110 protein-coding genes, 6 tRNA genes and 3 rRNA genes (1 of these 119 running past the window's edge) are annotated in these 110,789 nt (G+C 64.7%); 108 read left to right on the plus strand and 11 right to left on the minus strand.

Features of this window, described 5'->3' with window-relative positions:
• Window positions 1-452 precede the first annotated feature (452 nt).
• From AC1Z3O_RS00005 to rpsJ, 24 genes are all read left to right on the plus strand, one after another.
• A 16S ribosomal RNA gene (locus tag AC1Z3O_RS00005) occupies window positions 453-1,984 on the plus strand.
• Between the two features lie 61 nt (window positions 1,985-2,045).
• A tRNA-Ile gene (locus tag AC1Z3O_RS00010) sits at window positions 2,046-2,122 on the plus strand.
• A gap of 11 nt (window positions 2,123-2,133) precedes the next feature.
• A tRNA-Ala gene (locus AC1Z3O_RS00015) sits at window positions 2,134-2,209 on the plus strand.
• Between the two features lie 295 nt (window positions 2,210-2,504).
• Window positions 2,505-5,382, plus strand: a 23S ribosomal RNA gene (locus tag AC1Z3O_RS00020).
• A 112-nt stretch (window positions 5,383-5,494) separates the two neighbouring features.
• A 5S ribosomal RNA gene (gene rrf / locus AC1Z3O_RS00025) occupies window positions 5,495-5,608 on the plus strand.
• Together the 16S, 23S and 5S rRNA genes with 5 tRNA genes alongside form the textbook arrangement of a ribosomal RNA operon.
• A 344-nt stretch (window positions 5,609-5,952) precedes the next feature.
• A tRNA-Tyr gene (locus AC1Z3O_RS00030) sits at window positions 5,953-6,038 on the plus strand.
• Window positions 6,039-6,131: 93 nt separating this feature from the next.
• Window positions 6,132-6,205: transfer RNA gene (locus AC1Z3O_RS00035), tRNA-Gly, on the plus strand.
• 33 nt (window positions 6,206-6,238) lie between these two features.
• Window positions 6,239-6,313, plus strand: a tRNA-Thr gene (locus AC1Z3O_RS00040).
• A 45-nt stretch (window positions 6,314-6,358) separates the two neighbouring features.
• Window positions 6,359-7,549 (plus strand): elongation factor Tu, encoded by a 1,191-nt coding sequence (tuf, locus tag AC1Z3O_RS00045; RefSeq protein WP_483512683.1) that lies wholly within the window; start codon window positions 6,359-6,361, stop codon window positions 7,547-7,549.
• Window positions 7,550-7,631: 82 nt separating this feature from the next.
• Window positions 7,632-7,707, plus strand: a tRNA-Trp gene (locus tag AC1Z3O_RS00050).
• 56 nt (window positions 7,708-7,763) lie between these two features.
• The gene (gene secE, locus AC1Z3O_RS00055; RefSeq protein ID WP_483512684.1) at window positions 7,764-8,144 is read left to right on the plus strand and encodes a preprotein translocase subunit SecE; all 381 of its coding nucleotides are present in this window, start codon (window positions 7,764-7,766) and stop codon (window positions 8,142-8,144) included.
• Between the two features lie 11 nt (window positions 8,145-8,155).
• The gene (nusG, locus tag AC1Z3O_RS00060) at window positions 8,156-8,737 is read left to right on the plus strand and encodes a transcription termination/antitermination protein NusG (RefSeq protein ID WP_071010163.1); all 582 of its coding nucleotides are present in this window, start codon (window positions 8,156-8,158) and stop codon (window positions 8,735-8,737) included.
• A 183-nt stretch (window positions 8,738-8,920) separates the two neighbouring features.
• A complete protein-coding gene (gene rplK / locus AC1Z3O_RS00065; protein WP_483512685.1) occupies window positions 8,921-9,352 on the plus strand; it encodes a 50S ribosomal protein L11 in 432 nt (143 codons plus the stop codon).
• The gene (rplA, locus tag AC1Z3O_RS00070; RefSeq protein ID WP_483512686.1) at window positions 9,353-10,048 is read left to right on the plus strand and encodes a 50S ribosomal protein L1; all 696 of its coding nucleotides are present in this window, start codon (window positions 9,353-9,355) and stop codon (window positions 10,046-10,048) included.
• 422 nt (window positions 10,049-10,470) lie between these two features.
• A complete protein-coding gene (gene rplJ / locus AC1Z3O_RS00075; RefSeq protein WP_483512687.1) occupies window positions 10,471-10,992 on the plus strand; it encodes a 50S ribosomal protein L10 in 522 nt (173 codons plus the stop codon).
• A 66-nt stretch (window positions 10,993-11,058) separates the two neighbouring features.
• A complete protein-coding gene (rplL, locus tag AC1Z3O_RS00080) occupies window positions 11,059-11,436 on the plus strand; it encodes a 50S ribosomal protein L7/L12 (protein WP_071010157.1) in 378 nt (125 codons plus the stop codon).
• A 417-nt stretch (window positions 11,437-11,853) separates the two neighbouring features.
• Window positions 11,854-15,960 carry a DNA-directed RNA polymerase subunit beta gene (rpoB, locus tag AC1Z3O_RS00085; RefSeq protein WP_483512688.1) on the plus strand — a complete coding sequence of 1,369 codons (4,107 nt, stop codon included), beginning with the start codon at window positions 11,854-11,856 and terminating at the stop codon, window positions 15,958-15,960.
• A gap of 111 nt (window positions 15,961-16,071) precedes the next feature.
• Entirely contained in the window at window positions 16,072-20,319 is a 4,248-nt protein-coding gene (gene rpoC / locus AC1Z3O_RS00090) for a DNA-directed RNA polymerase subunit beta' (RefSeq protein WP_483512689.1), read from the plus strand.
• 322 nt (window positions 20,320-20,641) lie between these two features.
• On the plus strand, window positions 20,642-22,492 hold the full coding sequence (gene recQ / locus AC1Z3O_RS00095; protein WP_483512690.1) for a DNA helicase RecQ: 1,851 nt from the start codon (window positions 20,642-20,644) through the stop codon (window positions 22,490-22,492).
• 411 nt (window positions 22,493-22,903) lie between these two features.
• Window positions 22,904-23,281, plus strand: coding sequence for a 30S ribosomal protein S12 (gene rpsL / locus AC1Z3O_RS00100; RefSeq protein ID WP_006576501.1), 378 nt, complete (start codon window positions 22,904-22,906; stop codon window positions 23,279-23,281).
• Between the two features lie 232 nt (window positions 23,282-23,513).
• Window positions 23,514-23,984: a 30S ribosomal protein S7 gene (gene rpsG / locus AC1Z3O_RS00105; RefSeq protein ID WP_109585078.1), complete on the plus strand. Its 471-nt coding sequence runs from the start codon at window positions 23,514-23,516 to the stop codon at window positions 23,982-23,984.
• 120 nt (window positions 23,985-24,104) lie between these two features.
• Window positions 24,105-26,207 (plus strand): elongation factor G, encoded by a 2,103-nt coding sequence (gene fusA, locus AC1Z3O_RS00110; RefSeq protein ID WP_483512691.1) that lies wholly within the window; start codon window positions 24,105-24,107, stop codon window positions 26,205-26,207.
• An 86-nt stretch (window positions 26,208-26,293) separates the two neighbouring features.
• Window positions 26,294-27,484 carry an elongation factor Tu gene (tuf, locus tag AC1Z3O_RS00115; protein ID WP_483512683.1) on the plus strand — a complete coding sequence of 397 codons (1,191 nt, stop codon included), beginning with the start codon at window positions 26,294-26,296 and terminating at the stop codon, window positions 27,482-27,484.
• A 93-nt stretch (window positions 27,485-27,577) separates the two neighbouring features.
• The gene (gene rpsJ / locus AC1Z3O_RS00120; RefSeq protein ID WP_006160488.1) at window positions 27,578-27,886 is read left to right on the plus strand and encodes a 30S ribosomal protein S10; all 309 of its coding nucleotides are present in this window, start codon (window positions 27,578-27,580) and stop codon (window positions 27,884-27,886) included.
• A 258-nt stretch (window positions 27,887-28,144) separates the two neighbouring features.
• On the opposite strand, the gene AC1Z3O_RS00125 is transcribed toward rpsJ, so the two are convergent.
• Window positions 28,145-29,152 (minus strand): AraC family transcriptional regulator, encoded by a 1,008-nt coding sequence (locus AC1Z3O_RS00125; protein ID WP_483512692.1) that lies wholly within the window; start codon window positions 29,150-29,152, stop codon window positions 28,145-28,147.
• A gap of 285 nt (window positions 29,153-29,437) precedes the next feature.
• Here AC1Z3O_RS00125 and AC1Z3O_RS00130 point away from each other — a divergent pair, with 285 nt between their 5' ends.
• From AC1Z3O_RS00130 to dsbD, 34 genes are all read left to right on the plus strand, one after another.
• Window positions 29,438-30,667 carry a dienelactone hydrolase family protein gene (locus AC1Z3O_RS00130; RefSeq protein WP_483512693.1) on the plus strand — a complete coding sequence of 410 codons (1,230 nt, stop codon included), beginning with the start codon at window positions 29,438-29,440 and terminating at the stop codon, window positions 30,665-30,667.
• Window positions 30,668-30,820: 153 nt separating this feature from the next.
• Window positions 30,821-31,609 (plus strand): SDR family oxidoreductase, encoded by a 789-nt coding sequence (locus AC1Z3O_RS00135; RefSeq protein WP_483512694.1) that lies wholly within the window; start codon window positions 30,821-30,823, stop codon window positions 31,607-31,609.
• Window positions 31,610-31,771: 162 nt separating this feature from the next.
• The gene (locus AC1Z3O_RS00140) at window positions 31,772-33,013 is read left to right on the plus strand and encodes a styrene monooxygenase/indole monooxygenase family protein (RefSeq protein WP_483512695.1); all 1,242 of its coding nucleotides are present in this window, start codon (window positions 31,772-31,774) and stop codon (window positions 33,011-33,013) included.
• 1 nt (window position 33,014) lies between these two features.
• Window positions 33,015-33,518 (plus strand): flavin reductase family protein, encoded by a 504-nt coding sequence (locus AC1Z3O_RS00145; RefSeq protein WP_483512696.1) that lies wholly within the window; start codon window positions 33,015-33,017, stop codon window positions 33,516-33,518.
• 404 nt (window positions 33,519-33,922) lie between these two features.
• Window positions 33,923-34,573 (plus strand): 50S ribosomal protein L3, encoded by a 651-nt coding sequence (gene rplC / locus AC1Z3O_RS00150; RefSeq protein ID WP_071010138.1) that lies wholly within the window; start codon window positions 33,923-33,925, stop codon window positions 34,571-34,573.
• Between the two features lie 12 nt (window positions 34,574-34,585).
• Window positions 34,586-35,206 (plus strand): 50S ribosomal protein L4, encoded by a 621-nt coding sequence (gene rplD, locus AC1Z3O_RS00155; RefSeq protein ID WP_483512697.1) that lies wholly within the window; start codon window positions 34,586-34,588, stop codon window positions 35,204-35,206.
• Window positions 35,203-35,517, plus strand: a complete 315-nt coding sequence (rplW, locus tag AC1Z3O_RS00160) for a 50S ribosomal protein L23 (protein WP_483512698.1) — start codon at window positions 35,203-35,205, stop codon at window positions 35,515-35,517. The genes rplD and rplW overlap by 4 nt, the downstream gene beginning before the upstream one ends.
• A gap of 2 nt (window positions 35,518-35,519) precedes the next feature.
• Window positions 35,520-36,350 carry a 50S ribosomal protein L2 gene (gene rplB / locus AC1Z3O_RS00165; RefSeq protein WP_483512699.1) on the plus strand — a complete coding sequence of 277 codons (831 nt, stop codon included), beginning with the start codon at window positions 35,520-35,522 and terminating at the stop codon, window positions 36,348-36,350.
• A gap of 22 nt (window positions 36,351-36,372) precedes the next feature.
• Complete coding sequence (gene rpsS, locus AC1Z3O_RS00170) at window positions 36,373-36,648, plus strand: 30S ribosomal protein S19 (RefSeq protein ID WP_483512700.1); 276 nt, start codon at window positions 36,373-36,375, stop codon at window positions 36,646-36,648.
• Window positions 36,649-36,657: 9 nt separating this feature from the next.
• Window positions 36,658-36,987 (plus strand): 50S ribosomal protein L22, encoded by a 330-nt coding sequence (gene rplV, locus AC1Z3O_RS00175; protein ID WP_006576243.1) that lies wholly within the window; start codon window positions 36,658-36,660, stop codon window positions 36,985-36,987.
• A 9-nt stretch (window positions 36,988-36,996) separates the two neighbouring features.
• Entirely contained in the window at window positions 36,997-37,794 is a 798-nt protein-coding gene (gene rpsC, locus AC1Z3O_RS00180) for a 30S ribosomal protein S3 (protein ID WP_483512701.1), read from the plus strand.
• Between the two features lie 2 nt (window positions 37,795-37,796).
• The gene (gene rplP, locus AC1Z3O_RS00185; protein ID WP_006576240.1) at window positions 37,797-38,213 is read left to right on the plus strand and encodes a 50S ribosomal protein L16; all 417 of its coding nucleotides are present in this window, start codon (window positions 37,797-37,799) and stop codon (window positions 38,211-38,213) included.
• 11 nt (window positions 38,214-38,224) lie between these two features.
• Window positions 38,225-38,419, plus strand: coding sequence for a 50S ribosomal protein L29 (gene rpmC / locus AC1Z3O_RS00190; RefSeq protein ID WP_109585086.1), 195 nt, complete (start codon window positions 38,225-38,227; stop codon window positions 38,417-38,419).
• Window positions 38,416-38,694, plus strand: a complete 279-nt coding sequence (rpsQ, locus tag AC1Z3O_RS00195) for a 30S ribosomal protein S17 (RefSeq protein ID WP_483512702.1) — start codon at window positions 38,416-38,418, stop codon at window positions 38,692-38,694. Before rpmC ends, rpsQ begins: the two co-directional genes overlap by 4 nt.
• 293 nt (window positions 38,695-38,987) lie before the next feature.
• Window positions 38,988-39,356, plus strand: a complete 369-nt coding sequence (gene rplN, locus AC1Z3O_RS00200) for a 50S ribosomal protein L14 (RefSeq protein WP_010812388.1) — start codon at window positions 38,988-38,990, stop codon at window positions 39,354-39,356.
• Between the two features lie 9 nt (window positions 39,357-39,365).
• Entirely contained in the window at window positions 39,366-39,674 is a 309-nt protein-coding gene (gene rplX, locus AC1Z3O_RS00205) for a 50S ribosomal protein L24 (RefSeq protein ID WP_483512703.1), read from the plus strand.
• Window positions 39,675-39,699: 25 nt separating this feature from the next.
• On the plus strand, window positions 39,700-40,242 hold the full coding sequence (gene rplE, locus AC1Z3O_RS00210) for a 50S ribosomal protein L5 (protein ID WP_071010125.1): 543 nt from the start codon (window positions 39,700-39,702) through the stop codon (window positions 40,240-40,242).
• 9 nt (window positions 40,243-40,251) lie between these two features.
• On the plus strand, window positions 40,252-40,557 hold the full coding sequence (rpsN, locus tag AC1Z3O_RS00215) for a 30S ribosomal protein S14 (RefSeq protein ID WP_483512704.1): 306 nt from the start codon (window positions 40,252-40,254) through the stop codon (window positions 40,555-40,557).
• Window positions 40,558-40,584: 27 nt separating this feature from the next.
• The gene (gene rpsH, locus AC1Z3O_RS00220; protein WP_483512705.1) at window positions 40,585-40,980 is read left to right on the plus strand and encodes a 30S ribosomal protein S8; all 396 of its coding nucleotides are present in this window, start codon (window positions 40,585-40,587) and stop codon (window positions 40,978-40,980) included.
• Between the two features lie 9 nt (window positions 40,981-40,989).
• Window positions 40,990-41,523 (plus strand): 50S ribosomal protein L6, encoded by a 534-nt coding sequence (rplF, locus tag AC1Z3O_RS00225; protein WP_483512706.1) that lies wholly within the window; start codon window positions 40,990-40,992, stop codon window positions 41,521-41,523.
• 11 nt (window positions 41,524-41,534) lie between these two features.
• Window positions 41,535-41,891: a 50S ribosomal protein L18 gene (gene rplR, locus AC1Z3O_RS00230; RefSeq protein ID WP_483512707.1), complete on the plus strand. Its 357-nt coding sequence runs from the start codon at window positions 41,535-41,537 to the stop codon at window positions 41,889-41,891.
• 20 nt (window positions 41,892-41,911) lie between these two features.
• Window positions 41,912-42,430, plus strand: coding sequence for a 30S ribosomal protein S5 (rpsE, locus tag AC1Z3O_RS00235; protein ID WP_483512708.1), 519 nt, complete (start codon window positions 41,912-41,914; stop codon window positions 42,428-42,430).
• Window positions 42,431-42,441: 11 nt separating this feature from the next.
• Window positions 42,442-42,624 (plus strand): 50S ribosomal protein L30, encoded by a 183-nt coding sequence (gene rpmD / locus AC1Z3O_RS00240; RefSeq protein WP_071010115.1) that lies wholly within the window; start codon window positions 42,442-42,444, stop codon window positions 42,622-42,624.
• Between the two features lie 22 nt (window positions 42,625-42,646).
• Entirely contained in the window at window positions 42,647-43,081 is a 435-nt protein-coding gene (gene rplO, locus AC1Z3O_RS00245) for a 50S ribosomal protein L15 (protein WP_483512709.1), read from the plus strand.
• A 48-nt stretch (window positions 43,082-43,129) separates the two neighbouring features.
• Window positions 43,130-44,473 (plus strand): preprotein translocase subunit SecY, encoded by a 1,344-nt coding sequence (gene secY / locus AC1Z3O_RS00250; protein ID WP_483512710.1) that lies wholly within the window; start codon window positions 43,130-43,132, stop codon window positions 44,471-44,473.
• A gap of 23 nt (window positions 44,474-44,496) precedes the next feature.
• Window positions 44,497-44,715, plus strand: a complete 219-nt coding sequence (gene infA, locus AC1Z3O_RS00255; RefSeq protein WP_483512711.1) for a translation initiation factor IF-1 — start codon at window positions 44,497-44,499, stop codon at window positions 44,713-44,715.
• Window positions 44,716-44,746: 31 nt separating this feature from the next.
• Window positions 44,747-44,863 carry a 50S ribosomal protein L36 gene (gene rpmJ, locus AC1Z3O_RS00260; RefSeq protein ID WP_008642959.1) on the plus strand — a complete coding sequence of 39 codons (117 nt, stop codon included), beginning with the start codon at window positions 44,747-44,749 and terminating at the stop codon, window positions 44,861-44,863.
• A 19-nt stretch (window positions 44,864-44,882) separates the two neighbouring features.
• Window positions 44,883-45,248: a 30S ribosomal protein S13 gene (gene rpsM, locus AC1Z3O_RS00265; protein ID WP_483512712.1), complete on the plus strand. Its 366-nt coding sequence runs from the start codon at window positions 44,883-44,885 to the stop codon at window positions 45,246-45,248.
• A 25-nt stretch (window positions 45,249-45,273) separates the two neighbouring features.
• Window positions 45,274-45,672, plus strand: coding sequence for a 30S ribosomal protein S11 (gene rpsK / locus AC1Z3O_RS00270; protein WP_211955705.1), 399 nt, complete (start codon window positions 45,274-45,276; stop codon window positions 45,670-45,672).
• Window positions 45,673-45,965: 293 nt separating this feature from the next.
• Entirely contained in the window at window positions 45,966-46,589 is a 624-nt protein-coding gene (gene rpsD / locus AC1Z3O_RS00275; RefSeq protein WP_483512713.1) for a 30S ribosomal protein S4, read from the plus strand.
• A gap of 181 nt (window positions 46,590-46,770) precedes the next feature.
• Window positions 46,771-47,751, plus strand: coding sequence for a DNA-directed RNA polymerase subunit alpha (locus tag AC1Z3O_RS00280; protein ID WP_483512714.1), 981 nt, complete (start codon window positions 46,771-46,773; stop codon window positions 47,749-47,751).
• A 159-nt stretch (window positions 47,752-47,910) separates the two neighbouring features.
• Window positions 47,911-48,306, plus strand: a complete 396-nt coding sequence (gene rplQ, locus AC1Z3O_RS00285; RefSeq protein WP_483512715.1) for a 50S ribosomal protein L17 — start codon at window positions 47,911-47,913, stop codon at window positions 48,304-48,306.
• Between the two features lie 123 nt (window positions 48,307-48,429).
• Window positions 48,430-48,789, plus strand: coding sequence for a divalent-cation tolerance protein CutA (cutA, locus tag AC1Z3O_RS00290; protein WP_483512716.1), 360 nt, complete (start codon window positions 48,430-48,432; stop codon window positions 48,787-48,789).
• A 36-nt stretch (window positions 48,790-48,825) separates the two neighbouring features.
• Complete coding sequence (gene dsbD, locus AC1Z3O_RS00295; RefSeq protein WP_483517474.1) at window positions 48,826-50,778, plus strand: protein-disulfide reductase DsbD; 1,953 nt, start codon at window positions 48,826-48,828, stop codon at window positions 50,776-50,778.
• 45 nt (window positions 50,779-50,823) lie between these two features.
• Here dsbD and AC1Z3O_RS00300 read toward each other — a convergent pair whose 3' ends face one another.
• From AC1Z3O_RS00300 to AC1Z3O_RS00315, 4 genes are all read right to left on the minus strand, one after another.
• Complete coding sequence (locus AC1Z3O_RS00300) at window positions 50,824-52,059, minus strand: magnesium transporter CorA family protein (RefSeq protein WP_483512717.1); 1,236 nt, start codon at window positions 52,057-52,059, stop codon at window positions 50,824-50,826.
• A gap of 32 nt (window positions 52,060-52,091) precedes the next feature.
• Entirely contained in the window at window positions 52,092-53,084 is a 993-nt protein-coding gene (gene hemB, locus AC1Z3O_RS00305) for a porphobilinogen synthase (RefSeq protein ID WP_483512718.1), read from the minus strand.
• 274 nt (window positions 53,085-53,358) lie between these two features.
• Window positions 53,359-54,057 carry a ribosome biogenesis GTP-binding protein YihA/YsxC gene (gene yihA / locus AC1Z3O_RS00310; protein ID WP_483512719.1) on the minus strand — a complete coding sequence of 233 codons (699 nt, stop codon included), beginning with the start codon at window positions 54,055-54,057 and terminating at the stop codon, window positions 53,359-53,361.
• Window positions 54,058-54,068: 11 nt separating this feature from the next.
• On the minus strand, window positions 54,069-54,413 hold the full coding sequence (locus tag AC1Z3O_RS00315) for a hypothetical protein (protein WP_483512720.1): 345 nt from the start codon (window positions 54,411-54,413) through the stop codon (window positions 54,069-54,071).
• Between the two features lie 100 nt (window positions 54,414-54,513).
• Here AC1Z3O_RS00315 and AC1Z3O_RS00320 point away from each other — a divergent pair, with 100 nt between their 5' ends.
• The 6 genes from AC1Z3O_RS00320 to msrQ all read left to right on the plus strand — a co-directional run bounded on the left by AC1Z3O_RS00320 (window position 54,514) and on the right by msrQ (window position 61,307).
• A complete protein-coding gene (locus AC1Z3O_RS00320; protein WP_483512721.1) occupies window positions 54,514-55,179 on the plus strand; it encodes a c-type cytochrome in 666 nt (221 codons plus the stop codon).
• 179 nt (window positions 55,180-55,358) lie between these two features.
• Window positions 55,359-57,542 carry a cytochrome c biogenesis protein ResB gene (locus AC1Z3O_RS00325; RefSeq protein WP_483512722.1) on the plus strand — a complete coding sequence of 728 codons (2,184 nt, stop codon included), beginning with the start codon at window positions 55,359-55,361 and terminating at the stop codon, window positions 57,540-57,542.
• A 112-nt stretch (window positions 57,543-57,654) separates the two neighbouring features.
• A complete protein-coding gene (gene ccsB / locus AC1Z3O_RS00330) occupies window positions 57,655-58,824 on the plus strand; it encodes a c-type cytochrome biogenesis protein CcsB (protein ID WP_483517475.1) in 1,170 nt (389 codons plus the stop codon).
• 157 nt (window positions 58,825-58,981) lie between these two features.
• Window positions 58,982-59,404: a COG4315 family predicted lipoprotein gene (locus tag AC1Z3O_RS00335; RefSeq protein ID WP_483512723.1), complete on the plus strand. Its 423-nt coding sequence runs from the start codon at window positions 58,982-58,984 to the stop codon at window positions 59,402-59,404.
• Window positions 59,405-59,595: 191 nt separating this feature from the next.
• Window positions 59,596-60,606, plus strand: a complete 1,011-nt coding sequence (msrP, locus tag AC1Z3O_RS00340; protein WP_483512724.1) for a protein-methionine-sulfoxide reductase catalytic subunit MsrP — start codon at window positions 59,596-59,598, stop codon at window positions 60,604-60,606.
• A 14-nt stretch (window positions 60,607-60,620) separates the two neighbouring features.
• The gene (gene msrQ / locus AC1Z3O_RS00345; RefSeq protein WP_483512725.1) at window positions 60,621-61,307 is read left to right on the plus strand and encodes a protein-methionine-sulfoxide reductase heme-binding subunit MsrQ; all 687 of its coding nucleotides are present in this window, start codon (window positions 60,621-60,623) and stop codon (window positions 61,305-61,307) included.
• Between the two features lie 49 nt (window positions 61,308-61,356).
• Here msrQ and lysA read toward each other — a convergent pair whose 3' ends face one another.
• Complete coding sequence (lysA, locus tag AC1Z3O_RS00350; RefSeq protein WP_483512726.1) at window positions 61,357-62,619, minus strand: diaminopimelate decarboxylase; 1,263 nt, start codon at window positions 62,617-62,619, stop codon at window positions 61,357-61,359.
• Window positions 62,620-62,621: 2 nt separating this feature from the next.
• Window positions 62,622-62,963 (minus strand): LPS translocon maturation chaperone LptM, encoded by a 342-nt coding sequence (lptM, locus tag AC1Z3O_RS00355; protein ID WP_483512727.1) that lies wholly within the window; start codon window positions 62,961-62,963, stop codon window positions 62,622-62,624.
• A gap of 41 nt (window positions 62,964-63,004) precedes the next feature.
• On the opposite strand from lptM, the gene cyaY reads away from it, so the two are divergent.
• Window positions 63,005-63,340: an iron donor protein CyaY gene (cyaY, locus tag AC1Z3O_RS00360; protein WP_483512728.1), complete on the plus strand. Its 336-nt coding sequence runs from the start codon at window positions 63,005-63,007 to the stop codon at window positions 63,338-63,340.
• Window positions 63,341-63,424: 84 nt separating this feature from the next.
• On the opposite strand, the gene AC1Z3O_RS00365 is transcribed toward cyaY, so the two are convergent.
• Window positions 63,425-65,815 carry a penicillin-binding protein 1A gene (locus tag AC1Z3O_RS00365; RefSeq protein WP_483512729.1) on the minus strand — a complete coding sequence of 797 codons (2,391 nt, stop codon included), beginning with the start codon at window positions 65,813-65,815 and terminating at the stop codon, window positions 63,425-63,427.
• Between the two features lie 383 nt (window positions 65,816-66,198).
• Between AC1Z3O_RS00365 and pilM the strand changes: the two genes are divergently transcribed.
• The 11 genes from pilM to AC1Z3O_RS00420 all read left to right on the plus strand — a co-directional run bounded on the left by pilM (window position 66,199) and on the right by AC1Z3O_RS00420 (window position 81,840).
• A complete protein-coding gene (gene pilM / locus AC1Z3O_RS00370) occupies window positions 66,199-67,245 on the plus strand; it encodes a type IV pilus assembly protein PilM (RefSeq protein ID WP_483512730.1) in 1,047 nt (348 codons plus the stop codon).
• Between the two features lie 18 nt (window positions 67,246-67,263).
• The gene (locus AC1Z3O_RS00375; RefSeq protein ID WP_483512731.1) at window positions 67,264-67,905 is read left to right on the plus strand and encodes a PilN domain-containing protein; all 642 of its coding nucleotides are present in this window, start codon (window positions 67,264-67,266) and stop codon (window positions 67,903-67,905) included.
• Between the two features lie 2 nt (window positions 67,906-67,907).
• A complete protein-coding gene (locus tag AC1Z3O_RS00380; RefSeq protein ID WP_483512732.1) occupies window positions 67,908-68,609 on the plus strand; it encodes a type IV pilus inner membrane component PilO in 702 nt (233 codons plus the stop codon).
• Window positions 68,606-69,139 (plus strand): pilus assembly protein PilP, encoded by a 534-nt coding sequence (locus AC1Z3O_RS00385; RefSeq protein WP_483512733.1) that lies wholly within the window; start codon window positions 68,606-68,608, stop codon window positions 69,137-69,139. The genes AC1Z3O_RS00380 and AC1Z3O_RS00385 overlap by 4 nt, the downstream gene beginning before the upstream one ends.
• Entirely contained in the window at window positions 69,136-71,301 is a 2,166-nt protein-coding gene (locus AC1Z3O_RS00390) for a type IV pilus secretin PilQ (RefSeq protein ID WP_483512734.1), read from the plus strand. Before AC1Z3O_RS00385 ends, AC1Z3O_RS00390 begins: the two co-directional genes overlap by 4 nt.
• Window positions 71,302-71,518: 217 nt before the next feature.
• Window positions 71,519-72,058, plus strand: a complete 540-nt coding sequence (locus tag AC1Z3O_RS00395; protein WP_483517476.1) for a shikimate kinase — start codon at window positions 71,519-71,521, stop codon at window positions 72,056-72,058.
• Entirely contained in the window at window positions 72,055-73,161 is a 1,107-nt protein-coding gene (aroB, locus tag AC1Z3O_RS00400; RefSeq protein WP_483512735.1) for a 3-dehydroquinate synthase, read from the plus strand. The genes AC1Z3O_RS00395 and aroB overlap by 4 nt, the downstream gene beginning before the upstream one ends.
• Before the next feature lie 56 nt (window positions 73,162-73,217).
• Complete coding sequence (locus AC1Z3O_RS00405) at window positions 73,218-74,354, plus strand: deoxyguanosinetriphosphate triphosphohydrolase (protein ID WP_483512736.1); 1,137 nt, start codon at window positions 73,218-73,220, stop codon at window positions 74,352-74,354.
• Window positions 74,355-74,469: 115 nt separating this feature from the next.
• Complete coding sequence (locus tag AC1Z3O_RS00410) at window positions 74,470-75,195, plus strand: transposase (RefSeq protein WP_483512737.1); 726 nt, start codon at window positions 74,470-74,472, stop codon at window positions 75,193-75,195.
• Window positions 75,196-75,537: 342 nt separating this feature from the next.
• Window positions 75,538-80,247: a glutamate synthase large subunit gene (gene gltB, locus AC1Z3O_RS00415; protein ID WP_483517477.1), complete on the plus strand. Its 4,710-nt coding sequence runs from the start codon at window positions 75,538-75,540 to the stop codon at window positions 80,245-80,247.
• A 129-nt stretch (window positions 80,248-80,376) separates the two neighbouring features.
• Entirely contained in the window at window positions 80,377-81,840 is a 1,464-nt protein-coding gene (locus AC1Z3O_RS00420; RefSeq protein ID WP_483512738.1) for a glutamate synthase subunit beta, read from the plus strand.
• A gap of 115 nt (window positions 81,841-81,955) precedes the next feature.
• Here the strand turns inward: AC1Z3O_RS00420 and AC1Z3O_RS00425 are convergent, their stop codons facing one another.
• The gene (locus AC1Z3O_RS00425) at window positions 81,956-82,513 is read right to left on the minus strand and encodes a GNAT family N-acetyltransferase (protein ID WP_483512739.1); all 558 of its coding nucleotides are present in this window, start codon (window positions 82,511-82,513) and stop codon (window positions 81,956-81,958) included.
• 299 nt (window positions 82,514-82,812) lie between these two features.
• Between AC1Z3O_RS00425 and AC1Z3O_RS00430 the strand changes: the two genes are divergently transcribed.
• The 27 genes from AC1Z3O_RS00430 (at window position 82,813) to AC1Z3O_RS00560 (ending at window position 103,964) form a co-directional block, all read left to right on the plus strand.
• Entirely contained in the window at window positions 82,813-83,883 is a 1,071-nt protein-coding gene (locus tag AC1Z3O_RS00430) for a Bug family tripartite tricarboxylate transporter substrate binding protein (RefSeq protein WP_483512740.1), read from the plus strand.
• 188 nt (window positions 83,884-84,071) lie between these two features.
• Window positions 84,072-84,893: an ABC transporter ATP-binding protein gene (locus tag AC1Z3O_RS00435; protein WP_483512741.1), complete on the plus strand. Its 822-nt coding sequence runs from the start codon at window positions 84,072-84,074 to the stop codon at window positions 84,891-84,893.
• Between the two features lie 8 nt (window positions 84,894-84,901).
• Window positions 84,902-85,678, plus strand: coding sequence for a lipid asymmetry maintenance ABC transporter permease subunit MlaE (gene mlaE / locus AC1Z3O_RS00440; RefSeq protein ID WP_483517478.1), 777 nt, complete (start codon window positions 84,902-84,904; stop codon window positions 85,676-85,678).
• 57 nt (window positions 85,679-85,735) lie between these two features.
• Window positions 85,736-86,248: an outer membrane lipid asymmetry maintenance protein MlaD gene (gene mlaD, locus AC1Z3O_RS00445; RefSeq protein ID WP_483512742.1), complete on the plus strand. Its 513-nt coding sequence runs from the start codon at window positions 85,736-85,738 to the stop codon at window positions 86,246-86,248.
• Window positions 86,245-87,093, plus strand: a complete 849-nt coding sequence (locus AC1Z3O_RS00450; RefSeq protein ID WP_483512743.1) for an MlaA family lipoprotein — start codon at window positions 86,245-86,247, stop codon at window positions 87,091-87,093. Before mlaD ends, AC1Z3O_RS00450 begins: the two co-directional genes overlap by 4 nt.
• A gap of 233 nt (window positions 87,094-87,326) precedes the next feature.
• Window positions 87,327-87,956: an MlaC/ttg2D family ABC transporter substrate-binding protein gene (locus tag AC1Z3O_RS00455; protein ID WP_483512744.1), complete on the plus strand. Its 630-nt coding sequence runs from the start codon at window positions 87,327-87,329 to the stop codon at window positions 87,954-87,956.
• Window positions 87,957-88,111: 155 nt separating this feature from the next.
• Entirely contained in the window at window positions 88,112-88,426 is a 315-nt protein-coding gene (locus AC1Z3O_RS00460) for an STAS domain-containing protein (RefSeq protein ID WP_483512745.1), read from the plus strand.
• Window positions 88,427-88,645: 219 nt separating this feature from the next.
• Complete coding sequence (locus AC1Z3O_RS00465) at window positions 88,646-89,596, plus strand: ABC transporter ATP-binding protein (RefSeq protein ID WP_483512746.1); 951 nt, start codon at window positions 88,646-88,648, stop codon at window positions 89,594-89,596.
• On the plus strand, window positions 89,593-90,423 hold the full coding sequence (locus AC1Z3O_RS00470) for an ABC transporter permease (RefSeq protein ID WP_483512747.1): 831 nt from the start codon (window positions 89,593-89,595) through the stop codon (window positions 90,421-90,423). The genes AC1Z3O_RS00465 and AC1Z3O_RS00470 overlap by 4 nt, the downstream gene beginning before the upstream one ends.
• Window positions 90,424-90,486: 63 nt before the next feature.
• Entirely contained in the window at window positions 90,487-90,735 is a 249-nt protein-coding gene (locus AC1Z3O_RS00475; RefSeq protein WP_483512748.1) for a BolA family protein, read from the plus strand.
• Between the two features lie 156 nt (window positions 90,736-90,891).
• Window positions 90,892-92,142: a UDP-N-acetylglucosamine 1-carboxyvinyltransferase gene (gene murA / locus AC1Z3O_RS00480; protein ID WP_483517479.1), complete on the plus strand. Its 1,251-nt coding sequence runs from the start codon at window positions 90,892-90,894 to the stop codon at window positions 92,140-92,142.
• 17 nt (window positions 92,143-92,159) lie between these two features.
• Complete coding sequence (hisG, locus tag AC1Z3O_RS00485) at window positions 92,160-92,831, plus strand: ATP phosphoribosyltransferase (RefSeq protein ID WP_483512749.1); 672 nt, start codon at window positions 92,160-92,162, stop codon at window positions 92,829-92,831.
• A gap of 30 nt (window positions 92,832-92,861) precedes the next feature.
• Entirely contained in the window at window positions 92,862-94,199 is a 1,338-nt protein-coding gene (hisD, locus tag AC1Z3O_RS00490; protein WP_483512750.1) for a histidinol dehydrogenase, read from the plus strand.
• Between the two features lie 55 nt (window positions 94,200-94,254).
• A complete protein-coding gene (gene hisC / locus AC1Z3O_RS00495) occupies window positions 94,255-95,355 on the plus strand; it encodes a histidinol-phosphate transaminase (protein ID WP_483512751.1) in 1,101 nt (366 codons plus the stop codon).
• Window positions 95,356-95,359: 4 nt separating this feature from the next.
• Window positions 95,360-95,947: an imidazoleglycerol-phosphate dehydratase HisB gene (hisB, locus tag AC1Z3O_RS00500; protein ID WP_483512752.1), complete on the plus strand. Its 588-nt coding sequence runs from the start codon at window positions 95,360-95,362 to the stop codon at window positions 95,945-95,947.
• A 97-nt stretch (window positions 95,948-96,044) separates the two neighbouring features.
• Window positions 96,045-96,668, plus strand: coding sequence for a YchE family NAAT transporter (locus AC1Z3O_RS00505; RefSeq protein ID WP_483512753.1), 624 nt, complete (start codon window positions 96,045-96,047; stop codon window positions 96,666-96,668).
• Window positions 96,665-97,318: an imidazole glycerol phosphate synthase subunit HisH gene (gene hisH / locus AC1Z3O_RS00510; RefSeq protein ID WP_483512754.1), complete on the plus strand. Its 654-nt coding sequence runs from the start codon at window positions 96,665-96,667 to the stop codon at window positions 97,316-97,318. Before AC1Z3O_RS00505 ends, hisH begins: the two co-directional genes overlap by 4 nt.
• A gap of 98 nt (window positions 97,319-97,416) precedes the next feature.
• Window positions 97,417-98,163, plus strand: a complete 747-nt coding sequence (hisA, locus tag AC1Z3O_RS00515) for a 1-(5-phosphoribosyl)-5-[(5-phosphoribosylamino)methylideneamino]imidazole-4-carboxamide isomerase (protein ID WP_483512755.1) — start codon at window positions 97,417-97,419, stop codon at window positions 98,161-98,163.
• A 76-nt stretch (window positions 98,164-98,239) separates the two neighbouring features.
• A complete protein-coding gene (gene hisF / locus AC1Z3O_RS00520; RefSeq protein WP_483512756.1) occupies window positions 98,240-99,010 on the plus strand; it encodes an imidazole glycerol phosphate synthase subunit HisF in 771 nt (256 codons plus the stop codon).
• Between the two features lie 15 nt (window positions 99,011-99,025).
• The gene (hisI, locus tag AC1Z3O_RS00525) at window positions 99,026-99,433 is read left to right on the plus strand and encodes a phosphoribosyl-AMP cyclohydrolase (RefSeq protein WP_483512757.1); all 408 of its coding nucleotides are present in this window, start codon (window positions 99,026-99,028) and stop codon (window positions 99,431-99,433) included.
• Window positions 99,430-99,810, plus strand: a complete 381-nt coding sequence (locus tag AC1Z3O_RS00530; RefSeq protein ID WP_483512758.1) for a phosphoribosyl-ATP diphosphatase — start codon at window positions 99,430-99,432, stop codon at window positions 99,808-99,810. The genes hisI and AC1Z3O_RS00530 overlap by 4 nt, the downstream gene beginning before the upstream one ends.
• Window positions 99,811-99,919: 109 nt before the next feature.
• Window positions 99,920-100,306, plus strand: coding sequence for a DUF4870 family protein (locus AC1Z3O_RS00535; protein ID WP_483512759.1), 387 nt, complete (start codon window positions 99,920-99,922; stop codon window positions 100,304-100,306).
• A gap of 54 nt (window positions 100,307-100,360) precedes the next feature.
• Window positions 100,361-100,717, plus strand: a complete 357-nt coding sequence (locus AC1Z3O_RS00540) for a histidine triad nucleotide-binding protein (protein WP_483512760.1) — start codon at window positions 100,361-100,363, stop codon at window positions 100,715-100,717.
• A gap of 154 nt (window positions 100,718-100,871) precedes the next feature.
• Window positions 100,872-101,099 (plus strand): Sec-independent protein translocase subunit TatA, encoded by a 228-nt coding sequence (tatA, locus tag AC1Z3O_RS00545; RefSeq protein ID WP_483512761.1) that lies wholly within the window; start codon window positions 100,872-100,874, stop codon window positions 101,097-101,099.
• Window positions 101,100-101,186: 87 nt separating this feature from the next.
• A complete protein-coding gene (gene tatB / locus AC1Z3O_RS00550; RefSeq protein ID WP_483512762.1) occupies window positions 101,187-101,693 on the plus strand; it encodes a Sec-independent protein translocase protein TatB in 507 nt (168 codons plus the stop codon).
• 120 nt (window positions 101,694-101,813) lie between these two features.
• On the plus strand, window positions 101,814-102,608 hold the full coding sequence (tatC, locus tag AC1Z3O_RS00555; protein WP_483512763.1) for a twin-arginine translocase subunit TatC: 795 nt from the start codon (window positions 101,814-101,816) through the stop codon (window positions 102,606-102,608).
• Between the two features lie 252 nt (window positions 102,609-102,860).
• On the plus strand, window positions 102,861-103,964 hold the full coding sequence (locus AC1Z3O_RS00560) for a porin (protein ID WP_483512764.1): 1,104 nt from the start codon (window positions 102,861-102,863) through the stop codon (window positions 103,962-103,964).
• Window positions 103,965-104,538: 574 nt separating this feature from the next.
• Here the strand turns inward: AC1Z3O_RS00560 and AC1Z3O_RS00565 are convergent.
• Entirely contained in the window at window positions 104,539-105,732 is a 1,194-nt protein-coding gene (locus AC1Z3O_RS00565) for a Do family serine endopeptidase (protein ID WP_483512765.1), read from the minus strand.
• Window positions 105,733-105,752: 20 nt separating this feature from the next.
• On the opposite strand from AC1Z3O_RS00565, the gene AC1Z3O_RS00570 reads away from it, so the two are divergent.
• Window positions 105,753-106,499 (plus strand): Nif3-like dinuclear metal center hexameric protein, encoded by a 747-nt coding sequence (locus AC1Z3O_RS00570; protein ID WP_483512766.1) that lies wholly within the window; start codon window positions 105,753-105,755, stop codon window positions 106,497-106,499.
• Between the two features lie 185 nt (window positions 106,500-106,684).
• Here AC1Z3O_RS00570 and mscL read toward each other — a convergent pair whose 3' ends face one another.
• Window positions 106,685-107,110, minus strand: coding sequence for a large conductance mechanosensitive channel protein MscL (gene mscL / locus AC1Z3O_RS00575; RefSeq protein WP_483512767.1), 426 nt, complete (start codon window positions 107,108-107,110; stop codon window positions 106,685-106,687).
• Between the two features lie 214 nt (window positions 107,111-107,324).
• On the opposite strand from mscL, the gene petA reads away from it, so the two are divergent.
• The 4 genes from petA to AC1Z3O_RS00595 all read left to right on the plus strand — a co-directional run.
• On the plus strand, window positions 107,325-107,942 hold the full coding sequence (petA, locus tag AC1Z3O_RS00580) for a ubiquinol-cytochrome c reductase iron-sulfur subunit (RefSeq protein WP_483512768.1): 618 nt from the start codon (window positions 107,325-107,327) through the stop codon (window positions 107,940-107,942).
• Window positions 107,943-107,944: 2 nt separating this feature from the next.
• Window positions 107,945-109,348: a cytochrome b gene (locus tag AC1Z3O_RS00585; RefSeq protein WP_483512769.1), complete on the plus strand. Its 1,404-nt coding sequence runs from the start codon at window positions 107,945-107,947 to the stop codon at window positions 109,346-109,348.
• Window positions 109,349-109,380: 32 nt separating this feature from the next.
• The gene (locus tag AC1Z3O_RS00590) at window positions 109,381-110,124 is read left to right on the plus strand and encodes a cytochrome c1 (RefSeq protein WP_483512770.1); all 744 of its coding nucleotides are present in this window, start codon (window positions 109,381-109,383) and stop codon (window positions 110,122-110,124) included.
• 202 nt (window positions 110,125-110,326) lie between these two features.
• Window positions 110,327-110,789, plus strand: the 5' portion of a protein-coding gene (locus AC1Z3O_RS00595; RefSeq protein WP_035870642.1) for a glutathione S-transferase N-terminal domain-containing protein. The gene runs 149 nt beyond the window's last position; 463 of the gene's 612 nt are visible here — the first part of the coding sequence; its start codon is at window positions 110,327-110,329; the stop codon falls past the right edge of the window.

Consider the following 110,789-nt stretch of genomic DNA (forward strand, 5'->3'; position numbering starts at 1 on the left):
AAAGCACTTGCCAAGCTGGAGGAACTGGCCTAATATTCGCCCCCTCGCAACACGAAGCACCCGGCAAAGCCAGGCGCGACGCGGGTTGCGGGGTCGATGGGATGGTTGGTGGTGCTGCGAAGCGCGACTGACCGAAGCAAAAAAGATGCTTCGAACCTGTTGACGAAACGTAGAAAGTCGTTGATAATCTCGTTTCTCTGCTGCTGACAACGCAGCGACGCGGTAAGCAAAGCGAATCGCGTGAGTTCTTTAACAAACAAACAGCCGATAAGTGTGGGCGCTTGATGCGGGAAGCGGAAGACCTCGGTCTTCCAGCTTACAAGTTATCAGTGCTCGCACAGTAAACATGTTTGGTTTCGTCTTCGGACGGAGCCAGTCAGTTTTCTGAGAGTGAGCGACCGCTCGAAAGAGCGAGGTTTCAGCAGGCAACTGCGCGAAACCACACGGAGATTGAACTGAAGAGTTTGATCCTGGCTCAGATTGAACGCTGGCGGCATGCCTTACACATGCAAGTCGAACGGCAGCGCGGACTTCGGTCTGGCGGCGAGTGGCGAACGGGTGAGTAATACATCGGAACGTGCCCTGTTGTGGGGGATAACTAGTCGAAAGATTAGCTAATACCGCATACGACCTGAGGGTGAAAGCGGGGGACCGTAAGGCCTCGCGCAATAGGAGCGGCCGATGTCTGATTAGCTAGTTGGTGAGGTAAAGGCTCACCAAGGCGACGATCAGTAGCTGGTCTGAGAGGACGATCAGCCACACTGGGACTGAGACACGGCCCAGACTCCTACGGGAGGCAGCAGTGGGGAATTTTGGACAATGGGGGCAACCCTGATCCAGCAATGCCGCGTGTGTGAAGAAGGCCTTCGGGTTGTAAAGCACTTTTGTCCGGAAAGAAATCCTTTGGGCTAATACCTCGGAGGGATGACGGTACCGGAAGAATAAGCACCGGCTAACTACGTGCCAGCAGCCGCGGTAATACGTAGGGTGCGAGCGTTAATCGGAATTACTGGGCGTAAAGCGTGCGCAGGCGGTTTTGTAAGACAGGCGTGAAATCCCCGAGCTCAACTTGGGAATTGCGCTTGTGACTGCAAGGCTAGAGTATGTCAGAGGGGGGTAGAATTCCACGTGTAGCAGTGAAATGCGTAGAGATGTGGAGGAATACCGATGGCGAAGGCAGCCCCCTGGGACGTCACTGACGCTCATGCACGAAAGCGTGGGGAGCAAACAGGATTAGATACCCTGGTAGTCCACGCCCTAAACGATGTCAACTAGTTGTTGGGGATTCATTTCTTCAGTAACGAAGCTAACGCGTGAAGTTGACCGCCTGGGGAGTACGGTCGCAAGATTAAAACTCAAAGGAATTGACGGGGACCCGCACAAGCGGTGGATGATGTGGATTAATTCGATGCAACGCGAAAAACCTTACCTACCCTTGACATGCCACTAACGAAGCAGAGATGCATTAGGTGCCCGAAAGGGAAAGTGGACACAGGTGCTGCATGGCTGTCGTCAGCTCGTGTCGTGAGATGTTGGGTTAAGTCCCGCAACGAGCGCAACCCTTGTCTCTAGTTGCTACGAAAGGGCACTCTAGAGAGACTGCCGGTGACAAACCGGAGGAAGGTGGGGATGACGTCAAGTCCTCATGGCCCTTATGGGTAGGGCTTCACACGTCATACAATGGTGCGTACAGAGGGTTGCCAACCCGCGAGGGGGAGCTAATCCCAGAAAACGCATCGTAGTCCGGATCGTAGTCTGCAACTCGACTACGTGAAGCTGGAATCGCTAGTAATCGCGGATCAGCATGCCGCGGTGAATACGTTCCCGGGTCTTGTACACACCGCCCGTCACACCATGGGAGTGGGTTTTGCCAGAAGTAGTTAGCCTAACCGCAAGGAGGGCGATTACCACGGCAGGGTTCATGACTGGGGTGAAGTCGTAACAAGGTAGCCGTACCGGAAGGTGCGGCTGGATCACCTCCTTTCTAGAGCGTGCTTCCCTAGTTAAGCGTTCACACTTATCGGTCTGTTTGCTGTTACAGCCAAGGGTCTGTAGCTCAGGTGGTTAGAGCACCGTCTTGATAAGGCGGGGGTCGTAGGTTCAAGTCCTACCAGACCCACCAAGTTATCTGAGGGGGGATTAGCTCAGCTGGGAGAGCACCTGCTTTGCAAGCAGGGGGTCGTCGGTTCGATCCCGTCATCCTCCACCATCGACCTTGGGTTGGACAAGCCAAATGCAAGCGCTTAGCGTTGAGTGCTTGCATTTGGCATTGGCCAAGCGACTGGACCTGGTCCAGATCGGCTGTTCTTTAACAATATGGGATGTAGTAAAGGTGTCACGGCGTGTTGATGAGACGCGCATGTAGTTTAACGTGATACCGGGTTGTGATTGTATCAACCAAAGTATTTAAGTGATCGAAAGATGACTTGGAATACGGCACAAATGCGAGAACTCAACCTGTAGCGAACCGTTTCAAGCGCGAGCTTGAGACACACTCGTTATAGGGTCAAGCGAACAAGTGCATGTGGTGGATGCCTTGGCGATCACAGGCGATGAAGGACGCGGTAGCCTGCGAAAAGCTTCGGGGAGCTGGCAAACAAGCTTTGATCCGGAGATGTCCGAATGGGGAAACCCGGCCCGTATGGGTCATCCCTTGCTGAATACATAGGCAAGGGAAGCGAACGCGGCGAACTGAAACATCTAAGTAGCTGCAGGAACAGAAATCAACCGAGATTCCCAAAGTAGTGGCGAACGAAATGGGAAGAGCCTTGTACTCTTTAGCAGTGTTATTAGCAGAACGGGATGGAAAGCCCGGCCATAGCAGGTGATAGCCCTGTATGCGAAAACAGCGTTGTGGAACTAGGTGTACGACAAGTAGGGCGGGACACGTGAAATCCTGTCTGAAGATGGGGGGACCATCCTCCAAGGCTAAATACTCGTGATCGACCGATAGTGAACCAGTACCGTGAGGGAAAGGCGAAAAGAACCCCGGGAGGGGAGTGAAATAGATCCTGAAACCGCATGCATACAAACAGTCGGAGCCCTTTCGGGGGTGACGGCGTACCTTTTGTATAATGGGTCAGCGACTTACATTCAGTGGCAAGCTTAACCGATTAGGGCAGGCGTAGCGAAAGCGAGTCCGAACAGGGCGTTCAGTCGCTGGGTGTAGACCCGAAACCAGATGATCTATCCATGGCCAGGTTGAAGGTGCGGTAACACGTACTGGAGGACCGAACCCACTAACGTTGAAAAGTTAGGGGATGAGCTGTGGATAGGGGTGAAAGGCTAAACAAATCTGGAAATAGCTGGTTCTCTCCGAAAACTATTTAGGTAGTGCCTCGTGTCTCACCTTCGGGGGTAGAGCACTGTCATGGTTGGGGGGTCTATTGCTGATTACCCCGCCATAGCAAACTCCGAATACCGAAGAGTGCAATCACGGGAGACAGACATCGGGTGCTAACGTCCGGTGTCAAGAGGGAAACAACCCAGACCGCCAGCTAAGGTCCCCAAGATTGGCTAAGTGGGAAACGAAGTGGGAAGGCTAAAACAGTCAGGAGGTTGGCTTAGAAGCAGCCACCCTTTAAAGAAAGCGTAATAGCTCACTGATCGAGTCGTCCTGCGCGGAAGATGTAACGGGGCTAAGCCAGTCACCGAAGCTGCGGACGCACGCAAGTGCGTGGTAGGAGAGCGTTCTGTAAGCCAGTGAAGGTGTCTTGTAAAGGATGCTGGAGGTATCAGAAGTGCGAATGCTGACATGAGTAGCGATAAAGGGGGTGAAAGGCCCCCTCGCCGTAAGCCCAAGGTTTCCTACGCAACGTTCATCGGCGTAGGGTGAGTCGGCCCCTAAGGCGAGGCAGAGATGCGTAGCTGATGGGAAGCAGGTTAATATTCCTGCACCGTCGTATGATGCGATGGGGGGACGGATCGCGGAAGGTTGTCCGGGTGTTGGAAGTCCCGGTCCCTGCAGTGGAGAAGGCGCTTAGGCAAATCCGGGCGCGTAATTCAAGGCTGCGGGGCGAGCGACTCAGGTCGCGAAGCAATTGGAAGTGGTTCCAAGAAAAGCCTCTAAGCTTCAGTCATACGAGACCGTACCGCAAACCGACACAGGTGGGCGAGATGAGTATTCTAAGGCGCTTGAGAGAACTCGGGAGAAGGAACTCGGCAAATTGGTACCGTAACTTCGGGATAAGGTACGCCCTGGTAGCTTGACTGGCCTGCGCCAGAAGGGTGAAGGGGTTGCAATAAACTGGTGGCTGCGACTGTTTAATAAAAACACAGCACTCTGCAAACACGAAAGTGGACGTATAGGGTGTGACGCCTGCCCGGTGCCGGAAGATTAAATGATGGGGTGCAAGCTCTTGATTGAAGTCCCGGTAAACGGCGGCCGTAACTATAACGGTCCTAAGGTAGCGAAATTCCTTGTCGGGTAAGTTCCGACCTGCACGAATGGCGTAACGATGGCCACACTGTCTCCTCCCGAGACTCAGCGAAGTTGAAGTGTTTGTGATGATGCAATCTCCCCGCGGCTAGACGGAAAGACCCCATGAACCTTTACTGTAGCTTTGCATTGGACTTTGAACCGATCTGTGTAGGATAGGTGGGAGGCTTTGAAACCGGGACGCTAGTTTCGGTGGAGCCGTCCTTGAAATACCACCCTGGTTTGTTTGAGGTTCTAACCTTGGCCCGTGAATCCGGGTCGGGGACAGTGCATGGTAGGCAGTTTGACTGGGGCGGTCTCCTCCCAAAGTGTAACGGAGGAGTTCGAAGGTACGCTTGGTACGGTCGGACATCGTACCTAAAGTGCAATGGCAAAAGCGTGCTTAACTGCGAGACCGACAAGTCGAGCAGGTGCGAAAGCAGGACATAGTGATCCGGTGGTTCTGAATGGAAGGGCCATCGCTCAACGGATAAAAGGTACTCTGGGGATAACAGGCTGATACCGCCCAAGAGTTCATATCGACGGCGGTGTTTGGCACCTCGATGTCGGCTCATCTCATCCTGGGGCTGTAGCCGGTCCCAAGGGTATGGCTGTTCGCCATTTAAAGAGGTACGTGAGCTGGGTTTAAAACGTCGTGAGACAGTTTGGTCCCTATCTGCCGTGGGCGTTGGAATCTTGACGGGGGCTGCTCCTAGTACGAGAGGACCGGAGTGGACGTACCGCTGGTGTACCTGTTGTCTCGCCAGAGGCATCGCAGGGTAGCTATGTACGGAAGAGATAACCGCTGAAAGCATCTAAGCGGGAAACTCGCCTGAAGATGAGGATTCCCTGGAGGCTTGACCTCCTTGAAGGGTCGTTCGAGACCAGGACGTTGATAGGCTGGGTGTGGAAGCGCAGTAATGCGTTAAGCTAACCAGTACTAATTGCCCGTAAGGCTTGATCCTATAACCAGTGTGTTTCACTGGTTGACGTATCGCCTCTGTGCCGATACCTCACAACCAAGACTACATCCCTATTCGCTGCGACGGCTCAACCCCGGCACAGCAACCCTTTATGCCTGGTGACCATAGCGAGTCGGAACCACCCCTTCCCATCCCGAACAGGACCGTGAAACGACTTTGCGCCGATGATAGTGCGGACTACCCGTGTGAAAGTAGGTCATCGCCAGGCTCTCCATTCCCAGAACCCCCCAGATCCGAAAGGACTGGGGGGTTTTGCTTTGCGCGCGCCGTTCGCGAGCAGCCAGGCTCTTGGAAACGGCTGCCAGCCGCGCCATGCGACGGCGGGAAGGAAGGCCAGGGCGACCCGTCCCAGGCCCTCAGGAGGCGCCTGAGGGCCCGTTTTCGAGCCCCTATAGGGTGAGAGGCATCGACATTCGATGCACGCGATTGTGATGCGTTGTGAGCCGGCGGCTAGCTGGACCACGATGTGCGACAGCAGGACCCGCCAGGTTTCGCGACTCGAAAATAGCTTGACATCCCTGGCGAGTTTCACCATAATTGCAAGTTCTCTGCGGAGAGGTGCCCGAGTGGCTAAAGGGGGCAGACTGTAAATCTGTTGGCTTACGCCTACGTTGGTTCGAATCCAACCCTCTCCACCAGAATGCAAGGCAGCGAGCCGAGCAAGCGTCGCGAAAGCCGCAAGGCAGTACGGCGGCGCGAGTGGCTCGTCGGTGAGCAAGTGTAGTAACCGGGCGGGTGTAGCTCAATGGTAGAGCAGAAGCCTTCCAAGCTTACGACGAGGGTTCGATTCCCTTCACCCGCTCCAGGCGCCGCTGCCAATCGAAGTAAGTCAAGTTTCGCCCATGTGGCTCAGTGGTAGAGCACTCCCTTGGTAAGGGAGAGGTCGGCAGTTCGATCCTGCCCATGGGCACCAAATACACCGCACTGGCAATATCGCTACCGAGACAGGAGTCGCGAAATGGCAAAGGAAAAGTTCGAGCGGACTAAGCCGCACGTGAACGTTGGCACGATTGGTCACGTTGACCATGGCAAGACGACGCTGACGGCAGCGATCGCGACGGTGCTGGCAGCGAAGTTTGGCGGTGCCGCCAAGAAGTACGACGAAATCGACGCAGCGCCGGAAGAGAAGGCGCGCGGCATTACCATCAACACCGCGCACGTCGAGTACGAGACGGCCAACCGCCACTACGCGCACGTTGACTGCCCGGGCCACGCTGACTACGTGAAGAACATGATCACGGGCGCGGCACAGATGGACGGCGCGATCCTGGTTTGCTCGGCCGCTGACGGCCCGATGCCGCAGACGCGCGAGCACATCCTGCTGGCCCGTCAGGTTGGCGTGCCTTACATCATCGTGTTCCTGAACAAGTGCGACATGGTGGACGACGCCGAGCTGCTCGAGCTGGTGGAAATGGAAGTGCGCGAGCTGCTGTCGAAGTACGAGTTCCCCGGCGACGACACCCCGATCATCAAGGGTTCGGCCAAGCTGGCGCTGGAAGGCGACAAGGGCGAGCTGGGCGAAGTGGCGATCCTGGCACTGGCCGACGCCCTGGACACGTACATCCCGACGCCGGAGCGTGCGGTTGACGGTACGTTCCTGATGCCGGTGGAAGACGTGTTCTCGATCTCGGGCCGCGGTACCGTGGTGACCGGTCGTATCGAGCGTGGCGTGATCAAGGTCGGTGAGGAAATCGAAATCGTCGGTATCAAGCCGACGGTGAAGACCACCTGCACCGGCGTGGAAATGTTCCGCAAGCTGCTGGACCAGGGCCAGGCTGGCGACAACGTCGGTCTGCTGCTGCGCGGCACGAAGCGCGAAGACGTCGAGCGCGGCCAAGTGCTGTGCAAGCCGGGTTCGATCAAGCCGCACACCCACTTCACCGGTGAGGTGTACATTCTGTCGAAGGACGAAGGCGGCCGTCACACCCCGTTCTTCAACAACTACCGTCCGCAGTTCTACTTCCGTACGACTGACGTGACCGGCTCGATCGAGCTGCCGCAGGACAAGGAAATGGTGATGCCGGGCGACAACGTGTCGATCACCGTCAAGCTGATCGCCCCGATCGCCATGGAAGAAGGTCTGCGCTTCGCAATCCGTGAAGGCGGCCGTACCGTCGGCGCCGGCGTCGTGGCAAAGATCCTCGACTAAGCAGTAAAAAGCGGGCACGACACCAACCGGTCGTGCTCGTTGCCAGAGGGGTTGGCGTCTACGTCGACCCCGCAGTTGTTCTAGGGGTATAGCTCAACTGGCAGAGCGTCGGTCTCCAAAACCGAAGGTTGGGGGTTCGATTCCCTCTGCCCCTGCCAAATCCTTAGCCGCGCCGCGATCCTCCTCGCGGCGCGGCTTATCTCGTTCGCGAAACATGGCCAATCCCAACGTCGAAACCGTCAATGCCTCTAGCGGCAAATGGCAGCTCGGTCTCGCGGTGCTTCTTGTGGTTGCCGGCGTCATCGGTTTCTATGTTCTGGCGCAGCAGCCGTCCTACGTGCGGGCAGCCTCGCTGATCGCTGGCATCGCGCTGGGCGTGGTGGTCGCGCTGACGTCCGCCCCCGGCAAGGATTTCATCGGGTTCGCCAAGGAATCGTACCGGGAGCTCCGCAAGGTCGTCTGGCCGACGCGCAAGGAAGCGGGGCAGATGACGGGGCTGGTTTTCGCCTTCGTCGTGATCATGGCGCTGTTTCTGTGGTCGGCCGACAAGCTGATCGAGTGGGTGATCTTCTCGCTCGTGCTCGGCTGGAAATGAAGGAATAGAACATGACGGATAACGCACAGCAGGAAACTGCCGCCGCTGAATCGCCCTCGTCGAAGAAGCGCTGGTACGTCGTTCACGCTTACTCCGGCATGGAAAAGAGCGTGCAGCGTGCACTGCAGGAGCGCATCGAGCGCGCCGAGATGCAGGACAAGTTTGGCCGCATCCTGGTGCCGTCCGAAGAAGTGGTGGAAATCAAGGGCGGCCAGAAGTCGGTCACCGAGCGTCGCTTCTTCCCCGGCTACGTGCTGGTCGAGATGGAAATGACCGACGAGACCTGGCACCTGGTGAAGAACACCAGCAAGGTCACCGGTTTCGTGGGCGGTGCGCGCAATCGCCCGAGCCCGATTTCCCAGCGGGAAGTCGACAAGATCATGACCCAGATGCAGGAAGGGGTCGAGAAGCCGCGTCCCAAGACGCTGTTCGAAGTGGGTGAGATGGTGCGCGTCAAGGACGGCCCGTTCACCGACTTCAACGGCAACGTCGAGGAAGTGAACTACGAGAAGTCGCGCCTGCGCGTCTCGGTCACCATCTTCGGGCGCGCAACGCCGGTCGAACTGGAGTTCGGCCAGGTCGAGAAGGTCTGAGCGGTTTGAAAGTTTTGCGCACGTCGCCAGCCGCAGGGCAGGCGGCGAGCGTGGCCCGGCAGCAATGGCGGGCCGAAAGAGGAGCGTGAGGTCGGGCATGCCGGCAACGGTGTGCAAGGCGACAGCGCGTTACGACTCAACAGGATCGCATCCAGCGATGGAGCGGTCCGGATTGGAGTAAAGATGGCCAAGAAGATCGTTGGCTTTATCAAGCTGCAAATTCCGGCTGGTAAGGCAAATCCCTCCCCGCCCGTGGGCCCGGCACTGGGTCAGCGTGGTCTGAACATCATGGAGTTCTGCAAGGCGTTCAACGCCCAGACCCAGGGCATGGAGCCCGGTCTGCCGGTGCCGGTGGTGATTACCGCCTTCGCCGACAAGAACTTCACCTTCGTGATGAAGTCGCCTCCGGCGACCGTGCTGATCAAGAAGGCAGCCGGCATCACCAAGGGTTCGGCCAAGCCGCATACCGACAAGGTTGGCAAGATCACCCGCGCCCAGGCTGAAGAAATCGCCAAGGCGAAGAACGCTGACCTCACCGCTGCCGACCTGGACGCGGCCGTGCGCACCATCGCCGGCTCCGCACGTTCGATGGGCATCACCGTGGAGGGTCTGTAAATGGCTAAGGTTTCCAAGCGCGTCGCCGCCAACAAGGCGAAGATCGAGCGTACCAAGTTCTACCCGATCGACGAGGCCCTGGGCCTGGTCAAGGGTTGCGCCAGCGCCAAGTTCGACGAGTCGATCGACGTCGCCGTCCAGCTGGGCATCGACGCCAAGAAGTCGGACCAGGTGGTCCGTGGTTCCGTGGTGCTGCCTGCCGGTACCGGCAAGTCGGTGCGCGTGGCCGTGTTCGCCCAGGGCGACAAGGCTGAAGCTGCCAAGGCAGCCGGTGCAGACATCGTCGGCATGGAAGACCTGGCTGAACAGGTCAAGGCCGGCAACCTGAACTTTGACGTGGTGATCGCTTCGCCGGACACCATGCGCATCGTCGGTACGCTGGGCCAGATCCTGGGCCCGCGCGGCCTGATGCCGAACCCGAAGGTCGGTACCGTGACCCCCGACGTGGCCCAGGCCGTGAAGAACGCCAAGGCCGGTCAGGTCCAGTTCCGCGTCGACAAGGCCGGTATCATCCACGCCACCATCGGCCGCCGCTCGTTCGAAGACGCTGCGCTGAAGAGCAACCTGGCTGCGCTGATCGACGCCCTGGTGAAGGCCAAGCCGGCCACCAGCAAGGGTGTGTACCTGCGCAAGATCGCCGTCTCGTCCACCATGGGCGTTGGCGTGCGCGTCGAGCAGGCTTCGCTGGCAGCCTGAGGCTGACGGCGCGATCCGACCGGACCCGATAACGCCGGTCGGACAAGAATCGCAAGCCGTGGCGCGAGCCGCGGCGGTCTTCCACAAGCCGCACCGCCAAGTGGCGGGCAGCCGAGGAAGGCAAGGCTTTGGGCAGTGGTGCCCGCCGGCGCGCAAGCGTCGCGGCAGGCATTGCTGGTTATCAAAGACCGCTGGTGGTCGCGCGGCGCTTCAGGCGGTGCGATCTTAATCGGGCGGCATGCGGCGGCGGGTCCCGTACCCGTTGCAGCGTTCCACCGTCCAGCCAGCGCAGATGGCGCACCCGAAGGGATTGATGAATCCGGGCCCAGCCCGGGTGATTCGGGCCAATCGGACGCCGTTCGTTTGGACTGATGTGCGCGACCCGGTCTGCCGGGAAGCAAGCATCGTTTTGGAGCTTAACCGTGCCACTCAATATTGAAGATAAGAAGGCCGTCGTTGCTGAGGTTTCGGCGCAAGTCGCGAAAGCTCAGACCATCGTCGTCGCCGAATATCGCGGCATCACGGTTGGCGATCTGACCAAGCTGCGTGCCAAGGCCCGCGAGCAAGGCGTGTACCTGCGCGTTCTGAAGAACACGCTGGCCCGCCGTGCCGTGGAAGGTACGCCGTTTGCAGGCCTCGCAGAGCAAATGACCGGTCCGCTGATCTACGGGATTTCCGAAGACGCAGTGGCCTCGGCCAAGGTTCTGAACGACTTTGCCAAGACCAACGACAAGCTGGTCCTGCGTGCAGGGTCGTACGACGGCAAGGTGCTCGACGTCAACGCCGTCAAGGCGCTGGCAACGATCCCGAGCCGCGACGAACTGATCGCTCAGCTGCTTGGCGTGATGCAGGCGCCGGTGTCGGGCTTCGCCCGTCTGCTGGCCGCGCTGGCTGCCAAGAAGGAAGAAGGCGCTCCCGCTGCCGCGGAAGCCGCCGAAGCCTAAGGCAATCCAGGCCTCGCTACACCCGATCGCAATACCGATACCGAATCACATCTAGGAGTATTCCAAATGGCAATCACCAAAGACGACATTCTCGAAGCCGTAGGCGCGATGTCCGTGATGGAACTGAACGACCTGGTCAAGGCGTTCGAAGAGAAGTTTGGCGTGTCCGCCGCTGCGATGGCCGTGGCCGCCGCTCCGGGCGCTGGCGGCGCTGCCGCTGCTGCTGAAGAGCAGACCGAGTTCAACGTGATCCTGGCCGAAGTCGGCGCCAACAAGGTTGGCGTGATCAAGGCCGTGCGCGAAATCACCGGCCTGGGCCTGAAGGAAGCCAAGGACCTGGTCGATGGCGCACCGAAGCCCGTCAAGGAAGGCGTGGACAAGGCCGCTGCTGCCGAAGCCAAGAAGAAGCTGGAAGACGCTGGCGCGAAGGTCGACGTCAAGTAAGTGGTGCTCGCGTGCCTTTCCGGCACGCGAATGGGGCTGGCAAAGGGGAATCCCGGCGCCAGCCTTTTTGCGCTTTTGCGGAGGGTGTTTTTTTCACCGCATGGGAGCGCAAAAAGTGATGTTTGAGGCATGAAAAATCGGGCCTTGCCCGATGTCTCAGCAGAAGCTAAACATCAGTGGCACACTAGGTGGTTGCTGATGTTTGTCTTCTGAACCGACTGCAGAAGACAAGTTTGGTCGGGTGTCCCCGGACCGGTGCAGGCATTGCGTCGCCTCGCGACGATCGCTCCGGTCCGCAGCGTGCGGGCACCGTCAGCCAGAGGTTGGTAGCGGCCAACCGCCAAATCCCCTCCCAGTCGCTGAACACCTCAGGCGCTGTGCCAGGTCCAGCCAGCCCTGCGATGATTCGGAGATCCCATGGCGTACAGCTTCACCGAAAAGAAGCGCATTCGCAAAAGCTTTGCGAAGCGCGCGACGGTCCATCAGGTTCCATTCCTGCTTGCGACTCAGATTGAATCCTACACCCAGTTTTTGCAAGCGGATACGCCAACCGCTCGTCGCAAAACAGAAGGCCTGCAGGCCGCCTTCAACGCAATCTTCCCGATTGTGTCGCACAACGGTCTTGCCCGGATGGAGTTCGTCTCCTATCACCTGTCCAACCCGCCGTTCGACGTCAAGGAGTGTCAACAGCGTGGCCTGACCTTCCACTCGGCCCTGCGCGCCAAGGTGCGCCTGATCATCAACGATCGCGAGAATCCCGGCAAGGTCAAGGAAGTCAAGGAACAGGAAGTGTACATGGGCGAGATTCCGCTCATGACCTCGACCGGTTCCTTCGTGATCAACGGCACCGAGCGTGTGATCGTGTCCCAGCTGCACCGTTCGCCGGGCGTGTTCTTCGAGCACGACAAGGGCAAGACGCACAGCTCGGGCAAGCTGCTGTTCTCGGCGCGTATCATCCCCTACCGCGGTTCGTGGCTCGATTTCGAGTTCGACCCGAAGGACATCCTGTATTTCCGCGTCGACCGTCGCCGCAAGATGCCGGTGACGATCCTGCTCAAGTCGATCGGCCTGACGCCCGAGCAGATCCTGGCGCATTTCTTCGTGTTCGACAACTTCACGCTGCAGACCGAAGGCGCGCAGCTCGAGTTCGTGCCGGAGCGCCTGCGCGGTGAAGTCGCGCGCTTCGACATCGTCGACAAGAACGGCCGCGTGGTCGTCGAGAAGGACAAGCGGATCAACGCCAAGCACATCCGTGACCTGGACTCGGCCGGCACCAAGCTGATCAGCGTGCCGGAAGACTACCTGCTGGGCCGCGTGCTGGCCAAGAACATCATCGACCCCGATACGGGCGAGGTGATTGCCAACGCCAACGACGAGCTGACCGAGACCGTGCTGGAGAACCTGCGCGAAGCCGGCGTCAAGCAGATCCAGACCCTGTACACCAACGACCTGGACCAGGGCCCGTACATCTCGCAGACCCTGCGCACGGACGACACCGCCGACCAGACCGCAGCGCGCATCGCCATCTACCGCATGATGCGCCCGGGCGAGCCGCCCACCGAAGAAGCCGTCGAGGCCCTGTTCCAGCGCCTGTTCTACAGCGAGGAATCGTACGACCTGTCGCGCGTGGGCCGCATGAAGGTCAACAGCCGCCTGGGCCGCCCCAGCGGTGAAGGCGCCATGGTGCTGCAGGACGAGGACATCCTCGAGACCATCAAGATCCTGGTCAACCTGCGCAACGGCAAGGGCGAAGTCGACGACATCGACCACCTGGGCAACCGTCGCGTGCGTTGCGTCGGCGAACTGGCCGAGAACCAGTTCCGCGCCGGCCTGTCGCGCGTGGAGCGCGCCGTCAAGGAACGCCTCGGCCAGGCCGAGACCGAGAACCTGATGCCGCACGACCTGATCAACTCGAAGCCGATCTCCTCGGCTATCCGCGAGTTCTTCGGTTCGTCGCAGCTGTCGCAGTTCATGGACCAGACCAACCCGCTGTCCGAGATCACGCACAAGCGCCGTGTCTCCGCACTGGGCCCGGGCGGTCTGACCCGCGAGCGCGCAGGCTTCGAAGTCCGCGACGTGCACCCGACCCACTATGGCCGCGTGTGCCCGATCGAAACGCCGGAAGGCCCGAACATTGGTCTGATCAACTCGCTGGCACTGTATGCCCGCCTGAACGAGTACGGCTTCCTGGAAACGCCGTACCGCAAGGTCGAGAACAGCAAGCTGACCGATCAGGTCGATTACCTGTCGGCCATCGAGGAAGGCAAGTACGTGGTGGCCCAGGCCAACGCGACCGTCGATGCCGAGGGCAACCTGACCGACGAACTGGTGTCGGCGCGTGAAGGCTCCGAGCGCGAGACCCGCATGGTCACCCCGGACCGCGTGCAGTACATCGACGTGGCGCCGTCGCAGATCGTGTCGGCCGCCGCCTCGCTGGTGCCCTTCCTCGAGCACGATGACGCGAACCGTGCACTGATGGGCGCGAACATGCAGCGCCAGGCCGTGCCTTGCCTGCGTCCGGACAAGCCCCTGGTGGGCACCGGCATCGAGCGCACCGTGGCGGTCGACTCGGGTACCGCTGTGCAGGCCATGCGCGGCGGCTTGGTGGACTATGTGGACGCGATGCGTATCGTGATCCGCGTCAACGACGACGAAGCCGTGGCCGGCGAAGTCGGCGTGGACATCTACAACCTGATCAAGTACACGCGTTCGAACCAGAACACCAACATCAACCAGCGTCCGTTTGTCAAGGTGGGCGACCACGTGGCCCGCGGCGACGTGATCGCCGACGGCGCCTCGACCGACCTGGGCGAGCTTGCGCTCGGCCAGAACATGCTGGTGGCGTTCATGCCCTGGAACGGCTACAACTTCGAGGACTCGATCCTGATCTCGGAGCGCGTGGTGGCCGAAGACCGCTACACCTCGATCCACATCGAGGAACTGTCGGTCGTTGCCCGCGACACCAAGCTCGGACCTGAGGAAATCACCCGCGACATCTCGAACCTGGCCGAAGCGCAACTGGCGCGCCTGGACGAGTCGGGCATCACCTACATCGGCGCCGAAGTGGAAGCGGGCGACGTGCTGGTGGGCAAGGTCACGCCGAAGGGCGAGACCCAGCTGACGCCGGAAGAGAAGCTGCTGCGCGCGATCTTCGGCGAGAAGGCCTCCGACGTGAAGGACACCTCGCTGCGCGTGCCCTCGGGCATGAGCGGCATCGTGATCGACGTGCAGGTCTTCACCCGTGAAGGCGTGACGCGCGACAAGCGCGCCCAGTCGATCATCGATGACGAACTCAAGCGCTACCGCCTGGACCTGAACGACCAGCTGCGTATCGTGGAAGGCGATGCCTTCCAGCGTCTGGAACGCCTGCTGGTGGGCAAGACCGTCAATGGCGGCCCGAAGAAGCTGGCCAAGGGCGCGACGCTGACCAAGGAGTACCTGGCCGAGCTCGACAAGTACCACTGGTTCGACATCCGTCCGGCCGACGAGGAAGTGGCCGCCCAGCTCGAGGCCGTCAAGGAAGCCATCGAGCAGAAGCGCCACGAGTTCGACCTGGCCTTCGAAGAGAAGCGCAAGAAGCTCACGCAAGGCGACGAACTGCCGCCGGGCGTGATCAAGATGGTCAAGGTGTACCTGGCCGTCAAGCGCCGCCTGCAGCCTGGCGACAAGATGGCCGGCCGTCACGGCAACAAGGGTGTCGTGTCCAAGATCACCCCGATCGAAGACATGCCCTACATGGCCGACGGCACGCCTGCCGACATCGTGCTCAACCCGCTGGGCGTGCCTTCGCGGATGAACGTGGGCCAGATTCTCGAAACCCACCTGGGCTGGGCCGCGCGCGGCCTGGGCGAGCGCATCGGCAGCATGCTCAAGGCACAGGCCAAGGCAGCCGAGATCCGCAAGCTGCTGGGTCAGATCTACAACGAAAGCGGCAAGGTGGAAGACCTCGACAGCCTGTCGGATGCCGAAGTGCTGGAACTGGCCACTAACCTGAAGAAGGGTGTGCCGTTCGCGACGCCGGTGTTCGATGGTGCGCATGAGGACGAAATCCGCCGCATGCTGGACCTGGCCTACCCGGCTGAGATCGCCAAGGAGAAGGGCCTGACCGCCTCCAAGCAGCAGGTCACGCTGCACGACGGCCGCACCGGCGAAGCGTTCGAGCGTCCGGTCACGCTGGGTGTGATGCACATGCTGAAGCTGCACCACCTGGTCGACGACAAGATGCACGCCCGCTCGACCGGCCCGTACTCGCTGGTGACCCAGCAGCCGCTGGGTGGTAAGGCGCAGTTCGGTGGCCAGCGCTTCGGTGAGATGGAAGTGTGGGCGCTGGAAGCGTATGGCGCCTCCTACGTGCTGCAGGAGATGCTGACGGTCAAGTCCGACGACGTGAACGGCCGTACCAAGGTGTACGAAAACATCGTCAAGGGCGAGCACTCGATCGATGCCGGCATGCCGGAATCGTTCAACGTGCTGGTGAAGGAAATCCGCTCGCTGGGTATCGACATCGACCTCGATCGCTACTGATCGTGACGGTGCGGGGGCCGCGCGCGCGGCCCCGCCAGCGAAGGATTTCCCACAGGATGAATGCCGCCGGCCCGGCTGGAGCCGGGCACGGCGGCGAAACAAGGAGTTGCAATGAAAGCATTGCTCGATCTCTTTAAGCAGGTACAGCAGGAAGAGCAGTTCGACGCGATCAAGATCGGCCTGGCCTCGCCCGAGAAGATCCGTTCGTGGTCGTACGGCGAAGTGAAGAAGCCGGAGACGATCAACTACCGCACGTTCAAGCCCGAGCGCGACGGCCTGTTCTGCGCCAAGATCTTCGGCCCGATCAAGGACTACGAGTGCCTGTGCGGCAAGTACAAGCGCCTGAAGCACCGTGGTGTGATCTGCGAGAAGTGCGGCGTCGAAGTGACGCTGGCCAAGGTGCGCCGCGAGCGCATGGGCCACATCGAACTGGCCGCGCCGACCGCGCACATCTGGTTCCTGAAGTCGCTGCCGTCGCGTCTGGGCATGGTGCTCGACATGACGCTGCGCGACATCGAGCGCGTGCTGTACTTCGAAGCATTCGTGGTGCTCGAGCCCGGCATGACCCCGCTCAAGAAGAGCCAGATCATGTCCGAGGACGACTATCTGGCCAAGTGCGACGAGTACGGCGAGGGTGAATTTGTCGCCATGATGGGCGCCGAGGGCATCCGCGAGCTGCTGCGCGGCATCGACATCGAGAAGCAGATCGAAACGATCCGCGCCGAGCTGCAAGCCACCGGTTCCGAAGCCAAGATCAAGAAGTTCGCCAAGCGCCTGAAGGTGCTGGAGGCCTTCCAGCGTTCGGGCATCAAGCCGGAATGGATGATCCTCGAAGTGCTGCCGGTGCTGCCGCCCGAGCTGCGTCCGCTGGTTCCGCTGGATGGCGGTCGTTTCGCCACCTCGGACCTGAACGACCTGTATCGCCGCGTCATCAACCGTAACAACCGCCTGAAGCGCCTGCTCGAACTGAAGGCGCCCGAGATCATCGTGCGCAACGAAAAGCGCATGCTGCAGGAAGCGGTTGACTCGCTGCTGGACAACGGCCGTCGCGGCAAGGCGATGACCGGCGCCAACAAGCGTCCGCTGAAGTCCCTGGCCGAAATGATCAAGGGCAAGGGCGGCCGTTTCCGTCAGAACCTGCTGGGCAAGCGCGTCGACTACTCGGGCCGTTCGGTCATCGTGGTGGGCCCGACCCTGAAGCTGCACCAGTGCGGCCTGCCCAAGCTGATGGCGCTCGAGCTGTTCAAGCCCTTCATCTTCCACAAGCTGGAGACGATGGGCATCGCCACCACCATCAAGGCGGCGAAGAAGGAAGTGGAAAGCCAGACCGCGGTGGTGTGGGACATCCTCGAAGAGGTGATCCGCGAGCACCCGGTGATGCTGAACCGCGCGCCGACGCTGCACCGCCTGGGCATCCAGGCCTTCGAGCCCGTGCTGATCGAAGGCAAGGCGATCCAGCTGCACCCGCTCGTCTGCGCGGCGTTCAACGCCGACTTCGACGGTGACCAGATGGCCGTCCACGTGCCGCTGTCGCTGGAAGCGCAGATGGAAGCCCGCACCCTGATGCTGGCCTCCAACAACGTGCTGTTCCCGGCTAACGGCGATCCGTCGATCGTGCCGTCGCAGGACGTGGTGCTGGGCCTGTACTACACCACCCGCGACAAGATCAACGGCCGCGGCGAGGGCATGACCTTCGCCGACATCAGCGAAGTGATCCGCGCCTACGAGAACAAGGAAGTCGAGCTGGCTTCCCGCGTGAACGTGCGTATCACCGAGTATGAGATGGTGGACAAGGACGCCGTGGGCGATGCCCGCTTCGCGCCCAAGACCACGCTGCAGGCCACCACGGTCGGCCGCGCCATCCTGTCGGAGATCCTGCCGAAGGGCCTGCCCTTCTCGGTGCTGAACAAGCCGCTGAAGAAGAAGGAAATCTCGCGCCTGATCAACACGGCCTTCCGCCGCTGCGGCCTGCGCGAGACCGTGATCTTCGCCGACAAGCTGCTGCAGTCGGGCTTCCGCCTGGCAACTCGCGCCGGCATCTCGATCGCCATCGACGACATGCTGGTGCCGCCGGCCAAGGAGAAGATCATCTCCGAGGCAGCCGCCAAGGTGAAGGAGTACGACAAGCAGTACATGTCGGGTCTGGTGACCGACCAGGAACGCTACAACAACGTCGTGGACATCTGGGGCGCCGCCGGCGACCAGGTGGGCAAGGCGATGATGGAGCAGCTCCAGCACGAGGACGTGGTCGACCGCAACGGCAACACTGTCAAGCAAGAGTCGTTCAACTCCATCTACATGATGGCCGACTCGGGCGCACGGGGTTCCGCCGCGCAGATCCGCCAGCTGGCTGGTATGCGGGGCCTGATGGCCAAGCCGGACGGCTCGATTATCGAGACGCCGATTACGGCGAACTTCCGCGAAGGCCTGAACGTTCTACAGTACTTCATCTCGACCCACGGCGCCCGTAAGGGTCTGGCGGATACGGCACTGAAGACCGCGAACTCGGGTTACCTGACCCGTCGTCTGGTCGACGTGACCCAGGATCTGGTCGTGGTGGAAGACGATTGCGGCACCAGCAACGGCGTGGCCATGAAGGCCCTGGTCGAGGGCGGTGAAGTGATCGAGGCCCTGCGCGATCGTATCCTCGGCCGCGTGACCGTCGCCGATGTGGTGAACCCTGAAACCCAGGAAACCGCGATCGAGACGGGCACCCTGCTGGACGAAGACCTGGTCGAGCTGATCGACGCGATCGGCGTGGACGAAGTCAAGGTCCGCACGCCGCTGAGCTGCGACACGCGCTACGGCCTGTGCGCCAAGTGCTACGGCCGCGACCTCGGCCGCGGCGTGCTGGTGAACTCGGGCGAAGCGGTGGGCGTGATCGCCGCGCAGTCGATCGGTGAGCCGGGCACGCAGCTGACCATGCGTACCTTCCACATCGGTGGTGCGGCATCGCGTGCGGCAGTCGCGTCGAGCGTGGAAGCGAAGGCGACCGGTACCGTGCGCTTCACGGCGACCATGCGCTACGTCACCAACGCCAAGGGCGAGCTGATCGTCATCTCGCGTTCGGGCGAGGCGCTGATCACCGACGACCACGGCCGCGAGCGCGAGCGCCACAAGATCCCGTACGGCGCCACGCTGCTGGTGCAGGACGGCCAGGCGATCAAGGCCGGCACGCAGCTGGCTACCTGGGACGCGCTGACGCGCCCGATCGTTTCGGAGTACTCGGGCACCATCAAGTTCGAGAACGTCGAAGAGGGCGTGACCGTCGCCAAGCAGATGGACGAAGTGACCGGCCTGTCGACCCTCGTGGTGATCGACGCCAAGCGTCGCACGGCCGCCACCAAGGGCATCCGCCCGCAGGTGAAGCTGCTCGACGCCAACAACCAGGAAGTGAAGATCCCGGGCACGGACCACTCCGTGACCATCGGCTTCCAGGTCGGCGCGCTGATCACCGTGAAGGACGGCCAGCAGGTGCACGTGGGTGAAGTGCTCGCGCGTATCCCGACCGAATCGCAGAAGACCCGCGACATTACCGGTGGTCTGCCGCGTGTGGCCGAGCTGTTCGAAGCGCGTTCGCCGAAGGACGCCGCCGTGCTGGCGGAAGTCACCGGCACCACCTCGTTCGGCAAGGACACCAAGGGCAAGCAGCGCCTGGTGATTACGGACCTCGACGGCAACGCCCACGAGTTCCTGATCGCCAAGGAAAAGCAGGTCCTGGTCCACGACGGTCAGGTGGTGAACAAGGGCGAAATGATCGTTGAAGGTCCGGCGGACCCGCACGACATCCTGCGCCTGAAGGGCATCGAGGAGCTGGCGCACTACATCGTCGACGAAGTGCAGGACGTGTACCGTCTGCAGGGCGTGAAGATCAACGACAAGCACATCGAAGTGATCGTGCGCCAGATGCTGCGCCGTGTGCAGATCGCGGATGTGGGCGACACCAAGTTCATCCCGGGTGAACAGGTGGAGCGCTCGGATCTGCTCGACGAGAACGACCGCGTGATCGCCGAAGGCAAGCGTCCGGCCACGCACGAGAACCTGCTGCTCGGTATTACCAAGGCGTCGCTGTCGACCGACAGCTTCATCTCGGCGGCATCGTTCCAGGAAACCACCCGCGTGCTGACGGAAGCCGCGATCATGGGCAAGACGGACGACCTGCGCGGTCTGAAGGAAAACGTGATCGTCGGCCGCCTGATCCCGGCGGGTACCGGCCTGGCCTACCACCGTGCCCGCAAGGCGCGCGAGGCGGCCGAGCGCGAGCGCGCCCAGGCGATCTCCGAAGAAGAGCAGTCGCTCTTCATCGAGCCGCCGGTGGTGCAGGCGACGACCACCGAAGGCGAGGGCGACGCGGTCTGACGCACCGCCTGTCCGGCGCGGCCTCCGCCGCGCTGGCGCTGAACGGACAAAACCCGGCATTCGTGCCGGGTTTTTTTTCGTCCGTAGCGCATCTGCCTATCAACTGCGAAATCAAGTGCGCATCAACTGCGTGTCATCGGCGGATCGCCCGCCGCGCACGTGCCGCGCGCTTCCCAATGTGGCGGGCCGCCGGCGCCGTGCGCTTATCATGCCTCTCCCGCCCATTGATTCCGGCACAATCCGAACAAAATCCCCCTCCGCTTGATGGTATGGTTACGCCTTCCGGCGTACCCCGTCCCACCCGTCTCCTCGATCTGCAGCTATGTCGTCCGCATTGGCCATCCTCAAAGATGTCTTCGGCTATCACGCCTTCCGCGGGCAACAGGCCGAGATCATCGATCACGTGGCGGGCGGCGGCGACAGCCTGGTGCTGATGCCCACCGGCGGCGGCAAGTCCCTGTGCTATCAGGTGCCGGCGCTGCTGCGCCAGCGCGCGGGGCAGGGCACCGGCATCGTGGTGTCGCCGCTGATCGCGCTGATGCAGGACCAGGTAGCAGCGCTGACGGAGGCGGGCGTACGTGCTGCCGTGCTCAACTCCACGCTGACCTCGAGCGAAGCCTCCGCGGTGGAGCGCGACCTGCTGGCGGGCCGGCTGGAGGTGCTCTACGTGGCGCCCGAGCGCCTGATGACGCCACGTTTCCTGGACCTGCTCGAGCGCGCGCGCGTGGGTTTGTTCGCCATCGACGAGGCCCACTGCGTGTCGCAGTGGGGCCACGACTTCCGGCCCGAGTACATCCAGCTCTCGGTGCTGCACGAGCGCTTCCCGCACGTCCCGCGCATCGCGCTGACCGCCACGGCCGACACGCTGACGCGCCAGGAGATTGTCGAGCGGCTGGCGCTGCAGGAGGCAAGAGTCTTCCTGTCCAGCTTCGACCGGCCCAATATCCGCTACCGCATCGCCGAGAAGGACAATGCGCGCCAGCAGCTGCTGGCCTTCATCAAGGCCGAGCACGCCAACGCCGACGGCACGCACGACAGCGGCATCATCTACTGCCTGTCGCGCAAGAAGGTGGAAGAGACCGCCGCCTGGCTCGGTGGCCAGGGCATCAAGGCGCTGCCTTACCACGCCGGCATGGACGCGCAGCTGCGCGCGCAATACCAGGCGCGCTTCCGCGAGGAGGAGGGCATCGTGATGGTGGCCACCATCGCCTTCGGCATGGGCATCGACAAGCCGGACGTGCGCTTCGTGGCGCACCTTGACCTGCCCAAGAGCATGGAGGGCTACTACCAGGAGACCGGCCGTGCCGGCCGCGACGGCCTGCCCGCCAATGCCTGGATGGCCTATGGCCTGGGCGACGTCGTGCAGCAGAAGCGCATGATCGACGAGTCCGAAGCCGACGAGGCGCACAAGCGCGTGTCCTCGTCCAAGCTCGACGCGCTGCTGGGCCTGTGCGAGACCGCCGGCTGCCGGCGCGTGCGCATCCTGGCTTACTTCGACGAGGCCAGCGAGCCTTGCGGCAACTGCGATACCTGCCTGGAGCCGCCCGCCACCTGGGACGGCACGCGCGAGGCGCAGATGGCCCTGTCCTGCGTCTACCGCGTGGCGCAAGCCAGCCGCGTGCATTTCGGCGCCACCCACCTGGTCGACGTGCTGCGCGGCAATGCCTCCGAGAAGATCCGCCAGTGGGGCCACGACAAGGTGTCCACCTTCGGCATCGGCGCCGATCGCTCGGTGTCGGAATGGCACGCCATCTTCCGCCAGCTGATCGCCCACGGCCTGCTGGTGATCGACCACGGCGGCCACGGTGCGCTGCTGCTCGGCGATTCGGCGCGCCAGGTGCTGCGCGGCGAGACCACCATCACGCTGCGCCGGCAGGCGACCAAGCCTGGCCGTGGCGGTGAGCGTTCCACCTCGCGCGGCAGTCGCACCGATCACACCGCCGGCATGGACGAGGATGCGCTCGCCAACTGGGAAGCTCTGCGCAAGTGGCGCACGGCCACGGCGCGCGAACACGGCGTGCCGGCCTATGTCATTTTCCACGACGCCACGCTGGCCGAGATCGCACGCAGCGCCCCGGCCACCCTCGATGAGCTGGCCGAGGTGCCGGGCATCGGCGCGGCCAAGCTGGAGCGTTACGGCGACGAGATCCTGGAGACGCTGGAAGGCGTCTGAGCCACGCCGGCCCGCTGGGACCGGGCCGGATGGCATGGTGTGGGTATATGTGGGTATACGGTGGGTATACGTAAACTTCCTTGACCGTTTACGGTTACCCTGCTAGGATGCCAGATTCGAGTTTTTGGCTTTGGATTTCGCTCGCCCGTCGATCTAGCACCCTGCCTGTGCGGCCGGATGCGCTTTCGGCAAGCGCCGCCGGCCGGTAGCGTGATGCACCGGTTGCATGGTGTGGCAGCAGGGGGATCCCGGTCGGGCTCGCGTTCTTTGGTCAGTCTGGTTCCCGCCGGTCTATCGTCTCAAGAGCGCCCGCTCACACTGTTCCCGCCCAAAACCCGTAGTTGCCGTTCCGGTTCCGCCATGTGGCATCCGGAGGGGTGTTTTGTCGTAAAAACCAAGCTGGATTGAACAATGCCAACTATCAACCAACTGGTTCGCAAGCCGCGCGTCTCGGAAGTCATCAAGAGCAAGAGCCCGGCGCTTGAGAACTGCCCGCAGCGTCGTGGCGTGTGCACCCGCGTGTACACCACGACCCCGAAGAAGCCGAACTCGGCACTGCGTAAGGTCGCCAAGGTGCGCCTGACCAACGGTTTCGAGGTCATCTCGTACATCGGCGGTGAAGGCCACAACCTGCAGGAACACTCGGTCGTGCTGATTCGCGGCGGCCGTGTGAAGGATTTGCCGGGTGTGCGTTACCACATCGTGCGCGGCTCCCTCGACCTGCAAGGCGTCAAGGACCGTAAGCAAGCGCGTTCGAAGTACGGCGCGAAGCGCCCGAAGGCAGCCTAAGTCGGGCTTGCCGTGTGTCGCCCGCAGGGCGCACTACAGTAGTAAAGAAATATGCGACAAGCCTGTGGCGCCAAGCGTCATGGTGCTGTCACCAGGCGGCGGTACAACGGAGCGTTCAGCGCCGTGCCGTCGAGTAAGTGGTCACCCCGGCGAATTTGCCCAGGCAAGCTAGTTGGTGACCGGAGAGCGGAAATCATTGACCGCGCTCTCAACTGAATATTAAGGAAAGAAGATGCCACGTCGTCGTGAAGTCCCCAAGCGGGAAATCCTGCCTGATCCGAAGTTCGGCAATGTCGAAGTTGCCAAGTTCATGAACGTGCTGATGCTGGATGGCAAGAAGTCGGTTGCCGAACGCATTGTGTACGGCGCGTTCGACCAGATCGAGAAGAAGGCAGGCAAGGCCCCCATCGAAGTGTTCTCCGTTGCCATCAACAACGTGAAGCCGGTGGTGGAAGTGAAGAGCCGTCGCGTGGGCGGCGCCAACTATCAGGTTCCGGTCGAAGTCCGTCCGTCGCGTCGTTTGGCATTGGCGATGCGCTGGCTGCGCGAGGCCGCGAAGAAACGCAGCGAGAAGTCGATGGCGCTGCGCCTGGCAGGTGAGCTGCTGGAAGCATCGGAAGGCCGTGGCGGCGCAATGAAGAAGCGCGACGAAGTGCACCGCATGGCAGAAGCCAACAAGGCGTTCTCGCACTTCCGCTTCTAAAGCGCGCGATTACAACTGTTGGTTGCCGGGCGGGCTGTGTATTCCTACACATCTCGCCCGTTTGTGTTAGGGGCGACGGCGATGAGATGCCGGCGTCTCACGGACGAATAGAGGATTAAAGTGGCTCGTAAGACTCCCATTGAGCGCTACCGTAACATCGGTATCTCGGCTCACATTGACGCGGGTAAAACCACCACGACCGAACGTATCCTGTTCTACACCGGTGTGAACCACAAGATCGGTGAAGTGCACGATGGCGCCGCCACGATGGACTGGATGGAGCAGGAGCAGGAGCGTGGCATCACGATTACCTCCGCTGCTACCACCGCCTTCTGGAAGGGCATGGCGGGCAACTACCCCGAGCACCGCATCAACATCATCGACACCCCGGGACACGTGGACTTCACCATCGAGGTGGAGCGTTCCATGCGCGTGCTGGACGGTGCGTGCATGGTGTACTGCGCCGTGGGCGGCGTGCAGCCGCAGTCGGAAACCGTGTGGCGCCAGGCCAATAAGTACGGCGTGCCCCGCCTGGCCTTCGTCAACAAGATGGACCGCACCGGCGCAAACTTCTTCAAGGTCTACGACCAGCTGAAGACTCGCCTGAAGGCCAACCCCGTGCCCGTCGTGGTGCCCATCGGCGCCGAAGACACCTTCAAGGGCGTGGTCGACCTGCTGAAGATGAAGGCGATCATTTGGGACGAGGCCAGCCAAGGCACCAAGTTCGACTACGTGGACATTCCGGCGGAGCTGGCCGACAGCTGCACCGAGTGGCGCGAAAAGATGGTCGAGGCCGCTGCCGAGTCGTCCGAAGACCTGATGAACAAGTACCTGGAAGATGGCGACCTGACCGAGGCCGAGATCGTCAAGGGCCTGCGCGACCGTACCATCGCCTGCGAAATCCAGCCGATGCTGTGCGGCACCGCCTTCAAGAACAAGGGCGTGCAGCGTATGCTGGACGCCGTGATCGACTTCCTGCCGTCGCCGGTGGACATCCCCCCGGTCAAGGGCGTGGACGACAACGAGAAGGAAGTGGAGCGCAAGGCCGACGACAACGAGAAGTTCTCGGCGCTGGCCTTCAAGATCATGACCGACCCGTTCGTCGGCCAGCTGATCTTCTTCCGGGTCTACTCGGGCGTGGTCAATTCGGGCGACACCATCTACAACCCGGTCAAGAGCAAGAAGGAACGCCTGGGCCGTATTCTGCAGATGCACGCCAACCAGCGCGAGGAAATCAAGGAAGTGCGCGCTGGCGACATCGCCGCTGCCGTCGGCCTGAAGGAAGCCACCACGGGTGACACGCTGTGCGATCCGGCACACATCATCATCCTGGAACGCATGGAATTCCCGGAGCCGGTGATCTCGCAGGCCGTCGAGCCGAAGACCAAGGCTGACCAGGAAAAGATGGGCATCGCCCTGAACCGTCTGGCTCAGGAAGATCCGTCGTTCCGCGTGAAGACCGACGAAGAGTCGGGTCAGACCATCATTTCGGGTATGGGCGAACTGCACCTCGAAATTCTGGTTGACCGCATGAAGCGCGAATTCGGCGTGGAAGCCACGGTTGGCAAGCCGCAGGTTGCCTACCGCGAAACCATCCGCAAGCAGTCGACGGACGTCGAAGGCAAGTTCGTCAAGCAGTCGGGCGGTCGCGGCCAGTACGGTCACGTGGTCATCACGATCGAGCCGCAAGAGCCGGGCAAGGGCTACGAATTCGTCGACGCCATCAAGGGCGGCGTGGTTCCGCGCGAATACATCCCGGCCGTGGACAAGGGCATCCAGGACACGCTCAACAACGGTATCCTGGCTGGCTTCCCGGTGGTGGACGTGAAGGTGACGCTGACCTTCGGTTCGTACCACGACGTGGACTCGAACGAAAACGCGTTCAAGATGGCCGGCTCGATGGCCTTCAAGGAAGGTATGCGTCGTTCGAACCCGGTGCTGCTCGAGCCGATGATGGCCGTGGAAGTGGAAACGCCGGAAGACTTCATGGGTAACGTGATGGGCGACCTGTCGTCGCGTCGCGGCATCATCCAGGGCATGGACGACATGGTCGGCGGTGGCAAGATCCTGCGCGCGGAAGTTCCGCTGGCAGAGATGTTCGGCTACTCGACCTCGCTGCGTTCGGCAACCCAGGGCCGCGCCACGTACACGATGGAGTTCAAGCACTACTCCGAAGCGCCGAAGAACGTGGCCGACGCCGTGATCACGGCCAAGGGCAAGTAAGCAGGTTTGACTGACCGCCGCGCCGGCCTGTGCGGGCGCGGCGGCACGATGAATAGACAAGACTGAATTCCATTAGGAGCTGAAAAATGGCAAAGGAAAAGTTCGAGCGGACTAAGCCGCACGTGAACGTTGGCACGATTGGTCACGTTGACCATGGCAAGACGACGCTGACGGCAGCGATCGCGACGGTGCTGGCAGCGAAGTTTGGCGGTGCCGCCAAGAAGTACGACGAAATCGACGCAGCGCCGGAAGAGAAGGCGCGCGGCATTACCATCAACACCGCGCACGTCGAGTACGAGACGGCCAACCGCCACTACGCGCACGTTGACTGCCCGGGCCACGCTGACTACGTGAAGAACATGATCACGGGCGCGGCACAGATGGACGGCGCGATCCTGGTTTGCTCGGCCGCTGACGGCCCGATGCCGCAGACGCGCGAGCACATCCTGCTGGCCCGTCAGGTTGGCGTGCCTTACATCATCGTGTTCCTGAACAAGTGCGACATGGTGGACGACGCCGAGCTGCTCGAGCTGGTGGAAATGGAAGTGCGCGAGCTGCTGTCGAAGTACGAGTTCCCCGGCGACGACACCCCGATCATCAAGGGTTCGGCCAAGCTGGCGCTGGAAGGCGACAAGGGCGAGCTGGGCGAAGTGGCGATCCTGGCACTGGCCGACGCCCTGGACACGTACATCCCGACGCCGGAGCGTGCGGTTGACGGTACGTTCCTGATGCCGGTGGAAGACGTGTTCTCGATCTCGGGCCGCGGTACCGTGGTGACCGGTCGTATCGAGCGTGGCGTGATCAAGGTCGGTGAGGAAATCGAAATCGTCGGTATCAAGCCGACGGTGAAGACCACCTGCACCGGCGTGGAAATGTTCCGCAAGCTGCTGGACCAGGGCCAGGCTGGCGACAACGTCGGTCTGCTGCTGCGCGGCACGAAGCGCGAAGACGTCGAGCGCGGCCAAGTGCTGTGCAAGCCGGGTTCGATCAAGCCGCACACCCACTTCACCGGTGAGGTGTACATTCTGTCGAAGGACGAAGGCGGCCGTCACACCCCGTTCTTCAACAACTACCGTCCGCAGTTCTACTTCCGTACGACTGACGTGACCGGCTCGATCGAGCTGCCGCAGGACAAGGAAATGGTGATGCCGGGCGACAACGTGTCGATCACCGTCAAGCTGATCGCCCCGATCGCCATGGAAGAAGGTCTGCGCTTCGCAATCCGTGAAGGCGGCCGTACCGTCGGCGCCGGCGTCGTGGCAAAGATCCTCGACTAAGCAAACTTCCTGGAGCAAGCCGGCTGTACAATACCGCCGGCTTGTTCCCTGTTTCCGGGCGTAATCCGCCCATCGCTCTTTTAAGGAAATATCATGCAGAACCAGAAGATCCGTATCCGCCTGAAGGCTTTCGACTATCGCCTGATCGACCAGTCGGCCGCTGAAATCGTGGATACCGCCAAGCGCACCGGCGCGATCGTCAAGGGTCCCGTGCCCCTGCCGACCCGCATCCAGCGCTTCGACATCCTGCGTTCGCCGCACGTCAACAAGACCAGCCGCGATCAGTTCGAGATCCGCACCCACCAGCGCCTGATGGACATCGTCGACCCGACCGATAAGACCGTCGACGCGCTGATGAAGCTCGACCTGCCGGCAGGCGTGGACGTCGAGATCAAGGTGTAAGCTTTTTATGCTTCGGGCTGCAGTGATGTGGCCCTTTGCAGCAAAAACGGCGAACGTAAGTTCGCCGTTTTTGTTTTTGGGGCTGGGTTGCTGCTGCATGTCCTTTGTTCGGGCGGCGCTGGTTGTTGGTGGCAACGGCCTGTTTCGGCTCCCCCGCAGGGGGAGTCGAAACAGGCTTTTGCCCCGCAAACCGCATACGCTCATACAGACCGGCAGACCGGCAGACCGGCAGACCGGCAGACCCGCCAGCCCACCAACCTAAATCCTCCTCCTCAACGTCTCCCCCGGACACTCCCCAAACACCCTCCGATACTCAACACTAAACCGCCCCAGATGCGTAAAGCCCCACCGCATCGCCGCCGCACTCACCGAACCCACCGCTGCGTCGTTGAGCAGGTCATGCCGCACACGATCCATCCGCACGGTGCGCAGATAGGCCATCGGGCTGAGTCCCCGGTGCTCGCGAAAGCCGGCGTACAGGCTGCGCAGACTGACGCCGGCCACGTCGGCCAGCAGAGCAGGGGTCAGCGCCGCGCCGGCGTGCGTGTGGATGTATTCCTCGACCACTTTCACATGCCTCGGCGCCAGCGGCTTGCCGTGGTTGCGCAGGGCGTCGGAGAGGCTGTGGGGCTGCACGGTCAGCAGGGTGCCGATCACGAGCTGCTCGAGCTGGCAGGCGGTCAGCGGATGGCGCGCGGCCTCGGGGGACAGCGCCAGCGTGTCGGCAAGGTAGTGCATCAACTGGTACCAGCCGGCCTGGCGGCGCCATGCCATGCCCAGCGCGAAGCGCAGCGGCTGGTCGGGCCGGTGTCCCAGGTAGGCCGCGCACACGCGTTCCAGCGCGCTCAGTTCCACGCGCACGATGAGCTGGTCGCTGTCTGCGCTCCAGCGCATGCGCACCGGGTCGGCAGGTGTCAGCACGGAGGCGGTGTCGGCATCGGACAGGATGCGCTGGGTGCCGCAGGCGATATCGGCCTGGCCGGCCAGCGGCATCTGCACCAGCAGGAAGTCGCCCATCGGGCCGGGGTCGATGTCGACCTCGGCGCCGTAGGCGAGGCGATTGAGCGAGACCGCGCCAAGTGGCGCATGGTGCAGCCGCGCCGCCAGCCGCGTGCCGCCGATCGTGAGCCGGTGCGGCTTGAAGACGGTGCCGACGGCGGCGCGCGCCTGTGCCTGGTCGGTCGAGGCGAAGACCAGCCGGCTGGCGTCGCCAAGCAGGGCAGCGGCCAGCGTCGGGGCGGCCGTGACGATCGGGGGCTGCAGCATGTCTCGCTCCACAGGGGCGTGGCCGGGCGCTGCCGTTGGCACCCGGTCCGGGGGATGGCCTCGCCGCGCCGGATTGCTACCCGCACGGTGGACTCCCTGGGCACCACTATAGCGGAGGGCAAGACCGCCGCGCCGTCCTGCGCAGGGGCGAGCTTGCGTGAGCCGAAAATTTCCTGCACTAATCGGATAGTCGCTGCAGCCGGCGGCTAGCTTGCTGCGGTGCGGTGCATCCATCATGGAATCCACGCGGCAGCCCGACCGAATCAGAAAAAAGGAGACCAGGCCATGGGCCAGACCATCCAGATCCAGACCCCAGACGGCAGTTTCAGCGGCTATCTCGCCATCCCGGCGGCAGGCAAGGGGCCCGGCATTGTCCTTTGCCAGGAGATCTTCGGCGTCAACGCCACGATGCGGCAGGTGGCCGACTACTACGCCGAAGAGGGCTACACGGTGCTGGTGCCCGATCTGTTCTGGCGCCTGTCGCCGGGCATCCAGCTGTCCGACCGGGGCGAGGATTTCCAGCGCGCGCTGGGCCTGTACGAGCGCTTCGATGAAGCCCAGGGCGTCAAGGACGTCGGCGCGGCGCTGGACGCCTTGCGCCAGCGCCCGGAATGTGTCGGCCAGACCGGCGTGCTGGGCTTCTGCCTGGGCGGCAAGCTGGCCTACCTGGCGGCCTGCCGGCTGCCGGACGTGGCTTGCGCCGTGGCCTACTATGGCGTGGGCATCGAGAACGCCCTGGACGAGGCGGCCAAGGTGAGCGGCCGCCTGGTGCTGCACATCGCCGAGAAGGACGGCTTCTGCCCGCCCCAGGCGCAGGCCCGCATCCGCGAGGCGCTGGGCGGGCACGAAGGCGTCGAGGTCTATGTCTACGCGGGGATGGACCATGCCTTCGCGCGTGCCGGCGGCGAGCATTTCGACAAGGCGAGCGCCCTGATGGCGCACCAGCGCTCGATTGCCGCGCTGCGCCGCGAGATGGGGCCCCACTACGATTTCTCGGCGCTGTGGGACAAGCACTGCGAGTATGAGTTCGCCACGCGCGACGTCGATGCGACGATGGCGACGATGGTGGCCGAGCCCTACGTCAACCACATCCCGACCATGACGGGGGGTGTGGGCTATCGCCAGCTCAAGCGCTTCTACCAGCACCATTTTGTCCACAGCAATCCGCCCGACACCACGCTGATCCCGCTATCGCGCACGGTGGGCGCCAGCCAGATCGTCGACGAGCTGCTGTTCTGCTTCACCCACACCTGCGAGATCGATTGGTTGCTGCCCGGCGTGGCACCAACTGGCCGCCGCGTGGAAATCCCGCTGATCGCGATCGTGAAGTTCCGCGGCGACAAGCTCTACCACGAGCACATCTACTGGGACCAGGCCAGCGTGCTGGTGCAGATCGGCAAGCTGGATCCCGCCGGCCTTCCGGTGGCAGGCGTGGAGACCGCGCGCAAGCTGCTCGACGAGACGTTGCCGTCCAACACCTTGATGGCACGCTGGCAGGAAAGCGAGGGCAAGTAGCCCCACGCGGGCCCCACACGGGCCTCATACGGGCATTCAGCCGCGAGCGGCGCCGGTGCGCGCCGCGCGGCCCGTCTCCGGCAATCGGGCCGGGGACCGACCGGGAGCCAGGCGCCCGCAGAGGCGCTGCGCCCGATACGAGGAGACGACGACATGAAAGGCTTGCAGGACAAGGTCGCCATCATCACCGGCGGCGCCACGCTGATCGGTGCAGGTGTGGCACGGGCATTCACGGCTGCCGGTACGCGCGTAGCCATCCTCGACATCGATGCCGCCGGCGGCGAGAGAGTGGCGGCGGAACTCGGCGAGCATTGCCTGTTCCTGCGTACCGACATCAGCGACGACGCCCAGGTCGCGTCGGCGGTAGGCCAGGTCGCCGAGCATTTCGGCGGTGTGGACTTCCTGGTCAACCTGGCCTGCACCTACCTGGACGATGGCATGCGCTCCAGCCGCACCGACTGGCGCACCGCGCTCGACGTCAACGTGATTTCCGCGGTGATGCTGGCGCAGGCGGTGCAGCCGCTGATGCGCGCGCGCGGCGGCGGCGCCATCGTCAACTTCACCAGCATCTCGGCCAATGTCGCGCAGACGGGCCGTTGGCTCTATCCGGTGTCGAAGGCCGCGCTGCGCCAGCTCACGCGCAATATGGCCATGGACCTGGCGCCCGACCGCATCCGCGTGAACGCCGTCTCGCCGGGCTGGACCTGGTGCCGCCTGATGGACGAGGTGTCCGGCGGCGACCGCGCGCGCACCGATCGCGTCGCGGCCGATTTCCATCTGCTGGGCCGCGTGGGCGAGCCCGACGAGGTGGCCCAGGTGGTGCTGTTCCTGTGCTCGGACCACGCCAGCTTCGTCACCGGCGCCGACTACGCCGTCGACGGCGGCTATTCGGCGATGGGACCCGAGCGCAACGAGCCGGCGATTCCGCGCCTGGCCGGCTGATCCGGCCGGGGCCGCCGCCCCCAAACACAGATTTCCGACCCTGCCGGCCTCGCAAGGTGCGCCGCCGGTGGGAAGCACTCGCCCTGCGCGAGCCATTTACGACCCATTGCGCGACTTTTCTTGCGCCCTTTTTAGCGACCCATCCGTCGAGGAGACACCGCCATGAGCCAACGCATCGCCATCGTCGGGGCCGGCCAGTCCGGCCTGCAGATGGCCCTGGGCCTGCAGGCCAAGGGCTATGACGTGACCCTGATGACCAACCGCCCGCCGGAGCAGGTGCGCACGGGCAAGGTCATGTCCAGCCAGTGCATGTTCGACCGCGCGCTGCAGACCGAACGCGAGCTGGACCTGAACTGGTGGGAGGCGGACTGCCCGCCGGTGGAAGGCATCGGCCTGGCCGTGCCGCACCCGGAGCAGGCCGGGGCCAGGCTGATCGACTGGGCCGCGCCGCTGGACCGGCCCGCGCAGGCGGTCGACCAGCGCCTCAAGATGCCGGCCTGGATGGAGGCCTTCGCCGCGCGCGGCGGCGACCTGCGCATCGCCGACGCCGGCCTCGATGAGCTGGACGCGCTGGCTGCCAGCCATGACCTGGTGATGCTGGCGGCGGGCAAGGGCGAAATCGTCGGCCGCTTTGCGCGCGACGCCGCGCGCAGCCCCTACGATGCACCCCAGCGCGCGCTGGCGCTCACCTATGTGCACGGCATGACGCCGCGCGAACCGTTCTCGCGGGTCTGCTTCAACCTGATCCCGGGCGTGGGCGAGTACTTCGTCTTTCCGGCGCTGACGCTGTCCGGGCCCTGCGAGATCATGGTCTTCGAGGGGGTGCCCGGCGGCCCTATGGATCGCTGGCATGAAGCGCGCACACCCGCCGAGCACCTGCAGGAAAGCCTGCGCATCCTGCGTACCTGGCTGCCCTGGGAGGCGGAGCGCTGCGAGCGGGTCGAGCTGACCGACGCCAACGGCATCCTGGCCGGCCGCTTCGCGCCGACCGTGCGCAAGCCTGTGCTGACGTTGCCCTCCGGGCGCTTGGTGTTCGGCATGGCGGATGCCGTCGTGGTCAACGACCCGATCACCGGGCAGGGCTCGAACAATGCCGCCAAATGCTGCAAGGTGTATCTGGACGCCATCCTCGCCCACGGCGACCGTCCCTTTGATGCCGCCTGGATGGAGCAGACCTTTGCGCGCTACTGGGACTACGCTTCGGACGTGGTGAACTGGACCAACTCGATGCTGGCGCCGCCACCGCCCCACATCCTGGCGCTGCTGGGCGCCGCCGGGCAGGCGCCCGCGCTGGCCGCGCGTATCGCCAACGGATTCGACAATCCGCCCGACTTCTTCCCATGGTGGGCTGATCCCCAGGCCTGCCATGCGCTGATCGAGCAATACCTGCCGCAGGCTGCCTGAGATGGATGCCGCCGCCGACATCCTCCCCGGCCAGCTCGATCCGCGCGCCCTGCGCCGGGTTTGCGGCCGCTACGCCACCGGCGTGGCCATCATCGGCGCGGCCGCCGCGCAGGGCAGGGCGGTAGGCCTGACGGTCAACTCCTTCGCCTCGCTGTCGCTCGCGCCGCCGCTGATCCTGTGGAGCCTGGCGCTGCATTCCCCCAATGCGGCGCTGTTCGTGCCCGGCGCCGGCTTCGGCGTCAGCATCCTGCGTGCCGGACACGGCCAGCTGGCCCGCCACTTCGCCACGCCGGCAGCGGACAAGTTCGCCGACGTGCCGCACCACCGCTGCCCGGCGGGCGTGCCCTATCTCGACGAGGCGCTGGCCACGCTGGCCTGCCGTGTGGCGCGCGCGGACCCGATCGGCGACCACCTGCTGGTGGTCGGCGAGGTCGAAGGCTGCGAGGCCGGCGATGGCGAGCCGCTGGTGTTCTACGGCGGCGACTTCGTGCGCATCGGCGCCTGAGGGGGAACGGATCGGGCCGACGCGCGGTCACACAGCCTGCGTCGGCCGCTCCCGCTCGCGCTATCGCTTGCGCAGCCTCAAGGTGCCGCGTAACCCTCATTTCCGTGCGCGTCCCCTTGCAGGATGCGCCGGCAGTGCCGCAATACAACAGCACTGGCGCAGCCTGCGCGGAAATTGGGCAATGCAACTTGCTCTATCCAAAAGGGTGCGATATAGTGTAAGGCTACCCGTGTCTCCGGGTGGTGGGTTGGCCGCTTTGGCCGCGCGCTGTCCTCTTTTGCGCAAGCCCTCGCTGTAGGCGTAGCAGTGCACGCCTTAGGCAAACTCCTGCGGAAATCCGCAGATCACACAGTTTTCGTGTATCAATCAGCCCCGGCCAATCGCAGCTGGGAATGGAGCAAACCATGAGCCTTGGCCTTGTAGGTCGCAAGGTTGGCATGACCCGTATTTTCACGGACGACGGTGATTCGATTCCCGTTACCGTGGTCGAGGTCGGCGACAACCGCGTGACGCAAATCAAGACGGACGAGACCGACGGTTATACCGCGGTTCAAGTCACCTTCGGCAAGCGGCGCGCAAGCCGCGTCACCAAGCCGCTGGCGGGTCACCTCGCCAAAGCCGGCGTGGAAGCCGGTGAAATCATTCGCGAATTCCGTATCGATGCAGCCAAGGCTGCCGAACTGCAAGCTGGCGGTTCGCTGTCGGTCGACCTGTTCGAAGTCGGTCAGAAGATCGACGTGCAGGGCGTGACGATCGGTAAGGGCTACGCCGGTACCATCAAGCGCTACCACTTCGCTTCGGGCCGTGCTACCCACGGTAACTCGCGTTCGCACAACGTGCCGGGTTCGATCGGTATGGCGCAGGATCCGGGCCGCGTGTTCCCGGGCAAGCGCATGACCGGTCACCTGGGTGACGTCACCCGCACCGTCCAGAACCTGGAAATCGCCAAGATCGACGCAGAGCGCAAGCTGCTGCTGGTCAAGGGCGCCATCCCCGGTTCCAAGGGCGGCAAGGTTATCGTGACCCCGGCCGTCAAGGCCAAAGCCAAAGCTTAAGGAGCGGAAACAATGGAACTGAAGCTCCTGCAGGACAATGGCCAGATCGGCGCCGGCGTTGCCGCCTCGCCCGAAGTCTTCGGCCGTGACTACAACGAAGCCCTCGTTCACCAGGTCGTCGTCGCTTACCAGGCCAACGCGCGCAGCGGTAACCGTAAGCAGAAGGATCGTGAAGAGGTCAAGCACACGACCAAGAAGCCTTGGCGCCAGAAGGGTACGGGTCGCGCCCGTGCCGGTATGTCCTCCTCGCCGCTGTGGCGCGGGGGCGGCCGTATCTTCCCGAATTCGCCGGAAGAGAACTTCAGCCAGAAGGTCAACAAGAAGATGTACCGTGCCGGCATGCGCTCGATTTACTCGCAGCTCGCACGTGAAGGTCGTATCAATGTGGTGGATGGTTTCACCGTCGATGCGCCCAAGACCAAGCTCTTGGCCGACAAGTTCAAGGCCATGGGCCTGGACTCGGTGCTGATCATCACCGACAGCCTCGACGAGAACCTCTACCTGGCCGCGCGTAACCTGCCGCACGTTTCGGTGGTTGAAGCGCGCCACGCAGATCCGCTGTCGCTGGTGCACTACAAGAAGGTGCTGGTGACCAAGGCAGCCGTCGCGCAGATCGAGGAGTTGCTGAAATGACGCAAGTAGCCAAGAACGATCATCGTTTGATGCAGGTGCTGCTCGCGCCCGTGGTTTCCGAAAAGGCAACCCTGGTCGCCGACAAGAATGAACAAGTCGTGTTCGAAGTCGCCCGCGACGCCAACAAGGCGGAAGTGAAGGCGGCAGTCGAGATGCTGTTCAAGGTCGAGGTGCAGTCCGTTCAGATCCTGAACCAGAAGGGCAAGCAAAAGCGCTTCGGTCGCTTCATGGGGCGTCGCAACCACGTGAAGAAGGCCTACGTTTCGCTGAAGCCGGGTCAGGAAATCAATTTTGAAGCGGAGGCCAAGTAATCATGGCACTCGTCAAGACCAAGCCGACTTCCCCGGGTCGCCGCTCCATGGTGAAGGTTGTTAACAACAACCTGCACAAGGGCGCGCCCCACGCTCCGCTGCTGGAAAAGCAATTCCAGAAGTCGGGTCGTAACAACAATGGTCATATCACCACCCGCCACAAGGGCGGTGGTCATAAGCACCACTACCGCGTGGTCGACTTCAAGCGCAACGACAAGGACGGCATCCCCGCCAAGGTCGAGCGCCTGGAATACGATCCGAACCGCAGCGCGAACATCGCGCTGGTGCTGTTCGCCGACGGCGAGCGCCGCTACATCATCGCCACCAAGGGCATGGTTGCGGGCCAGCCGCTGATGAACGGCTCGGAAGCGCCGATCAAGGCCGGTAACAACCTGCCGATCCGCAACATCCCGGTCGGTACCACGATCAACAACGTGGAAATGCTGCCTGGCAAGGGCGCGCAGATCGCGCGTGCCGCCGGTGCCTCGGCTGTGCTGATGGCCCGCGAAGGCGTGTACGCTCAGGTTCGCCTGCGCTCCGGCGAAGTGCGCCGCGTGCACATCGAGTGCCGCGCCACCGTCGGTGAAGTGGGCAACGAAGAGCACAGCCTGCGCGTGATCGGCAAGGCCGGTGCGACCCGTTGGCGCGGTATCCGCCCGACGGTCCGCGGCGTTGTGATGAACCCGGTGGATCACCCGCACGGTGGTGGTGAAGGCAAGACCGCCGCGGGTCGCGATCCGGTTTCGCCGTGGGGTACCCCGACTAAGGGCTACCGCACCCGCAGCAACAAGCGCACTGCCAGCATGATCGTGCAGAAGCGCCACAAGCGTTAATCGGTAGGTAGGAGCTAAAGACATGACACGTTCCGCAAAGAAGGGTCCGTTCTGTGACGCCCACCTGCTGAAAAAGGTGGAAGCGGCTGCAGGCGGCAAGGACAAGAAGCCCATCAAGACCTGGTCGCGTCGCTCGACGATCATGCCCGAGTTCATCGGCCTGACGATCGCCGTGCACAACGGCCGTCAACACGTGCCGGTGTACGTGACGGAAAACATGGTTGGCCACAAGCTCGGCGAATTTGCGATCACTCGCACGTTCAAGGGCCACGCAGCCGACAAGAAAGCGAAGAGGTAAGGTGCCATCATGGAAGTGAAAGCGATTCATCGCGGTGCCCGCATCTCCGCCCAGAAGACGCGCCTGGTCGCTGACCAGATCCGTGGTCTGCCGATCGAGCGCGCGCTCAACATCCTGACGTTCAGCCCGAAGAAGGCCGCCGGGATCGTGAAGAAGGTGGTCGAATCGGCCATCGCCAACGCCGAGCACAACGAAGGCGCCGACATCGACGAACTGAAGGTCAAATCGATCTACGTCGACAAGGCGACCTCGCTCAAGCGCTTCACCGCACGGGCGAAGGGCCGCGGCAACCGCATCGAGAAACAAACGTGTCACATCACTGTGACACTCGGCAACTAAGGAGTCACGATGGGACAGAAGATTCATCCGACTGGCTTCCGTCTGGCCGTCAGCCGTAACTGGGCCTCGCGTTGGTACGCCGCCAACACGAAGTTCGCCGGCATGCTGAAAGAAGACATCGAAGTTCGTGAGTTCCTGAAGAAGAAGCTCAAGAACGCATCGGTTGGCCGCGTCGTGATCGAGCGCCCCGCCCGCAATGCACGCATCACCATTTACAGCTCGCGTCCGGGCGTGGTGATCGGCAAGAAGGGTGAGGACATCGAACTGCTGAAGGCCGAACTGCAGCGTCGCATGGGCGTGCCCGTGCACGTGAACATCGAGGAAATCCGCAAGCCGGAAACCGATGCGCAGCTGATCGCCGATTCGATCACCCAGCAGCTCGAGCGCCGTATCATGTTCCGCCGCGCCATGAAGCGCGCGATGCAGAACGCGATGCGCCTGGGTGCCCAGGGCATCAAGATCATGAGCTCGGGCCGTCTGAACGGTATCGAAATCGCACGTACCGAGTGGTACCGCGAAGGCCGTGTGCCCCTGCACACCCTGCGCGCCGACATCGACTACGGCTTCTCCGAAGCAGAAACCACCTACGGCATCATCGGTGTCAAGGTGTGGGTCTACAAGGGTGATCACCTCGGCCGCAACGACGCGCCGGTGGTGGAAGAGCCGCAAGACGAGCGTCGCCGCCGTCCGGGCCGTCCCGATGGTCGCCGCCGTGAAGGCGAAGGCCGTCCGGGTGGCAACCGTCGCGGTGGCGCCGGTGCCGGTCGCCGCGCTGCGCCTGGCGCAGATGGGAAGAGTGGAGAATAACGATGCTGCAACCTAAGCGCAGAAAGTATCGCAAGGAGCAGAAGGGCCGCAACACGGGTAAGGCTACCCGTGGCAACGCCGTGTCTTTCGGCGAATTCGGTCTGAAGGCAATGGGCCGTGGCCGTCTGACGGCTCGCCAGATCGAGTCGGCACGTCGTGCGATGACCCGTCACATCAAGCGTGGCGGCCGCATCTGGATCCGGATCTTCCCGGACAAGCCGATCTCGAAGAAGCCCGCTGAAGTCCGTATGGGTAACGGTAAGGGCAATCCGGAGTACTACGTGGCTGAGATTCAGCCGGGCAAGATGCTGTACGAAATGGATGGCGTGAGCGAAGAGCTGGCGCGTGAGGCGTTCCGCCTCGCGGCAGCCAAGCTGCCGATCGCCACCAACTTCGTGGTGCGTCAGGTCGGGACGTAAGGAGAGCAGGAATGAAAGCATCCGAACTGCGCGGCAAGGACGCCGCGGGGCTGAACCAGGAGCTCTCCGAGCTGCTGAAGGCCCAATTTAGCCTGCGCATGCAAAAGGCCACCCAACAGCTGCAGAACACCAGCCAGCTGAAGAAGGTGCGCAAGGACATCGCGCGGGTGCAAACCGTGCTGAATGAAAAGGCGAGCTCGAAATGACTGAAACTGCACAAACGGAATCGTCGCTTCGCCGCACGCTGGTCGGCCGGGTCGTAAGCGACAAGATGGACAAGACCGTGACGGTCCTGATCGAAAACCGCGTCAAGCATCCGCTGTACGGCAAGTACGTTGTGCGTTCGAAGAAGTACCACGCGCACGACGAGGCGAACCAGTACAAGGAAGGCGACAAGGTCGAGATCCAGGAAAGCCGTCCGCTGTCCCGGACGAAGTCCTGGGTGGTCTCGCGTCTGCTGGAAGCTGCTCGCGTCATCTAAAGACAACGCGGTTTTAGCTTGACTTGCAAGTCCAGGGTTATGTTGCTATAATCCTGGACTTCCGCTTTATTGCGTTCGCCATAGCTGTACCACCCTGGCGGGCCTGTGAGGCGAGCCGAGGCCGAGCGGTCCTGGCTGGAGTGCATCTCCGGTCTGGGTAGCAAGGCGACTACCGACTTCAAAGTTGATCAACCCACGCGGTGCTGGCGCAAAGCCGGTTCCGACGGGACCAAGACTGACCGGCAGGTTTGCATTCCCGCAAGCCAGGCGGATTAAGTTGGGAAGATAACACCATGATTCAGACAGAAAGCCGGCTCGAAGTGGCCGATAACACTGGTGCGCGCGAAGTGCTGTGCATCAAGGTGCTGGGTGGGTCGAAGCGCCGCTATGCGAGCGTTGGCGACATCATCAAGGTGACCGTCAAGGACGCAGCCCCCCGCGGCCGCGTCAAGAAGGGCGACATCTATAACGCCGTCGTGGTCCGCACCGCCAAGGGCGTGCGCCGCGCTGACGGTTCGCTCATCAAGTTCGACGGCAATGCCGCCGTCCTGCTGAACAACAAGCTCGAGCCGATCGGCACCCGTATCTTCGGGCCGGTGACTCGTGAACTCCGTACCGAGCGCTTCATGAAGATCGTGTCGCTCGCGCCGGAAGTGCTGTAAGGAGCCGCCATGAACAAGATTCGCAAAGGCGATGAAGTCATCGTCCTGACCGGCAAGGACAAGGGCAAGCGCGGCACCGTGCAAGCCATGCTCGGCGACAAGGTCGCGGTTGCAGGCGTGAACGTTGCCAAGAAGCACGCTCGCCCGAACCCGATGCTGGGCACCACCGGTGGTGTGGTCGACAAGGTCATGCCCCTGCATATTTCCAACGTTGCGCTCGTGGATGCCAATGGCAAGCCGTCGCGCGTCGGCATCAAGGTCGAAGACGGCAAGCGCGTGCGCTTCCTGAAGACGACCGGCGCCGTCGTGGCTGCTTGATTCTGGGCACGTATAGGAGTTGAGCATGACAGCACGTCTGCAAGAATTTTACAAAGAACAGGTCGTCCCGAAGCTGATCGAGCAGTTCGGTTTCAAGTCGATCATGGAAGTGCCGCGCATCACCAAGATCACCCTGAACATGGGTCTGGGCGAAGCGATCAACGACAAGAAGGTCATCGAGCTCGCCGTTGGCGACCTGACCAAGATCGCTGGTCAGAAGCCCGTGGTGACGAAGGCCAAGAAGGCCATCGCCGGCTTCAAGATCCGCCAGGGCTATCCCATCGGCGCGATGGTGACGCTGCGCGGCGAGCGCATGTTCGAATTCCTCGATCGTTTCGTCACCGTGGCCCTGCCGCGCGTGCGTGACTTCCGTGGTGTGTCCGGCCGTTCGTTCGATGGTCGTGGCAACTACAACATCGGTGTGAAAGAGCAGATCATCTTCCCCGAAATCGAGTACGACAAGATCGACGCACTGCGTGGTCTGAACATCAGCATCACGACGACGGCGAAGAATGACGAGGAAGCCAAGGCGCTCCTCGCCGCATTCAAGTTCCCGTTCCGCAATTAAGGGGTAACCGTGGCTAAATTGGCTCTGATTGAACGTGAGAAGAAGCGCGCCAAGCTGGTGGCGAAGTTCGCCCCCAAGCGCGCAGCCCTCAAGGCCATTATCGACGACCAAGAGAAGTCGGAAGAAGAGCGTTACAACGCGCGTCTGGTGCTGCAACAGCTGCCGCGCAACGCTAACCCGACTCGCCAGCGCAACCGCTGCGCGATCACCGGTCGTCCCCGCGGTACCTTCCGCAAGTTTGGCCTGGCGCGTAACAAGATCCGCGAAATCGCCTTCCGTGGCGAAATCCCGGGTCTGACGAAAGCCAGCTGGTAATTACGCACAGGCTACAGGAGAAACAGTATGAGCATGAGCGATCCCATCGCCGATATGCTGACGCGCATCCGCAACGCCCAAGGCGTGCAGAAGGCGTCGGTTGTCATGCCGTCGTCGAAGCTGAAGGCAGCGATCGCCAAGGTCCTGAAGGACGAAGGCTACATCGACGACTACGCCGTGAAAGAAGAAGGCGGCAAGGCACAACTGAGCATCGGTCTGAAGTACTACGCAGGCCGTCCGGTCATCGAGCGCATCGAGCGCGTGTCGAAGCCCGGTCTGCGCGTCTACAAGGGCCGCAGCGAGATTCCGCAGGTGATGAACGGCCTGGGCGTGGCGATCATCTCGACCCCCCAGGGTCTGATGACCGACCGCAAGGCACGTGCCACCGGCGTGGGCGGCGAAGTTCTGTGCTACGTCGCTTAAGGAGTAACCATGTCCCGTGTAGGTAAGGCTCCCATCGCGCTGCCCAAAGGCGCGGAAGTGAACGTGGCGGCCGGCGTGCTCTCCGTAAAGGGCCCGCTTGGTACGCTGTCGCAAGAGATTCACAGCCTGGTCAAGGTCAATGTCGAGAACGACACGCTGACCTTCGCCCCGGCTGACGAGTCGCGTGAAGCAAACGCCCTGCAAGGCACCATGCGCGCCCTGGCGGCGAACATGGTCAAGGGCGTGACCACCGGCTTCGAGCGCAAGCTGAACCTGGTCGGCGTGGGCTATCGTGCCCAGGTCCAAGGTACTGCGCTGAAGTTCCAGCTTGGTTTCTCGCACGACGTGATCCATGAGATGCCGGAAGGCGTGACGGCAGCAACGCCGACGCAGACCGAGATCATCATCAAGGGTGCGGACAAGCAGAAAGTCGGTCAGGTTGCCGCGGAAGTCCGCGCGTACCGTCCGCCTGAGCCCTACAAGGGCAAGGGTGTGCGCTACGCCGACGAGCGCGTCATCCTGAAGGAAACCAAGAAGAAGTAAGGGGTGCAGAGATGAACAAGAAAGACGCTCGTTTGCGCCGTGCACGTCAGACCCGCGCGAAGATCGCGGAACTGAAGGTGAATCGTCTGACGGTGTTCCGCACGAACTCGCATATTTACGCTCAGGTGTACTCGCCGTGCGGCACCCAAGTGGTGGCCTCGGCTTCGACCCTCGAAGCAGAAGTGCGCAAAGAACTGACCGGCAGTGGTGCGACTACCGCCGCCGCCACCGTGATTGGCAAGCGCATCGCCGAAAAGGCGAAGGCTGCCGGCGTGGAAATCGTCGCGTTCGATCGCGGTGGCTTCCGCTTCCACGGTCGCGTGAAGGCCCTGGCTGACGCTGCGCGCGAAGCCGGCCTCAAGTTCTAAGCGCTAGAGAGAGATACGTCATGGCAAAGATGCAAGCAAAAGTCCAACAGGACGAACGCGACGACGGCCTCCGCGAGAAGATGATCTCGGTCAACCGTGTCACCAAGGTGGTGAAGGGTGGCCGGATTCTCGGTTTCGCTGCGCTGACCGTGGTTGGTGACGGCGACGGCCGCATCGGCATGGGCAAGGGCAAGGCGAAGGAAGTGCCCGTGGCCGTGCAGAAGGCGATGGACGAAGCCCGTCGCAAGATGGTCAAGGTCGCGCTGAAGAACGGCACGCTGCAACACGAAGTCGTTGGCAAGCACGGCGCCGCCAAGGTGCTGATGATGCCCGCCAAGGAAGGTACCGGCGTGATCGCCGGCGGCCCGATGCGCGCGATCTTCGAAGTGATGGGCGTGACCAACGTGGTGACCAAGTCGCACGGTTCGACGAACCCGTACAACATGGTCCGCGCCACGATCGATGGCCTGCAGAAGATGAGCACTCCGTCCGAGATCGCCGCCAAGCGCGGCAAGTCGGTCGAAGACATCCTCGGCTAAGGAGCCCGCAAATGTCGCAGAAAACCGTAAAAGTGCAACTGGTGCGCAGCCTGATCGGCACGCGCCAGGATCATCGCGCCACCGTGATTGGCCTGGGCCTGCGTCGCCTGAACTCCGTTTCGGAGCTGCAGGACACGCCCGCCGTGCGTGGCATGATCAACAAGGTCTCGTACCTGGTCAAGGTTCTGGCCTGATACCGGGAACTCGGAGAGCAAGATGCAACTGAACAACCTGAAACCGGCCGCCGGTTCGAAGCACGCCAAGCGTCGCGTCGGCCGCGGTATCGGCTCCGGCCTGGGTAAGACGGCTGGTCGCGGTCACAAGGGTCAGAAGTCGCGTTCGGGCGGCTTCCACAAGGTCGGCTTCGAAGGCGGCCAGATGCCCCTGTACCGTCGCCTGCCCAAGCGTGGCTTCACCTCGCTGACCAAGGCTTTCAACGCTGAAGTGACCCTGCGCGACATCGAGCGCCTGGAAGCCACCGAGGTGGACCTGCTGGTTCTGAAGCAGGCCGGCCTGGTCGGCGACCTGGTCAAGAGCGCCAAGGTCATCAAGGCCGGCGAGCTGACCCGCAAGGTGACGATCAAGGGTCTGGGTGCCACCGCTGGCGCCAAGGCTGCGATCGAAGCCGCTGGCGGCCAGATCGCGGAATAAACTAGCAGCTGATTTCGCAGTCAAGGCGAGTCACAGTCGGAGCATAGTTTGGCCACGGCGAAACCCAATGCAAGCGCGCTAGCCAAGAACACGGCGAAGTACGGCGATCTCAAGCGCCGGCTGATGTTCCTGGTGCTGGCCCTGATCGTCTACCGCATCGGTGCGCATATCCCGGTGCCGGGAATCGATCCGGACCAGCTGGCGAAGCTTTTCCAGAGTCAGTCGGGTGGCATCCTCGGGATGTTCAACCTGTTCTCGGGCGGTGCGCTGTCGCGCTTCACCGTCTTCGCGCTCGGCATCATGCCGTACATCTCGGCGTCGATCATCATGCAGTTGCTGACGATCGTGCTGCCGCAGCTGGAGTCGCTGAAGAAGGAGGGGCAGGCGGGGCAACGGAAGATCACGCAGTACACGCGCTACGGCACGGTGGTCCTGGCCACCTTCCAGGCGCTGTCGATCGCGGTCGCGCTGGAGTCGCAGCCGGGCCTGGTGCTGGATCCGGGCCTGATGTTCCGGGCGACGGCTGTGATCACGCTGGTGACCGGCACGATGTTCCTGATGTGGCTGGGTGAGCAGATCACCGAGCGTGGTCTGGGCAACGGCATCTCGATCATCATCTTCGGCGGTATCGCGGCGGGCCTGCCCAACGCGATCGGAGGGTTGTTCGAGCTGGTGCGCACCGGTTCGATGAGCATCATCGCCTCGATCCTGATCGTGGCGATCATCGGCGGCGTGACCTTCGCCGTGGTGTTCATCGAGCGCGGCCAGCGCAAGATCCTGGTGAACTATGCCAAGCGTCAGGTCGGCAACAAGGTGTACGGCGGTCAGTCGTCGCACCTGCCGCTGAAGCTGAACATGGCCGGGGTGATTCCGCCGATCTTCGCATCGTCGATCATCCTGTTCCCGGCGACCATCGCGGGCTGGTTCACCTCGGACTCGAGCAGTGCGGTCGGCCGGTTCATCAAGGACCTGGCTGCCACGCTCTCGCCTGGCCAACCGGTGTACATCCTGCTGTACGCGACTGCAATCGTATTTTTCTGCTTCTTCTATACGGCCCTGGTGTACAACAGCCGTGAAGTTGCGGACAACCTGAAGAAAAGCGGTGCCTTCATTCCTGGCATTCGTCCGGGCGAGCAGACGACGCGCTATATCGACAAGATCCTGGTGCGCCTGACGCTGGCTGGTGCGATCTACATCACACTGGTCTGCCTGTTGCCGGAATTCCTGGTGCTGCGCTGGAATGTTCCGTTCTATTTCGGCGGAACCTCGTTGCTGATCATCGTGGTCGTCACGATGGACTTCATGGCCCAGGTTCAGTCCTATGTCATGTCGCAGCAATATGAGTCGCTGCTGAAGAAGGCGAATTTCAAGGGTAATCTGACCTTGCGCTGAAGCCGGGTCGGTACGGGCTAGGTATGGCAAAAGACGATGTCATCCAGATGCACGGGGAGGTCCTGGAAAACCTTCCCAACGCAACGTTCCGTGTGAAGCTGGAGAATGGCCATGTTGTCTTGGGCCATATCTCCGGAAAAATGCGAATGAACTACATCCGGATTCTTCCGGGTGACAAGGTGACCGTCGAGCTGACCCCATATGATCTGTCGCGCGCACGCATCGTCTTCCGGACGAGGTGAAGCGAACAGGAAATGAAGGAAGAGGAAAATCATGAAAGTGCTGGCTTCTGTTAAGCGCATTTGCCGCAACTGCAAAATCATCAAGCGCAACGGTGTCGTGCGCGTGATCTGCTCGTCGGATCCCCGCCACAAGCAACGCCAAGGCTAATCGTAGAGAGGACTGACGAATGGCACGTATCGCAGGGGTTAACATCCCGAACCACAAGCATACCGAGATCGGCCTGACGGCTATTTACGGTATCGGCCGCTCGCGCGCCCGCAAAATCTGCGAGGCCACCGGCGTTCCTTTTGACAAGAAGGTCAAGGACCTGACTGACGGCGACCTGGAAAAGCTTCGTGATGAAGTGGGCAAGGTCACGGTCGAGGGTGACCTGCGTCGTGAGACCACGATGAATATCAAGCGTCTGATGGACCTTGGTTGCTATCGTGGCATGCGTCACCGCAAGGGACTGCCGATGCGTGGTCAGCGTACCCGCACCAACGCCCGTACCCGCAAGGGTCCGCGCAAGGCCGGCGTGGCTCTGAAGAAGTAAAGCCGAAGGCAGAGGAAGATAGACAATGGCAAAAGGTCCGAACAACGCCGCTCGCGCGCGTAAGAAGGTCAAGAAGAACGTCGCCGACGGCATCGCGCACGTCCACGCTTCGTTCAACAACACCATCATCACCATCACCGACCGCCAGGGCAACGCCCTGTCGTGGGCGACCGCCGGTGGCCAGGGCTTCAAGGGTTCGCGCAAGTCGACCCCGTTCGCTGCCCAGGTTGCTGCCGAGAACGCCGGCCGCGTGGCGCAGGACCAGGGTATCAAGAACCTGGAAGTGCGCATCAAGGGCCCCGGCCCTGGCCGTGAATCGGCTGTGCGCGCGCTGAACGCGCTCGGCATCAAGATCGCGATCATCGAAGATGTGACGCCGGTGCCGCACAACGGCTGCCGTCCGCCGAAGCGCCGCCGCATCTAAGCGCTTGGCACTGGCCGCGTCAGGGTTTCCCTGATGCGGCCGCTTGTGGTAGTATCGCGCGTTGGCCTGCCTCAGTTTCTTGCGGCAGGTTTTCGTTTTGTGTCGGCCCCCTGGCAGTCGTGGCCAGTCGGGACGGCAAAGAGTCATGCTGTTTTGCGCGGCCTTCAATCGGAAGGCCGCGCTGGATAAGCCCACCGTTCGTCGAGCCGCGCCGATATGGCGACAGGATCCGGCGGACTCGCGGCGCGTCGCCATGGGCGACGGCACGTCGCGATCGATCAAAGGAAGATAAAGTGGCACGTTATACCGGCCCGAAGGCCAAACTTTCCCGCCGCGAAGGCACCGACCTGTTCCTGAAGAGCGCACGCCGCTCGCTGGCCGACAAGTGCAAGCTGGACAGCAAGCCGGGCCAGCACGGCCGCACCTCGGGTGCCCGCACCTCGGACTACGGCAACCAGCTGCGTGAGAAGCAGAAGGTCAAGCGCATCTACGGCGTGCTCGAGCGCCAGTTCCGCCGCTACTTCGCCGAAGCCGACCGCCGCAAGGGCAACACCGGCGAAAACCTGCTGCAACTGCTGGAATCGCGCCTGGACAACGTCGTCTACCGCATGGGCTTCGGCTCGACCCGGGCTGAAGCACGCCAGCTGGTGTCGCACAAGGCGATCCTGGTGAACGGCCAGGCCCTGAACGTGCCGTCGGCCCAGATCAAGGCCGGCGACGTGGTGACCGTGCGCGAACAATCGAAGAAGCAAGTGCGCATCGCCGAAGCGCTGTCGCTGGCCGAGCAGTCGGGCTTCCCGACCTGGGTCGCCGTCGACTCCAAGAAGTTCGAAGGCACCTTCAAGCAAGCACCGGATCGCGCCGATATTGCTGGCGACATCAACGAAAGCCTGATCGTCGAACTGTATTCGCGCTAATCCCAGGCATTGGTCCGACGATTACGACCGGCCCAACGCTTGCGTTTTTCGCCAAGCTCCCTCTCCAGCCCGACGCGCTCCGGCGCGCCGGGCTTGTTGCCCATCGTTCGATGGGATGTTCAGGTTCCAAACGTCAGCCTTATCGGTGTAACGAGCCGAGGGTATTGAAAAGGACAACCTAATGCAAACAGCACTCCTCAAGCCAAAAATCATCGCCGTCGAGCCGCAGGGCGATCATCACGCCAAGGTCGTGATGGAGCCGTTCGAGCGTGGCTACGGGCATACGCTCGGTAACGCGCTGCGTCGCGTGCTGTTGTCCTCGATGGTCGGCTATGCGCCGACTGAAGTGACGATCGCTGGGGTGGTCCACGAGTATTCCACCATTGATGGCGTGCAGGAAGACGTGGTCAACCTGCTGCTGAACCTCAAGGGTGTGGTCTTCAAGCTGCACAACCGCGACGAAGTCACGGTTTCGCTGCGCAAGGAAGGCGAAGGCGTGGTGACGGCTGCCGATATCGAGCTGCCGCACGACGTCGAGATCATCAACCCGGGCCACGTGATCGCCCATCTGTCGGCCGGCGGCAAGCTGGACATGCAGATCAAGGTCGAGCAAGGCCGCGGCTATGTGCCGGGCAACGTGCGCAAGTTCGGCGACGAGTCGGGCAAGGTGATCGGCCGCATCGTGCTGGACGCCTCGTTCTCGCCCGTGCGCCGTGTGTCGTACGCGGTCGAGTCCGCCCGCGTCGAGCAGCGTACCGACCTCGACAAGCTGGTGATGAACATCGAAACCGACGGCGTGATCTCGCCCGAGGAAGCGATCCGCCAGTCGGCCCGCATCCTGGTCGACCAGCTGTCCGTGTTCGCCGCCCTGGAAGGCACCGAGTCGTCGGCGGAAGCCGCCTCGAGCCGCGCGCCGCAGATCGACCCGATCCTGCTGCGCCCGGTCGACGACCTGGAGCTGACGGTGCGCTCGGCCAACTGCCTGAAGGCCGAGAACATCTACTACATCGGCGACCTGATCCAGCGTACCGAGAACGAGCTGCTGAAGACCCCGAACCTGGGTCGCAAGTCGCTCAACGAGATCAAGGAAGTCCTCGCCTCGCGCGGCCTGACCCTCGGCATGAAGCTCGAGAACTGGCCGCCCGCAGGTCTGGAGAAGTAATTTGCACCGGGAGGCCGCGCAAGCAGCCTCCCGCGCAAGCGCGGCCGCCGGCATGTGCCGGCGGCTTCAACCGACTACCGGCCCGCGTCTGGAAGCAAGCTGCGGCAAGCGTCCGGCGATAGAAGAGCTGGTCAAACACTGAAATAGAAAGGAACCATCATGCGTCACCGTCATGGCCTGCGGAAACTGAACCGCACCTCGTCGCACCGTCTCGCGATGCTGCGCAACATGTCCAACTCGCTGTTCCAGCACGAGCTGATCAAGACCACCCTGCCCAAGGCCAAGGAACTGCGCAAGGTTGTCGAGCCCCTGATCACGCTGGCCAAGAAGGACACCGTCGCCAACCGCCGTCTGGCCTTCGCCCGCCTGCGCGACCGCGACATGGTCACCAAGCTGTTCACCGAACTGGGCCCGCGCTACAACGCACGTCCGGGCGGCTACACCCGCATCCTGAAGTTCGGCTTCCGTCAGGGCGACAACGCGCCGATGGCGCTGGTCGAACTGGTGGATCGTCCTGAGGTTGAAGAGACCTCGGCCGAAGAAGCCGCAGAATAAGGTTGCTGCGTCGCCCGACCGCAAGGACGGGTTGTCGCATACCGCCTACAATCGAGCCAGGCTGATGCCTGGCTCTTTTGTTTTGGGCGCGCGTTCGGCCGCATGAGAGGGAAAGGAGTCACGATGGAACGTGAAGGACAGGTGGAGCCGGCGCAACAAGTCTGGATGGTCATGACCACCTTGCCCGACGAGGCGAGCGCGCGTCAGATGACCGCCGCGCTGCTGGAGGCCGGGCTGGCCGCCTGTGTGAACCGCCTGGCGCCGTGCGAGTCGGAATACCGTTGGCAAGGCGCAATCGAGCAGGCCAGGGAATGGCCGCTGCTGATCAAGACCACGTCGGCGCGCTACACGGCGCTGGAAGCGGCGATACGCTCGGCACACCCCTACGAGGTGCCCGAGATCGTGGCGTGGCCGCTGGCTAGCGGCTTCGCGCCCTACCTGGCCTGGGTGCGCGCAGAAACCGCGCCGGCGGGCCAGCAATAAGACAGAACATTGGCGACACAGCTTCAGGGACAGGACATGGGCTTCGGCTTGGCGGCGGCACGGCAGGTACAGGGAGAGGTACAGGGTGTTTGGCGGGCGGACTGGCTGCGGCATATTGCCGCGGCCTGCATGATGGTGCTCGCCTGGCTGTGCCTTTCAGGTCCTGCGGCGGCGGCTTCGCAGGATGACTTCCTGCCGCCGGAGCAGGCGTTCCGCTTCGCTGCCCGCCAGATCGACCCGCATACGATCGAAGTGCGTTTCGACGTGGCCGATGGCTACCACCTGTACCGCGAACGCTTCGCCTTCTCCGCGCAGCCGGCCGGCGTGAAGCTGGGCCAGCCCGAGTTCCCGCCGGGCAAGGTGAAGTTCGATGAGAACTTCGGCAAGGAGATGGAGACCTACCACACCGGCGTCACCATCCGCGTGCCGGTGGAGTCCGCACCGGAAGGCGGCTGGACCTTGCTGGTGACATCGCAGGGCTGCGCCGACAAGGGCCTGTGCTATCCGCCGGCCGAGCATGTCTTCAAGGTGGGCGGCGGCGCGCTGGACGCGCTGCTCGGCAAGGCAGCGCGCAGCGAAGCGCCGCCGGCATCGGCCGAACCGATTCCATCGGCGGCACCCGCCGCACCCGCCGTGCAGGCCGGCGCCGCGCCGGGGGGCGACGACGGCGACCGCATCGCCGGTGCCCTGGCCAGCCGCAACCTGCCGCTGATCGCGGCGCTGTTCTTCGGTCTTGGCCTGCTGCTGACGTTCACGCCCTGCGTGTTGCCGATGGTGCCTATCCTGTCTTCCATCGTGGTGGGCGAGCACGTCACGCGCAGCCGCGCGCTCGTGGTGTCGCTGGCCTATGTGCTTGGCATGGCGGTGGTGTACACGGCTGTCGGCGTCGCCGCCGGCCTGCTGGGCGAGGGCCTGGCCGCCGCGCTGCAGAATCCCTGGGTGCTCGGCGCCTTTGCGGCCCTGATGGTGGGGCTGGCCCTGTCCATGTTCGGCCTCTACGAGCTCCAGCTGCCGCAGCGCTGGCAGACGCGGCTGACGGCATCGTCCAACCGCCGCCAGGGCGGCCAGGTGGCCGGGGCGGCGGCGATGGGCGCGATCTCGGCGCTGATCGTCGGCCCTTGCGTCACCGCACCCCTGGCCGGCGCCTTGGCCTACATCGCGCAGACCGGCGATGCCTTCACCGGTGGCGGCGCGCTGTTCGCCATGGCGCTGGGCATGGGCGTGCCGCTGGTGCTGGTGGGTGTGGGCGCCGGCAACCTGCTGCCGCGCGCGGGTCGCTGGATGGAAGCCACCAAGCGCTTCTTCGGCTTCCTGCTGCTGGGCGTGGCCATCTGGATGGTGAGCCCGGTGCTGCCTGCGTGGCTGGTGATGGCGGCCTGGGCGGCGCTGCTGCTGGTGGCGGCGGTCTTCCTGGGCGCGTTCGATTCGCTCGGCGCCGAGCCGCACGGCCTGGCGCGGCTGGGCAAGGGCCTGGGCCTGCTGGCGGCGCTGGCCGGCGCGATCCTGCTGGTCGGCCTGGCTTCCGGTGGGCGCGATCCGCTTCAACCTCTGTCTCACCTGGCCGCCGTGCATGAGGTCGGCGCGGCTTCGCCGGGCAAGCCTGGCCGCCGCGAGCTGCGCTTCGAGCGCGTCGCCTCGGTGGCTGAACTCGATGCGCGCGTGGCGCAGGCTGCCGCCGCGGGCAAACCGGTATTGCTGGATTTCTATGCCGACTGGTGCGTCAGCTGCAAGGAAATGGAGCGCTTGACTTTCAGCGACGCCGGCGTGCGCGAGCGCTTGTCCGGCGTGGTGCTGCTGCAGGCGGACGTGACCCGCAACAACGCGGACGACAAGGCCCTGCTCAAGCGCTTCGGCCTGTTCGGGCCGCCCGGCATCATCCTGTTCGGCGCCGACGGCGGCGAACGCCCGGTGCGCGTGATCGGCTACCAGTCGGCAAGCCGCTTCCTCGACAGCCTGCAGCGGGCGCTCGGCGCGGCCGAGCGTACTTGACGGTCTCCTCCGCGACGCGTGTCGCGGTGGCGGGCGGTCGCCCTCCTACCGGTCCAGCCGGCGGCCGAGCTGCCAGACCGCGCCCAGCACCACCACCACCGTCCCCATCAGGCCGATCGACCACCAGAAGCCCTCCGGCTCGTGCAGCCAGGGCATGCGCTCGAAGTTCATGCCGAAGATGCCGGTGATCAGCGTCAGCGGCATGAACAGCGCGGTGATCAACGTCAGCGTGCGCATGGTGCGGTTGGTGCGGTGGGCGACCGCCGAGAAGTGGATCTGTACGGCCGACTCGATCGAATCTTCCAGCCGCCGCGCATGGGCGAGCACGCGCGAGATGTGCTCCATCACGTCGTTGATGCGCACCAGCAGCACTTCGTCGCGGCCCGCGGGGCCGCCAGCCGTGGTGCCGCCACTTTCGGACTCGGTGCTGTAACGGTTGTCGAGCAGGCTGTCGCGGAACTCCTGCAGCGCGTCACGCTGCTCCTCGCTGAGGTGCTCGAGCCGGCGCAGCTGGATGCGGGCATCGAGCAGTCCCTCCCAACTCGAGAAGCCGCGCCGGGCGTTGAGCAGTGCCCGCTGCCAGCGGTCGAGTTGGCGCGTCAGCGGCGCGCGCAGTTCCAGGTAGCGGTCGACCATGGCATTGAGCAGCCGCAGCATCAGGTCCTCGGGCCGGGTCGGCGGCCGGATACCGTGCACCAGTGCGGCCTGGCCGTTGGCGCGTGCCTTGGCCGGCGGCGCCTGGCACAGCTCCAGCAGCCGCTGGCGGACCTGGTCGATGGTGCGCGACTGCGCGGGCCGCACAGTCACCAGCACATTGTCGAAAACAAAGAAGGCCACCGGCTGCGTGTCGATGCGCGCCAGCGCCGGCAGGAAGCCCGGTGGGTACCGCCGCGCCCTGGCCGTGGGGTCGGGCGCCGGCGCGCCCTCGCCTGTGGTGCCTGTGGCGGGCCCATCGCCCACCCCGCCCGCCCCCGCCTCCGCGATCAGCCGGCTGGTTTCCAGCGTCAGCTTGCGGAAGATCACCATGTCGTACGCATGGGTGGTATCGAAGTAGGACGGATGGACCGGATTGGTCGCATCGGCCAGGTGCAGGTCCAGCACGGGCGCGCCGGCCAGCACGGCCATCTGCTCGCGCCATGCAGCGGGCGCCGCTGTCACTTCCTCGATGGCGCAGTCGGCCCACACGAAGCGCGCCGCCGCGTTGCCGGCGAGGAAGTCGCGCGCGGCTTCCAGCGTGCCGAGCGGGTGGACCTGGCTGGCGGAAAAACCGAGCAGTTGCATGCGCGGCGCGGCGGTCTGCTGGCCGGCCGCGTTCAGCGTGCCAGCAGGCGCGCGGCGTCGCGCGCAAAGTAGGTCAGGATGCCGTCGGCGCCCGCGCGGCGGAAGGCGAGCAGCGATTCCATCATCGCCTTGTCGTGATCGAGCCAGCCATTCTGCGCGGCAGCCTTGAGCATCGCGTACTCGCCGCTGACCTGGTAGACGTAGGTCGGAAAGCGGAACTCGTCCTTCACGCGCCGCACGATGTCCAGGTAAGGCATGCCGGGCTTGACCATCACCATGTCGGCACCTTCCAGGATGTCCTGTGCCACTTCGCGCAGGGCCTCGTCGGTATTGGCCGGGTCCATCTGGTAGGTCATCTTGTTGCCCTTGCCCAGGTTGGCGGCCGAACCCACTGCATCGCGGAAGGGGCCGTAGAAGGCCGAGGCGTACTTGGCCGAGTAGGCCATGATGCGCGTGTGGATGTGGCCCGCATCCTCCAGTGCCATGCGCACCGCGCCGATGCGCCCGTCCATCATGTCCGAGGGCGCGACGATGTCGACGCCGGCCTCGGCCTGGATCAGTGCCTGCTTGACGAGGATCTCGACGGTGACGTCGTTGATCACATAGCCGTTGTCGTCCAGCACGCCGTCCTGGCCATGGCTGGTGTACGGGTCCAGCGCCACGTCGGTCAGCACGCCGAGTTCGGGGAAGCGGTCCTTCAGCGCGCGCACGGCGCGCGGGATCAGGCCTTCGGCGCGCGTGGCCTCGATGCCATCGGGCGTCTTGAGCGACGGGTCGATCACCGGGAACAGCGCGATCACAGGGATGCCGAGGTCGACGCAATCCTGCGCCACCGGCAGCAGCAGATCGATCGAGACGCGTTCCACGCCGGGCATCGAGGCCACGGCCTCGCGCTTGTTGTTGCCGTCGAGCACGAAGACCGGGTAGATCAGGTTGTCGGGCGACAGGCGGTGCTCGCGCATCATGCGGCGCGAGAAATCATCGCGTCGCATGCGGCGGGGACGGTATTCGGGGAAAGTGGACATGGGCGGAATCAGCGGTGAGAAGCGTCGGCCGAGGTGGCCGAACCTTGCGGCGCGGGTCCGTTGCCGGCGACCCTGCGAAAAAGAAAGTCCAGAAAAACTAAACTTTCGGGCGTGCCCGCTATCATACTCGCGGACACTCTGCGTTGCGCCCTGCGCGGCGCGGTGTCCCCCGCTACTCCTCCCTGAGCGGGTACCCGTCGCCTCCGGGCGATGGGAATGTTCTCCCCCGTTGCGTGCAACGGGGTTTTTTTTGCCCGCGTGCAGGCGAGAGTGCTCAGCCCGGCTCGCCCGCCGCCGGGGCCGCAGGCGCATCCGGCGCCGGAGCGGCGGCTGCCTGCGCTTCGGGCAGGCCGAGCCAGCCGGCCACCACCCGCTGCGCTTCTTCGATGCCACGCCGCTTCAGGCTGGAAAAGAGCTGGGCGGTCAGCGGTACCGGCTGGCTGAGCTGCGCCGCGTACTCCGCCAGGATGCGGCGCGTCTCGCGCAGCGCCAGCGCGTTCTCGCTGTTGGTCAGCTTGTCCGCTTTGGTCAGCAGCACGTGGATCGGGCGGCCGGTAGGCAGGAACCACTCCACCATCTGGCAATCGAGGTCGGTGAAGGGGCGGCGCGCATCCATCATCAGCACCAGGCCGGCCAGCTGCACGCGCGTCTGCACGTAGTCGCTGAGCAGGCCCTGCCAGTGGAACTTGGCCGTCCCGGATACCTGAGCATAGCCGTAGCCCGGCAGGTCGACGAGGAAGGCGAGCGGCTCGGGCGCCTTGACGGGCGCCACCGAGAAGTAGTTGATGTGCTGGGTGCGGCCGGGCGTGCGCGAGGAGAACGCGAGCTTCTTCTGGTTGCACAGCACGTTGATGGCGGTCGACTTGCCGGCGTTGGACCGACCGGCGAAGGCCACTTCCGGCACGGCCGTGGCGGGCAGGTCGCGCAGGTGATTGACGGTATTGAAGAAGCGGGCCTGGTGTAGGAGGGACATGCGGTCGTGACTTAGCGGCTGATGGCGGGAAGCGGACGGGTGTCGCGCTTCGTCTGGCAGCGCGGGTTGGGGCCGGCGGCGGCAAGGAGGCCGCGCGTGGCGCCGGGCCAGGCGACGTTCTCGCTGCGGCGAGTCTTTGGGCCGTCTTTCTGGCAGGCAATTATTGTACAATAAGCCGGTTTACGGTCTCCGGATTGGGTGATGCGTGGCATTCCTGCGTCGCCCTTGGCTTTACCCAGGAGGTCCTTGCGTGTCCGTTTCATTGAGGTAGCGCGGCCTTTCACGGTCTTTGTGCGCTTGCCCACGCCGCCAGGCTCGGGCAGCGGCAGCGGGCACAAGTCGCGCAGAACCCTCATCGTCACGACCCTCCGGCTCCGCGCGTCCTCACCGCGGGAAAGGAAAGAGGGCAGGCGGCACGCAGCACGGTTTCGATAACAAATCAGACAAGGTGTGCGAATGAACCGCATTGCGAAATTCCTGGCTATCGTGGCGCTGGCCCTGCCGGCCGCCACCATGACCAGTCTGGCTTCCGCCGCAGAACAAGCCGCTCAAGCGGCCAAGGCGGACCCCGCCAAGGGTGAAACGCTGTACACGCAGGGTGCCCCCGATCGCAATGTCCCCGCCTGCCTCAGCTGCCATGGTGCCAACGGTAACAGCGGCGCCGCCGCCAACCCGAAACTGGCCAGCCAGCATCCCGAGTACGTGGTCAAGCAACTGCAGAACTTCAAGGCCAAGACCCGCAACAACGCCATCATGTCGGCCTACGCGGCCGCGCTGAGCGACCAGGAGATGCATGACATCGCAGCCTACCTGGGCAAGCAGGGCCTGAAGCCGGCCACCGCCAAGAACAAGGACACCATCGAGGCTGGCCAGAAGATCTACCGTGCCGGCATTGCCGCCAAGGGCGTGCCTGCCTGCGCGGCCTGCCACGGCCCGACCGGCGCCGGCATCCCGGCGCAGTATCCGAGAGTCGGCGGCCAGTGGTCCGACTACACCGAAGCACAGCTGGTGGCGTTCCGCCAGGGCACCCGCACGAACAACCCGGTGATGACGAACGTCGCCGCGCGCATGTCGGACACCGAGATCAAGGCGGTGGCCGACTACGTCGCCGGCGTTCGCTAAGCCGTACGGCACCGGTGCCGCCGGGTGCTCCGGCGGCGCGGCGCCGCATTGCCGGGCAGCACTGAGCATGCCGACGATCATCGAAGAGGGTGGCCTGCTCGCCGAGCACGTCCACCCTTTTTCGTGTCAACGTATCCTTAACGTATTAGGCCGTAACCGGCTGTAGGGCCAGACCGCACATGTCGACCGCATCCACTTCAGGGCTGCACCTGAAGACTCCTCACCGCCTGCTGCGCGACACGGTCGAGCTGCTGTCCTCGATGCGCTTTGCGATTGCACTGCTGACGGTGATCGCAATTGCCAGCGTGATCGGCACGGTGCTCAAGCAGAACGAGCCCTATCCCAACTACGTCAACCAGTTCGGACCGTTCTGGGCCGACCTGTTCCACACGCTGTCGCTGCAGAAGGTCTACAGCTCGTGGTGGTTCCTGCTGATCCTGGGCTTCCTGGTGATCTCCACCTCGCTGTGCATCTCGCGCAATGCGCCCAAGATGGTGGCCGACATGCGTTCCTGGAAGGACCATGTGCGCGAGCGCAGCCTGCGGGCCTTCCACCACCGTGGCGAGTTCGAGACCGGCCGCGCGCGGGCGGACGCGGTCGCGCACCTGCAGGCCCTGCTGCACAACCGCGGCTACCGCATCCGGCCGGTCGCCCATGAGGGCGCCACGCTGCTGGCGGCCAAGTCGGGTGCGGCCAACAAGCTGGGCTACATCCTGGCGCATTCGGCCATCGTGGTGATCTGCCTGGGCGCCCTGGCCGACGGCGACATGCTGATCCGGGCGCAGATGTGGTTCGGTGGCAAGACGCCGATCTCGGGCAATGCGGTGATCAGCGAGATCCCGCCGCAGCACCGGCTGCCGGCCAGCAACCCGGGCTTTCGCGGCAATGCCTTCGTGCCGGAGGGCGCCACCGTGTCCACCGCCATACTGAATATCGCAGACGGCGCGCTGGTGCAGGACCTGCCCTTCACCATCACGCTGAAGAAGTTCACCATCGAGCATTACTCGACGGGCATGCCCAAGCTGTTCGCCTCGGACGTGGTGATCACCGACCGCGCCACTGGTAAGCGGACCGAGGCCACCATCAAGGTCAACGAACCGCTGGTGGTGGACGGCGTGGCCATCTACCAGTCGAGCTTCGAGGACGGCGGGTCGCGCCTGAAGTTCGTCGGCTATCCGATGCAGGGCAGTGCCGACAAGACGTTCTCCTTCGCCGGCGCCGTGGGCAACAACGCGCCGCTCGCCGGCACCGGCACCGCCGCCGACAAGGAAGGGCTCACGGTGGAATTCAGCGACTTCCGGCTGATGAACATCGAGACCGTCACCGATGCATCGGGCAAGCCCGACGCGCGCGGCGTTGCGCGCCAGTCGCTGAATGCCAAGCTGGAGTCGCACCTGGGTGCCGCCGCCAGTCCGGACCGGGCCAAGGAACTGCGCAATGTCGGCCCCTCGGTGCAATACAAGCTGCGCGACCGCAACGGCCAGGCGCGCGAGTTCAACAACTACATGGTGCCGGTGCAGCTCGATGGCCAGTCCGTGTTCCTGGCCGGAATGCGCGACTCGCCCAACGAGCCCTTCCGCTACCTGCGCATCCCCGCCGACGAACAGAACAGCGTGGCCGACTGGATGCGGCTGCGGGCCGCGCTGCAAGACCGCGGCATGCGCGGCGAAGCGGCACGCCGCTTCGCACTGGAGTCGATGCCGGGCGAGGACAAGGCGACATTGCGCACCCAGCTGGCCGAAAGCGCACTGCGCGCGCTCGACCTGTTCGCCGGCGCCAACCGCCCGGCGGCGGACTCTCCGCCGGGAGGCTTCGCCGCGGTCGCCGCCTTCCTCGAAAAGTCGGTGCCACAGGCCGAGCAGCAGAAGGCGGCTGACGTGCTGCTGAAGATCATGAATGGCTCGATGTGGGAACTGTGGCAGCTCGCGCGCGAGCGTGACAAGCTGCCGGTGGTGCCCAACAGCGCGCAGAGCGGCGCCTTCCTGCAGCAGGCGGTCAATGCCTTGTCCGACAGCTTCTTCTACCAGGCACCCGTCTTCCTCCAGCTCGACGACTTCCAGCAGGTGCAGGCGAGCGTGTTCCAGATGACTCGTGCGCCGGGCAAGAACATCGTGTATCTTGGCTGTCTACTGCTGGTGCTCGGCGTGTTCGCCATGCTCTATATCCGCGAGCGCCGCGTCTGGATCTGGATCAAGGACCGCGCGGAGGGGCCGGGCAGCCAAGTGCTGATGGCCATGTCGACCCAGCGACGCACGCTCGATTTCGAGAAGGAGTTCGAGGCGCTGCGCGACGATGTGCGCCGCGCAGCCGGCGTCCCCGGTGAGGACGCGCACGGCGCGCCGGCGGACCGGCCGGCGCAGTGAGCGGTCGGCGCGCCAGGCGCGCCGGATTGAACAGCGGATGCCGGCCTTCGGCCGGCACGCGATGTTGCAGGTAGAAGATATGTCGTCCAATGTGAACCAGGCCAGCGCCGGCATGTCGGCCGCGCGGGCCAGCGGCGCGGCCGCCGAGCCGGCGCCTTACCTCGAACCGTCGTTCCTGCGCCGCCTGGGCTGGCTCGACTGGGTGTTCGCGCTGTTGCTCGCCTTCGGCGCGGGCGTCGCGCTGACGCGCTACGGGCAGTGGATGAACGTCTACGACAAGGCCGTGCTGATCGCAGCGGTACCCACCTTCGCGCTGCTGGGCTGGAACTGGAAGCCGGTGCGCCCGCTGATGGTGCTGCTGGCCGTGCTGGCGCTTTTCGCCGTGCAGCTCTACCAGGGGCAGCTCGCGCGTGCCGACCAGGCCTTCTTCCTCAAGTACCTGCTTTCCAGCCAGTCGGCCATCCTGTGGATGAGCGCGCTGGTCTTCCTCTCCACGCTGTTCTACTGGGGCGGCCTGCTGGCGCGCAGCTCCACCGGCTACAGCATCGGCAGCAAGCTGTGCTGGGCGGCGGTCGTGCTGGGTTTCACCGGCATGCTGGTGCGCTGGTACGAGTCCTATCTGGTCGGCGCGGACATCGGGCACATTCCCATCTCGAACCTCTATGAAGTGTTCGTGCTGTTCGCGCTGGTCACCTCGCTGTTCTACCTGTACTACGAAGGCCGCTACGCGACCCGCGCGCTCGGCCCCTTCGTGATGCTGGTGGTCTCGGCGGCAGTCGGCTTCCTGCTCTGGTACACGGTGAGCCGCAATGCCCAGGAGATCCAGCCGCTGGTGCCGGCGCTGCAGAGCTGGTGGATGAAGATCCACGTGCCGGCGAACTTCATCGGCTACGGTACCTTCGCGCTGGCGGCGATGGTGGCGGTGGCCTACCTGCTCAAGCAGAAGGGCATCCTGGCCGAGCGCCTGCCTGCACTGGAAGTGCTCGACGACGTCATGTACAAGGCGATCGCCATCGGCTTCGCCTTCTTCACCATCGCCACCATCCTGGGCGCGCTGTGGGCCGCTGAGGCCTGGGGCGGCTACTGGAGCTGGGACCCGAAGGAGACCTGGGCGCTGATCGTCTGGCTGAACTACGCGGCCTGGCTGCACATGCGGCTGATGAAGGGGCTGCGCGGCACGATGGCGGCCTGGTGGGCGCTGGTGGGCCTGCTGGTCACGACCTTCGCCTTCCTCGGCGTCAATATGTTCCTCTCCGGCCTGCACAGCTACGGCGAGCTGTGACGCGGGATGTGACGGAAGTGATGAACTTGACGCGACGCAATCAACCTGCCCCTTGGGCAGGTTTTTTTTCGTCCGAGGGATGAAAAGCGTCGTATTCGGTGTTTACTGTGAGGACGGCGCCGGCTGGCGGCGCCACTTTTGACTGGAGACTGACATCATGGCCCGTTTTTGTCGTACTGCTCCCCTGGCTCGCGCCGGCGCCCTGGCACTGGCCTGCTCGGCCGTCCTGCTGGCGGCCTGTTCAAGCTTGGGAGGCTCGGCCGGCAATATGCCGCCCACGGTCAAAGTGACGAATGGCGCGCTGAGTGATCCCCAGGGCCTGACCCTCTATGTGTTTGACCGCGACAACGTGGGTGCCGGTGTCAGTGCCTGCAACGGCCCCTGCGCGAAGAACTGGCCGCCGCTGCTGGCCGAGCCAGGCACCACGCCCCATGGTGACTTCACCATCATCAGCCGTGAGGACGGTACCCGCCAGTGGGCCTATCGCGGCCGTCCGCTCTACCGTTTCTCCAAGGACGCCAACGCCGGAGACCGGACCGGCGACAACTTCAACAACGTCTGGCACGTCGCCACGCCCTGACCGCCTGGCACGCGCCCGTCGCGCTGGCCGGTGTCCGGCCACGCGGCGCCATGCGGTGATGAGCGAGGCGGCTTCCCGCCTCGCCGCGTAAAAGTTGTCAGGATCGGGGTGCACCATCCGACCAAGGCAGGAGTCCAATCCTGTGTGTGGCACGATCCCCTGTGCCGGCAGGCCTGCAGAAAGGAAAGACGATGCTGATTCCCACCCCGAAATGGCTGCGCGGTGCTGACTTGCCCGCTTCCGAGATCACACCGCGCTCGGTGTTCGAGTCGCGGCGCCGGCTGTTGGCGCTGGCTGCCGCCGCGGGCGCGGCCGGCAGCCTGTCGCCATGGGCGGCGCGCCGGGCGCTGGCCCAGGCGCCGGCAAGCCATGGCCCGAAGCTGGCGGCGGCGCTGAATCGTGCCTATGCGGTGACCGAGCGGCAGACGCCGTACGAGGACGTCACCACCTACAACAACTTCTACGAGTTCGGTACCGACAAGTCTGATCCGGCGCGTTACGCGGGCACGCTGCGCCCGCGGCCCTGGCAGGTAGCCGTCGAGGGCCTGGTCAACAAGCCGAAGGTATTCGACCTGGACGAACTGCTGAAGCTTGCGCCGCTCGAGGAGCGCATCTATCGCCTGCGCTGTGTCGAGGGCTGGTCGATGGTGATCCCCTGGATCGGCTACCCACTGTCGAGCCTGATCCGCCACGTCGAGCCGCTGGGCAGCGCGAAGTACGTGCAGTTCATCAGCCTGGCCGACAAGAAGCAGATGCCGGGGCTCGCCAGCCCTGTACTCGACTGGCCCTATAGCGAGGGGCTGCGCATGGACGAGGCCATGCATCCGCTCGCGCTGCTGACCTTCGGCCTGTACGGCGAGGTGCTGCCCAGGCAGAACGGCGCCCCGGTGCGCATGGTGCTGCCCTGGAAGTACGGCTTCAAGGGGGCCAAGTCCATCGTCCGCATCCGTTTCCTCGACCGGCAGCCCCCTACCAGCTGGAACCTGGCGGCACCGCAGGAGTACGGCTTCTACTCCAACGTCAATCCCGAAGTGGACCACCCGCGCTGGAGCCAGGCCACCGAGCGGCGCATCGGCGAGGACAAGGGCGGTGGCGGCTTTTCCGCGCTGTTTGCGCCCAAGCGCAAGACCTTGATGTTCAACGGCTATGCCGACCAGGTGGCCTCGCTCTACGGGGGCATGGACTTGAGGAAGTACTTCTGATGGCCAGGTCAGACATGACTGTCCGCCCGGGCGCCGCGGCAGCGCCAGCCGGCGCTGCTGCGCGCTCCAGTCTCGCCGCGCCGACACCGTCCACCGTGCGTGCGATCAAGGTGGCGGTGTGGCTGCTGGCCTTGCTGCCCTTCGTGCGCCTCATCTATCTGGGCGCCACCAGCCAGTACGGCGCCAATCCGCTCGAATTCGTCACGCGCTCGACCGGCACCTGGACCCTGGTGATGCTGTGCGCCACGCTCGCGGTCACGCCGCTGCGGCGTTTGCTGGGATGGCACTGGCTGGTGCGCCTGCGCCGCATGCTTGGCCTGTTTGCCTTTTTCTACGGGCTGCAGCACTTCCTGCTATGGGTTGGCGTGGACCGCGGCTTCGACGTCGCCTACATGCTGAAGGACGTGGCCAAGCGGCCGTTCATCACGGCGGGCTTCGCCGCCTTCGTGCTGATGGTGCCGCTGGCCGCCACCTCGACCAACGCGATGGTCCGGCGGCTGGGCGGCAAGGCCTGGCAGCGCTTGCACAAGGCTGTCTACGCGATCGCTATGCTGGCCATCCTGCACTACTGGTGGCACAAGGCGGGCAAGCACGATTTCGCCGAGGTGTCGGTCTATGCGGCCGTGGTGTTCGTGCTGCTGGCGCTGCGGGTATGGTGGTGGTGGCGCAAGCCGCCGGGCGCGGCCTTGCGCGGAGGATGATGCTGCGCCGCCCGGCGCGGGCCTCCAGGCCCTGCGCCTTGGCGACGGCTTAACCCTGCAGCAGGTGTTCGCCGCGGTACAGGTCTTCCACGCGTTCGCGCTCACGCACCAGGTGCACGGTGTCGCCGTCGACCATGACCTCGGCGGCGCGCGGCCGCGTGTTGTAGTTCGAGCTCATTACGAAGCCGTAGGCGCCGGCGGACATCATCGCCAGCAGGTCGCCCGCCTGGACTGCCAGCGCGCGATCGCGGCCGAGCCAGTCGCCGGATTCGCACACCGGGCCGACCACGTCATAGGTGACAGGCTGCTGCGCCGCGCGCACGGCCACCGGCTCGATCCCGTGGTAGGCCTCGTACATGGCCGGGCGGGCGAGGTCGTTCATCGCTGCGTCGACGATGCAGAAGTTCTTGGTGGCACCGGGCTTCAGGTATTCGACTCTTGCCAGCAGCAGGCCCGCATTGCCCACCAGCGAGCGGCCGGGCTCGAACAGCACTTCGCGATGACCGTGGCCGCGCGCGGCGACGTGCGCCAGCAGAGTAGCGGCGAAGCCGGTGATGTCGGGCGGGGTCTCGTCGGCATAGGTGATGCCAAGGCCGCCTCCCACATCGATATGCTCCAGGTCGATGCCCTCGCTCTGCAGGGCTTCGACCACGTCCAGCACCTTGTCCAACGCCTCCAGGTAGGGCGCGACCTCCGTGATCTGCGAACCGATATGGCAGTCGATGCCGACCACGTCGAGGTGGGGCAGCGCGGCGGCGGCACGGTAGGTCGGCAGCACGTCCTCATAGGCGATGCCGAACTTGTTGCCCTTCAGGCCGGTGGAGATGTACGGGTGCGTCTTGGCATCCACGTCCGGGTTGATGCGCAGCGACACGCGCGCGCGCTTGCCCACCCGGCCGGCCACCGCGTTCAAGCGGTCCAGTTCGGGGATGGATTCGACATTGAACGACAGCACGTCGTGCGCCAGCGCGAGCTCCATTTCCGCCGCACTCTTGCCCACGCCCGAGAACACCACCTTGCGCGGGTCGCCACCGGCGGCCAGCACGCGCATCAGTTCCCCGCCCGAGACGATGTCGAAGCCTGCGCCCAGCTGGGCGAAGACCTGCAGCACGGCCAGGTTGGAATTGGCCTTCATGGCGTACTGCACGCGCGCACGGCGGCCGGTGCAGGCCGCTGCATAGGCTTCGTAGGCGGTGGTCAGGGCGGCACGCGAGTAGACGTAGGTCGGCGTGCCGAACTCGGCGGCGATGCGCGACAGCGGCACTTGCTCGACGGCGAGTTCGCCGTTGGGGCGATGGAAGAAGGCGTTCATGGTCACTTCGAAGCAGGGGCGGCTGCGGGAGTCGTGGCGGGGGCGGGCGCGGCGGGGGCGGGCGCCGAGGTGGGCGCAACAGGGATGCTGGCCGCGTCCGCACGGCCAAGGCCCGGGTCGGGTACGGCGGGCGAGGACGGCTCGGGCGGGCGCTTGGGCATCACCAGCGGACCGCGCACGCCGCATCCCGCCAGCAGGGACATCGATAGGCTGGCGGCAAACGCCGATACAATCGCTACACGACGCAACATCGGGTCGTCCTTGAAGAATCGTCCCGGCCGGGGCGGGACGGGACCATCGGAATTGCATTCAAATACAGCGCCGGCCACGCCCGCGCCCCGCATTGTGCGGGCACGGGCGCGGCCGGCCGACCTTGGAGTTTAGCATGCCCCCCTTGAGTGAGAGCGAGTTCCTGGCGCTGGCCGAGCAGGAGCTGGACCGGCTGGAACGCGCCGTGGAGGAAGCCGCCGACGCGGCCGATGCCGACATCGAGATCAACCGCACCGGCAATGTGATGGAGCTGGAGTTCGAAGACGGCTCCAAGATCATCGTCAACAGCCAGGCCCCGATGCAGGAGCTGTGGGTGGCGGCGCGCGCGGGCGGTTTCCACTTCCGCCGCGAAGGCGATCGTTGGGTCGATACGCGCGGCGGCGGCGAGCTGTTCGAGGCGCTGTCGCGCTACCTGAGCCAGCAGGCAGGGGTGGCGCTGAAGCTGGCCTGAGGCACGCGGGCGCGCGCGGCGCCATGCCAATGAAAAAAGCCGGCCCTGTGGCCGGCTTTTTTCATTGGTGGACAGGTGGCTGCCTCAGCCCCCGCCGAACATCTCGAGGATGCGCTTCTTCTCGGCTTCGACGTCGACTGGCTGTTGCTGTTGCTGCTGCTGCGTCTCGCTGTCGGCCTTGCCCGGCCACGGATCGCCCAGGCCCACCGAGGCCACGCCGGCGCCGCCTGCGTTTTCTTCGAAGGTCCAGTCGCCGCCCGCCATTACCACACCCTCCGGCGGCTGGCGCTCGGGGATCTCCGGCACGCCCTTGAGCACCTGGCCCATGTAGCCGACCCAGATCGGCAGCGCCAGGCCACCGCCCGTCTCGCGCACGCCCAGGCTCTTGGGCTGGTCGTAGCCCATCCAGGCGATGGCGACGAGATTGGGGGTGTAGCCGGCGAACCAGGCATCGACGGCGTCGTTGGTGGTCCCGGTCTTGCCTGCCAGGTCGTTGCGGCCCAGGCGCTGCTTGGCGGCATTGGCCGTGCCCATGCGCACCACGTCGCGCAGCATGGTGTCGGCGATAAAGGCGGTGCGGGCGTCCAGCACGCGCACGGCATCCTGGCTTGCACGCTGCGGCTTGGTTTCCGAAATCACGTTGCCGCGCGCATCGACCACCTTCTGGATCAGGTAGGGATTGACGCGGTAGCCGCCGTTGGCGAACACCGAATAGGCCGCCGCCATCTGCAGCGGGGTCACGCTGCCCGAGCCCAGCGCCATCGGCAGGTAGGCCGGGTGCTTGTCTGCGTCGAAGCCGAAGCGCGTGATGTAGTCCTGGGCATACTGCGTGCCGATGGCGCGCAGGATGCGCACCGACACCAGGTTCTTCGACTTGGCCAGCGCGCGGCGCATCGTCATCGGGCCCTCGAACTTGCCGTCATAGTTCTTCGGCTCCCAGACCTGGCCGCCGGTGTCCGGTCCGATGGTCAGCGGTGCGTCGTTGATCACGGTGGCGGGCGAGAAGCCTTTTTCCAGGGCAGCCGAGTAGATGAACGGCTTGAAGCTGGAGCCCGGCTGGCGCCAGGCCTGGGTCACGTGGTTGAACTTGCTGCGGTTGAAATCGAAGCCGCCGACCATCGAGCGGATCTCGCCGTCGTTGGGGTCGATCGAGATGAAGGCGGCGGACACCTCGGGCAACTGCGTCACCGTCCACACGCCCTTGGCATCCTGCGTCACGCGGATGATCGCGCCCGGGCGCATCTTGACCTTGGGCTGCGCGCTGGCCGACAGCGACGGGGCGATAAAGCGCAGCGCGGGGCCCTCGATGGTGGCGACCTCGCCAGACAGCAGCGTGGCCGTCACCTTGTGCGGACTGACACTGGTCACGACGGCCGAGCGCAGGTCATCGCTGCCGGGGTGCTCCAACAGGGCGTCGTCGATGGCCTGCTCGCGCTCGTCGGGGTTGCCGGGCAGGTCGATAAAGGCCTCCGGACCGCGATAGCCGTGCTTGCGCTCGTAGTTCATGATGCCGCTGCGCACGGATTCGTAGGCTGCATCCTGGTCGGTCTTGCGCAGGGTCGTGTAGACGGTCAGGCCACGCGTGTAGGTTTCCTCGCGGTACTGCGCATACATCAGCTGGCGCACCATCTCGGCCACGTATTCGGCGTGGGTCGAGAATTCGTTGCCTTCGCCGCGCACCTTCACGTCTTCGTGAATGGCCTGCTCGTACTGCTCGGGCGTGATGTAGCGCAAGTCGCGCATGCGCTGCAGGATGTACTCTTGGCGCACCTTGGCGCGCTTCGGGTTGACTACCGGGTTATAGGCCGAAGGGGCCTTCGGCAGCCCGGCCAGCATGGCGGCCTCGGCGATGGTCAGGTCCTGGATGGACTTGCCGAAGTACACGCGCGCCGCGCTGGCGAAGCCGTAGGCGCGCTGGCCCAGATAGATCTGGTTCATGTACAGCTCGAGGATCTGGTCCTTGCTCAGGTTCGCCTCGATCTTGTACGACAGCAGCATCTCGTAGAGCTTGCGCGTATAGGTCTTCTCGCTGGACAGGAAGAAGTTGCGCGCCACCTGCATGGTGATGGTCGAGGCGCCCTGCGACAGGCCGCCGCGCAGATTGGCCAGGCCGGCGCGCATCACGCCGACGAAGTCGACGCCGCCGTGCTCATAGAAACGGTCGTCCTCGATCGCCAGCACCGCCTTCTTCATGATGTCGGGGATCTGCGCGATCGGCACGAAGTTGCGGCGCTCCTCTCCGAACTCGCCGATCAGCACATTGTCCGCCGTGTAGATACGCAGCGGGATCTTGGGGCGGTAGTCGGTGATGGTGTCCAGCGAAGGCAGGTTGGGGGCCGCCACCAGCAAGGCATAGCCGATCAGCAGCGCCAGGGCGAAGGCCCCCGCGACCAGCAGGCCGAGTCCCCAGAGCAGCCCACGTTGCCAGAACGGGCGGCGGGCGGGGGCGGTCGGCTTTGGTTGTGCGGTGGCCATAGGGAAATTGCCTAGTCTGAGGTGCCCGGATTATATCGCCCGCATTCGCGCGCACCGGCCGCGCGGTGGCGAAAACGTCGCAGTCGCTCTGTTACAAGATGTAATGGCTTTGAAACCTGTCTAAAGCGGCTGGAAGGACGGGCGGCGCCGGGCGTCGGATTTTGGCAACGCTTTGGTGGGGACGGAAACAAATTAAATGCGTGTCCAGACCCGCACATTGCCAGCGCTCCGCCTTTTTGTGAGAATCCTCGAACAGAAAACGGGAAACGTTTCATCCAAGAAACAGGATTCGCCCAATTTAGAGCAGACATGCCGGGGGCGAGTTCAAATGTCAGGGGGTCACCTTGCGACGGGGCATCTTGTCGGGGCTTCTGCGTCGGACTATGGTCGGCGTGGATATCGGGTCGTCCAGCGTCAAGGTAGTCGAGCTGTCCGTTGGCGGCAGCAAGCAAGACTACCGGCTGGAGAAATGCGCCAGCGAACTGCTGGATGGCAATGCCGTTGCCGATGGCAACGTGGTCGACATCGAGGCGGTCGGCGCTGCGCTCAAGCGCGCGATCGGCAAGGCCGGCATCCGCACCAAGGATGTGGTGCTGGGCGTGCCATCCATGTTGACCGAATCGCAGACTGTCAGCCTGCCCGACAACCTGTCGGACGATGAGCTCTATCTGCAGGTCGAATCGGAGGCGCACCGCCTCTACCCGCCATCGCAGGCCGTCAATTTCGATTTCACCGTGATCGGTCCCAACGAGACCGAGGGCGGCATCGGCGTTCGCGTCACCGCTGCCAACAGCGACCGCGTGCAGGAGCGGGTCACCGCCGCGGAGATGGCCGGGCTGAAGCCGCAGGTGATGGACGTCGAAGAGTATGCGGTGCAGCGCTCGGTGGCCCACATGCTGGGCGTGTCGCACGCACTCTCCGAGGGCGACACGCGCACGCTGCCCGTGGTCGCCGTGGTGCATCTCGGCGGCAGCCGCTCCAAGGCCATCTTCTACCAGGGCGGGCAGGAACTGTACGAGCAGTCCCTCGGCAGTTCCGGCGACCAGCTGACGCAGAGCGCCGCGCGCCTGTTCACGCTCGACACGCTCAAGGCGGAGATCAAGAAGCGCAAGAACACGTTGCCCGAAGCCTGGCGCACCCAGCTGCTGAAGCCCTCGCTGCAGGCGCTGGCCGATGAAGTGGCCGCGGCAGTGCGTAACTTCATCGGCGGTTCCAGCCTGGGCCGGGTCGACGAGATCCTGCTCTCGGGCGGCCATGCTTCCCTGCTCGGCGCGCAGGCGGCGATCGAACAGCAGACCCAGATCACCACCACGCTAGCCAATCCCTTCGCCAACATGACGACCGCCGGCAAGGTCAACGAGCGCTACCTGCAGCGCGACCTTCCGGCCTATATCGTCAGCGCGGGCCTCGCCCTGCGCGGATTGCAATAGAGCTTCCGGGGAGCGTGCATGTCGATCAACTCGATACCGTCGGTCAACCTGCTGCCCTACCACGAGGCGCGCAGGGCAGCCCGGCGCAAGAAGGTGTACACGATGCTTGCCGCCGCCGCCGGCGGCGGCCTGCTGGTCGTGCTGCTAGGCGGGCTGTACATCGATAGCCGCATCGACGCGGAGGAGAGCCTGAACCAGGTGCTGCGCCAGGAGAACGCGCGCATGGACGGGCAGATCCGCGAGGTGACCGCGCTGAAGAAAGATATCGATGCGCTGCTGCAGCGGCAGCAGGCGGTGGAGAGCCTGCAGACCGAGCGCAACCGCCCCGTGCAACTGCTGGAGGAACTGGTGCGCCAGGTGCCGGAAGGGGTCTACCTGACCAGCCTCAAGCAGAGCGATGACCAGTTCACCATGACGGGCGTGGCCCAGTCCAACGAGCGCGTCTCGGAACTGCTGCGCAATCTCGGGCAGGTGGCTTGGCTCGACAAGGCTGAACTGGTGGAGTCCAAGGCGGTGACGATGACCAACAACCTGCGCGAGCAGCGCCGCCTGTTCGATTTCTCGATGCGTTTCGCCTACCGCCAGCCCGAAGCACCGGCCGCCGGCAAGAAGGCGCGCGCCGCCAGCGGTGCTGCGGCCGCCCCTGCGGCGAAGGGGTGACGATGGCGCTCAATTCCGAAATCTCGCTGGCCGGGCTGAACGACCTCGTCGGCCAGTTCCGCGGCCTGAACCTGAACGAGCCCGAGACCTGGCCGCAGGCCCCGCGCGTGGCCTTTGCCATGCTGGCCTGCCTGCTGGTGCTGGTGCTGGGCTGGCAGTTCTACTGGAGCGGCAAGTTCGACGAGCTCGATGCCAAGCGCAATGAGCAGAACAGCCTGAAGCAGGCCTACCAGTCCAAGGTGGCGCAGATCGCCAACCTGGATGCGCTGCGCCAGCAGAAGCGCGAGGTCGAGCAGCGCGTGGCCCTGGTCGAGCGCCAGCTGCCGAACAAGACCGAGATGGATGCGCTGCTGGCGGACGTCAACCACGCCGGCGTGGCGCGCGGGCTGCAGTTCGAACTGTTCAAGCCGCAGGCGGCCGTGATCAAGCCGTATTTCGCCGAGATCCCGGTCAACGTGAAGGTGACGGGCCGCTACCACGACGTGGCCCAGTTCAATGCCGACGTCGCGGCGCTGTCGCGCATCGTGACCATGCGCGGCCTGCAGCTCACCGCCGGCAAGGATGGCAGCGGGCTGACCATGGAGGCGGTGGCCAAGGCCTATCGCACGCTGGACCCTGACGAGCAGGCCGAGCAGCGCAAGGCCGCCGCTGCCGAGGCCGCGAAGAACAAGAAGAGCCCTGGCCAGCCTGGAGGCGCCAAATGATCCGGCCAACGCAAGCCCGCCGCGCGCGGGCGCTCGGTGCCGCGCTGCTCGCGGCCGCTCTGCTCAGTGCCTGCGGCGCGAGCGAGGATGAGGCGCTGCGCCAATGGATGGCCTCGACCCGCATGGCCAAGGCGCCACCGCCTGCGCCTCTGCCGCAGCCCGTGCCCTTCGTGCCGCGCGAGTATGGCGGGCGCAATTCGCCCGAGCCGTTCGCGCAGACCAAGATCGGCGAACTGAACCGGGTGCTGTCCGAATCCCCGGAGGCCGGCCGGCGGCGCGAACCGCTGGAGGACTTTCCGCTGGAGAACTTCAAGATGCTGGGTGCCATGCGCAAGCTCGGCGAAACCTACGGCATCGTCCAGGTAGATAACAAGATCCATCACGTCAAGGTGGGTCAGTATCTCGGCCAGAACTATGGCCGGGTGGTCCGCATCACCGATCAGGAGATCGTGCTGCGCGAATTGGTCCGGGAAGGGGTAGGGGAGTGGAAACAGAAAATGACCAGCCTGAAACTCGAGGGGGCGGCATGAACGCGCGGCGCTGGATACGGGCGTTCGCGGCCGTGGCCGCAATGGCGCTCACGCTGGCGATGCCGGCGGCATGGGCGCAGGACGGCGCGGAGGCCAATCTCATCAAGTCCGTGGATACCGCCACCATGGGCGAGCAGACCATCTTTACGGTGGACTTGCAGTCGCCGCCGTCGCAGCCGCCGGTGGATTTCTCCACGCAGAGTCCGGCGCGCATCGCCATCGACTTCCTCAACACGGGCTTCGCCGCCGGGCGCGCGCAGTACAGCTACGGCGGCAAGGTGCTGCGCGGGGCCAGCGTGGTGCAGATCGGGGACCGCACGCGCGTGGTGCTGGACTTGACCCGTCCCGCCACCTATCGGACCGAATTGCGCGGCTCCCAGTTCGTGGTGCGCATCGACAATCTCGCGCAGCAAGGCAAGGCCGCCGCCCCGACCTTCGCGCCCAGCGCGACGGCCGCGGCGGCTGCGCCAGGCATGCGGCCTTCCGTGCGCAGCATCGACTTCCGGCGCGGTGGCGACGGTGCCGGCCGTGTCGTGGTCGACCTGTCCTCGCGCGATTCCGGCGTGAACATCGCCCAGCAGGGGAAGAACGTGGTGGTCGACTTCATCGGCACCACGCTGCCCGACAGCTTGCGGCGCCGCTTCGACGTCATGGATTTCGGCACGCCGGTGCAGTCGGTGCAGGCCAGCGATGCCGACGGCAACGCGCGCCTGACCATCTCGCCGCGCGGCAACTGGGAATACAGCTCCTACCAGACCGACACCCAGTTCGTGGTCGAGGTGCGGCCGGTCAAGGAAGACCCCACGAAGCTGAACGGCGGGGCCGGCTACCGGGGCGAGCGGTTGTCGCTGAATTTCCAGAACATCGACATTCGCGCGCTGCTGCAGGTCTTCGCCGACTTCACCAACCTAAACATCATCACCAGCGACACCGTGCAGGGTAACCTGACGTTGCGGCTCAAGGATGTTCCCTGGGACCAGGCGCTCCAGATCGTGCTGGATGCCAAGGGCCTGGCCTCGCGCCGCAGTGGCAATGTGCTGTGGGTGGCGCCCAAGGCGGAGCTGGCGACCAAGGAAAAGCTCGAGCTTGAGGCCCAGCAGCAGATCAGCGAACTGGAGCCCATCCGCAGCCAGGTGTTCCAGCTGAATTACCAGCGCGCGGACGATGTGCGCCGCATGCTGCTCGGCCTGAGCGTCGGTACACCAGGCGCGGCAGGCGGCAGCATGGGCGCCGTGGGGGGCGCGGTGGGTGGCACTGGCGCCACCATGGGCAATACGCGCATGCTGTCCAAGCGCGGCTCCCTGACCGCCGATGCCCGCACCAACCAGCTGTTCGTCTCGGACGTCGCCAGCAAGCTGGAGGAAGTGCAGGGCTTCCTCACCAAGATCGACATCCCGGTGCGCCAGGTCATCATCGAGGCGCGCATCGTCGAAGCCACCGATACCTTCAGCCGCAATCTGGGCGTCAAGCTCGGCTTCGCTTCCAAGACCAACGGCGCGGGTTACGGCAACACCTACTCCAACGTGGTCAGCCCGATCACGCAGGGCGCCACCTGGGACAACAGCCCGGCGGTCAGCCTGCCGGCGGCTGTGATCAACGGCATCAACCCGGCCACGGCGGCCGTCAGCCTGTTCAGCGCCGGCGCCAGCCGCTTCGTGGCACTGGAGCTGTCCGCGCTCGAGGCAGACGGCCTGGGCAAGATCATCTCCAGCCCGCGCGTGGTGACGGCCAACAACGTCAAGGCGCTGATCGAGCAGGGCACCGAACTGCCCTACCAGGCCGCCACCTCCAGCGGCGCCACATCGGTACAGTTCCGCAAGGCCAACCTGAAGCTGGAAGTCACGCCGCAGATCACGCCCGAGGGCAATGTGCTGCTGGACGTGGATGTCAACAAGGACAGCGTCGGCATCCAGACCCCGAGCGGCTTCGCCATCGACACCAAGCACGTGCAGACACAGGTGCTGGTAGATAACGGCGGCACCGTGGTGATTGGCGGCATCTTTATGCAGACCGAGAGCAACAGCAGCAACAAAGTGCCTTGGTTGGGCGATATTCCGGTGCTGGGCAACTTCTTCAAGGACAACTCCCGCGTCAACAACCGCTCGGAGCTGCTGGTGTTCCTGACGCCGCGCGTCCTCAATGACAACGTGTCGCTGAAATAGCGCCGCCCTCCCGGGATGCAGTAGACTGGCAGGCCGCATCGCAGATGCGGCCTTTTTTTATCGCCTTGGCCAGGCAAGCCGTGTCAGGCACTTGCCCGGAGCGTGTCAAAAGACGAAGATGATGCAGTTCGAGACAGGGGAGGCGCTTCCCACGCCGGCCTCCCGTGCTTTATCCCCAGTGACAGTCACCCGCCCGAATCTCTTTTTCGTCGGCCTGATGGGCGCCGGCAAGACCACCGTCGGCCGCACCGTGGCCCGGCGGCTGGATTACCCATTCTTCGATTCCGACCACGAGATCGAGGCGCGTTGCGGCGTGCGCATCCCGGTGATCTTCGAGCACGAGGGCGAGGCGGGCTTCCGCGAGCGCGAAGCGCAGATAATCGATGAGCTGACCCAGCAAAGCGGCATCGTGCTGGCAACCGGGGGCGGGGCGGTGCTGCGTGCGGAGAACCGCGAGCACCTGCGCTCGCGTGGCACCGTCGTCTACCTGCGTGCCAGCCCGCATGATCTCTGGCTGCGCACGCGCCACGACCGCAACCGCCCGCTGCTCCAGACCGAGGATCCCAAGGGCCGGCTCGAGGCGCTGTACAGCGAGCGCGACCCCTACTACCGCGAGGTGGCTCACTTCATCATCGAGACCGGCAAGCCTTCCGTCGCGCAGCTTGCTAATATGGTGTTGATGCAACTTGAAATGGCCGGCTTCCACGCCGCCGGCGACGCTGCGCCGGCAGGACCGGCGCCCCATACGACCCCATGATCACGCTTGAAGTCTCCCTGGGAGAGCGCAGCTATCCCATCCACATCGGCAGCGGCCTGCTCGGGCGCGCCGATCTGCTGCAGCCTCATGTGCGCGGCCAGCACGCCGTCATCGTCACCAACGAGACCGTCGGGCCGCTGTACGCGGCGCGCGTCGAGGCGGCACTGGGCGCGCTGGGCAAGACCGTGCGCACCGTCACCCTGCCCGACGGCGAGGCCTTCAAGAACTGGGAGACGCTCAACCTCATCTTCGACGCGCTGCTGCGCGCCGGTGCCGACCGCAAGACCACGCTGGTGGCGCTGGGCGGCGGCGTGGTCGGCGACATGACCGGGTTTGCAGCCGCCTGCTATATGCGCGGCGTGCCCTTCGTGCAGATGCCCACCACGCTGCTGGCCCAGGTGGATTCCTCGGTCGGCGGCAAGACGGGCATCAACCACCCGCTGGGCAAGAACATGATCGGCGCCTTCCACCAGCCGCGCGCCGTGATTGCCGACATCGATGCCCTGCAGACGCTGCCGGCGCGCGAACTGGCGGCAGGCATGGCCGAGGTGATCAAGCATGGTGCCATCGCCGACGCGGGCTACTTCGAGTGGATCGAGCGCAATATCCAGGCGCTCAACCGCTGCGATCCGGACCTGATGGCGCTGGCCGTGCAGCGCTCGTGCGAGATCAAGGCGAGCGTGGTGGCCCAGGACGAGCGCGAGGGCGGCCTGCGCGCCATCCTGAATTTCGGGCACACCTTCGGCCATGCGATCGAGGCGGGGCTCGGCTACGGCGAGTGGCTGCACGGCGAGGCCGTCGGCTGCGGCATGGTGATGGCGGCCGACCTGTCGCTGCGCCTCGGTTTTATCGACGTGCAGACGCGCGCCAGGCTGCGCAAGCTGGTCGAGGCAGCGATGCTGCCGGTGGTGGCGCCGGAACTCGGCACCGATCGCTACATCGAACTGATGAAGGTGGACAAGAAGGCCGAGGCCGGCAGCATCAAGTTCATCCTGCTCAAGAAACTCGGCGAGGCATTCATCACCACGGTGCCCGATCCGGACCTGCACGCCACATTGCAGCAGGCCACCCTGAAACCGCCATCCGAGGCTACGGTCGCCTGAGCGATCGGTTATGCCTCGCAGCCCGAGACTCCCTCACTGGACCGCCGGATTGCCGCATGACCGATCTTGAAAGCCACCTTGCTCCCTACGCCGCCCGTTCCCTGCAAAGCCGCGGGCGGGTCCACATCGAGCCGGCCTCGTCCTCGCGCAGCGAATTCCAGCGCGACCGGGATCGTGTCATCCACAGCACCGCGTTCCGCCGGCTCGAGTACAAGACCCAGGTCTTCGTCAATCACGAGGGGGACCTGTTCCGCACCCGCTTGACGCACAGCCTGGAAGTGGCGCAGATCGCGCGATCGATCGCGCGCAACCTGCGCCTGAACGAGGACCTGGTCGAGGCCATCTCGCTGGCGCACGACCTGGGCCATACCCCGTTCGGCCACGCCGGCCAGGACGCGCTCAACGCCTGCATGAAGAACCACGGCGGATTCGAGCACAATCTGCAAAGCCTGCTGGTGGTGGACGAGCTGGAAGAGCGCTATGGCGGCTTCAACGGCCTGAACCTGACCTTCGAGACGCGCGAGGGCATCCTCAAGCATTGCTCGAGAGTCAATGCCGCCGCGCTGGGCGAGCTGGGCCGCCGTTTCCTGGAGGGCACCCAGCCCTCGCTGGAGGCGCAGCTGGCCAACCTGGCCGACGAGATCGCCTACAACAACCATGACATCGACGACGGCCTGCGTTCCGGCCTGCTGACGCTGGAGCAGCTCGACGAGGTGCCGATGTGGACCCGGCACCGGGCCGAGGCGGCCGCGCTGTTCCCCGGCATCAATGGCCGCAGGCTGATCAACGAAACGGTCCGGCGCATGATCAACACGCTGATCGTCGACCTGATCGAGACCACCAGCCGCAACATCGCCGCGCAGAACCCGCCCAATATCCAGGCGGTGCGCGCCGCCGGGCCGCTGGTTGCCTTCAGCAAGCCGGTTCAGGACGAGGCGGCGGCGCTCAAGCGCTTCCTGTTCCGCCACCTGTACCGCCACTACCAGGTGATGCGCATGTCGACCAAGGCGCAGCGCATCGTCACCGACCTGTTCGGCGCCTTCATGGACGATCCGCGCCTGCTGCCGCCGCAGTACCAGGCCGGCGCCGGCGTGGACCAGTCGCGCCTGGTGGCCCACTACATCGCCGGCATGACCGACCGTTACGCCATCCGCGAGCACCGGCGCATCTTCGCCATCACCGAAGGGCACTGAGCAGGGGGCGGGCGCCACCGCCCGCCAAGGGCCCGCAAGGGCCCGGTTCGCGGCTAGCCAGGAAATTGGGGACGGATCAGGCTATCATGCCGGCTTGGCATCCGCTTGAATCCCCATGGCACGACTTCCCCGCTTCTCTCCCGCCGGTCTGCCGGCACTGGTGTTGCAACGCGGCAACAACCGCCAAGCGGTCTTCCTGACCGCCGACGACTACCTGCACTACCTCGATTGCCTGCGCATGGCGGCGCGCGAGCACGAACTGGCCGTGCACGCGTACGCGCTGCGGCCCAACCACGTCCACCTGGTGGCCACGCCCCGCCATGCGGATTCACTAAGCCTGGCGATGCAGGCGGTCGGGCGCCGCTACGCGCGCCACTTCAATCGCACTGCCGGCCGCAGTGGCACCTTGTGGGAGGGGCGCTTCCGCTCGGCGGTGTTCGAGCCGGGGGCCTGGATGCTGCCGGCCATGCTCTATGTCGAAGGCAATGCCGTACGTGCCGGCGAGGCGGCCTCACCCGAAGCCGACCGCTGGAGCAGCTACCGGCACCACGCAGGTATCGAGGCAAGCCCATTTGTGAGCGATCACTCTGCCTACTGGGAATTGGGCAATACGCCGTTCGAGCGCCAGTCCAACTATCGTGCGCTGAGCGCCGAAGGCCTGTCCGGCAGCCAGCTCGCCACCTTGCGCAAGCACGCGCACAGTGGCTGGCCCTTGGGTGACGCGGCCTTCCTGACGCAACTGGAGCGCCTCGCGCCACGGCGGATCCAGCCCTTGCCGAAGGGGCGTCCCAAGCGCCGCGAAGTGACGCCGGAAGACATTGCGGCGGATGCACCAAATTGATGTGTCCCCATTTAAAAACCCTCCCCGAAGTGGTGCGAGATTAAATGGATTCTGACCCCATTTAATTTTTTTGCCGTGCTGGCACGATTCTCTTATAGTTGCTCAACCCACATTCATTGTGCGGCGCGTCACGCTCGTGTACGCCGCTGCGGTCCGTAGGTTTCTGCATCCCCAACCGGCAGGTTTCCGGTCACGACAGAACGCGGCCCCGTCTCGGTCTGCCTTGCTGGCTGCGCAGCCCTCACCGGAATTCAGCCCGTGGACCAATCGAACACCTCTTCGGCCCAAGCGCAGACCAGCGAGTCTTCCTCCGCCATCGACCTCCGCCCGCAAGGGCAGGGCATGTATGACCCGAGCAACGAGCACGATGCCTGCGGCGTCGGCATGGTCGCGCACATCAAGGGCAAGAAAAGCCACGAGATCATCGAGCAGGGCCTGAAGATCCTGGAGAACCTGGATCACCGGGGCGCCGTCGGCGCCGATGCGCTGATGGGCGACGGTGCGGGCATCCTGATCCAGATCCCCGACACCTACTACCGTGAGGAAATGGCCAAGCAGGGCGTGACCCTGCCGCCGGCCGGCGAATACGGCGTCGGCATGATCTTCCTGCCGAAGGAACACGCCTCGCGCCTGGCCTGCGAACAGGAGCTCGAGCGCACCGTGCGCCTGGAAGGCCAGGTGGTGCTGGGCTGGCGCGACGTGCCGGTCGCCGCCACCATGCCGATGTCGCCGACGGTGCGCAAGACCGAGCCGGTGATCCGCCAGATCTTCATCGGCCGCGGCCGCGACATCATGACCACGGACGCGCTGGAGCGTAAGCTCTATGTGATCCGCAAGACGGCCAGCCACGCCATCCAGGCGCTCAAGCTCAAGCACGGCAAGGAATACTTCGTGCCGTCGATGTCGGCGCGCACGGTGGTGTACAAGGGCCTGCTGCTGGCCAACCAGGTCGGCGAGTACTACCTCGACCTGCAGGACGCGCGCGCCGTGTCGGCCCTGGCCCTGGTGCACCAGCGCTTCTCGACCAACACCTTCCCGGCCTGGGAGCTGGCCCACCCGTACCGCATGGTCGCCCACAACGGTGAAATCAACACCGTCAAGGGCAACGTCAACTGGATCAACGCCCGTACCGGCGCGATCTCCTCGCCGGTGCTCGGCGACGACCTGCCCAAGCTGTGGCCGCTGATCTACCCCGGCCAGTCCGATACCGCTTCGTTCGACAACTGCCTCGAACTGCTGACGATGGCGGGCTACCCGCTCGTCCACGCGATGATGATGATGATCCCGGAAGCCTGGGAGCAGCACACGCTGATGGACGACAACCGCCGCGCCTTCTACGAGTACCACGCCGCCATGATGGAGCCGTGGGACGGCCCGGCCGCGATCTGCTTCACCGACGGCCGCCAGATCGGCGCCACGCTGGACCGCAACGGCCTGCGCCCGGCCCGCTTCTACGTGACCGAGGACGACTTCGTCGTGCTGGCCTCCGAAGCCGGCGTGCTGCCCTTCCCCGAGTCGCGCATCGTGCAGAAGTGGCGCCTGCAGCCGGGCAAGATGTTCCTGATCGACATGGAGCAGGGCCGCATCATCGATGACAAGGAACTGAAGGACAACCTGGCCAACGCCAAGCCCTACAAGAGCTGGATCGACGCCGTGCGCATCAAGCTCGACGAGCTCGAGGCCAAGCCCGAGGATGTGGCTGCCGAGAAGAAGCCCTCGGCCAAGCTGCTGGATCGCCAGCAGGCCTTCGGCTACACCCAGGAAGACGTCAAGTTCCTGATGGCGCCGATGGCGCTGTCCGGCGAGGAAGCCACCGGCTCGATGGGCAATGACAGCCCGCTGGCCGTGCTGTCGTCGAAGAACAAGACGCTGTACCAGTACTTCAAGCAGCTCTTCGCCCAGGTCACCAACCCGCCGATCGACCCGATCCGCGAGAACATGGTGATGTCGCTGGTGTCCTTCATCGGTCCCAAGCCCAACCTGCTCGAGCTGAACAACATCAACCCGCCGATGCGCCTCGAAGTGTCCCAGCCCGTGCTGGACTTCAAGGACATCGCCAAGATCCGCAACATCGAGCACTACACCGGCGGCAAGTTCCGTTCGTACGACCTGAACATCTGCTATCCGAAGGCCTGGGGCAAGGAAGGCATCGAGGCGCGCCTGGCCTCGCTGTGCGCGGAAGCCGTGGACGCCGTGCGTTCGGGCTACAACATCCTGATCGTGTCTGACCGCCGCGTCGACGCCGACCAGGTCGCCATCCCCGCGCTGCTGGCCACCTCCGCCATCCACCACCACCTGGTGGAAAAGGGCCTGCGCACCTCGACCGGCCTGGTGGTGGAAACCGGCTCGGCCCGCGAAGTGCACCACTTCGCGCTGCTGGCAGGCTATGGCGCGGAAGCCGTCCATCCCTACCTGGCGATGGAAACGCTGGCCGACATGGCCGCCGGCCTGTCCGGCGACCTGTCGCCCGAGAAGGCCGTCAAGAACTTCGTCAAGGCGATCGGCAAGGGTCTGCACAAGGTGATGTCCAAGATGGGCATCTCCACCTACATGTCGTACACCGGCGCGCAGATCTTCGAGGCCATCGGCCTGTCGCGCGAGCTGGTGCAGAAGTACTTCCACGGCACCCCGTCCAATGTGGAAGGCATCGGCATCTTCGAGGTGGCCGAGGAAGCGCTGCGCCTGCACCGTGACGCCTTCGGCGACAACCCGGTGCTGGCGAGCGCGCTGGACGCCGGTGGCGAGTACGCCTTCCGCATCCGCGGCGAAGAGCATATGTGGACCCCGGACTCCATCGCCAAGCTGCAGCACTCGGTGCGCGCCAACGATGGCAAGGGTGCCTACCAGACGTACAAGGAGTACGCCAACCTGATCAACGACCAGAGCCGCCGCCACATGACGCTGCGCGGCCTGTTCGAGTTCAAGGTCGATCCGGCCAAGGCGATCCCGCTGGAGGAAGTCGAGCCGGCCAAGGAGATCGTCAAGCGCTTCGCCACCGGCGCGATGTCGCTGGGCTCGATCTCGACCGAGGCGCACACCACGCTGGCGCTGGCGATGAACCGCATCGGCGGCAAGTCCAACACCGGTGAAGGCGGCGAGGACGAGAAGCGCTACCGCAACGAACTGCGCGGCATCCCCATCAAGCAGGGCGACACCCTCAAGGGCGTGCTGGGCGAGAACGTGATCGAGCGCGACCTGGAACTGCAGGCCGGCGACTCGCTGCGCTCCAAGATCAAGCAGGTCGCCTCGGGCCGTTTCGGCGTGACCGCCGAGTACCTGGCCTCGGCCGACCAGATCCAGATCAAGATGGCGCAGGGCGCCAAGCCCGGCGAGGGCGGCCAGCTGCCCGGCCACAAGGTGTCCGACTACATCGGCAAGCTGCGCTACTCGGTGCCGGGCGTCGGCCTGATCTCGCCGCCGCCGCACCACGACATCTACTCGATCGAGGACCTGGCGCAGCTGATCCACGACCTGAAGAACGTCAACCCCGTGTCCGACATCTCGGTCAAGCTGGTGTCGGAAGTAGGCGTGGGCACCGTGGCGGCCGGCGTGGCCAAGGCCAAGGCCGACCACGTAGTGATCGCCGGCCATGACGGCGGCACCGGTGCTTCGCCGTGGTCGTCGATCAAGCACGCCGGCACGCCGTGGGAGCTGGGCCTGGCCGAGACGCAGCAGACGCTGCTGCTCAACGGCCTGCGCAACCGCATCCGCGTGCAGGCCGACGGCCAGATGAAGACCGGCCGCGACGTCGTGATCGGCGCGCTGCTGGGCGCGGACGAGTTCGGCTTCGCCACCGCCCCGCTGGTGGCCGAAGGCTGCATCATGATGCGCAAGTGCCACCTGAACACCTGCCCGGTGGGCGTGGCCACGCAGGATCCGGTGCTGCGCAAGAAGTTCCAGGGCAAGCCCGAGCACGTGGTCAACTTCTTCTTCTTCGTCGCCGAGGAAGCGCGCGAGATCATGGCCCAGCTGGGCATCCGCACCTTCGACGAGCTGATCGGCCGCGCCGACCTGCTCGACACCCGTGGCGGCATCGAGCACTGGAAGGCGCGCGGCCTGGACTTCGCGCGCATCTTCCACCAGGTGTCGCTGGCGCCGGAACTGCCGCGCTACCACACCGACGTGCAGGACCACGGCCTGTCGGCGGAAGCCGGCAAGGCGCTGGACCACGTGCTGATCGCCAAGGCCCGCCCCGCCATCGACAAGGGCGAGCGCGTGTCCTTCATCCAGCCGGTCAAGAACGTCAACCGTACGGTGGGCGCGATGCTGTCGGGCGTGGTGGCCAAGCAGTACGGCCATGAAGGCCTGCCCGACGACACCATCCACATCCAGCTGCAAGGCACCGCCGGCCAGTCTTTCGGCGCCTTCCTGGCGCACGGCATCACGCTGGACCTGGTGGGCGACGGTAACGACTACGTCGGCAAGGGCCTGTCGGGCGGCCGCGTGATCGTGCGTGCTCCGCATGAGTTCCGTGGCGACCCGACCAGTAACATCATTGTCGGCAACACCGTGCTGTATGGCGCCATCGCCGGCGAAGCCTTCTTCAACGGCGTGGCGGGCGAGCGCTTCGCGGTGCGCAACTCCGGCGCGATGGCGGTGGTGGAAGGCACCGGCGACCATGGCTGCGAGTACATGACCGGCGGCACCGTGGTGGTGTTGGGCGGCACCGGCCGCAACTTCGCGGCGGGCATGTCCGGCGGCGTGGCCTACGTCTACGATGAGGACGGCCTGTTCGACAAGCGCTGCAACACCTCGATGGTGGCGCTGGAAGCGGTGCTGGCCGCGGCCGACCAGGAGAAGGGCCAGTCGCCCTCGACCTGGCACAAGGTGGGCGGCGAGCGCCAGCTGGACGAAGTCATCCTGCGCAAGCTGATCGAGCAGCACTTCCGCTTCACCGGCTCGGAGCGTGCCAAGGCACTGCTGGCCGACTGGGCGACGGCGCGCCGCAAGTTCGTCAAGGTCTTCCCGACCGAGTACAAGCGCGCGCTGGGCGAAATGTACGCCAAGGAGCAGGAAGCCAAGGACGGCGGCCGCGAAGCCATCGCGGCCTGATGCCCCGGGGCTGCGCCCCGACCAGCACGAGCCGCGGCACGCATCGCGCCGCGGCTCCCGAAACGATACTGACCTCACAGCGGGGCCGGCGCATGCGCCGGTGCCGCGCAGCAAGACCAAGGACGCAACATGGGTAAGGCGACTGGCTTTCTCGAATTTCCGCGCCAGAACGAAGGCTACGAACCCGTAGCCAAGCGCGTGAAGCACTACAAGGAATTCGTCTTCGCGCTGTCCGACAGCGAGGCGAAGATCCAGGGCGCGCGCTGCATGGACTGCGGCATTCCGTTCTGCAACAACGGCTGCCCGGTCAACAACATCATCCCCGACTTCAACGACCTGGTGTACCGCCAGGATTGGAAGTCGGCGATCGAGGTGCTGCACCAGACCAACAACTTCCCCGAGTTCACAGGCCGCATCTGCCCGGCGCCGTGCGAAGCTGCCTGCACGCTGGGCATCAACGAGCTGCCGGTCGGCATCAAGTCGATTGAGCACGCCATCATCGACAAGGCCTGGGAAGAGGGCTGGGTCGCGCCGCAGGCACCCAAGCACAAGACCGGCAAGACCGTGGCCGTAGTGGGTTCCGGCCCCGCCGGCATGGCCGCCGCGCAGCAGCTGGCACGTGCCGGCCATGATGTGACGGTGTTCGAGAAGAACGACCGCATCGGTGGCCTGCTGCGCTACGGCATCCCCGACTTCAAGATGGAGAAGACGCTGATCGACCGCCGCATCGAGCAGATGCAGGCCGAAGGCGTGACCTTCCGCGCGGGCGTGATGGTGACCGACGGCGCGCTGCCGGCCGGTATCAAGAACTACTCGCGTGAAACCATCACGGCCCAGGCGCTGATGGACCAGTTCGACGCAGTGGTGCTGGCCGGCGGCTCCGAAGTGCCGCGCGACCTGCCCGTGCCGGGCCGCGACCTGGCCGGCGTGCACTACGCGCTGGAATTCCTGATCCCGCAGAACAAGGAAGTGGCCGGCGACGGCGCCAACGAGATCCGCGCCGAAGGCAAGCACGTGATCGTGATCGGCGGCGGTGATACCGGCTCCGATTGCGTCGGCACCTCGAACCGCCACGGCGCCGCCTCGGTGACCCAGTTCGAACTGCTGCCGCAGCCGCCGGAAGAGGAGAACAAGCCGCTGGTGTGGCCGTACTGGCCGATCAAGCTGCGCACCTCGTCCTCGCACGAAGAGGGCTGCGACCGCGACTGGTCGGTGGCCACCAAGGAACTGATCGGCGAGAAGGGCAAGGTCACCGGCTTGAAGGCCTGCCGCGTCGAGTGGAAGGACGGCAAGATGCAGGAAGTGCCGGGCAGCGAGTTCACGCTCAAGGCCGACCTGGTGCTGCTGGCAATGGGCTTCACCAACCCGGTCGGCTCGATGCTGGAAGCGTTCGGCGTCGACACCGACGCACGCAAGAACGCCAAGGCTTCCACCGAAGGCGAGCGCGCCTACCAGACCAGCGTGGCCAAGGTGTTCGCCGCCGGCGACGTGCGCCGCGGCCAGTCGCTGGTGGTGTGGGCGATCCGCGAGGGCCGCCAGGCCGCGCGCGCGGTCGATACCTTCCTGATGGGCCAGTCGGAACTGCCGCGCTGAGCCAGGCAGCCGGCGCTGCCGGCCGGGTTGTCCCCGGCCGCCACGCAAAACCCGCCCCGCGCGAGCCGGGCGGGTTTTTCTTTGGGGCGCCGCTTGCTGCCGCGCCGGTTGTTGCCTAGGCGGCAGCCGGCGCGCCGAGCGCGCATTCCATGACCACCGCATCGGCGCCATAGGCAGCCAGCTTGGCGGCGAAGGGGGCCGCCTGCGCTGCGGGCAGCGGCCGGTAGCCAAGCTGCTGCCACCAGCTGCCCGCCGCTTGTACCGCGATCAGCCGCGAGTGCCGCAATCCGGCCTGCAGCGCCGCCGCGCGGGCGGCGGCATAGAGCCGGCGCGCCAGGCCGCCGCCGCGCCCGGCCGGCGCCACTGCCATGTCGTGGACGAACCATGTGAGTCCGGCCGCGGCCGGCGCGGACATCCCGTGGTCGCGCAGCACGCCATCCAGTGGCGGCAGCGTGTCGCATGGCCAGGCGTGGGTGAAGAGGTAGGCGGCCAGCTCGCCGCCGGCGGGCGCCCCGCCGGACTGGGCGACCCAGCAGGTCGCCGGCGACAAGGCCAGGCGGCTGCCCAGCGCCTGCGCGGATTCCAGCAGAAGATTGCCGTAGCACTGTGCCTGCACGGCCAGCACGCCGGCCAGGTCTGCGGCCTGCATCGGCCTGATGATGAATTCGGACATGCCGCGATTATAAGGAGAGGAGGGGGCGGCTTGCCCGATGTTGCCGACCCAATGGCCGCGAGATGCTGCCCGATCGGCGATGGATCCGGGGTGTTTCGGTCACTGAAATGGCACCGCGCCGGCCGCATCCGGGCGCCCGCCGCTCCTTGCTTCAGGGTTCTCCCGGCTATGGTTTACGTGCCCTGTGCCGCCCCTGGGCCGGTCCGTACAATGCCATTCCATAACCATAAAGACTGCCTCGCTAACCCTTTCCACTCGACCCATACGCGGCCGCATTCGACGGCGCCCGGGAGGAATTGATGTCCGAAGTACGCATGTTTGCGCGGCTTTGGCGAGGTAAGGCGAAGTTGTCGTTCGCCGCTGTCCTTCGCCGTATCGGCGCGCTCCCATCCGGCATTCTGCTTGCGATCGGTCTCGCCGGTCTTGCCTTGTCCTCCCCGGCGGCGCAGCCCGCCTCGGTGCCCCGGCAGATGAGCTATCCGGCGCGGCCGATCCGCCTGATCGCACCCTTTCCCGCCGGCGCCGTGGCCGATGCCGTGGCGCGGATGCTCGCCGAGCGTCTGGGCGCCCGGCTCGGCGTGCCGGTGGAGGTGGACAACCGGCCTGGCGCTGCCGGCACCACGGCCGGCGATGTGGTCGCCAAGTCCAGTTCGGATGGCCAGACCCTGTTGTTCCACCAGACCAATATGCTGATCCAGCCCGGCCTGGAGCCGGTGCCCTACGACGTGCTGCGCGATTTCACGCCGGTGGCCCGCGTGGCGACCATGCCGCTGTTCCTGGCCGTGGACGCACGCTTGCCGGCGCGCACGGCCCAGCAATGGGTGGCCGCGGTACGCGCCAACCCGGCCGCCTACAGCTACGGATCCGGCCAGCCGGGCACGCCCGCCCACCTCTACGCGGAGTACGCGGTGCTTGGCCTCGGCAATGGTGTGCCTCTGGTCACCGCCAAGGGGGAGAGCGCCATCGTGCAGGAGATGCTGGCAGGGCGGGTCAGTGCCTGCTTCTGCTCCTATGGAGCGGTGTACGCGCATGCCAGGAGCGGGGCCGTGCGCTTGCTTGGTGTCACGGGGCTGAAGCGCTCGCCGCTGGCGCCGGCGGTGCCCACGCTGCAGGAAACGGGGCTGGACGGCTATGCGGCCGGTGCCTGGTTCGGCGTGCTGGCACCGGCCAAGACACCGCATGCCATCGTGGCCCGGCTGGCGACCGAACTCGGCGCCGTGATGGGCGAGCGCGAGGTGCGCGAACGGCTGCTCGCGGCCGGGCTGACGCCGATGAACGACTCGCCCGAGGCCTTTGCTGTGGCCATCCGTGCCGATCAGCAGCAGTGGCAGGCCATCCTGCGCGAGGCGGGCGCCCAGAGCGGTCACTGAGCGGTCACTGAGTGGTCCCGGCGCGGCGTTCCACCGCTTGAACCCGTCCTGCGGGCGCCTGCCTGCTTGCCCAATTGGGAAGCGGGCTAACAGTATTTCACTTTTTTCTGATGGTCATTGCGCCACATGCCGAAGGCAGCCATTAGTACAAGCCCTTATAATGCGGCACTGTCCTATGCGGTGCCAATGTGAGTGATACTGCACTAAACCTCGTCGAACTCCAGGCTGTCGACTTTGCCTATGCGCCAGACGCCAAGCCCATCCTGTCCGGCCTGACCATGCGTTTTCCGCGTGGCAAGGTCGTGGCCGTCATGGGCGGCTCGGGCTGCGGCAAGACCACCGTGTTGCGCTTGATCGGCGGGCAGGTGCGTGCGCAGCGCGGCCAGGTCCGCTTCGACGGCGCCGATATCGGCGCGCTGGACCTGGATGGGCTGTACGCCGTGCGGCGGCAGATGGGCATGCTGTTCCAGTTCGGCGCCCTGTTCACGGACTTGTCCGTGTTCGACAATGTCGCCTTTCCGCTGCGTGAGCACTCCGACCTGCCCGAGGCGATGATCCGCGACCTGGTGCTGATGAAGCTCAACGCGGTCGGCCTGCGCGGCGCGCGCGACCTGATGCCGGCGGAAATCTCCGGCGGCATGGCGCGGCGCGTGGCACTGGCGCGTGCGATTGCGCTCGATCCTGCACTGCTGATGTACGACGAGCCCTTCGCCGGCCTGGACCCGATCTCGCTGGGCCTGACCGCGAAGCTCATCCGCAGCTTGAACGACGCGCTCGGCGCCACCACCATCATCGTCTCGCACGACGTCAACGAGACCTTCCAGATCGCCGATTACGTCTACTTCATCGCCAATGGCCGCATCGCCGCCGAAGGCGAGCCCGAGGCGCTGCGTGCCTCGGACGACCCCTTTGTGCGCCAGTTCGTGCAAGCCGAGCCGGACGGGCCGGTGCCGTTCCACTATCCCGGACCCACACTGGCCGACGATTTCGCATTGGGGAGGCCGCAATGATCGCCGCGGTGATCGGTTTCTTCAGCGCGATCGGCGCCGCCGTGCGCCTGGGCGTGACGGGCACGGGCCACGCCGCGCGGATGTTCTGCTCGATGCTGGCGCTGTCGCCGCCGCTGCTCAAGCGCTTCCGCCTGGTGTCCGACCAGATCTTCTTCGTCGGCAACCTGTCGCTGGTGATCATCGCCGTATCGGGGCTCTTCGTGGGCTTCGTGCTGGGGCTGCAGGGCTACTACACGCTCAATCGCTATGGCTCGGAGCAGGCGCTCGGCCTGCTGGTGGCGCTGTCGCTGGTGCGTGAACTGGGGCCTGTGGTGACGGCCCTGCTGTTCGCCGGGCGAGCCGGAACCTCGCTGACCGCCGAGATCGGCCTGATGAAGGCGGGCGAGCAGCTCACCGCGATGGAAATGATGGCCATCAACCCGCTGCAGCGCGTGATCGCGCCGCGCTTCTGGGCGGGCGTGGTGGCGATGCCGGTGCTGGCCGCCATCTTCAGCGCGGTGGGCATCCTGGGCGGCTACCTGGTCGGCGTGCAACTGATCGGCGTCGATGCGGGCGCCTTCTGGTCGCAGATGCAGGGTGGCGTGGACGTGCGTGACGACGTCCTCAACGGCGTCGTCAAGAGCGTGATTTTCGGCATTGCCGTGACCTTCATCGCCCTGTACCAGGGCTACGAGGCCAAGCCGACGCCCGAGGGGGTGTCGCGCGCCACCACCCGCACTGTGGTGATCGCCTCGTTGGCCGTGCTGGGCCTGGATTTCCTGCTGACCGCGCTGATGTTCAGCTAGGCCGCGCCGCGAGATCGGCGCGCCTGGCTGGCTTCCGGCGCTTGAAAAGAGACACAGATGAAAAGAAACACACTCGATTTCTGGGTGGGACTGTTCGTGGTGGTGGGCTTCCTGGCCCTGCTGTTCCTGGCCCTGAAGGCCGGCAACATGAGCTCCTTCTCCTTCCAGGAAACCTATGAGGTGCAGGCCCGCTTCGACAACATCGGCGGGCTCAAGCCGCGCGCGCCGGTCAAGAGCGCGGGCGTCGTGGTCGGGCGCGTGGCCGACATCCGCTTCGACGACAAGACTTACCAGGCCACTGCCGTGCTCAAGCTGGACAAGCGCTACCAGTTTCCCAAGGACACCTCGGCCAAGATCCTGACCTCGGGCCTGCTCGGCGAGCAGTACGTGGGGCTGGAGCCCGGCGGCGACACCGCCATGCTGGCCGAGGGCTCGCGCATCACCATGACGCAGTCGGCGGTGGTGCTGGAGAACCTGATCGGGCAGTTCCTGTACAACAAGGCAGCCGATGCCGGCGCCGGCGGCAATGCCAGCGCGGCCTCCGCGCCGGCGGCCGGAGGGGCCAAATGACGCCTGCGCCCAGTTCGCGCTGGCGTCAGCGAATTACCCTGTTCACAAGCTTGGCCGCGGCCCTCGCCGTGACGGCGGGCTGTGCCACGGGTCCAGACGCCAATCCGAAGGATCCGCTCGAGCCGCTCAACCGGGGCGTGATGCGTGTCAACGACGAAGTCGACAAATACGTGCTGAAGCCGGTCGCGCAGGCCTATGACTTCGCCCTGCCATCGCCGGTGCAGATCGCGGTAAGCAACTTCTTCTCGAATATCAGCGACGTCTATTCCGCAGCCAACAACCTGATGCAGGGCAAGCCCACGCGCGCTGCCGAAGACAGCATGCGGGTGATCTTCAACAGCACGCTGGGCATCGGCGGCCTGATCGACATCGCCACGCCGGCCGGCCTGCCCAAGTACAAGGAAGACTTCGGCCAGACGCTGGGCGTGTGGGGTGTGCCCCCCGGTCCGTACCTGGTGCTGCCGGTGTTCGGGCCCAGCACCGTGCGCGACACGACCGGCATGCTCGTCGACCGCTTTATGGATCCGTCCGCCTATGTGTATCCGGTTTGGGTGCGCAATTCGTTCACCGGCGTGCGCCTGGTCAACACGCGCGCGCAGCTGCTGGGCGTTTCCAACCTGCTCGAGCAGGCCGCGCTGGACCGTTACTCCTTCCTGCGCGACGCGTACCTGCAGCGGCGCGAATACCAGATCTATGATGGCAACCCGCCCAGGCACGAGGAAGATCAGGAGCAGCCCGACGGCCAAGGCGCGCCGGCACCGGCAGGCGGCGCGCAGCCGGAGAGCCAGACGCTGCCAGTGACGCCGAGCGTGCCGAGCCTGCCGGGTCTGCGGTTGGGCCGGTGAGGGCGGGCGCAACGGTGGTACCGTGAGCAGCCTGTCAGTACTGAAACAAATCTTTAGTTATGGCGCATACGACACTCCCGGCCAGAACTCCCGCGACCAGCCCGTGTTCCAATAGCATGAGGCTGCCCGCTGCAGCTGGCCCAGGTGGATCCGCGCCAACCCCGGAAACGGGGTTTGCCGCCATCCGCAGGAGGATGGCGGCGGTCCACCCTCACGATTGACAAGGAAATCCAATGCTCAAGCGACTTTTGCTTCCCTTTCTGACTGTCGTCGCCTTCAGCGGTGCCGGTGCCGCGAATGCCCAGACGCAGGACTCTTCGACGCCCGATGGCCTGGTCAAGGCCGTCGTGACCGACGTGATGTCGACCGTCAAGTCAGACAAGGACATGCAGGCCGGCAACATCAACAAGATCAGCGCCCTGGTCGAGCAGAAGATCCTGCCCAATGCCAACTTCCAGCGGACCACCCAGATCGCCATGGGCCGCAACTGGTCCAAGGCCACGCCCGAGCAGCAGAAGCAGATCACCGATGAGTTCAAGACGCTGCTGATCCGCACCTATGCGGGCGCGATCGCGCAGATCCGCGACCAGACCGTGCAGTTCCGTCCCTACCGCGGCGCCGCGGACGATACCGACGCCACGATCCGTACCCAGGTGATCAACAAGGGCGAGCCGATCCAGCTCGACTACCGCCTCGAGAAGACGCCGCAGGGCTGGAAGGTCTATGACATCAACGTCCTCGGCGCTTGGCTGACCGAGGCCTACAAGGGCAGCTTCAACACCATCGTCGGCCAGCAGGGCGTGGACGGCGTCATCAAGACGCTGCAGGACCGCAACCGCCAGCTCGCCAACGCCAAGAGCTGAGCGGAGGACGGGGCGCCGGGCTGACCGCCTGGTGCCCGTGCCTCCCCTTGATGTTCTCCGGTTGCGGCGCAGCATGCCGCAGCCAAGCTGCTACAATGACCCGTCGTGCCCGTTCCCTTTGATTGGGCGCGCATCCCATTCAAGACCACCGCACCATGCTCTCGCTTGGAACCTCGCTGACCAACCGCAACGCCGCCACCGTGCTGCGTGAGGGGCTGTCGCGCCTGGCGCAGGGTGAGGCGCAGGTGGACTGCGGGGCGCTCGAGCAGGTGGATTCCGCCGCCGTGGCCGTGCTGCTGGCCTTGCGCCGGGCGGCCGATGCGCGCGGCCAGTCGCTGGCCTTCGTCGGCGTGCCGCGGCAGCTGACGGCGCTGGCCGAGGTCTACGGCCTCAATGGCCTGCTGGGACTGCCGGCGGCAGCGCCGGCCCGGGACGGCACCGTCGTCTCCCTCGTCGCCCATCGACATTGAACCGGCATCCATGGCTGGCCGCGGCAGCGGCTGCCAGCGCGATGCCCGGGCGCCGGTTTCCGCCGCGCGCCTCGTCCAAAGCGGGACACCGCCCACATCCCCTATAATTCCGGGTTGTTCGCCCGTTGCGCGCCTGGCGTGCGACAGATGCCGGCGGCACCTCCGCCATTTACCGGCCGATCGGCTCCGCAGAGCCGGCCAGCCCCACAGTATCCGGCCATGAAAGCCATCGAACTCACCGACGTTCGCAAGCGCTATCGAAATCTGCAAGCGCTCAAGGGCGTCAGCTTTTCCGTCGAGCAAGGCGAATTCTTCGGCCTGCTCGGTCCCAACGGCGCCGGCAAGACGACGCTGATCTCGATCCTCGCGGGCCTGAATCGTGCCGACTCGGGCCGCGTCAGCGTGCTCGGGCACGACGTGGTGGCCGACTACCGGCTGGCGCGCCGCATGCTCGGCGTGGTGCCGCAGGAGCTGGTCTTCGATCCTTTTTTCTCGGTGCGCGAGACCCTGCGCCTGCAGTCCGGCTATTTCGGCCTGACGCGCAACGACGACTGGATCGATGAGGTGATGGCCAACCTGGACCTGACCAGCAAGGCCGACGCCAATATGCGCCAGCTCTCCGGCGGCATGAAGCGCCGCGTGCTGGTGGCGCAGGCGCTGGTGCACCGTCCGCCGGTGATCGTGCTGGACGAGCCGACCGCCGGGGTCGATGTGGAGCTGCGCCAGACGCTGTGGAAGTTCATCTCCCGCCTCAATCGCGAGGGTCACACCGTGATCCTGACCACCCACTACCTGGAAGAGGCCGAGGCGCTGTGCGACCGCATCGCCATGCTCAAGTTCGGCGAGGTGGTGGCCCTGGACCGCACCAGCAACCTGCTGACCCAGTTTGCCGGCCTGCAGCTCAAGCTGTCCTTCGCCAGCGGCAGCCTGCCGGTTGCGCTCGAGCCGCTGCGCATGCCGGCCAACCCCGGCGAGCGCGGCGAGCGCCTGCGGCTGTCGGGCTACCCGGCGGTGGAGCCCATCCTGGCGGCCTGCCGCGAGGCCGGCTGTGAGATCGAAGACATGGAAATCAACAAGGCCGACCTCGAAGACGTGTTCGTCCAGATCATGCGCCGCGAGGCCGACATGCCCGGTGCACAGGGTGCGCCGGCGCTGGAGGCGGCGGCATGAAGCAGCCCGCTGAATTCGACGTGGCCGAAGTATCGCGCGGCGTGCCGGCCGCGGCCTCGCAGCCCGGCAGCCTGGTGGGCTTCCGCACGCTGTTCTACAAGGAGGTGCTGCGCTTCTGGAAGGTCAGCTTCCAGACCGTGGCCGCGCCCGTGCTGACGGCGATCCTGTACCTGCTGATCTTCGGCCACGTGCTGGAGGACCGGGTCAAGGTCTATGACCAGATCAGCTACACGGCCTTCCTGGTGCCCGGCCTGGTGATGATGAGCGTGCTGCAGAACGCCTTCGCCAACAGCTCGTCGTCGCTGATCCAGTCCAAGATCACCGGCAACCTGGTGTTCGTCCTGCTGCCGCCGCTGTCGCATTGGGAGATGTTCAGCGCCTATGTGCTGGCCTCGGTGGTGCGCGGCCTGTCGGTCGGCCTGGGCGTGCTGCTCGTTACCGCCTGGTTCGCCAACCTGCATTTCGCGCACATCGGCTGGATCCTGGCCTTCGCGGTGCTGGGCGCGGCCATTCTCGGCACGCTTGGCCTGATCGCCGGCATCTGGGCCGAGAAGTTCGACCAGCTCGCGGCGTTCCAGAACTTCCTGATCATGCCGGCCACCTTCCTGTCCGGCGTGTTCTATTCCATCCATTCGCTGCCCCCCTTCTGGCAAGGGGTGTCGCATGCCAACCCGTTCTTCTACATGATCGACGGCTTCCGCTACGGCTTCTTCGGCGTGTCCGATGCGAACCCGGCCTTCAGCCTGGCCGTGGTCGGCACCGCCTTCGTGGTGCTGGCGGCGCTGGCGCTGCGGCTGCTGAAGTCCGGCTACAAGCTGCGGCACTGAGCCACGGCCTGGCCCCGCTGCGAGTATCGATCAGACGTAACTAGACGCAACAAAGAGAAAGACATGCTGCCAACACCGGAACAAGTCAGGGATTACATCGCCCAAGGTCTGCCATGCGAACACCTGCAGGTAGAGGGCGACGGTCAGCACTTCTTCGCCACCATCGTCAGCGGGGAGTTCGAGGGCAAGCGCCTGATCCAGCGGCACCAGCGCGTCTATGCGGCGCTGGGCGACCGCATGAAGGCGGAAATCCACGCGCTGTCGATGAAAACGCTGACGCCTGCGGAGTGGCAGGCGTCGGACGGCAGGTAAGAACAACCGGGCAAGCCGCGGGGACATCCCCAGCGGGCTGCCGGCACGCGGCGCCGGAACGGCGCCGGGCAGGCGAGGCAGGGCGGCAGAGGCCGCCGCCGCAGCCGCCGCAACGATGTCGGAAGCCTCGCAGGCTTTCCCATGAAACGACCGAATATGGACAAACTTGAGATCCAGGGCAATGGCCCGCTGCGCGGCGAGATCCGCGTCTCCGGCGCCAAGAACGCCGCGCTGCCGATCCTGTGCGCGGGGCTGCTGTGCGCCGACACGGTCGCGCTGGACAACGTGCCCAACCTGCAGGATGTGCGCACCACGCTGAAGCTGCTGCGCCAGATGGGCATGAAGGCCGAGCAGGACGGCAATGCCGTCAAGCTCGACGGCACCGACGTCAATCTGCCCGAGGCGCCCTATGAGCTGGTCAAGACCATGCGCGCCTCCATCCTCGTGCTGGGGCCGCTCGTGGCCCGCTTCGGCGAGGCACGCGTGTCGCTGCCCGGTGGCTGCGCGATCGGCGCGCGCCCGGTGGACCAGCACATCAAGGGCCTGCAGGCCATGGGCGCCGAGATCAGCATCGAGCATGGCTTCATCCATGCCCGCGCCAAGCGCCTGAAGGGCGCGCGCGTGGTGACCGACATGATCACCGTGACGGGCACCGAGAACCTGCTGATGGCCGCCACCCTCGCCGAGGGCGAGACCGTGCTGGAGAACGCCGCACGCGAGCCCGAGGTGACCGATCTGGCGCGCCTGCTGGTGAAGATGGGGGCGCAGATCGAGGGCATCGGCACTGACCGCCTGGTGATACATGGCGTGGAGCGCCTGCACGGCGCCAGCCACAGCGTGATCGCCGACCGCATCGAGGCCGGCACCTTCCTGTGCGCGGCCGCGGCCACGCTGGGCGACCTGACGCTGCGCGGCATCAGCCCGGACATCCTCGACAACGTGTTGGACAAGCTGCGCGAGGCCGGCGCCCACATCGAGAGCGGCGAGGACTGGATCCGCCTGGCGATGGCACAGCGCCCGGCCGCGGTCAGCTTCCGCACCTCCGAGTACCCGGCCTTCCCGACCGACATGCAGGCGCAGTTCATGGCGCTGAATGCCGTGGCCGAAGGCGCGGCCCGCATTACCGAGACCATTTTCGAAAACCGCTTCATGCACGTGCAGGAGCTGAACCGGCTCGGCGCGAACATCTCGGTGGAGGGCCATACCGCGGTGGTGACCGGCGTGCCGCGCCTGTCCGGCGCCCGGGTGATGGCCACCGATCTGCGCGCCTCGGCCAGCCTGGTGATCGCCGGGCTGGTGGCCGAGGGCGAGACCGTCATCGACCGCATCTATCATCTGGACCGCGGCTACGACCGCATGGAAGACAAGCTGTCTGCGGTGGGCGCCAAGATCCGCCGCATCGCCTGAGTATCCCGAGGACATCCATGAATCTCGCCATCCGCCCCGCCAACCAGCTGACGCTGGCACTGTCCAAGGGCCGCATCTTCACCGAGACGATGCCGCTGCTGGAGGCCGCGGGCATCCGCGTCACCGAGGATCCCGAGACCTCGCGCAAGCTGATCCTGCCGACCACGGACCCGGACGTGCGCGTCATCATCGTGCGCGCCTCCGACGTGCCGACCTATGTGCAGTACGGCGCCGCCGACTTCGGCGTGGCCGGCAAGGACGTGCTGATGGAGCACGGCATGGCCGGGCTCTACGCGCCGATCGATCTGAACATCGCCAAGTGCCGCATGTCGGTGGCGGTGCCGGCCGGCTTCGACTATGCCAGCGCCGTGCACCAGGGCGCGCGGCTCGCCGTGGCCACCAAGTATCTGCAGACGGCGCGCGAGCACTTCGCCAAGAAGGGCGTGCACGTCGACCTGATCAAGCTGTACGGCTCGATGGAGCTGGGTCCGCTGGTGGGCCTGGCCGATGCCATCGTCGACCTGGTCAGCACCGGCGGCACGCTGCGTGCGAACAACCTCGTTGAGGTCGAAGAGATCGTGCAGATTTCGTCGCGGCTGGTGGTGAACCAGGCCGCGCTCAAACTCAAGCGCGAGCGGCTCATGCCGATTCTCGACGCGTTTGAACGGGCCTCGGCGGCCCTGGCCTGACGCCGCCGCCCGCCCCAGGGGAATGCCATCATGACTGAGAACCGTACCGAAAACGTGGTGATCCGCAAGCTCGATTCGAGCGAAGCGGGCTTCGCCCACGCGCTGCGCCAGGTGCTGGCCTTCGAGGCATCGGAGGACGAAGCCATCGATCGTGCCGTGGCGCAGATCCTGGCCGACGTGAAAGCGCGCGGCGATGCCGCGGTGCTGGAATACACGCAGCGCTTCGACCGTGTCGAGGCTGCCTCGCTGGCCGCGCTGGAACTGTCGCAGGCCGAACTGGAAGCCGCGCTCGACGAGCTCGAGCCCAAACGCCGTGCAGCGCTGGAGGCCGCCGCGGCGCGCGTGCGCGCCTACCACGAGAAGCAGAAGATCGAATGCGGCAGCCATAGCTGGGAATACACCGAGGCCGACGGCACGGTGCTGGGCCAGAAGATCACGCCGCTGGACCGCGTCGGGCTCTACGTGCCCGGCGGCAAGGCGGCCTACCCCTCGTCCGTGCTGATGAACGCCATCCCCGCGCGCGTGGCCGGCGTCAAGGAAGTGATCATGGTGGTGCCCACGCCGGGCGGCGTGCGCAACCCGCTGGTGCTGGCCGCCGCGCAGATCGCCGGCGTGGACCGCGTGTTCACCATCGGCGGCGCGCAGGCGGTGGGGGCGCTCGCCTTCGGCACGGCCACGCTGCCGCAGGTCGACAAGATCGTCGGGCCTGGCAATGCCTATGTGGCGGCGGCCAAGCGCCGCGTGTTCGGCACGGTCGGCATCGACATGATCGCCGGCCCGTCCGAGATCCTGGTGATCTGCGACGGCACCACCGACCCCGACTGGGTGGCGATGGACCTGTTCTCGCAGGCCGAGCATGACGAACTGGCGCAGTCCATCCTGCTGTGCCCGGACGCCGGCTACATCGCCGAGGTCGAGGCCAGCATCCAGCGCCAGCTCGACATCATGCCGCGCCGCGACGTGATCGCCGCCTCGCTGTCCGGGCGCGGCGCGCTGATCAAGGTGCGCGACATGGAGGAGGCCTGCGAGATCGCCAACGCGATCGCGCCGGAGCACCTGGAGATCTCGGCCGAGAACCCGCGCCAGTGGGGGGAGAAGATCCGCCACGCCGGCGCCATCTTCCTGGGCCGCTTCACCAGCGAGTCGCTCGGCGACTATTGCGCCGGCCCCAACCACGTGCTGCCGACCTCGCGCACCGCGCGCTTCTCCTCGCCGCTGGGCGTCTACGACTTCCAGAAGCGCTCCAGCCTGATCGAGGTGAGCGAGGGCGGGGCGCAGATGCTGGGCCAGATCGCCGCCGAGCTGGCCTATGGCGAGGGCCTGCAAGCCCACGCGCGCAGCGCCGAATACCGTATCAAGCGCAGTTGATTCCAACCGCCGCCGCCCGCCCGGGCGGCGGCAACCGACCACGAGAGGATCTTCCATGTCTGCCGTAAAGCCTGCCCTGATCGAACGCATCATCCGTGACGACGTGCGCGCCATGGGCGCCTACCACGTGCCGGACGCGCATGGTCTGGTGAAGCTCGATGCCATGGAGAACCCCTACCGCCTGCCGGAGGCGCTGCGCGCAGAATTGTCCGCCCGGCTGGGCGAGGTGGCGCTCAACCGCTACCCGGTGCCCAGCAGCGAAGCGCTGCGGGCGAAGCTCAAGACGGTGATGCAGGTGCCGGCCGGCATGGATGTGCTGCTCGGCAACGGCTCCGACGAGATCATCAGCATGCTCGCGCTGGCTGCCGCCAAGCCGGGCGCCAAGGTGCTGGCGCCGGTGCCGGGCTTCGTCATGTACGCGATGTCCGCGCAATTCGCCGGCCTGGGCTTCGTCGGCGTGCCGCTGCGCGCGGATTTCACGCTCGATCGCGACGCCATGCTGGCTGCGCTGGCCGAGCACCAGCCCGCCATCGTCTACCTGGCCTATCCGAACAACCCCACCGGCAACCTGTTCGACGCCGCCGATATGGAGGCCATCATCCGCGCGGCCGACGGCGAGGTCTGCCAGAGCCTGGTGGTGGTCGACGAGGCCTACCAGCCCTTCGCCCAGCACAGCTGGATGCCGCGCCTGGCCGATTTCGGCAACCTGCTGGTGATGCGCACCGTGTCCAAGCTGGGCCTGGCCGGCATCCGCCTGGGCTACGTCGCCGGTGCGCCGGAATGGCTGTCGCAGCTCGACAAGGTGCGCCCGCCGTACAACGTCAACGTGCTGACCGAGGCCGCCGCGCTGTTCGCGCTGGAGCACGTCAGCGTGCTCGACGAGCAGGCTGCCCAGCTGCGTTCGGAGCGCGCCAACCTGGTGGCCGCGCTGGCGGGTCTGCCCGGCGTCACCGTGTTCCCCAGCGCAGCCAATTTCCTGCTGCTGCGCGTGCCCGACAGTGCCCAGATCTTCGATCGGGTGCTGGCGCGTGGGGTACTGATCAAGAACGTGGGTAAAATGCACCCGTTGCTGGCCAACTGTCTGCGCGTCACGGTCAGCACCCCCGAAGAAAACGCGCAGTTTCTCGAAGCCTTCCGGGCTTCGTTGCAGGATTAACACCATGCGTGTTGCAGAGGTCACCCGCAATACCTCCGAAACGCAGATCCGCGTTTCGCTCAATCTCGACGGCACCGGCCGCCAGAAGCTGGCGTCCGGCGTGCCTTTCCTCGACCACATGCTGGACCAGATCGCCCGGCATGGCATGATCGACCTCGAGGTCGAGGCCAAGGGCGATACCCATATCGACGACCACCACACTGTGGAAGACGTCGGCATCACGCTCGGCCAGGCGGTGGCCCGCGCCATCGGCGACAAGAAGGGCATCACCCGCTACGGGCACAGCTACGTGCCGCTGGACGAATGCCTGTCACGCGTGGTGATCGATTTCTCGGGCCGCCCGGGGCTGGAGTTCCACGTGCCGTTCACCCGTGCCCGGGTGGGCAGCTTCGACGTGGACCTGACCATCGAGTTCTTCCGCGGCTTCGTCAACCACGCCGGCGTCACGCTGCACATCGACAATCTGCGCGGTATCAATGCCCATCACCAGTGCGAAACCGTGTTCAAGGCCTTCGGCCGGGCGCTGCGCATGGCGGTGGAACTTGACCCGCGCGCAGCCGGCACGGTGCCGTCCACCAAGGGAACGCTATAGGCAGGGGAGAGCCCGGCGCGCCGCCGCAAGGGGGGCGCCGGATGGATCCGCCTCGATTGGCGCCTGAATTGGCAGATAACCCGGCTGGACGCAACCGATGGATACGCTCAAGTCGTTCATCTCGCTGTTGGCGCTGATCAACCCGATCGGGGCGATCCCGTTCTTCATCAGCCTGACCGATCAGCAGACCGAGACGGAGAAGCTGCGCACGATCAAGATCGCGTCGATCTCGGTAGCGGTGGTGGTGGCGTTGTCGGCCTTGCTCGGGCAGCAGATCATCGAGTTCTTCAATATCTCGGTGGCGTCCTTGCAGGTGGGCGGTGGCCTGATCATGATCATGATGGCCATGAACATGCTCAACGCGCAGACCAGCCGCACCAAGGCGACGCCGGAGGAAGAGGATGAGGCGGAGGCCAAGGCGAGCGTGGCAGTGGTGCCGCTGGCGCTGCCGCTGCTGACCGGGCCGGGCTCGATCAGCACGGTGATCGTCTATGCCGGCAAGACCCAGCACTGGTACCAGCTGCTGGTGCTGGTCGGCATCGGTGTGGTGCTGGGCGCCGTGGTGTACCTGGTGTTCCGCGCGGCCGACCCCATTTCCCGGGTGATCGGCCGTACCGGCATCAATATCGGTACGCGCCTGATGGGGCTGATCCTGTCGGCGCTGGCCGTGGAATTCATTGTGGACGGGCTGAAGACACTTTTGCCTGTTTTGAAATCATGACTACCATAGCAATTGTGGATTACGGCATGGGCAACCTGCGCTCGGTGGCGCAGGCGCTACGTGCCGCGGCGCCGGAAGCGGATGTTCGGGTGGTGGACGCACCCGAGGCAATTCGCACGGCCGACCGTGTGGTGCTGCCCGGCCAGGGCGCGATGCCGGACTGCATGGGCGCGCTGGGCGACTCGGGCCTGCAGCAGGCCGTGCTGGAAGCGGCGGCCACCAAGCCGATGCTCGGTGTGTGCGTCGGCGAGCAGATGCTGTTCGATAGCAGTACCGAGCGACGTGCCGGCCAGGGTGATACGCCCTGCCTGGGGCTGATGCCCGGCGAGGTGATTCGTTTCGAACTGGACGGCATGCTCCAGCCGGACGGCTCCCGTTTCAAGGTGCCCCAGATGGGCTGGAACCGCGTGCGCCAGGTGCGTTCCCACCCACTGTGGGCAGGCATCCCGGATGACAGCTGGTTCTATTTCGTCCACAGTTACTACGTGCGGCCGCAGAATCCGGCCCATACTGCGGGTGAAACCCAATATGGCGTCGTATTTACCAGCGCGGTGGCACGCGATAATATTTTCGCCACGCAGTTCCATCCGGAAAAGAGCGCCGCGATGGGTTTGCAGCTGTACAGGAACTTCGTGCACTGGAATCCTTGAGGATCCGACCGCATTTCGATCCGGCCCGAACTGACTCGACCTGACCGGCGCGCCGGTCTCGCTTATATTTCTTCTACTCAACCACGCTCGTCACGCATATGTTGCTCATCCCGGCCATCGACCTGAAGGACGGTCAGTGTGTACGCCTCAAACAAGGCGACATGGACCAGGCCACCGTCTTTTCCGAAGATCCCGCCGCCATGGCACGCCACTGGGTGGAGCAGGGCGCGCGGCGCCTGCACCTGGTCGATCTCAATGGCGCCTTCGTCGGCAAGCCGCGCAACGAGGCGGTCATCAAGGCGATCATCGCCGAGGTGGGCGACGAGATCCCGGTCCAGCTGGGCGGCGGCATCCGTGACTTGAACACCATCGAGCGCTGGCTCGACGGCGGGCTGTCGTACGTCATCATTGGCACCGCCGCGGTGAAGAACCCAGGCTTCCTGAAGGACGCCTGTTCGGCCTTCGGCGGCCACATCATCGTCGGCCTCGACGCCAAGGACGGCAAGGTCGCCACCGATGGCTGGAGCAAGCTGACCGGCCACGAGGTGGTCGACCTGGCCCGCAAGTACGAAGACTACGGCGTGGAAGCCATCATCTACACCGACATCGGCCGCGATGGCATGCTGCAGGGTATCAATATCGATGCCACGGTCAAGCTGGCCCAGTCGATGTCGATCCCGGTGATCGCCAGCGGCGGCCTCTCCAACCTGGCCGACATCGACCGGCTGTGCGAAGTCGAGAGGGACGGCGTGGAAGGTGTGATCTGCGGCCGCGCCATCTACTCGGGCGACCTGAACTTCGCCGACGCGCAGGCACGCGCGGACAAGCTGGGCGCGGAGCAATAAGCCAACGCGCGCGCCGCGCGCAGCTTCAGCCGCCCCGGCCGCCAGTTGGCGGGCAGGGTGGCGGGCAAGGAATCTCATGCTAGCCAAACGTATCATCCCCTGCCTGGACGTGACCAATGGGCGGGTGGTCAAGGGAGTCAACTTCGTCGAATTGCGCGACGCGGGCGACCCGGTCGAAATCGCGCGCCGCTACGATGAGCAGGGCGCCGACGAAATCACATTTCTCGATATCACCGCGACCAGCGACGGCCGCGACCTGATCCTGCACATCATCGAGGCCGTCGCCTCCCAGGTCTTCATTCCGCTGACCGTGGGCGGCGGCGTGCGCGCGGTGGAAGACGTGCGCCGGCTGCTCAATGCCGGCGCCGACAAGATCAGCGTCAACTCCTCGGCCATTGCCAATCCGCAACTGGTCTCCGACGCCACCGCCAAGTACGGCTCGCAATGCATCGTGGTCGCCATCGACGCCAAGCGCAGCTCGGCGCCGGGCGAGCCGCCGCGCTGGGAAGTCTTTACCCATGGCGGGCGCAAGGCCACCGGCCTGGACGCAGTGCAATGGGCGCGCGAAATGGCCGAGCGCGGCGCGGGCGAATTGTTGCTGACCAGCATGGACCGCGATGGCACCAAGAGCGGCTTCGACCTGGAGCTGACGCGTGCCGTCAGCGACGCCGTGCCGGTGCCGGTGATCGCCTCGGGCGGCGTCGGCGGCCTGCAGGACCTGGCCGACGGCATTCGCCTGGGCCACGCCGACGCGGTACTGGCGGCCAGCATCTTCCACTATGGCCAGCACACGGTAGGCGAGGCCAAGGCATTCATGGCCCGCGAGGGCATTCCGGTGCGCATCTGATCACGGCGAAGCAATATGGCAAAGAAGTGGCTCAACAAGGTTAAGTGGGACGACAACGGCCTGGTGCCCGTGATCGTGCAGGAAGTCGGCTCGAACGACGTGCTGATGTTCGCCTTCATGAACCGCGAGGCGCTGCAGCGCACCGTGGAGCTCGGTGAGGCCGTGTTCTGGTCGCGCTCGCGAAAGCGCCTGTGGCACAAGGGCGAGGAATCGGGCCACGTGCAGAAAGTGCACGAGATCCGGCTCGATTGCGACGAGGACGTGGTGCTGCTCAAGGTGACGCAGATCGATGGCATCGCCTGCCATACCGGCCGCCATGCCTGCTTCTTCCAGAAGTTCGAGGGCGATGCCGAGAACGGCGACTGGCAGACGGTCGAGCCGGTCCTGAAGGACCCCACCCTGATCTACGCGGCCAAGCCATGAGCGCATCCCAGACCGGTAGCGCCGATGTACTGGCGCGCGTGGCCGCCACGCTGGAGTCGCGCAAGCCCGAGAACGGCGGCGACCCCGACAAATCCTATGTCGCGCGCCTGTTCCATAAGGGCGACGACGCCATCCTGAAGAAGATCGGCGAAGAGGCCACCGAGACCGTGATGGCGGCCAAGGACGCACGGGCCGCCGGCCTGTCGGACGAGGCCAAGAGCAAGGTGGTCTACGAAGTAGCCGACCTCTGGTTCCACAGCATGGTGCTGCTGGCGCGTTTCGGCCTGTCGCCGGACGACGTGGTCCAGGAGCTGGCGCGCCGCGAAGGACTCTCCGGCCTGGAGGAAAAGGCGCGGCGCAAGCCTGACGGCGCTTGAAGGCGCTTGAGGCGCGGGCCGGCCCGGTCGGTCCCGCCTACTCGCTGACGTCGAGGGCGCCGGCGCCCTGGCCGCCGGCAGATAACACAAGAAGCAGAAGGGGCGCACCATGAGCAATGAATACAGCGGCCAGGTCACGCCGGCCGATGCACAGCTGGACAGCCTGCGCAAGCTGCTGCATATCCTCTACGCGCTTTACGCCATTTTCTGGCTGACCGGCGGCATCACCGCGCTGATCGCCATCGTCATCGACTACGTCAAGCGGGACGACGCGCGCGGCAGCCTCTATGCCTCGCACTTCGCCTGGCAGATCCGTTCGTTCTGGTGGACGATTGCCTGGGCGGCCCTCGGCGGCGTGCTGTGCTTCACCGTCGTGCTGATTCCGCTGGCCTTCGCCGCATGGGGCGTCCTGTCCATCTGGATGTTGTATCGTATCGTCAAGGGCTGGCTCTACCTGAATGACGGCAAGCCGATGTACCCCGGCGAAACGTTCTGATTCAGATCCCCTGCCGCAGCGCACGGGAAGCCAGCCAGGCAAAACGAGACCTTCATGAACGCGCAGGACAATTGCATCTTCTGCAAGATCGTCGCAGGCCAGTTGCCGTCGGACAAGCTGTATGAGGACGACGAGATGCTGGCCTTTCACGATATTCACCCAAAGGCCCCGGTACACTTCCTGCTGATTCCCAAGACGCACGTTGCCTCGCTGGCCGATTGTGGTCCCGGCGAGGGCGGCTTGCTTGCTAAAATGATGTTGAAGGTGCCAGAACTGGCGCGGGCTTCCGGCTGCGAAAACGGTTTCCGTACCGTGGTCAACACAGGTCCGGACGGCGGGCAGGTGGTCAATCACCTGCACCTGCACGTGATGGGCGGCCCGCGCGCGCTATGGAAGGTGCCGCTGCCCTGAAGCGGGCGCAATCTCGGGAAGCTAGTACAGGCCGTGGCCAGCTTGGCTGCGGCCGGGTACCGCGCCGGCAACCGTCGCCCGGCGCGGACTTGTCAGGACGGAACAACGGGGCGGGGCGGCGGATGGCCGTCCGCGGCTTCATCAGGAGCAAAAAATGGGTTCGTTTAGCATTTGGCACTGGCTGATCGTGCTGCTGATCGTGATGCTGGTATTCGGCACCAAGAAGCTGCGCAATATCGGCCAGGATCTGGGTGGCGCGGTCAAGGGCTTCAAGGACGGCATGCGCGAAGGCGAGGCCGACGACAAGCCGGCCCAGCCCAAGGAACTGCGCGACTCGACCACCATCGATGTGGAAGCCAAGGAAAAGTCGCAGCAGAAGTGATGCGCGTTTCGCCCACGTCCGCGCGGCGGCGCACGTGATTCCCTCCGCTTCCGGCGCCTTGGCGCCGGCTCCTGTTCCGAAGCCCGCATGATCGACCTCGGTATTTCCAAGCTGGCGCTGATCGGTGCCGTGGCGCTGATCGTGATCGGCCCTGAGCGGCTGCCGAAGGTGGCGCGCACGGTCGGCGCGCTGGTCGGGCGCGCCCAGCGCTATATCAATGACGTGAAGGCCGAGGTGAGCCGCGAGGTCGAACTGGAGGAGTTGCGCAAGATGCGCACCGAGTTCGAGGACGCCGCACGCGACGTCGAGCGCACCATCCACAAGGAGGTGAGCGAGCAGGCGCAGGCACTCAACGAAGCCCTGTCGGGCGAAGTCCCGGGGGATGGCGTGGCAGGCGGAAGCGCCGCCTACGTTCCCTCCTGGGACGCCGCGCACAAGGTCCACAATGGCCGCAAGAGCTGGCGCGTCAAGCAGGGCGCCCGCCCGCTGTGGTTCAAGCGGCAGCAGAACGTGCGCATGTGGGCCCAGTCGGGCGCGGCGCGCGTCAAGCGGCATCGCCCGGCGACAGGCTCCAGCCGTTCATTCTTCGACTGACATGGCCGGCCCGATCGTGCGCCGGCATCCCGGCCGGGCGCCGTGGTCCGCTCCCGCGAGCCGCGCCCGCGCCACCACAGATTTCTCCTTGCCAGCCCGCGAGGCTGAGCGGTTCACGCCATGAGCGATACGCGTTCCCCAGACTCCCAAGACCCGCAGGACGACCAGCAGGAAACGTTCATCTCCCACCTGGTCGAGTTGCGCGAGCGCCTGGTCAAGGCGGTGGCCGGCGTGCTCATTATCTTCCTTGGCCTGGTCTACTGGGCGCCGGAAATCTTCAATCTGTTCGCGCGGCCGCTGATGGTGTCGCTGCCCAAGGGCGGCAGGATGATCGTCACCGACGTGACGGGGTCGTTCTTCGTGCCGATGAAGGTCACGCTGCTGGTTGCCTTCCTGATTGCCCTGCCCTGGGTGCTGTACCAGATCTGGAAGTTCGTCGCCCCCGGCCTGTACCAGCACGAAAAGCGCCTGATCCTGCCGCTGGTCAGCAGCAGCTATGTCCTGTTCCTGTGCGGGGTCACCTTCGCGTACTTCCTGGTGTTCCCGACGGTGTTCCATTTCATGGCGCACTACAACGCGCCGCTGGGGGCCGATATGTCGACCGACATCGACAAGTACCTCAGCTTCGCCATGACCATGTTCCTGGCCTTTGGCATAACATTCGAAGTGCCGGTCGTGGTCATCGTGCTGGTGCGCTTCGGCGTGGTCGAGCTAGAAAAGCTCAAGCAGGTGCGCCCTTATGTGATCGTCGGTGCCTTTATCATCGCCGCCGTGGTGACGCCGCCGGACGTGCTTTCCCAGCTCCTGCTGGCCGTGCCGCTGATCGCGCTTTATGAGTTGGGGTTACTGATGGCACGCTTTTTCTTGAAGCCGGAAGACGCGCCCGAGGCCGTGGGCGAAACGCCGGCGGATTGAGTCGGCGGCCCGGCCGTGCTCGCCGGGTCACCCCTCGTACGCGGGGCATTCTGCACCAGATTGGGGAAAATTCGCGTCTTGTTTGTTGTTCGTCTGCAACATAAAGGCCTGAATCACAGGGTTTACCGTGAAAAAGCCTTCTGACGCTCGGGGAGGCTGGCCCATAATACGCAGCAGACGTGAAGTTAGTGCGTCGCCCAATCACTTGGGCAAGCCAAGATTTCCCAATCAGTTGACAAGGAAAGTGTCGATATGAAAATGAAACTGTTTGCAGCTGCCGTCGCCGCTCTGGCCGCCGGCGGTGCGTATGCCCAGTCGAGCGTGACCCTGTACGGCGTGGCTGACGTCGGTGTTGAGTACACCAACCGCGCTGTTGCCCCGAACGGCACCACCGCCAACGCATGGCGCATGACCTCGGGCAACCAGTCCGGTTCGCGCTGGGGCCTGCGTGGCGTGGAAGATCTGGGCGGCGGCCTGAAGGGCATCTTCAACCTGGAAAGCGGTTTCAGCGTTGACACCGGCGCTCAGTCGGATTCCAGCCGTCTGTTCAATCGTAACGCTTACGTCGGTCTGCAGAACCAGTGGGGCACCCTGACCCTGGGCCGTCAACAGACCCTGTTCTATGACTTCGGTCTGGTCTACGATCCGATGGCGATTTCGACCCGCTACTCGATCACCTCGATGGCTCCGGAATTCGCTTCGCGTGCTGACAACGCCGCCAAGTACGTCGGTACCTTCGGTGGCCTGACCGTCGGCGCTCTGTGGAGCTTCAACAACAACGGCAACGAAGTCCCGGGCGCATTCACGACCGGCCGTGAGTACGGCTTCACCGCCATGTACGGCGCTGGCCCGTTCTCCGTTGGTGCTACCTATGACCAGTCGAACAGCTCGAACGTTGCTACCAACGGTCAGCTGATCCGTCGCGCCAGCGTTGCTGGTACCTACGCCTTCGGCCCGGCCAAGGTGTACGCTGGTTACCGTTGGGCCAAGGCCTACAACGGCGCTGCTCTGCCGGGCGCTATCCAGGCCAACACCACGCTGGCTGATGCGAACAGCGCGTCGAACCTGTACTGGCTGGGTCTGGGTTACCAGCTGACCCCGGCTCTGTCGCTGAGCGGCGCAGCTTACTACCAAGACTACCGCAACACCTCGGCTGATCCGTGGCAATTCGTCGCGACCGCCGACTACGCGCTGTCGAAGCGTACCGACCTGTACGCATCGGTGTCGTACGTCAAGAACAAGAGCGGTTCGCAGCTGGGCGTGGATGGCTTCAACAGCACCCTGACCTCGCAAAGCAACGTGCTCAACGGCGGCAACCAGATCGGTGCCGTGGTTGGTGTCCGTCACAAGTTCTAATTTGACGCGGGCGTGAGCCCGCTTCGAATTGACTTGCAGGCGAAGCGCCGGCATCCGCAAGGATGCCGGCGCTTTCTTTTTTGGGCCTCGGCGTGAGTGCAGTGCGTAAGCCGACGGCCTTCCAGGGGCGGGTAACGTGCTGCCTTTCACTAGTGGCCAGGGCGGGCGGAGCAGGCCAGCCAAGGGCGGTCTCGTGCCGCCAGCTGGCTTCTTGGTGGCCTCGATGCAAGGTTGGCCGGGAGGCGGCGACAGACGGCGTCGCCTTTCGAGCTCCTCGACACTCCGGCGGCGTCGTCAGTGTGCCAGTGCGTCCGGAGAGGATGAGGCAGATCGCAACCGGTCACGGTCGCCTATGCGGTTTGGCCTGGTCACGAGGCCCTCGTTGACCTGCTGACGTGCCGTTCCCCCCGTGGTGCCTCGTTCGAATCCCCGACGCTATCGGCGTGATCCAGTCGTGGCGATGCCTTCATGGCGTTGTCCGTCAACTGGCCTGGGGAACGGCCAAAAAAAAAGCCCGCCGGTCGGCGGGCTTTGCTTGCGGTCCTGCACTCTCGCGCCGGCACAGCCGGCGAACCTATTCTTCCTCGTCGTCCAACGGCAGCGCACGGCGCGGCGGCGGTGGGCGCTTGCCGATCATCACGGTCAGCTGGGCCTGCTTGCCGCGGCGCATGACTTCCATCTTGGTTTCGGCACCCGGCTTGAGCTGGGCCACCGCATTGAGCAGGGCGGTGCTGTCGGAGATGTGCTGGCCGTCCACGGAGATCAGTACGTCACCCGGGCGCACGCCTGCCTTGTCGGCCGGCCCGCCCTGGACCACGGCGGCGATCAGGGCGCCTTCCTTGGCGTCCAGGCCAAAGGACTCGGCGATCTCAGGCGTCATGTCCTGGGGCTCGACGCCGATCCACCCGCGCGTGACCGAGCCGGTGGAGATGATGGATTCCATCACCTGCTTGGCGGTCGAAACGGGAATGGCGAAACCGATGCCCAGCGAGCCGCCCGAGCGCGAATAGATGGCCGTGTTGATGCCGAGCAGGTTGCCACGGGCATCCACCAGGGCACCGCCCGAGTTGCCGGGGTTGATGGCGGCGTCGGTCTGGATGAAGTTCTCGAAGGTGTTGATGCCCAGGTGGCTGCGGCCCAGCGCCGACACAATGCCCATGGTGACCGTCTGGCCGACGCCGAACGGGTTGCCGATGGCCAGCACCACGTCACCCACCTTGACGTTCTCGATCCGCCCCAGCGTGATGGCCGGCAGGTCCTTGAGCGCCACCTTCAGCACGGCCAGGTCGGTCTCGGGATCCGAGCCCACCACCTTGGCATTGCCCTTGCGGCCATCGGTCAGCGCCACCTCGATCTCGTCTGCGCCGTCCACCACATGGTGGTTGGTTAGAATGTAACCCTCGGCGCTGACGATCACACCGGAACCCAGGCTGGAAACCGGTTCCTGCCGTTCCGGCAGGCGGTCGCCGAAGAAGAAGCGGAACCAGGGGTCTTCCTGCGTGTTCGGGCCGCGCTTGTGGCCGTTCTTGCTGGTGAAGATATTCACCACCGCCGGCATTGCCTGCTGCGCCGCATCGCTATAGGAGCCCTCCGCCGCGGAGCCGGACACATTGGGCACGACTTCCTTCAGCGCGACAATGGGGGAGCCGGACTGCACGGCCACCCGCCCGCGCTGCAGCCAGTCCGGCTTCAACGTGGCCACGACGAACCACACGGCCAGCACGACGGTGACAGCCTGGGCGAAAAACAGCCAAAAGCGGCGCAACATATTAGGAATTTGAGCGAAAAATGAGAACTAAAGAGCTGGAATTGTACTTGAACGATCTGCTCGAAGCGTTTCGCTACAAGGACTATTGCCCCAACGGCCTGCAAGTGCAAGGCCGCGGGGAGGTACAGCACATCGTCACCGGCGTGACCGCCAGCCTCGCGCTGGTCGAGGCGGCGATCGAAGCGGGCGCTGACGCCCTGCTGGTCCATCACGGCTATTTCTGGAAGAACGAAGACGCGCGCGTGATCGGGCAGAAGCACGCCAGGCTCAAGCGCCTGCTCGGTGCCGACCTCAACCTCTTCGCCTACCACTTGCCGCTGGATGGCCACCCCGAACTGGGCAACAACGCCCAACTCGCGTTGCAACTCGGCATCGTACCGAACGGCCGCTTCGGCGACGACCAGTTCGCCTGGACTGGCGTGCTGCCGCAACCGATGCCGCTTGAGGCGTTCGCCGCACATGTCGGCGCCGTGCTCGGGCGCGAGCCGCTGGTTCTCGGCAACCCCGACCAGTCCATCCACCGTGTCGGTTGGTGCACCGGCGGCGCGCAGGGTTATTTCGACGCGGCGGTAGCGGCCGGCGTGGATGTCTACCTGAGCGGCGAGGCCTCCGAGCAGACCACCCACCTGGCGCGCGAGAGCGGGGTGGCTTACCTTGCCGCGGGCCATCATGCCACCGAACGATTCGGCATCCGCGCGCTGGGAGAGCACGTGGCTGAGCGCTTCGGCCTGCGCCATACCTTCATCGATATCCCGAATCCGGTCTGAGCCTGCGGCCGGCAAACGCGCCGGCCGCAGTGGCAATCATATCGTTGCTGGCCAACAACGCGGCAATTCTGCAGGCCGGTTGATCTAGCGCAAGACCGGAAATTGGAACGGATGTTCGAATATGCGGCGCCGCAATAAAGTGCGGCGCCGCAATATTTTTTTCGATGCCGTTTACGGGTAATGCCTTACTTAGCTTGCAGGCTGTCGCGAATTTCGCGCAGCAGCACGACTTCTTCGGGAGTCGGTGCCGGTGCGGGCGGCGGCTCTTGGGCGCGCAGTTTATTGAAGCCGCGCACCATCAGGAAAATGATGAAGGCGAGAATGACGAAATTCACAACGATGGTCAGGAAATTCCCATAGGCGAAGACCGGGACGCCTGCTTTTTTCAGGGCGTCCAGCGTCATGGGTGTGCCGGCCGGTGGCTCGGACAAGGTGACGAAGAGGTTGGAGAAGTCAAGCTTGCCGATGATGCGGCCCACGATGGGCATGATCAGGTCGTTGACCACAGAATCCACGATTTTCCCGAAGGCGGCGCCGATGATCACACCGACCGCGAGGTCGATCACGTTGCCGCGCATGGCGAACGTTTTGAATTCCGAAATCATTCCCATAAATTACTCCTGATTTGTTGCGCGTATCGAATCATACGCATGGTAAAAGCCTGCCGTAACGCCGTCAGGAACGCAAGCGCGCGGACCCTGGGACGCGCGCAATGTCCGATTATCGTACGGCCGTGGCGTGTCGTGCGCCTTTCGTCGACCAATGTGCCTAAGGTACAATTTGCGGCTGACGCAAAATCTAAATTGACTTCCCCTGGGGTTTGGAATGAGTGACCAGCAAAACGTGAAAAACGTGGATAAGGGGCGCCGCAACTGGCTGATTGCGACGTCCGTGGCTGGCGGCATCGGAGGAGTGGCAGTGGCGGTGCCGTTTGTCAGTACGTTTGCGCCATCCGAAAAGGCGAAGGCAGCAGGTGCACCGGTCGAGGCCGACATCGGCGCGCTGAAGCCCGGCGAGATGATGACAGTGGAGTGGCGCGGCAAGCCGGTCTGGATCCTGCGGCGCACCGAAGAGATGCTGGCGTCGCTCAAGAAGACCGATGGCGAGGTGGCCGATCCGAACTCGGAAGTCCCCTTCACCATGAAGACCCCCGAATACGCCAGGAACGAAACCCGTTCTCGCGCCGAGCACAAGGCCGTGCTGGTGGTGGTCGGCATCTGCTCCCACCTGGGCTGCTCCCCCTCAGGCCCGTTCCCTGCCGGTGCCAATCCGCAACTCGGCACCGACCCCGGTTTCCTCTGCCCCTGTCACGGTTCCACCTTCGATCTGGCCGGTCGCGTCTTCAAGAACAAGCCGGCCCCGCAGAACCTTGACGTTCCCCCGTACCAGTTCCTGTCCGACACCAAGATCGTGATCGGCAAGGACGAGAAAGGAGAGGCTTGACCATGGCAGCCGAAAAAGAAGTCAAGACGACCGGCCTGCTGGGCTGGGTCGACGCCCGCTTCCCCGCCACCCAGTTGTGGGAAGACCATCTCTCCAAGTACTACGCGCCGAAGAACTTCAACTTCTGGTACTTCTTCGGTTCGCTGGCGCTGCTGGTGCTGGTGATCCAGATCGTCACCGGCATCTTCCTGGTGATGAACTACAAGCCCGACGGCACCCTGAACGCCGCCGGCATCCCGGTTGCCTTCGCCAGTGTCGAGTACATCATGCGCGAGGTGCCCTGGGGCTGGCTGGTGCGCTACATGCACTCGACCGGCGCTTCGGCCTTCTTCGTCGTGGTCTACCTCCACATGTTCCGGGGCCTGCTGTACGGCTCCTACCGCAAGCCGCGCGAACTGGTCTGGATCTTCGGCTGCCTGATCTTCCTGTGTCTGATGGCCGAGGCCTTCATGGGCTACCTGCTGCCCTGGGGCCAGATGTCGTACTGGGGCGCCCAGGTGATCGTGAACCTGTTCTCGGCCATCCCGGTGATCGGCCAGGACCTGTCGCTGTTCATCCGCGGCGACTACGTGGTCAGCGACGCGACCCTGAACCGCTTCTTCTCCTTCCACGTGATCGCCGTGCCGCTGGTGCTGCTGGGCCTGGTTGTGGCGCACATCATCGCGCTGCACGAAGTGGGCTCGAACAACCCCGACGGCGTCGAGATCAAGGCCAAGAAGGACGAGAACGGCATCCCGCTGGACGGCATTCCCTTCCACCCCTACTACTCGGTGCATGACCTGCTGGGTGTGGGCGGTTTCCTGATGATCTTCTCGGCAGTGATCTTCTTCTTCCCCGAGGTCGGCGGCTACTTCCTGGAAGCCAACAACTTCTTCCAGGCCGATCCGCTGAAGACGCCGCCGCACATCGCGCCGGTCTGGTACTTCACGCCGTTCTACTCGATGCTGCGCGCCACCACGTCGAACTTCCTGCCGATCCTGTGGGTGTTCTTCGCGCTGCTGCTGGGCATGGTCTTCCTGCGCAGCAAGGACTCGCGCATCAAGATGGGCGCGCTGGCCATCGCCGTGATCCTGGCGGTCGGCTTCTACTTCATCGACGCCAAGTTCTGGGGCGTGCTGGTGATGGGCGGCTCGGTGATCGTGCTGTTCTTCCTGCCCTGGCTGGACCAGTCGCCGGTCAAGTCGATCCGCTACCGTCCTGCCTTCCACAAGTCCATCCTGACCGTCTTCGTGGTGGTGTTCATAGTCCTCGGCTACCTCGGCGTGCAACCGCCGTCGCCGGTGGGCGAGAAGGTGTCGCAGCTCGGCACCCTGCTGTACTTCGCCTTCTTCCTGACCATGCCGCTGTGGAGCCGCGCCGGCACCTTCAAGCCTGTGCCAGATCGCGTGACCTTCACCCCGCACTGATCGAAGGGCCCACAAGAGGACAAGGACACAAGATGAAAAAGCTGCTTTCGATCATCGCACTCGCGGGCGCCTGCTTTGCCGCCACGCCCGCTATCGCCAGCGAGGGGGGCTACCCCCTGGAGCCGGCGCCGGTGCAGACCAGCGATCTTTCCTCGCTGCAGCGCGGCGCGAAGCTGTTCGTCAACTACTGCCTGAACTGCCACGGCGCGTCGATGATGCGCTACAACCGCCTGCGCGACATCGGGCTGAGCGACGACCAGATCCGCGACAACCTGCTGTTCACCGCGGACAAGGTCGGCGAGACCATGAGCATCGCCATGCATCCGAAGGATGCCAAGGCCTTCTTCGGCGTCACGCCGCCCGACCTGTCGGTGATCGCACGCGCACGCGGCGATGACTGGCTCTACACCTACCTGCGTACTTTCTACCGCGACAACAGCCGCGCCACCGGCTGGAACAACCTGGTGTTCCCGAGCGTGGGCATGCCGCACGTGCTGTGGGAACTGCAAGGCCAGCGCTCCGCCAAGTTCCAGGAAGTGGAAGCGCACGGCGAGACGGTGCACAAGTTCGCCGGTTTCGAGCAGATCACGCCGGGCAAGCTGAGCACGGTCGAGTATGACCAGGCGGTGGCCGACATCGTCGGCTTCCTGGACTGGATGTCCGAGCCCGCGCAAAACCAGCGCAAGCGCCTGGGCGTCTGGGTGCTGCTTTTCCTCGGCATGTTCACGATCTTCGCCTGGCGCTTGAACGCTGCCTACTGGAAAGACATCAAATAAGCCTGGCAGAAGCCACAGGGGCTGGAGCGGAAGTTGCCCGGGCAACGCCGCTCCAGCCCCTTTTCGTTGTATTGCAACGGTCACATTAAGCGGCGAGTGTCCGGCTTAAAGTTACGCAAAAGCCACAAATTTGCTTTCTGTTGGCCGCTTCTGCCAGAATATTGAGCTTAGTCAATCGACCCCGTACGCAAGGAATCCAACCATGATGGTGTTGTATTCGGGCACCACCTGCCCGTTCTCCCAACGTTGCCGCCTCGTCCTGTTCGAAAAGGGCATGGATTTCGAGATCCGCGACGTCGACCTGTTCAACAAGCCGGAAGACATCTCGGTGATGAACCCGTACGGCCAGGTGCCCATCCTGGTCGAGCGCGACCTGATCCTGTACGAGTCGAACATCATCAACGAGTACATCGACGAGCGCTTCCCGCATCCGCAGCTGATGCCGGCCGACCCGGTGCAGCGCGCCCGCGCCCGCCTGTTCCTGTTCAACTTCGAAAAGGAACTGTTCACCCACGTCTACGCCCTCGAGAACGAAAAGGGCAAGGCCGCGGAAAAGAACCATGAGCGTGCCCGCGCCGCGATCCGCGACCGCCTGACCCAGCTTGCCCCGATCTTCGTCAAGAACAAGTACATGCTGGGCGAAGAGTTCTCGATGCTGGACGTCG

It is taken from the genome of Cupriavidus sp. 09_S30, assembly GCF_056930435.1.

What these genes read in the sequence shown, in the direction of transcription:
- tuf (WP_483512683.1), top strand. Translation starts at nt 6,359, where the DNA reads ATGGCAAAGGAAAAGTTCGAGCGGACTAAGCCGCACGTGAACGTTGGC.
- secE (WP_483512684.1), top strand. Translation starts at nt 7,764, where the DNA reads ATGGCCAATCCCAACGTCGAAACCGTCAATGCCTCTAGCGGCAAATGG.
- nusG (WP_071010163.1), top strand. Translation starts at nt 8,156, where the DNA reads ATGACGGATAACGCACAGCAGGAAACTGCCGCCGCTGAATCGCCCTCG.
- rplK (WP_483512685.1), top strand. Translation starts at nt 8,921, where the DNA reads ATGGCCAAGAAGATCGTTGGCTTTATCAAGCTGCAAATTCCGGCTGGT.
- rplA (WP_483512686.1), top strand. Translation starts at nt 9,353, where the DNA reads ATGGCTAAGGTTTCCAAGCGCGTCGCCGCCAACAAGGCGAAGATCGAG.
- rplL (WP_071010157.1), top strand. Translation starts at nt 11,059, where the DNA reads ATGGCAATCACCAAAGACGACATTCTCGAAGCCGTAGGCGCGATGTCC.
- rpoB (WP_483512688.1), top strand. Translation starts at nt 11,854, where the DNA reads ATGGCGTACAGCTTCACCGAAAAGAAGCGCATTCGCAAAAGCTTTGCG.
- rpoC (WP_483512689.1), top strand. Translation starts at nt 16,072, where the DNA reads ATGAAAGCATTGCTCGATCTCTTTAAGCAGGTACAGCAGGAAGAGCAG.
- recQ (WP_483512690.1), top strand. Translation starts at nt 20,642, where the DNA reads ATGTCGTCCGCATTGGCCATCCTCAAAGATGTCTTCGGCTATCACGCC.
- rpsL (WP_006576501.1), top strand. Translation starts at nt 22,904, where the DNA reads ATGCCAACTATCAACCAACTGGTTCGCAAGCCGCGCGTCTCGGAAGTC.
- rpsG (WP_109585078.1), top strand. Translation starts at nt 23,514, where the DNA reads ATGCCACGTCGTCGTGAAGTCCCCAAGCGGGAAATCCTGCCTGATCCG.
- tuf (WP_483512683.1), top strand. Translation starts at nt 26,294, where the DNA reads ATGGCAAAGGAAAAGTTCGAGCGGACTAAGCCGCACGTGAACGTTGGC.
- rpsJ (WP_006160488.1), top strand. Translation starts at nt 27,578, where the DNA reads ATGCAGAACCAGAAGATCCGTATCCGCCTGAAGGCTTTCGACTATCGC.
- AC1Z3O_RS00125 (WP_483512692.1), bottom strand. Translation starts at nt 29,152, where the DNA reads ATGCTGCAGCCCCCGATCGTCACGGCCGCCCCGACGCTGGCCGCTGCC.
- AC1Z3O_RS00130 (WP_483512693.1), top strand. Translation starts at nt 29,438, where the DNA reads ATGGGCCAGACCATCCAGATCCAGACCCCAGACGGCAGTTTCAGCGGC.
- AC1Z3O_RS00135 (WP_483512694.1), top strand. Translation starts at nt 30,821, where the DNA reads ATGAAAGGCTTGCAGGACAAGGTCGCCATCATCACCGGCGGCGCCACG.
- AC1Z3O_RS00140 (WP_483512695.1), top strand. Translation starts at nt 31,772, where the DNA reads ATGAGCCAACGCATCGCCATCGTCGGGGCCGGCCAGTCCGGCCTGCAG.
- AC1Z3O_RS00145 (WP_483512696.1), top strand. Translation starts at nt 33,015, where the DNA reads ATGGATGCCGCCGCCGACATCCTCCCCGGCCAGCTCGATCCGCGCGCC.
- rplC (WP_071010138.1), top strand. Translation starts at nt 33,923, where the DNA reads ATGAGCCTTGGCCTTGTAGGTCGCAAGGTTGGCATGACCCGTATTTTC.
- rplD (WP_483512697.1), top strand. Translation starts at nt 34,586, where the DNA reads ATGGAACTGAAGCTCCTGCAGGACAATGGCCAGATCGGCGCCGGCGTT.
- rplW (WP_483512698.1), top strand. Translation starts at nt 35,203, where the DNA reads ATGACGCAAGTAGCCAAGAACGATCATCGTTTGATGCAGGTGCTGCTC.
- rplB (WP_483512699.1), top strand. Translation starts at nt 35,520, where the DNA reads ATGGCACTCGTCAAGACCAAGCCGACTTCCCCGGGTCGCCGCTCCATG.
- rpsS (WP_483512700.1), top strand. Translation starts at nt 36,373, where the DNA reads ATGACACGTTCCGCAAAGAAGGGTCCGTTCTGTGACGCCCACCTGCTG.
- rplV (WP_006576243.1), top strand. Translation starts at nt 36,658, where the DNA reads ATGGAAGTGAAAGCGATTCATCGCGGTGCCCGCATCTCCGCCCAGAAG.
- rpsC (WP_483512701.1), top strand. Translation starts at nt 36,997, where the DNA reads ATGGGACAGAAGATTCATCCGACTGGCTTCCGTCTGGCCGTCAGCCGT.
- rplP (WP_006576240.1), top strand. Translation starts at nt 37,797, where the DNA reads ATGCTGCAACCTAAGCGCAGAAAGTATCGCAAGGAGCAGAAGGGCCGC.
- rpmC (WP_109585086.1), top strand. Translation starts at nt 38,225, where the DNA reads ATGAAAGCATCCGAACTGCGCGGCAAGGACGCCGCGGGGCTGAACCAG.
- rpsQ (WP_483512702.1), top strand. Translation starts at nt 38,416, where the DNA reads ATGACTGAAACTGCACAAACGGAATCGTCGCTTCGCCGCACGCTGGTC.
- rplN (WP_010812388.1), top strand. Translation starts at nt 38,988, where the DNA reads ATGATTCAGACAGAAAGCCGGCTCGAAGTGGCCGATAACACTGGTGCG.
- rplX (WP_483512703.1), top strand. Translation starts at nt 39,366, where the DNA reads ATGAACAAGATTCGCAAAGGCGATGAAGTCATCGTCCTGACCGGCAAG.
- rplE (WP_071010125.1), top strand. Translation starts at nt 39,700, where the DNA reads ATGACAGCACGTCTGCAAGAATTTTACAAAGAACAGGTCGTCCCGAAG.
- rpsH (WP_483512705.1), top strand. Translation starts at nt 40,585, where the DNA reads ATGAGCATGAGCGATCCCATCGCCGATATGCTGACGCGCATCCGCAAC.
- rplF (WP_483512706.1), top strand. Translation starts at nt 40,990, where the DNA reads ATGTCCCGTGTAGGTAAGGCTCCCATCGCGCTGCCCAAAGGCGCGGAA.
- rplR (WP_483512707.1), top strand. Translation starts at nt 41,535, where the DNA reads ATGAACAAGAAAGACGCTCGTTTGCGCCGTGCACGTCAGACCCGCGCG.
- rpsE (WP_483512708.1), top strand. Translation starts at nt 41,912, where the DNA reads ATGGCAAAGATGCAAGCAAAAGTCCAACAGGACGAACGCGACGACGGC.
- rpmD (WP_071010115.1), top strand. Translation starts at nt 42,442, where the DNA reads ATGTCGCAGAAAACCGTAAAAGTGCAACTGGTGCGCAGCCTGATCGGC.
- rplO (WP_483512709.1), top strand. Translation starts at nt 42,647, where the DNA reads ATGCAACTGAACAACCTGAAACCGGCCGCCGGTTCGAAGCACGCCAAG.
- infA (WP_483512711.1), top strand. Translation starts at nt 44,497, where the DNA reads ATGGCAAAAGACGATGTCATCCAGATGCACGGGGAGGTCCTGGAAAAC.
- rpmJ (WP_008642959.1), top strand. Translation starts at nt 44,747, where the DNA reads ATGAAAGTGCTGGCTTCTGTTAAGCGCATTTGCCGCAACTGCAAAATC.
- rpsM (WP_483512712.1), top strand. Translation starts at nt 44,883, where the DNA reads ATGGCACGTATCGCAGGGGTTAACATCCCGAACCACAAGCATACCGAG.
- rpsK (WP_211955705.1), top strand. Translation starts at nt 45,274, where the DNA reads ATGGCAAAAGGTCCGAACAACGCCGCTCGCGCGCGTAAGAAGGTCAAG.
- AC1Z3O_RS00280 (WP_483512714.1), top strand. Translation starts at nt 46,771, where the DNA reads ATGCAAACAGCACTCCTCAAGCCAAAAATCATCGCCGTCGAGCCGCAG.
- rplQ (WP_483512715.1), top strand. Translation starts at nt 47,911, where the DNA reads ATGCGTCACCGTCATGGCCTGCGGAAACTGAACCGCACCTCGTCGCAC.
- cutA (WP_483512716.1), top strand. Translation starts at nt 48,430, where the DNA reads ATGGAACGTGAAGGACAGGTGGAGCCGGCGCAACAAGTCTGGATGGTC.
- dsbD (WP_483517474.1), top strand. Translation starts at nt 48,826, where the DNA reads ATGGGCTTCGGCTTGGCGGCGGCACGGCAGGTACAGGGAGAGGTACAG.
- AC1Z3O_RS00300 (WP_483512717.1), bottom strand. Translation starts at nt 52,059, where the DNA reads ATGCAACTGCTCGGTTTTTCCGCCAGCCAGGTCCACCCGCTCGGCACG.
- hemB (WP_483512718.1), bottom strand. Translation starts at nt 53,084, where the DNA reads ATGTCCACTTTCCCCGAATACCGTCCCCGCCGCATGCGACGCGATGAT.
- yihA (WP_483512719.1), bottom strand. Translation starts at nt 54,057, where the DNA reads ATGTCCCTCCTACACCAGGCCCGCTTCTTCAATACCGTCAATCACCTG.
- AC1Z3O_RS00315 (WP_483512720.1), bottom strand. Translation starts at nt 54,413, where the DNA reads ATGAGGGTTCTGCGCGACTTGTGCCCGCTGCCGCTGCCCGAGCCTGGC.
- AC1Z3O_RS00320 (WP_483512721.1), top strand. Translation starts at nt 54,514, where the DNA reads ATGAACCGCATTGCGAAATTCCTGGCTATCGTGGCGCTGGCCCTGCCG.
- AC1Z3O_RS00325 (WP_483512722.1), top strand. Translation starts at nt 55,359, where the DNA reads ATGTCGACCGCATCCACTTCAGGGCTGCACCTGAAGACTCCTCACCGC.
- ccsB (WP_483517475.1), top strand. Translation starts at nt 57,655, where the DNA reads ATGTCGGCCGCGCGGGCCAGCGGCGCGGCCGCCGAGCCGGCGCCTTAC.
- AC1Z3O_RS00335 (WP_483512723.1), top strand. Translation starts at nt 58,982, where the DNA reads ATGGCCCGTTTTTGTCGTACTGCTCCCCTGGCTCGCGCCGGCGCCCTG.
- msrP (WP_483512724.1), top strand. Translation starts at nt 59,596, where the DNA reads ATGCTGATTCCCACCCCGAAATGGCTGCGCGGTGCTGACTTGCCCGCT.
- msrQ (WP_483512725.1), top strand. Translation starts at nt 60,621, where the DNA reads ATGACTGTCCGCCCGGGCGCCGCGGCAGCGCCAGCCGGCGCTGCTGCG.
- lysA (WP_483512726.1), bottom strand. Translation starts at nt 62,619, where the DNA reads ATGAACGCCTTCTTCCATCGCCCCAACGGCGAACTCGCCGTCGAGCAA.
- lptM (WP_483512727.1), bottom strand. Translation starts at nt 62,963, where the DNA reads ATGCGGGGCGCGGGCGTGGCCGGCGCTGTATTTGAATGCAATTCCGAT.
- cyaY (WP_483512728.1), top strand. Translation starts at nt 63,005, where the DNA reads ATGCCCCCCTTGAGTGAGAGCGAGTTCCTGGCGCTGGCCGAGCAGGAG.
- AC1Z3O_RS00365 (WP_483512729.1), bottom strand. Translation starts at nt 65,815, where the DNA reads ATGGCCACCGCACAACCAAAGCCGACCGCCCCCGCCCGCCGCCCGTTC.
- pilM (WP_483512730.1), top strand. Translation starts at nt 66,199, where the DNA reads ATGGTCGGCGTGGATATCGGGTCGTCCAGCGTCAAGGTAGTCGAGCTG.
- AC1Z3O_RS00375 (WP_483512731.1), top strand. Translation starts at nt 67,264, where the DNA reads ATGTCGATCAACTCGATACCGTCGGTCAACCTGCTGCCCTACCACGAG.
- AC1Z3O_RS00380 (WP_483512732.1), top strand. Translation starts at nt 67,908, where the DNA reads ATGGCGCTCAATTCCGAAATCTCGCTGGCCGGGCTGAACGACCTCGTC.
- AC1Z3O_RS00385 (WP_483512733.1), top strand. Translation starts at nt 68,606, where the DNA reads ATGATCCGGCCAACGCAAGCCCGCCGCGCGCGGGCGCTCGGTGCCGCG.
- AC1Z3O_RS00390 (WP_483512734.1), top strand. Translation starts at nt 69,136, where the DNA reads ATGAACGCGCGGCGCTGGATACGGGCGTTCGCGGCCGTGGCCGCAATG.
- AC1Z3O_RS00395 (WP_483517476.1), top strand. Translation starts at nt 71,519, where the DNA reads ATGGGCGCCGGCAAGACCACCGTCGGCCGCACCGTGGCCCGGCGGCTG.
- aroB (WP_483512735.1), top strand. Translation starts at nt 72,055, where the DNA reads ATGATCACGCTTGAAGTCTCCCTGGGAGAGCGCAGCTATCCCATCCAC.
- AC1Z3O_RS00405 (WP_483512736.1), top strand. Translation starts at nt 73,218, where the DNA reads ATGACCGATCTTGAAAGCCACCTTGCTCCCTACGCCGCCCGTTCCCTG.
- AC1Z3O_RS00410 (WP_483512737.1), top strand. Translation starts at nt 74,470, where the DNA reads ATGGCACGACTTCCCCGCTTCTCTCCCGCCGGTCTGCCGGCACTGGTG.
- gltB (WP_483517477.1), top strand. Translation starts at nt 75,538, where the DNA reads ATGTATGACCCGAGCAACGAGCACGATGCCTGCGGCGTCGGCATGGTC.
- AC1Z3O_RS00420 (WP_483512738.1), top strand. Translation starts at nt 80,377, where the DNA reads ATGGGTAAGGCGACTGGCTTTCTCGAATTTCCGCGCCAGAACGAAGGC.
- AC1Z3O_RS00425 (WP_483512739.1), bottom strand. Translation starts at nt 82,513, where the DNA reads ATGTCCGAATTCATCATCAGGCCGATGCAGGCCGCAGACCTGGCCGGC.
- AC1Z3O_RS00430 (WP_483512740.1), top strand. Translation starts at nt 82,813, where the DNA reads ATGTCCGAAGTACGCATGTTTGCGCGGCTTTGGCGAGGTAAGGCGAAG.
- mlaD (WP_483512742.1), top strand. Translation starts at nt 85,736, where the DNA reads ATGAAAAGAAACACACTCGATTTCTGGGTGGGACTGTTCGTGGTGGTG.
- AC1Z3O_RS00450 (WP_483512743.1), top strand. Translation starts at nt 86,245, where the DNA reads ATGACGCCTGCGCCCAGTTCGCGCTGGCGTCAGCGAATTACCCTGTTC.
- AC1Z3O_RS00455 (WP_483512744.1), top strand. Translation starts at nt 87,327, where the DNA reads ATGCTCAAGCGACTTTTGCTTCCCTTTCTGACTGTCGTCGCCTTCAGC.
- AC1Z3O_RS00460 (WP_483512745.1), top strand. Translation starts at nt 88,112, where the DNA reads ATGCTCTCGCTTGGAACCTCGCTGACCAACCGCAACGCCGCCACCGTG.
- AC1Z3O_RS00465 (WP_483512746.1), top strand. Translation starts at nt 88,646, where the DNA reads ATGAAAGCCATCGAACTCACCGACGTTCGCAAGCGCTATCGAAATCTG.
- AC1Z3O_RS00470 (WP_483512747.1), top strand. Translation starts at nt 89,593, where the DNA reads ATGAAGCAGCCCGCTGAATTCGACGTGGCCGAAGTATCGCGCGGCGTG.
- AC1Z3O_RS00475 (WP_483512748.1), top strand. Translation starts at nt 90,487, where the DNA reads ATGCTGCCAACACCGGAACAAGTCAGGGATTACATCGCCCAAGGTCTG.
- murA (WP_483517479.1), top strand. Translation starts at nt 90,892, where the DNA reads ATGGACAAACTTGAGATCCAGGGCAATGGCCCGCTGCGCGGCGAGATC.
- hisG (WP_483512749.1), top strand. Translation starts at nt 92,160, where the DNA reads ATGAATCTCGCCATCCGCCCCGCCAACCAGCTGACGCTGGCACTGTCC.
- hisD (WP_483512750.1), top strand. Translation starts at nt 92,862, where the DNA reads ATGACTGAGAACCGTACCGAAAACGTGGTGATCCGCAAGCTCGATTCG.
- hisC (WP_483512751.1), top strand. Translation starts at nt 94,255, where the DNA reads ATGTCTGCCGTAAAGCCTGCCCTGATCGAACGCATCATCCGTGACGAC.
- hisB (WP_483512752.1), top strand. Translation starts at nt 95,360, where the DNA reads ATGCGTGTTGCAGAGGTCACCCGCAATACCTCCGAAACGCAGATCCGC.
- AC1Z3O_RS00505 (WP_483512753.1), top strand. Translation starts at nt 96,045, where the DNA reads ATGGATACGCTCAAGTCGTTCATCTCGCTGTTGGCGCTGATCAACCCG.
- hisH (WP_483512754.1), top strand. Translation starts at nt 96,665, where the DNA reads ATGACTACCATAGCAATTGTGGATTACGGCATGGGCAACCTGCGCTCG.
- hisA (WP_483512755.1), top strand. Translation starts at nt 97,417, where the DNA reads ATGTTGCTCATCCCGGCCATCGACCTGAAGGACGGTCAGTGTGTACGC.
- hisF (WP_483512756.1), top strand. Translation starts at nt 98,240, where the DNA reads ATGCTAGCCAAACGTATCATCCCCTGCCTGGACGTGACCAATGGGCGG.
- hisI (WP_483512757.1), top strand. Translation starts at nt 99,026, where the DNA reads ATGGCAAAGAAGTGGCTCAACAAGGTTAAGTGGGACGACAACGGCCTG.
- AC1Z3O_RS00530 (WP_483512758.1), top strand. Translation starts at nt 99,430, where the DNA reads ATGAGCGCATCCCAGACCGGTAGCGCCGATGTACTGGCGCGCGTGGCC.
- AC1Z3O_RS00535 (WP_483512759.1), top strand. Translation starts at nt 99,920, where the DNA reads ATGAGCAATGAATACAGCGGCCAGGTCACGCCGGCCGATGCACAGCTG.
- AC1Z3O_RS00540 (WP_483512760.1), top strand. Translation starts at nt 100,361, where the DNA reads ATGAACGCGCAGGACAATTGCATCTTCTGCAAGATCGTCGCAGGCCAG.
- tatA (WP_483512761.1), top strand. Translation starts at nt 100,872, where the DNA reads ATGGGTTCGTTTAGCATTTGGCACTGGCTGATCGTGCTGCTGATCGTG.
- tatB (WP_483512762.1), top strand. Translation starts at nt 101,187, where the DNA reads ATGATCGACCTCGGTATTTCCAAGCTGGCGCTGATCGGTGCCGTGGCG.
- tatC (WP_483512763.1), top strand. Translation starts at nt 101,814, where the DNA reads ATGAGCGATACGCGTTCCCCAGACTCCCAAGACCCGCAGGACGACCAG.
- AC1Z3O_RS00560 (WP_483512764.1), top strand. Translation starts at nt 102,861, where the DNA reads ATGAAAATGAAACTGTTTGCAGCTGCCGTCGCCGCTCTGGCCGCCGGC.
- AC1Z3O_RS00565 (WP_483512765.1), bottom strand. Translation starts at nt 105,732, where the DNA reads ATGTTGCGCCGCTTTTGGCTGTTTTTCGCCCAGGCTGTCACCGTCGTG.
- AC1Z3O_RS00570 (WP_483512766.1), top strand. Translation starts at nt 105,753, where the DNA reads ATGAGAACTAAAGAGCTGGAATTGTACTTGAACGATCTGCTCGAAGCG.
- mscL (WP_483512767.1), bottom strand. Translation starts at nt 107,110, where the DNA reads ATGGGAATGATTTCGGAATTCAAAACGTTCGCCATGCGCGGCAACGTG.
- petA (WP_483512768.1), top strand. Translation starts at nt 107,325, where the DNA reads ATGAGTGACCAGCAAAACGTGAAAAACGTGGATAAGGGGCGCCGCAAC.
- AC1Z3O_RS00585 (WP_483512769.1), top strand. Translation starts at nt 107,945, where the DNA reads ATGGCAGCCGAAAAAGAAGTCAAGACGACCGGCCTGCTGGGCTGGGTC.
- AC1Z3O_RS00590 (WP_483512770.1), top strand. Translation starts at nt 109,381, where the DNA reads ATGAAAAAGCTGCTTTCGATCATCGCACTCGCGGGCGCCTGCTTTGCC.